Annotated in this window: 107 protein-coding genes and 1 tRNA gene (2 of these 108 only partly in view); 46 read left to right on the top strand and 62 right to left on the bottom strand. The window is 68.8% G+C overall.

Annotated elements, in window-relative coordinates:
* From RBS60_RS02105 to RBS60_RS02095, 3 genes are all read left to right on the top strand, one after another.
* On the top strand, positions 1-120 hold the 3' portion of the coding sequence (locus tag RBS60_RS02105) for a BTAD domain-containing putative transcriptional regulator (RefSeq protein ID WP_307955847.1). Its footprint begins 636 nt before the window's first position; 120 of the gene's 756 nt are visible here — the last part of the coding sequence; its start codon lies off the left edge, out of view; its stop codon occupies positions 118-120.
* A gap of 161 nt (positions 121-281) precedes the next feature.
* A complete protein-coding gene (locus tag RBS60_RS02100; RefSeq protein ID WP_307955846.1) occupies positions 282-974 on the top strand; it encodes a hypothetical protein in 693 nt (230 codons plus the stop codon).
* A 62-nt stretch (positions 975-1,036) separates the two neighbouring features.
* A complete protein-coding gene (locus tag RBS60_RS02095; protein ID WP_307955845.1) occupies positions 1,037-1,723 on the top strand; it encodes a DUF2625 family protein in 687 nt (228 codons plus the stop codon).
* Between the two features lie 597 nt (positions 1,724-2,320).
* On the opposite strand, the gene RBS60_RS02090 is transcribed toward RBS60_RS02095, so the two are convergent.
* Positions 2,321-2,764, bottom strand: coding sequence for an ester cyclase (locus RBS60_RS02090; RefSeq protein ID WP_307955844.1), 444 nt, complete (start codon positions 2,762-2,764; stop codon positions 2,321-2,323).
* A gap of 104 nt (positions 2,765-2,868) precedes the next feature.
* On the opposite strand from RBS60_RS02090, the gene RBS60_RS02085 reads away from it, so the two are divergent.
* On the top strand, positions 2,869-3,525 hold the full coding sequence (locus tag RBS60_RS02085; RefSeq protein WP_307955843.1) for a TetR/AcrR family transcriptional regulator: 657 nt from the start codon (positions 2,869-2,871) through the stop codon (positions 3,523-3,525).
* A gap of 12 nt (positions 3,526-3,537) precedes the next feature.
* On the opposite strand, the gene RBS60_RS02080 is transcribed toward RBS60_RS02085, so the two are convergent.
* Positions 3,538-3,750 (bottom strand): hypothetical protein, encoded by a 213-nt coding sequence (locus tag RBS60_RS02080; RefSeq protein WP_307955842.1) that lies wholly within the window; start codon positions 3,748-3,750, stop codon positions 3,538-3,540.
* 76 nt (positions 3,751-3,826) lie between these two features.
* Complete coding sequence (locus tag RBS60_RS02075) at positions 3,827-4,171, bottom strand: hypothetical protein (protein WP_307955841.1); 345 nt, start codon at positions 4,169-4,171, stop codon at positions 3,827-3,829.
* 60 nt (positions 4,172-4,231) lie between these two features.
* Between RBS60_RS02075 and RBS60_RS02070 the strand changes: the two genes are divergently transcribed.
* Complete coding sequence (locus RBS60_RS02070; protein ID WP_307955840.1) at positions 4,232-4,429, top strand: hypothetical protein; 198 nt, start codon at positions 4,232-4,234, stop codon at positions 4,427-4,429.
* A 52-nt stretch (positions 4,430-4,481) separates the two neighbouring features.
* Here RBS60_RS02070 and RBS60_RS02065 read toward each other — a convergent pair whose 3' ends face one another.
* From RBS60_RS02065 to RBS60_RS02040, 6 genes are read right to left on the bottom strand one after another with little or no spacing between them, the layout of a single operon-like run.
* On the bottom strand, positions 4,482-5,609 hold the full coding sequence (locus RBS60_RS02065; RefSeq protein ID WP_307955839.1) for a CapA family protein: 1,128 nt from the start codon (positions 5,607-5,609) through the stop codon (positions 4,482-4,484).
* A complete protein-coding gene (locus RBS60_RS02060) occupies positions 5,606-7,021 on the bottom strand; it encodes an alpha/beta hydrolase domain-containing protein (protein ID WP_307955838.1) in 1,416 nt (471 codons plus the stop codon). The genes RBS60_RS02065 and RBS60_RS02060 overlap by 4 nt, the downstream gene beginning before the upstream one ends.
* The gene (locus tag RBS60_RS02055) at positions 7,018-7,950 is read right to left on the bottom strand and encodes an ATP-binding cassette domain-containing protein (RefSeq protein ID WP_307955837.1); all 933 of its coding nucleotides are present in this window, start codon (positions 7,948-7,950) and stop codon (positions 7,018-7,020) included. The genes RBS60_RS02060 and RBS60_RS02055 overlap by 4 nt, the downstream gene beginning before the upstream one ends.
* Complete coding sequence (locus tag RBS60_RS02050) at positions 7,947-9,929, bottom strand: dipeptide/oligopeptide/nickel ABC transporter permease/ATP-binding protein (protein ID WP_307955836.1); 1,983 nt, start codon at positions 9,927-9,929, stop codon at positions 7,947-7,949. The genes RBS60_RS02055 and RBS60_RS02050 overlap by 4 nt, the downstream gene beginning before the upstream one ends.
* The gene (locus RBS60_RS02045; protein WP_307955835.1) at positions 9,926-10,867 is read right to left on the bottom strand and encodes an ABC transporter permease; all 942 of its coding nucleotides are present in this window, start codon (positions 10,865-10,867) and stop codon (positions 9,926-9,928) included. The genes RBS60_RS02050 and RBS60_RS02045 overlap by 4 nt, the downstream gene beginning before the upstream one ends.
* A 59-nt stretch (positions 10,868-10,926) precedes the next feature.
* Positions 10,927-12,510: an ABC transporter substrate-binding protein gene (locus RBS60_RS02040; protein ID WP_307955834.1), complete on the bottom strand. Its 1,584-nt coding sequence runs from the start codon at positions 12,508-12,510 to the stop codon at positions 10,927-10,929.
* Positions 12,511-12,683: 173 nt separating this feature from the next.
* Between RBS60_RS02040 and RBS60_RS02035 the strand changes: the two genes are divergently transcribed.
* The 5 genes from RBS60_RS02035 to RBS60_RS02015 are packed head-to-tail and all read left to right on the top strand — an operon-like array spanning position 12,684 to position 18,047.
* Positions 12,684-13,364, top strand: coding sequence for a TetR/AcrR family transcriptional regulator (locus RBS60_RS02035; protein WP_307955833.1), 681 nt, complete (start codon positions 12,684-12,686; stop codon positions 13,362-13,364).
* A 53-nt stretch (positions 13,365-13,417) separates the two neighbouring features.
* A complete protein-coding gene (locus RBS60_RS02030; protein WP_307955832.1) occupies positions 13,418-14,326 on the top strand; it encodes an alpha/beta hydrolase in 909 nt (302 codons plus the stop codon).
* 33 nt (positions 14,327-14,359) lie between these two features.
* A complete protein-coding gene (locus RBS60_RS02025; RefSeq protein ID WP_307955831.1) occupies positions 14,360-15,595 on the top strand; it encodes a CoA transferase in 1,236 nt (411 codons plus the stop codon).
* A gap of 11 nt (positions 15,596-15,606) precedes the next feature.
* Positions 15,607-16,770, top strand: coding sequence for a 2-hydroxyacyl-CoA dehydratase family protein (locus RBS60_RS02020; RefSeq protein ID WP_307955830.1), 1,164 nt, complete (start codon positions 15,607-15,609; stop codon positions 16,768-16,770).
* Positions 16,767-18,047 (top strand): 2-hydroxyacyl-CoA dehydratase family protein, encoded by a 1,281-nt coding sequence (locus RBS60_RS02015; RefSeq protein ID WP_307955829.1) that lies wholly within the window; start codon positions 16,767-16,769, stop codon positions 18,045-18,047. The genes RBS60_RS02020 and RBS60_RS02015 overlap by 4 nt, the downstream gene beginning before the upstream one ends.
* A gap of 26 nt (positions 18,048-18,073) precedes the next feature.
* On the opposite strand, the gene RBS60_RS02010 is transcribed toward RBS60_RS02015, so the two are convergent.
* Positions 18,074-19,468, bottom strand: coding sequence for an MFS transporter (locus RBS60_RS02010; RefSeq protein ID WP_307955828.1), 1,395 nt, complete (start codon positions 19,466-19,468; stop codon positions 18,074-18,076).
* 32 nt (positions 19,469-19,500) lie between these two features.
* On the bottom strand, positions 19,501-19,824 hold the full coding sequence (locus tag RBS60_RS02005; RefSeq protein ID WP_307955827.1) for a carboxymuconolactone decarboxylase family protein: 324 nt from the start codon (positions 19,822-19,824) through the stop codon (positions 19,501-19,503).
* 150 nt (positions 19,825-19,974) lie between these two features.
* Here RBS60_RS02005 and RBS60_RS02000 point away from each other — a divergent pair, with 150 nt between their 5' ends.
* A complete protein-coding gene (locus tag RBS60_RS02000; RefSeq protein ID WP_374049201.1) occupies positions 19,975-20,970 on the top strand; it encodes an aldo/keto reductase in 996 nt (331 codons plus the stop codon).
* A 16-nt stretch (positions 20,971-20,986) separates the two neighbouring features.
* Entirely contained in the window at positions 20,987-21,910 is a 924-nt protein-coding gene (locus tag RBS60_RS01995) for a helix-turn-helix transcriptional regulator (RefSeq protein ID WP_374049196.1), read from the top strand.
* A gap of 283 nt (positions 21,911-22,193) precedes the next feature.
* Here the strand turns inward: RBS60_RS01995 and RBS60_RS01990 are convergent, their stop codons facing one another.
* Both RBS60_RS01990 and RBS60_RS01985 read right to left on the bottom strand, forming a co-directional pair.
* On the bottom strand, positions 22,194-22,361 hold the full coding sequence (locus RBS60_RS01990) for a hypothetical protein (RefSeq protein ID WP_307955824.1): 168 nt from the start codon (positions 22,359-22,361) through the stop codon (positions 22,194-22,196).
* A gap of 100 nt (positions 22,362-22,461) precedes the next feature.
* Positions 22,462-22,878 carry an organic hydroperoxide resistance protein gene (locus tag RBS60_RS01985; RefSeq protein WP_307955823.1) on the bottom strand — a complete coding sequence of 139 codons (417 nt, stop codon included), beginning with the start codon at positions 22,876-22,878 and terminating at the stop codon, positions 22,462-22,464.
* A 50-nt stretch (positions 22,879-22,928) separates the two neighbouring features.
* Here RBS60_RS01985 and RBS60_RS01980 point away from each other — a divergent pair, with 50 nt between their 5' ends.
* The gene (locus tag RBS60_RS01980) at positions 22,929-23,399 is read left to right on the top strand and encodes a MarR family transcriptional regulator (RefSeq protein WP_307955822.1); all 471 of its coding nucleotides are present in this window, start codon (positions 22,929-22,931) and stop codon (positions 23,397-23,399) included.
* A 128-nt stretch (positions 23,400-23,527) separates the two neighbouring features.
* On the opposite strand, the gene RBS60_RS01975 is transcribed toward RBS60_RS01980, so the two are convergent.
* On the bottom strand, positions 23,528-24,112 hold the full coding sequence (locus tag RBS60_RS01975) for a hypothetical protein (protein ID WP_307955821.1): 585 nt from the start codon (positions 24,110-24,112) through the stop codon (positions 23,528-23,530).
* Between the two features lie 128 nt (positions 24,113-24,240).
* Here RBS60_RS01975 and RBS60_RS01970 point away from each other — a divergent pair, with 128 nt between their 5' ends.
* Positions 24,241-24,750: a sigma-70 family RNA polymerase sigma factor gene (locus tag RBS60_RS01970; RefSeq protein ID WP_307955820.1), complete on the top strand. Its 510-nt coding sequence runs from the start codon at positions 24,241-24,243 to the stop codon at positions 24,748-24,750.
* Positions 24,747-25,484, top strand: coding sequence for a zf-HC2 domain-containing protein (locus tag RBS60_RS01965; RefSeq protein ID WP_307955819.1), 738 nt, complete (start codon positions 24,747-24,749; stop codon positions 25,482-25,484). Before RBS60_RS01970 ends, RBS60_RS01965 begins: the two co-directional genes overlap by 4 nt.
* Position 25,485: 1 nt before the next feature.
* On the opposite strand, the gene trmB is transcribed toward RBS60_RS01965, so the two are convergent.
* The 3 genes from trmB to RBS60_RS01950 form a co-directional block, all read right to left on the bottom strand.
* Complete coding sequence (gene trmB / locus RBS60_RS01960) at positions 25,486-26,364, bottom strand: tRNA (guanosine(46)-N7)-methyltransferase TrmB (RefSeq protein ID WP_307955818.1); 879 nt, start codon at positions 26,362-26,364, stop codon at positions 25,486-25,488.
* Between the two features lie 84 nt (positions 26,365-26,448).
* Complete coding sequence (locus RBS60_RS01955) at positions 26,449-27,750, bottom strand: MFS transporter (RefSeq protein WP_307955817.1); 1,302 nt, start codon at positions 27,748-27,750, stop codon at positions 26,449-26,451.
* A gap of 23 nt (positions 27,751-27,773) precedes the next feature.
* Positions 27,774-29,069: a M20 family metallopeptidase gene (locus RBS60_RS01950; RefSeq protein ID WP_307955816.1), complete on the bottom strand. Its 1,296-nt coding sequence runs from the start codon at positions 29,067-29,069 to the stop codon at positions 27,774-27,776.
* A gap of 89 nt (positions 29,070-29,158) precedes the next feature.
* On the opposite strand from RBS60_RS01950, the gene RBS60_RS01945 reads away from it, so the two are divergent.
* The 6 genes from RBS60_RS01945 (at position 29,159) to RBS60_RS01920 (ending at position 34,636) form a co-directional block, all read left to right on the top strand.
* On the top strand, positions 29,159-30,223 hold the full coding sequence (locus tag RBS60_RS01945; protein WP_307955815.1) for an Lrp/AsnC family transcriptional regulator: 1,065 nt from the start codon (positions 29,159-29,161) through the stop codon (positions 30,221-30,223).
* A 267-nt stretch (positions 30,224-30,490) separates the two neighbouring features.
* Complete coding sequence (locus RBS60_RS01940; protein ID WP_307955814.1) at positions 30,491-32,206, top strand: DEAD/DEAH box helicase; 1,716 nt, start codon at positions 30,491-30,493, stop codon at positions 32,204-32,206.
* A gap of 78 nt (positions 32,207-32,284) precedes the next feature.
* Positions 32,285-32,770 carry a pyridoxamine 5'-phosphate oxidase family protein gene (locus RBS60_RS01935; RefSeq protein WP_307955813.1) on the top strand — a complete coding sequence of 162 codons (486 nt, stop codon included), beginning with the start codon at positions 32,285-32,287 and terminating at the stop codon, positions 32,768-32,770.
* 247 nt (positions 32,771-33,017) lie between these two features.
* Positions 33,018-33,419 carry a YccF domain-containing protein gene (locus tag RBS60_RS01930; RefSeq protein ID WP_307955812.1) on the top strand — a complete coding sequence of 134 codons (402 nt, stop codon included), beginning with the start codon at positions 33,018-33,020 and terminating at the stop codon, positions 33,417-33,419.
* Between the two features lie 80 nt (positions 33,420-33,499).
* Positions 33,500-34,096, top strand: coding sequence for a YceI family protein (locus tag RBS60_RS01925; protein ID WP_307955811.1), 597 nt, complete (start codon positions 33,500-33,502; stop codon positions 34,094-34,096).
* A gap of 18 nt (positions 34,097-34,114) precedes the next feature.
* On the top strand, positions 34,115-34,636 hold the full coding sequence (locus RBS60_RS01920) for a 2'-5' RNA ligase family protein (RefSeq protein WP_307955810.1): 522 nt from the start codon (positions 34,115-34,117) through the stop codon (positions 34,634-34,636).
* A 66-nt stretch (positions 34,637-34,702) separates the two neighbouring features.
* Here the strand turns inward: RBS60_RS01920 and RBS60_RS01915 are convergent, their stop codons facing one another.
* The gene (locus RBS60_RS01915; protein WP_307955809.1) at positions 34,703-35,623 is read right to left on the bottom strand and encodes a DUF4031 domain-containing protein; all 921 of its coding nucleotides are present in this window, start codon (positions 35,621-35,623) and stop codon (positions 34,703-34,705) included.
* A 178-nt stretch (positions 35,624-35,801) separates the two neighbouring features.
* On the opposite strand from RBS60_RS01915, the gene clpB reads away from it, so the two are divergent.
* A complete protein-coding gene (gene clpB, locus RBS60_RS01910; protein WP_307955808.1) occupies positions 35,802-38,465 on the top strand; it encodes an ATP-dependent chaperone ClpB in 2,664 nt (887 codons plus the stop codon).
* Positions 38,466-38,631: 166 nt separating this feature from the next.
* Here clpB and RBS60_RS01905 read toward each other — a convergent pair whose 3' ends face one another.
* Complete coding sequence (locus RBS60_RS01905; protein WP_307955807.1) at positions 38,632-39,051, bottom strand: septum formation family protein; 420 nt, start codon at positions 39,049-39,051, stop codon at positions 38,632-38,634.
* Between the two features lie 443 nt (positions 39,052-39,494).
* On the opposite strand from RBS60_RS01905, the gene RBS60_RS01900 reads away from it, so the two are divergent.
* Complete coding sequence (locus RBS60_RS01900; protein WP_307955806.1) at positions 39,495-39,713, top strand: DUF3073 domain-containing protein; 219 nt, start codon at positions 39,495-39,497, stop codon at positions 39,711-39,713.
* A gap of 4 nt (positions 39,714-39,717) precedes the next feature.
* Positions 39,718-40,647: a Sir2 family NAD-dependent protein deacetylase gene (locus RBS60_RS01895; RefSeq protein WP_307955995.1), complete on the top strand. Its 930-nt coding sequence runs from the start codon at positions 39,718-39,720 to the stop codon at positions 40,645-40,647.
* Between the two features lie 67 nt (positions 40,648-40,714).
* Here the strand turns inward: RBS60_RS01895 and RBS60_RS01890 are convergent, their stop codons facing one another.
* From RBS60_RS01890 to RBS60_RS01825, 14 genes are all read right to left on the bottom strand, one after another.
* Positions 40,715-41,911 carry a cytochrome P450 gene (locus RBS60_RS01890; protein ID WP_307955805.1) on the bottom strand — a complete coding sequence of 399 codons (1,197 nt, stop codon included), beginning with the start codon at positions 41,909-41,911 and terminating at the stop codon, positions 40,715-40,717.
* Between the two features lie 106 nt (positions 41,912-42,017).
* Entirely contained in the window at positions 42,018-43,172 is a 1,155-nt protein-coding gene (gene purM / locus RBS60_RS01885) for a phosphoribosylformylglycinamidine cyclo-ligase (protein WP_307955994.1), read from the bottom strand.
* Positions 43,173-43,228: 56 nt separating this feature from the next.
* Positions 43,229-44,863 (bottom strand): amidophosphoribosyltransferase, encoded by a 1,635-nt coding sequence (gene purF / locus RBS60_RS01880; protein ID WP_307955804.1) that lies wholly within the window; start codon positions 44,861-44,863, stop codon positions 43,229-43,231.
* 12 nt (positions 44,864-44,875) lie between these two features.
* Positions 44,876-45,298, bottom strand: a complete 423-nt coding sequence (locus tag RBS60_RS01875) for a hypothetical protein (protein ID WP_307955803.1) — start codon at positions 45,296-45,298, stop codon at positions 44,876-44,878.
* Between the two features lie 162 nt (positions 45,299-45,460).
* Complete coding sequence (locus tag RBS60_RS01870; protein WP_307955802.1) at positions 45,461-46,960, bottom strand: nucleobase:cation symporter-2 family protein; 1,500 nt, start codon at positions 46,958-46,960, stop codon at positions 45,461-45,463.
* A 224-nt stretch (positions 46,961-47,184) separates the two neighbouring features.
* Entirely contained in the window at positions 47,185-48,132 is a 948-nt protein-coding gene (gene pucL / locus RBS60_RS01865) for a factor-independent urate hydroxylase (RefSeq protein WP_307955801.1), read from the bottom strand.
* A 6-nt stretch (positions 48,133-48,138) separates the two neighbouring features.
* Entirely contained in the window at positions 48,139-48,480 is a 342-nt protein-coding gene (uraH, locus tag RBS60_RS01860; RefSeq protein ID WP_307955800.1) for a hydroxyisourate hydrolase, read from the bottom strand.
* A gap of 4 nt (positions 48,481-48,484) precedes the next feature.
* Positions 48,485-49,012 carry a 2-oxo-4-hydroxy-4-carboxy-5-ureidoimidazoline decarboxylase gene (uraD, locus tag RBS60_RS01855; protein WP_307955799.1) on the bottom strand — a complete coding sequence of 176 codons (528 nt, stop codon included), beginning with the start codon at positions 49,010-49,012 and terminating at the stop codon, positions 48,485-48,487.
* 641 nt (positions 49,013-49,653) lie between these two features.
* On the bottom strand, positions 49,654-50,127 hold the full coding sequence (bcp, locus tag RBS60_RS01850; RefSeq protein ID WP_307955798.1) for a thioredoxin-dependent thiol peroxidase: 474 nt from the start codon (positions 50,125-50,127) through the stop codon (positions 49,654-49,656).
* Positions 50,128-50,161: 34 nt separating this feature from the next.
* Positions 50,162-51,502 (bottom strand): allantoinase AllB, encoded by a 1,341-nt coding sequence (allB, locus tag RBS60_RS01845; RefSeq protein ID WP_307955797.1) that lies wholly within the window; start codon positions 51,500-51,502, stop codon positions 50,162-50,164.
* The gene (locus tag RBS60_RS01840; protein WP_307955796.1) at positions 51,499-52,692 is read right to left on the bottom strand and encodes a glycerate kinase; all 1,194 of its coding nucleotides are present in this window, start codon (positions 52,690-52,692) and stop codon (positions 51,499-51,501) included. The genes allB and RBS60_RS01840 overlap by 4 nt, the downstream gene beginning before the upstream one ends.
* A 10-nt stretch (positions 52,693-52,702) precedes the next feature.
* Positions 52,703-54,493 carry a glyoxylate carboligase gene (gcl, locus tag RBS60_RS01835; RefSeq protein ID WP_307955795.1) on the bottom strand — a complete coding sequence of 597 codons (1,791 nt, stop codon included), beginning with the start codon at positions 54,491-54,493 and terminating at the stop codon, positions 52,703-52,705.
* 187 nt (positions 54,494-54,680) lie between these two features.
* Positions 54,681-55,613, bottom strand: coding sequence for a 2-hydroxy-3-oxopropionate reductase (locus RBS60_RS01830; RefSeq protein ID WP_307955794.1), 933 nt, complete (start codon positions 55,611-55,613; stop codon positions 54,681-54,683).
* A gap of 45 nt (positions 55,614-55,658) precedes the next feature.
* Complete coding sequence (locus RBS60_RS01825) at positions 55,659-56,450, bottom strand: TIM barrel protein (RefSeq protein ID WP_307955793.1); 792 nt, start codon at positions 56,448-56,450, stop codon at positions 55,659-55,661.
* 156 nt (positions 56,451-56,606) lie between these two features.
* Here RBS60_RS01825 and RBS60_RS01820 point away from each other — a divergent pair, with 156 nt between their 5' ends.
* Entirely contained in the window at positions 56,607-56,933 is a 327-nt protein-coding gene (locus RBS60_RS01820; RefSeq protein ID WP_307955792.1) for a hypothetical protein, read from the top strand.
* Between the two features lie 120 nt (positions 56,934-57,053).
* Here the strand turns inward: RBS60_RS01820 and RBS60_RS01815 are convergent, their stop codons facing one another.
* Positions 57,054-58,463, bottom strand: a complete 1,410-nt coding sequence (locus tag RBS60_RS01815; protein WP_307955791.1) for a PLP-dependent aminotransferase family protein — start codon at positions 58,461-58,463, stop codon at positions 57,054-57,056.
* On the opposite strand from RBS60_RS01815, the gene RBS60_RS01810 reads away from it, so the two are divergent.
* From RBS60_RS01810 to RBS60_RS01800, 3 genes are all read left to right on the top strand, one after another.
* Positions 58,462-59,388: a DMT family transporter gene (locus RBS60_RS01810; RefSeq protein WP_307955790.1), complete on the top strand. Its 927-nt coding sequence runs from the start codon at positions 58,462-58,464 to the stop codon at positions 59,386-59,388. The genes RBS60_RS01815 and RBS60_RS01810 overlap by 2 nt on opposite strands.
* The gene (locus RBS60_RS01805) at positions 59,388-59,993 is read left to right on the top strand and encodes an FMN-binding negative transcriptional regulator (RefSeq protein WP_307955789.1); all 606 of its coding nucleotides are present in this window, start codon (positions 59,388-59,390) and stop codon (positions 59,991-59,993) included. Before RBS60_RS01810 ends, RBS60_RS01805 begins: the two co-directional genes overlap by 1 nt.
* Positions 59,994-60,107: 114 nt before the next feature.
* Positions 60,108-60,608 carry a hypothetical protein gene (locus RBS60_RS01800; RefSeq protein WP_307955788.1) on the top strand — a complete coding sequence of 167 codons (501 nt, stop codon included), beginning with the start codon at positions 60,108-60,110 and terminating at the stop codon, positions 60,606-60,608.
* A gap of 13 nt (positions 60,609-60,621) precedes the next feature.
* On the opposite strand, the gene RBS60_RS01795 is transcribed toward RBS60_RS01800, so the two are convergent.
* The 4 genes from RBS60_RS01795 to RBS60_RS01780 form a co-directional block, all read right to left on the bottom strand.
* The gene (locus RBS60_RS01795) at positions 60,622-61,452 is read right to left on the bottom strand and encodes a bifunctional allantoicase/(S)-ureidoglycine aminohydrolase (protein WP_307955787.1); all 831 of its coding nucleotides are present in this window, start codon (positions 61,450-61,452) and stop codon (positions 60,622-60,624) included.
* Positions 61,453-61,467: 15 nt separating this feature from the next.
* Positions 61,468-62,784, bottom strand: coding sequence for a DUF6986 family protein (locus tag RBS60_RS01790; protein WP_374049200.1), 1,317 nt, complete (start codon positions 62,782-62,784; stop codon positions 61,468-61,470).
* Between the two features lie 20 nt (positions 62,785-62,804).
* Positions 62,805-64,403 carry a malate synthase A gene (gene aceB, locus RBS60_RS01785; protein ID WP_307955785.1) on the bottom strand — a complete coding sequence of 533 codons (1,599 nt, stop codon included), beginning with the start codon at positions 64,401-64,403 and terminating at the stop codon, positions 62,805-62,807.
* Positions 64,404-64,470: 67 nt separating this feature from the next.
* A complete protein-coding gene (locus tag RBS60_RS01780; protein WP_307955784.1) occupies positions 64,471-65,853 on the bottom strand; it encodes an NADP-dependent malic enzyme in 1,383 nt (460 codons plus the stop codon).
* A gap of 203 nt (positions 65,854-66,056) precedes the next feature.
* On the opposite strand from RBS60_RS01780, the gene RBS60_RS01775 reads away from it, so the two are divergent.
* Positions 66,057-66,812, top strand: coding sequence for an IclR family transcriptional regulator (locus RBS60_RS01775; protein ID WP_307955783.1), 756 nt, complete (start codon positions 66,057-66,059; stop codon positions 66,810-66,812).
* 277 nt (positions 66,813-67,089) lie between these two features.
* On the opposite strand, the gene RBS60_RS01770 is transcribed toward RBS60_RS01775, so the two are convergent.
* The 4 genes from RBS60_RS01770 to ribB are packed head-to-tail and all read right to left on the bottom strand — an operon-like array spanning position 67,090 to position 70,005.
* Positions 67,090-67,509, bottom strand: a complete 420-nt coding sequence (locus RBS60_RS01770) for an SRPBCC family protein (protein ID WP_307955782.1) — start codon at positions 67,507-67,509, stop codon at positions 67,090-67,092.
* A complete protein-coding gene (locus RBS60_RS01765) occupies positions 67,502-68,131 on the bottom strand; it encodes a hypothetical protein (protein WP_307955781.1) in 630 nt (209 codons plus the stop codon). Before RBS60_RS01765 ends, RBS60_RS01770 begins: the two co-directional genes overlap by 8 nt.
* Complete coding sequence (locus RBS60_RS01760) at positions 68,132-69,364, bottom strand: lysophospholipid acyltransferase family protein (RefSeq protein ID WP_307955780.1); 1,233 nt, start codon at positions 69,362-69,364, stop codon at positions 68,132-68,134.
* Positions 69,364-70,005, bottom strand: a complete 642-nt coding sequence (gene ribB / locus RBS60_RS01755) for a 3,4-dihydroxy-2-butanone-4-phosphate synthase (protein ID WP_307955779.1) — start codon at positions 70,003-70,005, stop codon at positions 69,364-69,366. Before ribB ends, RBS60_RS01760 begins: the two co-directional genes overlap by 1 nt.
* Positions 70,006-70,412: 407 nt before the next feature.
* On the opposite strand from ribB, the gene RBS60_RS01750 reads away from it, so the two are divergent.
* From RBS60_RS01750 to RBS60_RS01735, 4 genes are all read left to right on the top strand, one after another.
* A complete protein-coding gene (locus tag RBS60_RS01750; protein WP_307955778.1) occupies positions 70,413-72,602 on the top strand; it encodes an MMPL family transporter in 2,190 nt (729 codons plus the stop codon).
* A 198-nt stretch (positions 72,603-72,800) separates the two neighbouring features.
* Positions 72,801-73,310, top strand: a complete 510-nt coding sequence (locus tag RBS60_RS01745; RefSeq protein WP_307955777.1) for a MarR family transcriptional regulator — start codon at positions 72,801-72,803, stop codon at positions 73,308-73,310.
* 198 nt (positions 73,311-73,508) lie between these two features.
* Complete coding sequence (locus RBS60_RS01740) at positions 73,509-73,700, top strand: hypothetical protein (RefSeq protein ID WP_307955776.1); 192 nt, start codon at positions 73,509-73,511, stop codon at positions 73,698-73,700.
* Positions 73,701-73,835: 135 nt separating this feature from the next.
* Positions 73,836-74,270, top strand: a complete 435-nt coding sequence (locus tag RBS60_RS01735) for a hypothetical protein (protein WP_307955775.1) — start codon at positions 73,836-73,838, stop codon at positions 74,268-74,270.
* 203 nt (positions 74,271-74,473) lie between these two features.
* Here RBS60_RS01735 and aceE read toward each other — a convergent pair whose 3' ends face one another.
* Positions 74,474-77,257, bottom strand: a complete 2,784-nt coding sequence (aceE, locus tag RBS60_RS01730) for a pyruvate dehydrogenase (acetyl-transferring), homodimeric type (protein ID WP_374049194.1) — start codon at positions 77,255-77,257, stop codon at positions 74,474-74,476.
* 154 nt (positions 77,258-77,411) lie between these two features.
* Between aceE and RBS60_RS01725 the strand changes: the two genes are divergently transcribed.
* Entirely contained in the window at positions 77,412-78,185 is a 774-nt protein-coding gene (locus RBS60_RS01725; protein WP_307955774.1) for an SDR family oxidoreductase, read from the top strand.
* Between the two features lie 61 nt (positions 78,186-78,246).
* On the opposite strand, the gene RBS60_RS01720 is transcribed toward RBS60_RS01725, so the two are convergent.
* Both RBS60_RS01720 and RBS60_RS01715 read right to left on the bottom strand, forming a co-directional pair.
* Entirely contained in the window at positions 78,247-78,672 is a 426-nt protein-coding gene (locus RBS60_RS01720; RefSeq protein ID WP_307955773.1) for a sterol carrier family protein, read from the bottom strand.
* Positions 78,673-78,697: 25 nt separating this feature from the next.
* The gene (locus tag RBS60_RS01715; RefSeq protein WP_307955772.1) at positions 78,698-79,705 is read right to left on the bottom strand and encodes an asparaginase; all 1,008 of its coding nucleotides are present in this window, start codon (positions 79,703-79,705) and stop codon (positions 78,698-78,700) included.
* Between the two features lie 83 nt (positions 79,706-79,788).
* Between RBS60_RS01715 and purD the strand changes: the two genes are divergently transcribed.
* Together purD and RBS60_RS01705 are read left to right on the top strand one after the other, a co-directional pair.
* Positions 79,789-81,108: a phosphoribosylamine--glycine ligase gene (gene purD / locus RBS60_RS01710; RefSeq protein ID WP_307955771.1), complete on the top strand. Its 1,320-nt coding sequence runs from the start codon at positions 79,789-79,791 to the stop codon at positions 81,106-81,108.
* Positions 81,108-82,097 carry a phosphoribosylaminoimidazolesuccinocarboxamide synthase gene (locus RBS60_RS01705; RefSeq protein WP_307955770.1) on the top strand — a complete coding sequence of 330 codons (990 nt, stop codon included), beginning with the start codon at positions 81,108-81,110 and terminating at the stop codon, positions 82,095-82,097. The genes purD and RBS60_RS01705 overlap by 1 nt, the downstream gene beginning before the upstream one ends.
* A 38-nt stretch (positions 82,098-82,135) precedes the next feature.
* Here RBS60_RS01705 and RBS60_RS01700 read toward each other — a convergent pair whose 3' ends face one another.
* Entirely contained in the window at positions 82,136-83,419 is a 1,284-nt protein-coding gene (locus RBS60_RS01700; protein WP_307955769.1) for a helix-turn-helix transcriptional regulator, read from the bottom strand.
* 215 nt (positions 83,420-83,634) lie between these two features.
* On the opposite strand from RBS60_RS01700, the gene RBS60_RS01695 reads away from it, so the two are divergent.
* A complete protein-coding gene (locus RBS60_RS01695) occupies positions 83,635-83,835 on the top strand; it encodes a hypothetical protein (protein WP_307955768.1) in 201 nt (66 codons plus the stop codon).
* Between the two features lie 306 nt (positions 83,836-84,141).
* Entirely contained in the window at positions 84,142-86,946 is a 2,805-nt protein-coding gene (locus tag RBS60_RS01690) for a cation-transporting P-type ATPase (protein ID WP_307955992.1), read from the top strand.
* 159 nt (positions 86,947-87,105) lie between these two features.
* Here RBS60_RS01690 and RBS60_RS01685 read toward each other — a convergent pair.
* The 6 genes from RBS60_RS01685 to RBS60_RS01660 all read right to left on the bottom strand — a co-directional run bounded on the left by RBS60_RS01685 (position 87,106) and on the right by RBS60_RS01660 (position 96,749).
* Positions 87,106-87,182 (bottom strand) — tRNA-Pro (locus RBS60_RS01685).
* A 229-nt stretch (positions 87,183-87,411) separates the two neighbouring features.
* Positions 87,412-89,154 carry a DUF222 domain-containing protein gene (locus RBS60_RS01680; protein ID WP_307955767.1) on the bottom strand — a complete coding sequence of 581 codons (1,743 nt, stop codon included), beginning with the start codon at positions 89,152-89,154 and terminating at the stop codon, positions 87,412-87,414.
* Positions 89,155-89,315: 161 nt separating this feature from the next.
* Positions 89,316-91,463, bottom strand: coding sequence for an ABC transporter ATP-binding protein (locus RBS60_RS01675; RefSeq protein WP_307955766.1), 2,148 nt, complete (start codon positions 91,461-91,463; stop codon positions 89,316-89,318).
* Positions 91,460-93,403 carry an ABC transporter ATP-binding protein gene (locus RBS60_RS01670; protein ID WP_307955765.1) on the bottom strand — a complete coding sequence of 648 codons (1,944 nt, stop codon included), beginning with the start codon at positions 93,401-93,403 and terminating at the stop codon, positions 91,460-91,462. Before RBS60_RS01670 ends, RBS60_RS01675 begins: the two co-directional genes overlap by 4 nt.
* Positions 93,404-93,479: 76 nt before the next feature.
* Positions 93,480-94,439 carry a metallophosphoesterase gene (locus RBS60_RS01665; RefSeq protein WP_374049199.1) on the bottom strand — a complete coding sequence of 320 codons (960 nt, stop codon included), beginning with the start codon at positions 94,437-94,439 and terminating at the stop codon, positions 93,480-93,482.
* Positions 94,440-94,454: 15 nt separating this feature from the next.
* Positions 94,455-96,749: a transglycosylase domain-containing protein gene (locus RBS60_RS01660; protein ID WP_307955764.1), complete on the bottom strand. Its 2,295-nt coding sequence runs from the start codon at positions 96,747-96,749 to the stop codon at positions 94,455-94,457.
* 36 nt (positions 96,750-96,785) lie between these two features.
* Here RBS60_RS01660 and RBS60_RS01655 point away from each other — a divergent pair, with 36 nt between their 5' ends.
* Genes RBS60_RS01655 through RBS60_RS01645 form a run of 3 tightly spaced genes read left to right on the top strand, consistent with a single transcriptional unit; the run spans position 96,786 to position 98,357 of the window.
* Complete coding sequence (locus RBS60_RS01655) at positions 96,786-96,944, top strand: DUF4177 domain-containing protein (protein ID WP_307955763.1); 159 nt, start codon at positions 96,786-96,788, stop codon at positions 96,942-96,944.
* Entirely contained in the window at positions 96,941-97,450 is a 510-nt protein-coding gene (locus RBS60_RS01650; protein ID WP_307955762.1) for a RidA family protein, read from the top strand. Before RBS60_RS01655 ends, RBS60_RS01650 begins: the two co-directional genes overlap by 4 nt.
* Positions 97,434-98,357, top strand: a complete 924-nt coding sequence (locus tag RBS60_RS01645) for an NUDIX hydrolase (RefSeq protein WP_307955761.1) — start codon at positions 97,434-97,436, stop codon at positions 98,355-98,357. The genes RBS60_RS01650 and RBS60_RS01645 overlap by 17 nt, the downstream gene beginning before the upstream one ends.
* 132 nt (positions 98,358-98,489) lie before the next feature.
* On the opposite strand, the gene RBS60_RS01640 is transcribed toward RBS60_RS01645, so the two are convergent.
* The gene (locus RBS60_RS01640) at positions 98,490-99,167 is read right to left on the bottom strand and encodes a Crp/Fnr family transcriptional regulator (protein ID WP_307955760.1); all 678 of its coding nucleotides are present in this window, start codon (positions 99,165-99,167) and stop codon (positions 98,490-98,492) included.
* A 185-nt stretch (positions 99,168-99,352) separates the two neighbouring features.
* Between RBS60_RS01640 and RBS60_RS01635 the strand changes: the two genes are divergently transcribed.
* Positions 99,353-100,525 carry a MarP family serine protease gene (locus tag RBS60_RS01635; protein WP_307955759.1) on the top strand — a complete coding sequence of 391 codons (1,173 nt, stop codon included), beginning with the start codon at positions 99,353-99,355 and terminating at the stop codon, positions 100,523-100,525.
* A gap of 54 nt (positions 100,526-100,579) precedes the next feature.
* Here the strand turns inward: RBS60_RS01635 and aroQ are convergent, their stop codons facing one another.
* Positions 100,580-101,053 (bottom strand): type II 3-dehydroquinate dehydratase, encoded by a 474-nt coding sequence (gene aroQ, locus RBS60_RS01630; protein WP_307955758.1) that lies wholly within the window; start codon positions 101,051-101,053, stop codon positions 100,580-100,582.
* A 303-nt stretch (positions 101,054-101,356) separates the two neighbouring features.
* On the opposite strand from aroQ, the gene RBS60_RS01625 reads away from it, so the two are divergent.
* Positions 101,357-102,241 carry a plastocyanin/azurin family copper-binding protein gene (locus RBS60_RS01625; RefSeq protein ID WP_307955757.1) on the top strand — a complete coding sequence of 295 codons (885 nt, stop codon included), beginning with the start codon at positions 101,357-101,359 and terminating at the stop codon, positions 102,239-102,241.
* A gap of 82 nt (positions 102,242-102,323) precedes the next feature.
* On the opposite strand, the gene RBS60_RS01620 is transcribed toward RBS60_RS01625, so the two are convergent.
* The 6 genes from RBS60_RS01620 to RBS60_RS01595 form a co-directional block, all read right to left on the bottom strand.
* The gene (locus RBS60_RS01620) at positions 102,324-103,091 is read right to left on the bottom strand and encodes a DeoR/GlpR family DNA-binding transcription regulator (RefSeq protein ID WP_307955756.1); all 768 of its coding nucleotides are present in this window, start codon (positions 103,089-103,091) and stop codon (positions 102,324-102,326) included.
* A gap of 2 nt (positions 103,092-103,093) precedes the next feature.
* Complete coding sequence (locus RBS60_RS01615; protein WP_307955755.1) at positions 103,094-104,002, bottom strand: carbohydrate ABC transporter permease; 909 nt, start codon at positions 104,000-104,002, stop codon at positions 103,094-103,096.
* Positions 103,999-104,907: a sugar ABC transporter permease gene (locus RBS60_RS01610; RefSeq protein WP_307955754.1), complete on the bottom strand. Its 909-nt coding sequence runs from the start codon at positions 104,905-104,907 to the stop codon at positions 103,999-104,001. Before RBS60_RS01610 ends, RBS60_RS01615 begins: the two co-directional genes overlap by 4 nt.
* Positions 104,908-105,103: 196 nt before the next feature.
* Complete coding sequence (groL, locus tag RBS60_RS01605) at positions 105,104-106,717, bottom strand: chaperonin GroEL (RefSeq protein WP_307955753.1); 1,614 nt, start codon at positions 106,715-106,717, stop codon at positions 105,104-105,106.
* A gap of 73 nt (positions 106,718-106,790) precedes the next feature.
* Entirely contained in the window at positions 106,791-107,087 is a 297-nt protein-coding gene (groES, locus tag RBS60_RS01600) for a co-chaperone GroES (protein WP_307955752.1), read from the bottom strand.
* A 249-nt stretch (positions 107,088-107,336) separates the two neighbouring features.
* Positions 107,337-107,723, bottom strand: a complete 387-nt coding sequence (locus RBS60_RS01595) for a hypothetical protein (RefSeq protein ID WP_307955751.1) — start codon at positions 107,721-107,723, stop codon at positions 107,337-107,339.
* Between the two features lie 54 nt (positions 107,724-107,777).
* Between RBS60_RS01595 and RBS60_RS01590 the strand changes: the two genes are divergently transcribed.
* Positions 107,778-109,001 carry a class I SAM-dependent methyltransferase gene (locus tag RBS60_RS01590; protein WP_307955750.1) on the top strand — a complete coding sequence of 408 codons (1,224 nt, stop codon included), beginning with the start codon at positions 107,778-107,780 and terminating at the stop codon, positions 108,999-109,001.
* A 164-nt stretch (positions 109,002-109,165) separates the two neighbouring features.
* Here the strand turns inward: RBS60_RS01590 and RBS60_RS01585 are convergent, their stop codons facing one another.
* Positions 109,166-109,984: a shikimate 5-dehydrogenase gene (locus RBS60_RS01585; protein ID WP_307955749.1), complete on the bottom strand. Its 819-nt coding sequence runs from the start codon at positions 109,982-109,984 to the stop codon at positions 109,166-109,168.
* Positions 109,985-110,024: 40 nt separating this feature from the next.
* The gene (ykgO, locus tag RBS60_RS01580) at positions 110,025-110,147 is read right to left on the bottom strand and encodes a type B 50S ribosomal protein L36 (protein WP_307955748.1); all 123 of its coding nucleotides are present in this window, start codon (positions 110,145-110,147) and stop codon (positions 110,025-110,027) included.
* A gap of 84 nt (positions 110,148-110,231) precedes the next feature.
* Here ykgO and RBS60_RS01575 point away from each other — a divergent pair, with 84 nt between their 5' ends.
* Positions 110,232-111,875 (top strand): acyl-CoA dehydrogenase family protein, encoded by a 1,644-nt coding sequence (locus tag RBS60_RS01575; protein ID WP_307955747.1) that lies wholly within the window; start codon positions 110,232-110,234, stop codon positions 111,873-111,875.
* Positions 111,876-111,967: 92 nt separating this feature from the next.
* Positions 111,968-112,491 carry the 5' portion of a glutamate--cysteine ligase gene (locus RBS60_RS01570; RefSeq protein WP_307955990.1) on the top strand. It continues 631 nt past the right edge of the window, so only the first 524 of its 1,155 coding nucleotides appear in the window; the start codon lies at positions 111,968-111,970; its stop codon lies off the right edge, out of view.

The raw sequence follows: 112,491 nt of genomic DNA, 5'->3' as shown, positions 1-112,491 counted from the left end.
AACCTCGCCGAGGCCTTTGACGTGTACGCCCAGCTCTGCCACACGCTCCGCGAGCAGCTCGGCGTCTCCCCGAGTCCCGACACACGCGACCTCTACGAACACCTCCTCGCCGAGACCTGACGCGTTGCTTGCTGGGCCCGCAGGCTCTAGCTCGACAGCGCTGCAAGAGGATCCTCACCGGACGCGAGGATTCATCCGGAGTGCCGGCGAGCTCTTGTTGATCAGCATTCCCTTTCTTCTCCTGCACACCCCGTCAGCCGAAGCGTTGCTAGGGTGGCGGGGTGCCCACTCGCGTCGAGCGGTTCCTCTCTCACCTCGACCGCCTCAGCGGCGGGATCGAGCCGCGTTTCTTCCCGGTCGAATCGACTCATCCCGGACTGCCCGGCGTGACTGCAATCGTCTACGACGACGTTCCCGAATCCGGGATGCTCACCGGCATCACCTATGGAATCAGCCTGGCCGACCACCCCGTGTGGCGCGTCGGCAAGCCCGAGCTGTGCATCAGCGTGAAGTCCGACGACCTCCGCTGGCCCCTTGCCCTCGGGCATATCGGCGAGGTCCAAGGCGGAGACAACCCGTTCTGCTATGGGGATACGATCAACTTCGGCGAGAGGATTGCTCCCGACTCCGATATGACTGGCTTCGTCCTCTTCGCCCCCGCCGTTCTGGACAGGGCGGACTACGCCGGGATCGATGTCGGCGAGACGCTGCCGGTCAACATCTGCGGGCTCTACCGATCCACGATGCCGAGCGCCGCTACATCCACGACCACGGGCTCGAGGCCTTCTGGAAGCTCGACTGGGACCCCTACGACGTCGTGCGGCCGTCCGCCGTCTGACGCAGCGTGGCCGAACGGCCATGTCCGCCTTGTGCGCCCTCTGGTCAATCGGACCTCGTGCGGTAAACGCCCCGATCCCGAACTGAGGTTTGTGCGCACGGCTTCGACTTCGAAAACTGACACAGGCATCCTCTGAGGAACGCTCATGAGGTCGGCGGCTGAGAAGCCGCAAAGGCGGCTCTGTGACAGCATCGAGCCATGACTTCTCCCAGATCCGAGGATGAACTCGCCGGCGTTGACGATCCCGCGTGGCCTGACATCGCGAGAATGGCATCGGAGGCGCCCCTGGTCGTCGAGATCTTGCCGGTGCGCGGTTCTGAGGGCAGGAGAACGCTGTACCGGCTCCAAGTCACCGCCCGTTCGACCCTCGGCGCCATCGCGCTCAACTGCGGAGGACTCATCATCGACCGTGGGTGGCTGCGGATCCTCGGGGCAGGTGCACCAGGCCTGGACGACCTCGCGACAGCAAACAACCTGGGAGACCCGGTGGAAGTCTCACCAGCGCCCGGGCAGCTCGTGATCGCCTACGACATCCTTGGCGGCGTCTTCGCCATAAATCATCACGACATCGCAGCCCCGGCCGGCGAGGTCTGTTACTGGGGCCCCGACACTCTGGCCTGGTCCCCTTTGGGGGTCGGGCACAGTGCGTTCATCCGATGGGCCCTCGGCGGGGGCCTATCCGATTTCTACAGGGACTTCCGCTGGCCCGGATGGGAAACCCAGGTCGCGGCGACGCCTATCGAAGATGGGATCAGCGTCTACCCCTTCCTGTGGACGGAGCAGGGAAGGAACATCGACTCGTCTTCGAGACGGGCAGTGCCGTTCACCGAGATCCTCGAGCTCAACCAGAAGTTCGCGCGCGAGGTCGCTGCCGGCCCGAAATGATTCGGACGGGATCACAGAATGCGGCCTCACACGGGTTGTCCACTGGCTGCATGCACCGGATGGTTTCGCGCCGTCCAAGCTGTCCAGGCGGCCGGGGCAGAGGCTTGAATGCTCCCACCCGCACAAGCCGAGTAGAGCCCCGGTCTTCCCGTGAAGGATCCCCCGCATGGCCTATGCGACCCTGTTCTTCGACATCATCCACGGCCCCGATTTCGGAGCCTTGGGCGCGAGCCCCGCCGAACCGGCGACCGAGCCGAGCGCCGCCGTAGTCGCCTTCCTCCTGGCCCGCGGCCTGCCCCGGACGCCTAACCCCGGACCCGCAGGAGCCCGGAAACCGTTGTTTCTTGACATGGCGTCCAGTCTGTTGACTGGCCATCAAGACGCGTTCCAGAGTGTGCTCCAGCTGCCGACGCTGACAAGAACTGCACCCCGTTTTGGGATCATCCCCGGGCCGGTCGAGGCCGTGCTTCGTTCCTGCGCACCAATGGTCGGTGCGGACATCGCACGAATCCAGGCCGTCGGCGGCGGGGGTGTAGCGTCCCGGGAACGGCCGCGCCAGAGGGTCCGCACGACGTTTCTGCAGTGGCCACGGCGTTTTCAGGCAAGGGCTGGGACGGCCATCCCGAGCTGCTGGGCGAACCACAGGCTGTCCGCGTTGGCCCAGTACTCGATCAGCAGGCCGTCCTGGACCCGCAGGGTGTCGGTCCCGGTGAAGGTGATCGTGCGTCCCACAGCGTCCGGCGAGGCGCCCGGGATGCCGCCGGTGTAGGTGCCCTGCGCCCCCCAGCGGACCACGAGGTACTCGCCGTCTGTGATCGGCCCGACGGCGAGTTGGAAGTCGAGGCCGCGGAACGCGCTTTGGATGCCACCGACCCACGCGTTGAGCGATTCGCGGCCCGTCGCGTCGCCGGGGGCCCCACCGGTGATCGGGGCCGCGTGCGCCACCCACTCTGGGTGGATGATCCGGTCTGTGTAGCTGAGTTCGCCGTTCCACAGCAGCCGCCACGGCTCGACCAGGGCGAGGATGTCGTTCGTGTTCATGATTCCTCCAACGTGCTAGTGCCTATCTTGTTTGTTATAGGCTCTAACTAAAGTAAGCATGCGTTACTCTAGGTGTCAAGAACTCGCTCGGAAGGGGGGCGTGGATGGCAACCACAGTGAGGGACCGTTACCGCACGGAGATGCGCGAGGCGATCAGGCAGGCGGCCGAGCGCCAGCTGCGCGAAGACGGGCCAGGAGGCGTCTCGCTCGCGGCCATTGCCCGCGAGCTGGGCATGTCGGGGCCTGCGCTCTACCGCTACGTGCCCAGCCGCGACGCGCTGCTGACCGAGCTCATTTCGGATGCATACCTCGACCTTGCGCGGGCGCTCCGAGACGCCGTCGAGCGGACGCACGACGGCGGCGATCGCCTGGGCGCGCTCCTTACCGGCTATCGCACCTGGGCCAGGCAGGAGCCGCACAGGTACCGACTGCTCTTCCAGCCCCCGCTGCCCGACTTCGACTCCAATGCGACGTCCCTCGTCGAGGCTTCCCGCGCACCGATGCGAGTGCTCCTGGAGGTGTTGACCGCGAAGCCGGCCAAGGGTGCGGGAGCGGTGCTCACGGACGCCCTGAGAGCCCAGCTCGAAGACTGGGCGCGCGGACACGGCCCGTCCGCCGACGCCGAGGCCGCGCTGGCAGCCGTCACGATCTGGAGCCGGCTGCACGGCTTCGTGAGCCTCGAGATAGCCAACGACCTGACCGCCATGGGGGTCGACGCAGATGAGCTCTTCGCCATCGAAGCCCGCCGCATGCGCCCGTGACCCCCGTGCGCCTCATTGCGCGTCTCCGCACGGGTCTGGGAGCCGGGCCGCCGGGAGGCTCTGTTTGAAGAGCAGCTCGAGCAGGTTGATGGAGACCCGTGTCGGTGGGTCTGTCTTGAGCTGGTCGATGTACGCGTCTCCGAGTGCGCGGAAGGCAGCCAGGCTGGCGTCGTCCGCCCAGACGATCTTCCCGCCGTCGCGGCAGAACTGCTGGATCGAAGTCACGGCGTCATCCTCGGCGACCTTGTCCACGGGCTACTGCGCGCCCTCGGCTGCGGTCGTGAGCGCGACGTGTTGGGCTTCAGTCAGCGACCCGAGGGTGCGGGTGTTGGCAACAAGTGTGGTGAATGTCCCGAAGAGCGGGAGGTTGGAGATTCCCGGTGATCACGGTCGAGGACCGGAGTTCGTCTGCGTCGGCGTCGCTGAATCCCGTCTCCTGCGCCGCGACCTGCCCAGACCGGCGCTCATCGACGTCGTGGCCCACGTCATCGACCGGTGCGGCCCCGAGGGCCCGCAGGGACCCGAAGACCGTCTCCGTGTCCTGGGCGGACACCTGACGGCCCGCGACGTCGTCCGGTGTGACAATCGGGTGCCGGTAGCCGACGAGCCAGTGGAGCTCCTCAGGGTACAGCCCCAACGGCGTCACCCCGGTCCTGTCCAGCCCCTGAAGGAATGTGTGGCCGAGCTTGGCGCCTGCGACTCTCCCATGAGCCGTGTCGAATCGAATACGAACGGCGTATCCAGCGGGGGGACCCTCACGTCCGTCGGCGGAGGCGTGGCAGTCCTCCCCGCCGGGCCGTCGAGTCCGTCCGAGAACCTCAGGACCGGCTACGGGGTCGCAGGTCTGTCGATGTCCATGGACGGCACCGTCTTCGCGGACGGGTGGGATTTCGCCCTGGCGTGATGGGGGTGTACGCAACAGCCTTCAGGCTGAGCGCCTGATGGTGCACAAGCATTCATCCCCCGACTCGAGTGACGATCGCCTCTCCCTGCCACTCGAAGATCGTGTCGAAGCCCACGGCGCGCGAGATCTTCTCGACGTACGCGGCTACTTCTCGGCCTTGCTCGTCATCGCCCAAGGGGTGCGGTGTGCCCTGGTGGTCGATCCTGCAGGGAACGAATCCCGCGGAGGCGAGGCGGCCGCCGTCGAACGTCATCGTGGCGATGATGGTGTTGCGGCTCTCGGGGTGGAAGGGATAGGTGGGCATGTCGGGGTCGGGGGCGAAGCCGAACATGCGTACCCGTCGGGCCGCCCACTCCATCCGCTCGGCCGAGTCGCCGCCGACCGGGGTCAGCGCGCGTGTGACGGTCACAAAGTTGCCCAGCCCGTGGTAGATCGGGACGCCCTTGTACCACTCGATGCCGCGCATGATGTGCGCGTGGTGGCCGATGACGACATCGGCGCCCGCGTCGATGGCGGCGTGGGAGAGCGGGCGCTCGTAGTCCGCGAGGATGGCGGGCGTATGTCCGATGCCCTTGTGGAGGGCGACGACGATGACGTCCACGTCCTCGCGCAGGGCGCGGATGTCGCGCTGCATGGCGAGTTGGCTCTCCGGTGCGACGAACGTGTAGACCGTGGGCGGCCCGCCCGGCGTCGCGGACTCGAGCTCGTAGTGGGTGAGCACCTTGACGTAGGCGGCGCCAGCCTTCTGCGATGCGGCCCACGAGTCTTTGGGGCCGACGCAGTTGTAGCTGAGGACGCCGACCCTGGTCCCATTCCGCTCGATGATCGCGGGGGCCTTCGCGGCCTCGAGGTTGGCACCGCCGCCGGCCGTGATGAGGCCTGCCTTGCGCGAGTACTCGATCGTGTCGAGGACGCCTTCTGTGCCGACGTCGAAGAAGTGGTTGCCGGCGAGAGTCACGAGATCGAAGCCAGCCTCTGCGACGGCCGTGAGTGCCTCGGGGTCGGCCGGGGGCGCGGGCACATCGGTGCTCGACTGCGTGGTGGCGTACGAGTGAGGGACCTCGATGTGCCCGATCGCCACGTCAGCGTCCTGCAGGATGGAGGCGGTGGGGGCGAAGAACGAGGGCACGTCCGGCTCGTCGAGGACGAGGTCGCCGACGGCGGCAAGGGTGATGCTCATGACGCCACCTTCTGCCGGCGCGCGTCGAGGAGTTCGTCGGCCTCTTCGCGCAGCAGTAAGCCTTCCTCGACCAGACGTTCGGTGCTCGCGCCGAAGCGGCTCATGTAGTCATCCTCGGACGCGTAGAGATCGGTCAGGGTAGCCGGCGTGAAGGAAACCATGTGCGGGACCATCGCAGCGACCTTCTCGGGGCTGCCCATGGGCGCCCACTCGGGCGGGAGGCAGCAGCCGGGGGCCGGGGTGCTGTGGGGGAGGTAGGCGGCCTTCGGCACCTCGACCCACGGAGTGCGGACGCCGCCGGTGACGTTGCCGAACGAGTCGCGGGCCAGGGCCATTCTCGCGCTCACGGCGGATTCGTCGGCGAACGCGAAGGGTTCGGCGCGGGGCGGGATGATGCCGCGCGTGATCCACTCGTCCAGGCGCTGGTAGAGCGCACGGACCACGAAGTCCATGCGGGCGTCGCTCGGCTCCTCGTTGGTCTTCCGCGGGGAGGCCTCGCCGCCTGCTGCGAGCCACTGCTCGGTGTTCGTGAGGGCGGAGTCGCTGTCAATCGCGGCGTGGGATGTGCCGGCAATCTGGTAGAGGCGGTACCGGTCCTCGGGACTATCGCTGTCCGGGCGGAGGCTGTCGTGGTGCGTCTCCGCCTCGAATTCGCTCAGCACTTCAAAGATCGGTACGCCGCGTCCCGAGATCGTGCGGCGGCCGTCGTTGGCCGGGAGGGGGAGGCACTCGGCTGAGAGCGGGGGATAGCCTGCCAGACCCGCCGAGCCCGAGGAGATGCCGATGATGTAGCCGTCGACGGCCGGTGCGCCGCTGTCGAGCCGGTAGAGCTCGTGGAAGCCGTCCTGGGAGAACACCCGGCAGAAGCTGCCGGTGGCGGACCAGCCGGACATGACGAGGCGCGTGACCTCGCCGAGCGGGAGCGCCCCGGTCCGCAGGGCCACCGCTACCTGGCCGAGGATGTCGTAGCCCAGACCGTCGGCGGGGATGCTCACGTCCGCATACCGTTCCGAGTTGACCCGCTCACGCAGCTGGCGCGATACGTGCTGCGCCTGGGTCACGCCGACCCAGGTGTGCCCGTTGCGCAGGATCCACGGGTGGATGGTGCGCCACGTGACACCGCGGTCCAGGTTCGGGTGCAGGGGCTCGAGCTGGACGGCGCCGCTCGCGCGAGCCGCGTCGGCCGGTCGGCGCACGAGGACCCGGGTTGTGTAGGGATGCGCCGCCTTCCGATACGGGCGCAGGCCCAGATCGTCGTTGTAGGCCCATTCATAGGCGGTGCCCGAGAAGAGGAATTCCTCCTCGACGTAGCCGCAGGCGGCCAGGTCGATTCCGGTTCCGGAGGGCAGCACGCTGGTCCCGAAGGGCAGCGAATCGGGGGTGATGGGGAGGGGTCTGACGTCGATGGTCACGAGCGGTGCGCAGCCTTTCCTAGCGGGACAGGTTCGGGAAGCGGGCCGGCATCGTCCGCCGGGCCGGTCGGTGAATGTTCAGCGGGGCGGGTCCGGTCAGCCTGCCGGGCCTCGCGGCGGTGGCGCTGCTGTGCGGGGTCCGGTACAGGCGCGGCCGCGAGCAGGGCGCGCGTGTAGGGATGCTGGGGATTCTCGTAGACTTCGCGCGAGGTGCCCTCCTCGACGATGCGGCCCTCGTTGAGGACGGCGACCCGATCGGAGACGTGCCGAACCACGGTGAGGTCGTGGGCGATGAAGAGGTAGCTCAGGCGGAATTCCTTCTGGAGGTCCGTCATGAGGTTGAGCACCTGGGCCTGGATCGAGAGGTCGAGAGCGCTGACTGGCTCGTCGCAGATCACCAGGCGCGGCCGGAGCATGAGGGCGCGGGCGATCGCGATGCGTTGGCGCTGGCCTCCCGAGAAGCCCGCGGGATAGCGGGCCCCGTCCTCGGGCCGGAGGCCGACGCGCTCGAGCATCGCCGAGGCCTCGCGCCGGGCTTCGGCGCGGTCGGAGCCGTGCGAGATCAGCGGCTCCGCGAGCGAGTAGGCAATCGTCTTTGTCGGGTCGAGCGAGCTGTAGGGATCCTGGAACACGACCTGGAGCGATGAGCTGAACTGCCGCCGCTCCTTCCGCCCGAGCTTCCCGAGCTCGTGCCCGTCGAAGCGGATGCTGCCCTCGGTCACCGGTGCGAGGCCCAGGACGGCCCGGCCGATCGTGGACTTCCCCGAGCCGGACTCGCCGACGAGGCCGAGCGTCTCGCCCTCATGGATGGTCAGGCTCACGCCGTCCACGGCGCGGCGGGGCTGCTTCCGCCCGTTCGGGTAGTCGACGGCGAGGTCGCGGATCTCGAGCAGAGGGGGAGCATCAAGGCGGGCTGGGGAGTGAGTCATCGGACGGCCTCCGGCACACGCCGGTCTTCCGGCATGAGTTGGTCGGTGTGGATGCAGCGGCTGGTGCGGTCGTGTGCCATGTCGAGGAGCGGGATCGGCGCGGCGACGCATGCGTCGGTCGCGAAGCGGCAGCGCGCGGCGAAGTGGCAGCCCTTGGGCCAGTCTGTGGGGCGCGGAACGCTTCCCGGAATGGCCGGCAGGGGCTCGCCCTCGACGGCCAGGTGGGGGCTTGCCTCAAGCAGGGCCTTGGTGTACGGGTGGAGGGGATGATCGAAGACGCGACCGATGTCCGCGGTCTCGACGATCTGCCCCGCGTACATGACGAGCGCGCGGTCGCAGAGATCGGCGACGACGCCCCAGTCGTGGGTCACGATGAGCACTGCCATGCCGTTCTTGGATTGGAGGGAGCGGAGCAGGTCGAGGATCTCGGCTTGGACGGTGACGTCGAGCGCGGTGGTGGGCTCGTCGGCGATGAGCAGCTTCGGGTCGCCGGCGATGGCCGCGGCGATGGCGACGCGCTGCGCCTGGCCGCCCGAGATCTGATGCGGGTAGCGCTTGGCGACGGCCTCGGGATCGGGGATGTTCACGGCGGTGATGAGCTCGACGGCGCGCTTCCGCGCCGCGGCCCGGCTCACCTTCTTGTTCTTCATCCGGGTGTGGGAGCGCACGACTTCGGCGAGCTGGTCGCCGATCGTGAACGAGGGGTCGAGGGCGACCATCGGTTCCTGCGATATGAGTGCGATCTCCGTGCCGCGGAAGCGGCGCTTCTCCCGCTCGGGAAGCCCGGAGATGTCGCGGCCCTCGAGCAACACGCTTCCGGCGGTGATCCGCCCGCCACGCTTGAGGAGGCCGAGCAAGGAGAGGGCGGTGACGGTCTTGCCGCTGCCCGATTCGCCGACAAGGCCCACGCATTCGCCCGGGAGGACATCGAAGGAGACGTTCTCGACAACGGTGATGGGACGGTCGTCCGGGCCGAAGGCCACGGTGAGACCGCGAACCGAAAGGAGGGCCTCGCTGTGGGGAACGAGGCTACCGGGGGCAGCGAGGCGGGAGTCGACGGCGGTTGCGGCCTTCCGCTTGGACTTGCCGGCCGTGGCGGTCTTCGCCCGCTCCGAGGTGGCGTCGCGCACCACGTCGCCGAGGAGGCCGAACGCGAGCACGGTCAGCGCGATGATGCCGCCGCTGGGCACAAGGAGCCACGGGACGGTCTGGATAACGGTAGCCGCGTCGCCGACCATGCCGCCCCACGTCGGCGCTGGCGGCGGAACGCCGAGGCCGAGGTAGCTCAGGCCTGTCTGCACGCCGAGGGAGATCGCGGCGAAGATCGAGACGTGGACGATGATCGCTCCCGCAGTGCGCGGCAGCACGTGTCGCACGGCGATCTGTGCGGGGCCGAGGCCGATCACGCGCGCGGCATCGATGTACAGCTCCTCCCGCACCGACATGACGTTGCCGCGGATTACCCGGATGAGGCCCGAGGAGCCGAGCAGGCCGAAGACGGTCATGGCGGCGGTCATGTTGCGGTTGAAGATGGTCAGGACGGCCAGGAGGATTATGATCACCGGGACTGACATGGCGACATCGATCACGCGCGAGATGATGCGGTCCGCGCGGCCGCCCGCATACCCGGCGAGCAAGCCGATGGGGACGGCGACCACGAGCAGGACGACGACGGCGATAAGCACGCCGCCCAGCGAGTAGCTACCGCCGAAAAGGAGCCGGCTGAGGACGTCGCGGCCCAAGACGTCGGTGCCGAGGAGGTGGACTCCGCTGGGTCCCTGGCCGATGGCGTGAAGGTCCTGGGCGAGCGGATCATACGGCGCGATCCACGGTGCGAAGGCGCAGGCGATGACGACGATCGCCAGGTAGATGAGGCACGCGAGCCCGACAGGCGATCGGAGGATCCGTCGGACGAGGCCGGTCGGACCGCCAGCCGCGGCGGGTCCCGCGGAGTTCTCGGTGGAGGTGGCGATGGTCATGCTGTCCGCACTTTCGGATTGAGGAGGCCGTAGGCGAGGTCGACGCAGAGGTTGACGACGATCACGATGACGGTGAAGTAGAGGGCCACGCCCTCGATAACCGGCAGGTCGTGGTCGAGCGTGGCCTGAGTGGCCAGACTGCCCATGCCGGGCAGGACGAAGACGTTCTCGACGAAGACGGTCGCGTCCAACCCGGCAATAGCGTGGATGCCGATGACGCTCGCCACCGGGATCGACGCGTTCCGCATCGTGTGCTTGACGAGGATCGACCACTCCGAGACGCCGGAGGCTCGGAAGGTGCGGATGTAGTCTCGGTCGAGGACATCCAGGACCGCCGAGCGCGTCTGCTTGGCGACCGTGGCGATGCCGGCGAGGCTCAGCGCGCAGACCGGCAGGACGAGCCCGATGATCCACCACATCGGCGATACGGTGAAGGGGGTGTAGCCGGTTGCGGGGAAGATGCGGAGCTTGACGGCGAAGAACGTCACGAGGACGACGGCGACCCAGAAGTTGGGCAGCGCGAGCCCGGCGAGGGAGAGGGTGTCCACCGCGCGGGCCAAGAAGCCGCCCCGAACGGCGCTCAGCATTCCGAAGCCGATTCCGATGACCATGCATAGGAGCGTCGAGAGCGAGACGAGCGAGAGCGTCACCGGCAGGCGTGCCGCGAGCGTCTCGACCACCGGCTCGCCGCTGTAGAGGGACGTCCCGAGATCTCCGTGGAACAGTCCGGACAGCCAGTGGCCGTACTGGGCGTACCAGGGCTGGTCAAGGCCGAGTTTCTCGCGGAGTGCTGCGATCGCGTCCGGGGTCGCTTCGACCCCCAGGATGGTCTGCGCGGGGTCGCCCGGAACGAGCGACCCCAGCACGAAGACCACCAGGGACACGACCAGCAGCAGGGGGATCGACATCAGGAGGCGTCGAAGGATGAGCTGGGTCATGGTGAAGGCTTCATTTCCTCAAGTGACTAATCGTCGGTGAATCGAGGGCTCGGTGCGGCTCAGCCGCCGAGCGTCCAGGCAAGGGCGGGATCCGGTGCCGCCGGCAGGGGGTTCGGGTTCCCGGCGGATGCCGCGACGTTGTGGACGTTCTTGCTGTACCAGAGCGTCTGCGGCTGGTAGATCGGGACGATCCACGCGAGGTCCTGGAGCCGCTTGGACATCTGCTGGTAGAGGTTGGTGCGCTCGGCATCGGTGGGGGCCGCAAGGGCCTTCTGATACGGGTCCTCCAGTTGCGGGTCGCTCGAGTTCTCGGGGTTCTGCGGGACGCCCTTGGCGAGGTCCTGCTGGTAGAACTGCATCATGTCGGTTCCGGCGGTCGGGTAGATGGAGGCCGCGTACTTCTTGCTCGCGACGCCTGAGGAGTACTGGGACATGCCCGTCGACTCGACGTGGAGGTCGACTTTGATCCCGATCGCGCCGAGGGCCTGCGTGATGGCCTGAGAGATGGTGGTGTTCTTGTCGAGGATGGAGGTCGTGATGACCGGCATCGAGAAGCCGTCGGCGTAGCCGGCGTCGGCCATGAGCTGCTTGGCCCTGTTTAGGTCGTAGCCGTGGCCGGGATCGTTGGTCATGTAGCCGTCGGTGCCCGGCAGCAGGTCCTGGGTGCTGGGCTTGCCGTAGTCTCCGCCGAGCGCGGTGGCGAGCGAGGACCTGTCGAACGCGAGGGCGATGGCCTGGCGCACGCGGACATCGGCGAGCGGTTTGGCGATCGAGCCGTCGCGGTCCAGGAGATTGAGCGACCAGTTGAAGTAGGGCGCAGGGGTGATGGAGATCCCCTGCGACTTCGCCGAAGCCGCCGTGTCGGCCGCGCCGCCCGCGAAGTCGACCTGGCCGGTCGTGATGGCCGAGAGGACGGCGTTGGGGTCTCCGATGACCTTGACATTGACTGTCTGGAACTTCTGGGCAGACGGCTGCCAGTAGCTCGGGTTCTTCTTGTAGGTGTAGGAGCTGTTGGTGACCGCGTCCGCGGAATCGAAGGTGTAGGCGCCGGTTCCCGCGCTCTTCTTGAGAAGCGACGCCGGATCGGCAACGCCCTTCGGGCTGATGACGAGTCCGAACTCGTTGTACTGGGTCAGGCTGAGGGCCGCGTCGGGGTTCGCCTCCGAATACGTGATCCGGACCTTGTTGGTCCCGTCGGCATCGATCGAGGCGATCTTGCCCAGATGGGAGATCATCGGGCCCTTGGCGCTCAGGAAGTACTTGAGCGATCCGACCACCGCATTCGCGTCCATGGGCGTCCCGTCCGAGAACTTCACGCCGTCACGGAGCGTCACCTCGAAGACCATGTTCCCGGTCCCGACGTACTGCCACGAGGTGGCGAGATCGGGGACGAGCTTGCCGTCGCCGGCCTGGTAGATGAGCGGGTCGTAGGCCAGCGCAGTGAAGACCACCGATCCGCCAGTGCTGGCCAGTGCCGGGTTCAGGCTGACGGGTGGACCGGTGAACTGGATCGTGAGCTTGTCGCTGCCGGCGGACGTGGAGGACGGCGGGCCGCCGCCGCAGGCGGAGAGGGCGACGGCGGCGACTGCCGCGGTTGCCGCGAGCTTGAGCCTCGCGTGGGGGACCGATGGGAATCGAATCATGGGGAGCTCCGTTGCTCTGCGCATCCGATGAGATGCAGTTCACAAGTGGTATTGCCCACAGTAACGGCACGCTGCTAGCATCGTCAATGGGAAATAGATCGACTGATCTGCTGAATAGATCGAACGATCTCGACGAGTTGGTGCCGCGAGGACGGGGCACGGAAGGAGATGTCATGAACCGACAGCGTGCCGCTGAAGAGGGCGTCGAGCTGAAGCTCTACCGCGCGGCCCTCGAGCTGTTCTCGACGAAGGGCTTCCACAACACGGGCATCCGTGAGATCGGCTCCCAGGCCGGAGTGAGCTCCTCGGTCCTCTACCACTATCTGGGATCGAAGGAGGAGGCCCTCCGCGAGCTCGTCGCCGATGGACTGAACCGGCACGCCGAGGCCTCGGAGGCCGCCGTCGCCTCGGTGGGGGAGCCCGAGGAGAAGCTCGCCGCACTCGTCGCGGTGCACGTCCTCGTGCCCGTCCAGCACCCGACGATGAGCTCTCTCCTGCAGCAGGAGAGCAGTTTCCATGAGTGGCCCGCGGAATTGGGGGCGCTCAGAAAGCGGACCCAAGACCTCTGGTCGGAGATCCTCGACACTGGAAAGGCGGCAGGCGTCTTCGACTTCGGCTCGACGGTCGTGACCCGAAGTGGCCTCATCCGGTCCATGACCCTCGTCAACCAGTGGTACCGCCCGGAGGGCGAGATCGGGCTCGAGCAGCTCGTGACCGAGTACCGGGACTTCGCCTTCGGCGCCGTCCGTGCCAAGCGCGGCCGGCGCTACCTGAGGGCCGCCCAGCTCGCCCGCCCGACGGTCGGGGAGATCCTCGACATCGTCCGCGACGCCCACCTGGGCGCGTGGTGGTGAATTCTTCTCTCCTCTGACTTTCTTTATCAATTCTTCGTTGTGGAAGGAATCCAATGCCGCTCATGAATATCGGCGACGCCGAACTGTACTACGAGGAATTCGGCTCGGGAGATGATGTCGTCCTCTCGTGTGCGGGCGGCTTCACCGCCGGGACCTTCCCGGAGCTGCTCGCCTCCGAGCCCACCAACTGCCGGGTCATCACGATCCAGGCGAGGGGCTTCGGCCAGTCCACGCACCAGGCGCAGCCCGAGCAGGGCTGGCTCGACCAGTGGGCCGATGATGTGTGCGCGGTCGCGGACAGGCTGGGGATCGAGAACTTCATCTACACCGGCATTTCGCACGGCGGCGGCATCGGCTGGCACATAGCCCGCCGCTATCCGGAGCGGCTCCGCGCCCTGATCTCCGTCGTCGGAACCCCCCACGACCGCGCGGGCGGCGTCGACTCCTCTGAAGGCCGACGGAAGATCGTGGAGGGCCGGCGCAACCCCGAGGCGATCGCCGAGCAGCTGCGCATCATGGCGGGGTGGAGCGACGATCCCGAGCGGACCGCGTGGCGCGAGAAGTACATCCAGCAGCGCATCGCCGTGATGACATCGTGGGGCGAGGACGAGGCGACCATCAACCAGGGTAAGCCGTTCCCGGACGCGACGACGGACGAGGAACTCGAGAAGGTCTTCCAGTCGATCCACGTTCCCGTGCTCATCCTCGGCGCGCTGCGCGACGGCGTCATCTCGCCCGAATCGTGCCTCCGGGCTGCCCGCCACGTCCGCGGCGCCAAGGCCGTGCTCTTCGAGGACGAGGGCCACTGGATCGGGCGCGAAAGCCCCGCGCGCCTCGTCCGCGAGGTCGCGGTTTACCTGGAGGAACTGCGCCTCGCCGAGGGCGGTCTCCCTGTCGCGCGCCCGGGTGAGCCCGTCTACCGCGACCGAGGTGCCGCGGCGTCCGCCCCGGCCGGCCACTAGGAACCGGCTGGCCATCAGAAAGTGGAAACTGCCATGAAACGACCTCTCGACGGGCTGACCGTCATCGACCTCACGACCGCCCTCGCCGGGCCCTACGCGACGCTGCTGCTCGCAGGCCTCGGCGCCCGCGTGATCAAGGTGGAGAACCCTGCCACCGGCGGCGACACCGCTCGGAACAACTCCCCGTACCTCGGCCACGACGGCCTCAACGTGCGTCGCCTGTCCGAGGACGACATGTCCGTCTCGATCCTCTCCCGCGGCCGGAACAAGGAGAGCATCACCCTCGACCTCAAGGACCAGCGCGGGCGCCAGGTCCTGTTCGATCTGGCAGCCAAAGCGGACATCCTCGTGGAGAACTACAGCGCCGGAGTCACCGCCCGGCTCGGCATCTCATATGACGACCTCGCCGAGGCCAATCCCGCCCTCATCTACACGTCCATCAGCGGTTTCGGGGCCACCTACAAGGGCAGCAACGGCAAGGCGATGGACACCATCATCCAGGCACTGAGCGGCGTCATGATGACAGCGGGGGAGCCAGGCGGAGGCCCAGTGCGGTTCGGCCTCCCAGTCGGGGACCTCGTCGCTCCGATGTTCGCCGTCATGGGCACCCTGGCGGCGGTCATCCAGCGCGGCGCCACCGGGCGCGGGCAGCACGTGGACGTCTCGATGCTCGGTTCGCTCACCTCGCTCGTGGCGGCGGAGCCCTTCGACGCGTTCGAGATGCTGGGCCTGCCACTGCGGACCGGGGAGTACGTCCCGCGACTCGCGCCCTTCGGGACCTTCCGGACGAAGGACGGATGGATCGCGCTGTGCGCGCCCACGGACAAGTTCGCCCACGGGGTGCTCACGGCCATCGGCCGGCCCGAGCTCGCAGACGACGAGCGCTTCGCACAGAGAGACGGCCGCGTTCACCACGCGACCGAGCTCCACGCCATGATTGCCGAATGGGCCGCGGGCTGCGAGCTCGGCGAGGCAATCGCGGCGCTCGAGGCGAATGGCGTGCCGGTGGCCGAGGTGAGGCATCCGCTCGACGCCGTGCACGATCAGGGCGTGCGGGAGCGGGGAGAAGTTGTCGCACTGCGGCACCCGGGCGGGGAGACCGGCGTCGAGCTCTTCGGCCCGGGCCTTCCGTTCGTGATGTCTGGCGCCGAGACCTCGCTGGACCGTCCGGCCCCGCGGCTGGGCCAGCACAACGACGAGATCCTCAGCGGTCTGCTCGGCTACACCGAGGCCCAGATCGATGAGCTCAAGCGCAGCTCGATCCTGTGAAGGCCCAGCCTGTGAACCCGGCGAAGGCCAACCCCGGAGAGGCGCTCGAGGCTGCATCCGAGCTCTACGCGCGACGCGTCGAGCGTGCTCGTGAGGAAGCCGCGGCCGGCAGAACCGTCGTCGGCTTCGTCGGGGCGGACGTCCCGCGCGAGCTCATCGTCGCGGCCGGGGCCATTCCACTGCGCCTGCACAGCCGCCCTGGCTTCGCCTCCGGCGATGCGAAGGACCTGCTCGGCGAGGCCATTGACCCGGTCGCCCACTCCATCCTCGGCCAGATCCTGGCCGGCGAGCTGGACTTCCTGGCCGGGATCGCCTTCTCACGCGACAGCAGCGCGTCCCTCCAGCAGTTCTACGTGGCGCGCCAACTGGCCTCGCGGCGGCCGTCCCTGCCACCTGTGCACCTCGTCGATCTCCTGCACCTTCGGAGAGAGTCGAGTCTCGAGTACGACCGCCGCGAGGTACACCGCTTTGCGAAGACGCTCAGCAACTGGACTGGGCGCGAGGTCTCGGCCGAGACCCTCCGCGAGGCGATGCGCGGCTGCAGCGAGCTCAGGGAGCGCCTTGGCAAGGCCCAGAAGCTCCGCCGCGAGGGTCGCCTAACGGGGAGTCAGAGCCTGCACCTGTTCGCGGCAGCCGAGTCGCTGCATCCCCGCGATGCGCTCAAGCTCGTCAACCGGGCTCTGCTTGAGCAGGCCGACACCGCGGAGATCGATGGCCTCAGGGTCTTCTTCTCGGGCAGCGGCCAGGACACGGACACCATCTACGCCTGCCTCGAAGCGCTCGGGGCGCACATCGTCGGCGAAGACCACGACTGGGGCCAGCTTCGGCTCACCGTCTCCTGCGACCCGAGCGCATCGGACCACGTCGAGGGGCTTCTTGACGAGCTTGCCCGCGCCTACCATCGCAGCGGCCCCGCCGCAGCGACATCTGCGATGGCAGAGCGCGCGCGGTGGACGGTCGACCAGGCCCGCTTCGCTGGCGTCGGAATGGTCCTGTGCTTCACACGAGCGTTCGACGACGCGCCCGCGTGGGACTACCCCCCGCAGCGGGAGCTCCTCGCGGAGGCGGACATCCCGTCGGTGCTGCTCAGCAGGCAGCCAGCCGATGGTTCCCCACAGCAACTGGAACGGGCACTCGCTCCCTTCCTCGAACGCACCACGGCGGGACAGCTATGACCAGAAAACGACTTCCCTCGGCGCTGAGGGCCTCTGCCTACCAGAAGCAATGGTTCGCCGGTCTGCAGAAAGCAGCCGCGGAGGGGCAACCGATCGCCCTCGTCAACGCCGACGCTCCGCAGGAGATCCTGCGCGCAATGGACATCCCCTACGTCGTCAACCAATGGTGGGCCTCAGTGGTCTCCGCCAAGCGGATGGCTGACCGGAGTCTCGACGCGCTGCGCGAACGGGGGTTCCCCGACTACTCCAGACAATACGACGCCGTCGCGTTCGGCGCCGCTCAGCTTCCCCCCGAGGAAGCGCCATGGGGCGGCCTGCCGACGCCCGACTTCGTCATCGCCGAGACGAGCGGGGACTCCGCGCGGAAGGTCTTTGACCTGTGGGCCGAGACGGGCCGGACGGAGTTCTTCGCGTTCGAGCGCACCTCGGCGGTGACCGTGCCTTCCCAATGGTGGGAACTTGTTCCGCACCATTGGGAGGAAGCCTTCGGCCCCGCGCGCCTGGACCTCATGACCGCGGAGAACTGGGAGCTCGTGGAGCTCCTCGAGCGGCGCGCCGGCCGGAAGTTCGAGCTCGAGCGGCTCGCTTCGGTCATGGACCTCGTGAATGAGCAGGCCGAGTGGAACCGCCGCACCCGTGACCTCCTCGCCGCCACGCGCCCGGCGCCGATCGGGGTCCACGACATCATCAACAGCGTCATGATCCCGCAGTGGCACCGCGGCACCGAGTGGGCCCGCGACGCCGCCAGGACGCTCTACCACGAGGTGCGTGACGCCGTCGACCGCGGGGACGCCGTGTGCCCTGGCGAGAAGGCGCGGCTCATGTGGATCGGCCGCGGCCTGTGGTTCGACATGGACATCTACTCCCGCTTCGAGCGCGAGTTCGGGGCCGTCTTCGTGTGGTCGATGTACCTCGCTCTCGCCGCGGACGGGTACGTCCGCTACGGCGAGGACCCGATGCGGACCCTCGCCGCCAGGTTCGTCGGGATGACGGATCAGCTCTATACCCCAGGCTGGGCGGAAGGCTGGTACGTCAAGGAGGCGCTCAACCACGGGGTCGACGGTGTCATCCACCTCGTGGCCGACGACGTCCCCGGCGCCCACTTCACGACCGAGGCCCTCGAGGCCGCGGGCATCCCTGTTCTGGAGGTCCGCGCGAACAACGCCGACCCCCGCTCGACAGACCCCGCGGCGTTCAGCGCGGCCATCGGCGACTTCCTCGCCGCCCGCGTCACGCCCCAGGACCGGGTGGAGCACGAGGAGCGGATTCAGAGCTAGCCCCTCGGGTTGCTGGGCTGCCGTGGTCAGTGGTGCTGGGGTGTGCGGATGCGCAGGCTGATGAGAGCGGCGGCCAGGAGCGCGACTGCGGCGATGGTGAAGCTGAGCTGCAGCCCGGGGACGAAAGTGTCGGGATTGGCGATGAACGCGCCGAAAACGGCGATCGCGACTGCGCCGCCGACTTGGCGGAAGGTGTTGAAGACTGCGCTTGCGGTGCCGGCGCGTTCGGCCGGGACGCTGGCGAGCACGACCGAGGTCACTGGTGGCATGGCGACCGAGCCGCCGGTTCCGGTGAAGATCAGGAACACGCCGGCGAGGATCGGCGATCCGGTAGGCGCGCTGGAGAGCAGTCCGATGAACCCTGCTGCCATGAGGATGAAGCCGAACACGATTGGAACCCGCGCGCCGTACCGGTTGGCGAGGGTCCCGCTGATGATGTTGCCGGTGATGCTGAATGCTGCGGATGGGAGGAAGACGAGACCGGCGAGGAGGGGGCTCAGGCCGAGGTGTTGTTGGAGGTAGAGGCTGACGACGAAGACGGAGCCGAAGTTGCCGACCATGAAGACGAATCCGTCGAGGAGTGCGACGCGCATTCCGCTGTAGCGGAAGAGTTCGAGCGGCATCATCGGGTGGCGGACTCGCGCCTGGATGAGGAGGAAGCCGGCGATGCCGGCCGCGGCGACGACGAGCGCCAGGATGACGGAGAGTTGTCCGAAGCCCTGGTCGCCGCCGGTGATGAGTCCATACATGAGGGCGGCCAGCGAGACGACGGCCACGGCCTGCCCGGCCCAGTCGAACGGGGTCGGCCGTTTCGGCGAGTGGGCGACGAAGGCCCGGAGCACCAGCATCGCGACACAGATGGGGAGATTGATGCCGAACACGAGCCGCCAGTCAACTGTCGTCAGCGCACCGCCGACGAGGGGGCCGACCGCGCCGGCGACGGCGCCGCCGACCGCCCAGATGCCGAGGGCGTGAGTGCGCCTGCGCGGGTCGGGGAATGCTTCGCGGATGAGCGCCATTGATGCGGGCAGCATGATCGCAGCGCCCGCGCCTTGGAGGACGCGGGCTGCGATCAGCAGACCCGGCGACGGCGCGACGGCGCAGCCGATCGACGCTACGAGGAAAAGAACGATGCCGCATCCGAAGGAACGCTTGGCGCCGATCCGGTCGGACAGGTTGCCGGCGAACAGCAGCAGCACGGCGAAGGTGAGTGTGTAGCCGTCGATCACCCACTGCCGCCCCGCAGTGCCGCCGCCGAGCTCGATGCCGATCTGGGTCAGGGCGAGGTTGACGATGAGGATGTCGAGGGTGATCAGGAAGAACCCGAGCGACGCCAGAAGCAGCGTGATGCGCGGTCGGCCCCCCGTGGCATCGGCGGGAGCGGCGGGTGCCGGAGTCGTTGTGGGGTCGGTGCGGGGCACAGAAGTCCTTCCGGACCGGTGGCGGTGGGGGGTCAGTGGGTGAAGATGCGCTTTGCGATGTTGATCGCGGAGAGCGCCTTGGGCCAGCCGGCGTAGAACGCCAGATGGATCATGACCTCTTTCAGTTCGGTCTCGGTCAGGCCGTTCTGTTTCGCGATCTTCAGATGCGCCTCGAGCTGTTCCCAGTTGCCGGCCGTGATGAGGCTTGCGACCGTGATCAGGCTCCGGTCGCGTTTGGGCAGCTCGGGGCGTTCCCAGATGTCGCCAAAGAGGACGTCGTCGGTGATGTCGACGATCTTGGGTGTGAAGTCTCCGATTGCTTTGCGTAGGCCGCTGGGTTCGCGCTTGGCTGGCATGGCCTTCCTCTCTGGACTCGCGATTCGTTGGAACGGGTGTTCGCTATCAAGAGAACCGTCAATTCCATGCGGGCGGGAGGCCCTGGTGAAAGGTGTTCTGGCAGGGAACCCCATCGCGCTGGCTTCGCACGTACGGTGGAGGCCATGACGATGCAGAAGCGAACTCTCGGCACTGCGGCGCTCGACGTGTCCGCGATCGGGCTGGGCTGTATGACGATGACCGGTGGGTACAGCGGACGGCCCGACCGTGCCCAGATGATCGAAGTGATCCGTGCCGCCGTGGAGCGCGGGGTCACATTCTTCGACACGGCGGAGATCTACGGTCCGCACGCGAACGAGGAACTCGTCGGGGAGGCGCTGGCGCCGGTGCGGCACTCGGTCGTCATCGCCACCAAGTACGCGCAGGACATCGACCCTGTCGAACGGAAGCCGCGTGGAAGGATGCTGCTGCCCGGTGATCTCGCGGCCGCGGTCGAGGGCTCGCTCGCCAGGTTGCGCACGGACACGATCGACCTGTACTACCAACACCGCGTCAATCCGGCTGCCCCTATCGAGGACTTCGCCGGCGCCGTCGGGGAGCTGATCGACGCCGGGAAGATCCGCAGCTGGGGGCTCTCCGAGGCATCCGCAACGACGATCGGGCGGGCCAACGCCGTCACACCGGTCACTGCCGTCCAGAGCGAGTATTCGCTCTGGTGGCGTCGACCCGAAGCGGGCGTGCTCGCCGTCTGCGAGGCGAACGGGATCGGGTTCGTACCCTTCAGTCCCCTCGGCAAGGGATTCCTCACCGGCACCATCGACACCTCGACCACGTTTGACGAGCACAACGATCTGCGCGCGCAGATTCCCCGGTTCGCACCGGCCGCCCTGGAGCACAACCTCGCCCTGGTCGAGACTGTCAAGGATGTAGCCGTCGGGTACGGCGCGACGCCTGGACAGGTGGCTCTGGCCTGGCTGCTGGCCCGCAAACCATGGATCGTACCCATTCCCGGGACAACGAAGCTGCACCGCGTCGAGGAGAACATCGCCGCCGCCGACCTCGCCCTCTCCCCGGAGGATCTCGCGCGTCTGACCGCAGCGTCGGACAACGCCGACATCCAGGGCGGCCGCTACCCGGGATTCCTGGAAGCGCAGACCAACCTGTGAGAAGGGGATGGGAGCCATGAGCACGCAGAACAGCGACGACGTCCGCGAATTCCTCACCTCGCGTCGGGCGAAGGTACGACCGGAGCAGGTCGATCTACCGGGCGGACCGAACCGCCGCGTGCCAGGGCTGCGCCGCACCGAGGTCGCGATGCTCGCCAGCGTCAGTGTCGAGTACTACGCGCGTCTGGAACGCGGAAACCTCAATGGCGTCTCCGACGCCGTCCTGAACGCCATCGCGACGGCGCTGCAGTTGGACGAAGCCGAACGGCAGCACCTCTTCGACCTCGCCCGCGCCGCGAACGCGTCCACGGCCCGCCGTCCACGCAGCAGTTCACGTCCCGCGACGATCAGACCCGGTCTCCAGCTGATGCTCGACGCCGTCACGGGAGGCCCGGCGCTGATCCGCAACGGCCGGATGGACATCCTCGCCACCAACCTCCTTGCCCGAGCCCTGCACGCCGAGGCGTACAGCACCCTGCGCGAGCGGCCAGTCAACCTGGCACGGTTCGCCTTCCTGCACCATGAGAATGCGGAGCGGTTCTACCCGGACTGGGACCTCGCCGCCGACATGATCGTCGCCATCCTGCGAGCCGAAGCCGGCCGAGACCCCCATGACCGGGACATGCAGGATCTGATCGGCGAGCTCTCCACGCGAAGCGAGGAATTCCGGATTAAGTGGGGCGACCACAACGTCCGCCGCCACGTCACCGGCGTCAAACGGTTCCTGCACCCCGTCGTCGGGGACCTCGAGTTCCTCTTCGAGGGAACCGAGCTCCCCGATCAGCCGGGCTGGAGCTTGAACGTGTACATGGCCGAACCCGGTACACCCACCGCCGACGCGCTCCGCATCCTCGCCAGCTGGGAGGCCACCCGCGAGCAGGAGGAGGACACCGGGGACCAGAACGCGCACTCAGCCTCGACTGCTCGAGCGGCTGGCTGACGCGCGCACGCGACGGCGGTCTCTCCGATCGCTTCGGCGTCTTCGAGGATCGGGAGGATGTGGGCGGATGTCGTGCTGCTCAGTTCGCTAACTCGACAGCCTGCACCTCGACGATGTGCGCTCGGTTCCGTTCTTAAGGGTGCGCACCAGCCTATGGGGGCTGACCGGGACGAGGCCGCTCCCTCCCTCGGGAACATCGGCGAAGAGGACTCGACGTGCTCGCCCGACGTGAGGACCTGGATCGCTGGCCCCCACGGCACCGGCGTATGGATTTGAGGGATCCTCAGCCGGCGTACTGCGGGCACGCCTCGTTGGAACAGCCCTTGTCCCTCGGGGTCCATTTGTCCCCGTCCTGCTGCCACACGATGTGCCGGTGCTGGCCGCACAGCTCGCACGTCGGTGCGACGAAGCTGTGCTTCTCTTCTTCCGTGTAGGCGCGGAAGTCTGACATGGTTCCTCCTCGACTTCGGGAGTCCCCACACTACGCCGGGCCCCCGGGCGCGGCCAGAGCCTGAAGGCCCGCCGAGGCCTGAAGGCCAGGCGTCCGAAGGCTAGGCGAGCGCGAGGGTGACTTCGATGTTGCCCCGGGTCGCGTTGGAGTAGGGGCAGATTTCGTGTGCGCGCGCCATGAGGTCCTCGGCCGTTGCCGCGTCGATCTCCGGCAGGCTCACTTCGAGCTGGGCGCTGAGACCATACCCGCCGGTCGGCAGGGCGTGCAGCGAGACGTCCGCGGCAACCTCCGAGCCGCTAGCGTCGACGTTCGCGCGCGACGCGACGAGCTTGAGCGCGGAGTGGAAGCAGGCCGCATAGCCTGCAGCGAACAGCTGCTCCGGGTTGGTGGCCCCACCAGGTCCGCCAAGTTCCCGGGGAACGCGGACCGGCTCGTCGAGATGGCCGTCAGGGGACTGGATCCGGCCGTTGCGACCGTCTCCGAGCGCGATGGCGCTTGCCGTGTAGAGGGTTTCCATGCGAGCAATCATATTGCACACAATATAACTGTGCAAAGTACTATGGGGTGATGACGACTCAGGCGTACCCCCAGCTCGAGCTCGACGCCCAGCTGTGCCTTCCCCTGCACGCGGCGACGCGCGCCGTGACCCGCGCCTACGGGCATCTACTCGCTCAGGAGGGCCTCACGTACCCCCAGTACCTCACCATGCTCGCGGTGTGGGACGCCGCCGATCCCGTCAACGTGGGCGAGATCGGGGAGCGCCTCCGCTTGGACTCGGGGACCCTCACCCCGCTCCTCAAGCGGCTCGAGGCCGCAGGCCTCGTCGAGCGCCGCCGGGACCCGGGCGACGAGCGCCGCGTCCTGATCTCGACGACGCCGGAAGGCATGGCCCTCAGGGATCGCGTGGCGAGCGTCCCGCGTCGACTCGCCGCGGCGCTCGCGCTCGACGAGGAGGAAACGCGGGCCCTGCGCTCCCTCCTGGCCAAGGCTATGCTGCACCTCGACGCCTTCGAGGCGACGGCAGGCCACGGTTCCTGAGTCCATGAAGCTCAGGAGTTGTGGGCGCCAGCCGACGCGAGGAGCCGGCACGGCTCATCGTCGAGGTCGTTGAGCGTGCGCAGCCGCTCCCGCCGCGTGAACGGATGCGAAGGTGCGGACCGCTCCCGTCAGTAGCCGGAGGTGCCCGCCATGAGCGCCGCCTGGATCATGTTCCCGTTGGCACCCACGACGTACCAGACGCCCGCCACGCCCTGACCCTTGGTGTCGCCCGCCGCGGTGTCCTTGGCGTAGTAGTAGAGGGGCATGCCGTTGATCGTCACCTGATCCTTGCCGTCGGCGGTCTTGATGCTCCCGATCGTGCCGGTGACCCCCTGAAGTGTCGGAGTACCCGTAGTGGTGACAGCAGGCCAGAGGGGCGCGCACCCGCCGACGCACGCACTCGCCGTCGTGCCCTTGTTGTCCCTGGTGTAGACGTAAACGGTCATGGACTTCCCGTCTACGACAATGGTCTGCCCGCCCGCGTTCGAGGTCTTGAGCGTGACGCCGGCGGCCGCCTGCGATGACGCTGGCGCGGAGGACGACGCGGGCGCGGAGGACGACGCCGGTGCGGAGGATGACGCTGGCGCGGAGGACGACGCCGGTGCGCCTGCCGAGGATGACGTCGACCCCCCGCTCGTGCCGCCGCAGCCGGCGAGTGCCAAGGCCGGCACCGCCCAGGCTGCGGCCATCCACACGGCTGCTCGCTTGTTCATGGTTTGCCTTTCCGTTCGTGCGGCGGTTGGCCCGTCGCTCTGCCCCTCAGACGCCTCCGGGCGCAGAATGGTTCAGGCGGAATGAACCGAATCGGCTCCGGGCGCGTGTGAGTGGCGAGGAGGCCTGCATGCCCATGGATGAGGACGCTGTCGCGGCGCTCTACCGCGAGCACGGCGCCGCGCTCCGCCGCTTCGCGCGTGGGGCGGTGGGCAGCTCGAAAGCGGAGGACATTGTGCAGGAGGCGATCATCCGCGTGTGGCGCCAGGCACCGCCGGACACCCAGAGCCTCCGTGCCTACCTGTACCGGACAGTGAGGAACCTGATCGTGGACCAGCACCGCCTCGCCGCGCGGCGCCCGAGGTCCGCGGCCTCAATCGACGAGATGCCCGACGGCTTCGCCGTGGCCGTGGATGTGGAGCGCATCGACGAGCTCCTCGACCGCGTAGTGATGGAGGAGGCCCTCGCCCGGCTCACGCCGGAGCACCGTCAGGCGCTCGTGGCCGTGCACTACCGCCGGCTCAGCGTCGCGGAAGCAGCCCAAGAGCTCGGTGTACCGGCCGGAACCGTGAAGTCCCGCTGCTTCTACGCGCTCAAGTCCCTGCGCTCCGCGCTCGACGAGATGGGGGTGGACCGATGACCGCCACACAGCATCCCTCCGGGCACGAAGGACTCCGCCTCGACCTCGGCGCCTACGTGCTGGGCGCCCTCTCGCCGGACGAAGCCAGGGCGGTCGAGGTACACCTCGCGGCGTGCGTCCACTGCCGCGCCGAGCTCGCCTCGCTCGAGACCCTGCCGGCGCTCCTCGACGCGGTTCCCCTCGCGCGCGCCGGGGAGATCGCGCACGACGACGCCCGCTCGCCTGACTATGCCCTCGGGCCAGCCGGCGCGCCGCGCGAGCTGCTCGCCCGGGTGGCCCGGCGCCGTCGTGCGCGTTCGGCGGTGTGGGCGGGGTCCCTCGCTGCGGCGGCCGCGGGGTTCTTCGCCGCGGGAATCGCGGCCGGACCAGTGGTGGGGACCGCGCTCGGTGGGGGCCCCGCCCCATCGGCCCGTCCTTCCGCGACGGCCCCTGCCCCTGCACAGACCCTCACCCTGGCGTCGGAATCCGGCGCGCAGGTTGACCTCGCCCTCGTACGGAAGGGGTGGGGCACCGAGCTGGACCTGACGTGCCACGGGATGCCGAACGGCGGGGTGTTCACGGTGTGGGTGGTCGGCGCCGACGGCTCGTCCCAGCAGGCGGCCAGCTGGAGTTCGGCAGGCTACGCGAGCCGCGCGGTCCTGACCGGTGCGACGTCGATCCAGCTGGCCTCGATCCGGACGGTCGAGATCCGGGACGCCGCCCAGCAGACCATCGCCAGCACCTCAGTCGGCTGAGCTAGCCCCGCACGGCCGTGAGGTCAAAGATCACGCGGCCGGCCGCCAGCGCCTTGTTCTCGAAGCTCGTCAGGACGCGGCCCTCGAATCGGGGCGCCCAGCCGCCCACCTCGTCGACCTCCCCGGTCGCCTCGCAATCCACGCCGGAGGCCCACGCGGCGGTGAGGGGGCTTGCGGAGCCGGCCAGCTCGCCGTCGTGCGCATTGCGGAAGTGCGGCGAGTCCGCGACCACCTCGCGCAGCTGCTGGGCGTAGCCGGACCAGTCGGTCGCGAGCCGCCACACCCCGCCGGGGGCGAGCACCCGCGCCGCGAGGTCGGCGAACGAGTCCCGCACGAGGCGCCGCTTGTGGTGCTTCGACTTGTGCCACGGATCGGGGAAGAACACCCACAGCTCGGCCACGGACCCTGCGGGGAGCATCGTGCCGAGGACCTCGGGGGCGTTGGCCTGGACCACGCGCACGTTCGTGAGGCCGCGCTGCGCGATGCGCAGGAGCGTGTTCGCGAGCCCGGGCTTGTAGACCTCGACGGCGAGGAAGTCGTGCTCCGGGTGCGCCTCGGCCGCCGCGACGATCGCCTCGCCGAGGCCGGAGCCGATCTCGACGACGAGCGGTGCTGCACGCCCGAACTCCGCCGCCGCGTCGAACACGAAGTCCGGATGCACGGACGTGTCCGCGACGTGTCGAGGGACGTCCACCACGTACGCGTCCGCGTGCTCGTCCCACGCAGTCTGCCGCCGCCCCTGCAGGCGGGTTCCGCGCCGCACGAAGCTCACCGGCTGCCGCCGGTACGTCCCGAAGGATGCCTGTGAGCCGGGGGTGACGGGGTTGCCCTGGAGGGGATCGCCGTGGGCCGGCGCGGGGGATTCGGGGTGCTCGCTCATCGCATTAAAGGCTACGGGACGCACGACGGCGCCCCCTCGCGCGCGCAGGTCACGCGCGGGAGGGGGCGCCGTCGGGCTGGAAACTCAGTGCCTGAGATCCTTGCCCTTCGTCTCGGGCAGGGCCAGCACCGTCAGGATCGAGACGCCGACCATGACCACCGCATAGACGTTGAACGCCCAGGACGCGTGCAGGACATCGGCGAAGAGCTGCTGGAGGTACGGCGCCGTGCCGCCGAAGAGCGCCACGCAGATCGAGTAGGGCACGCCCACACCCACGGTGCGGATGTGCGCGGGGAACATCTCGGCATACGCGGCTGGCACGATCGCCGCCGAGCACGCGATGAACACGAGCATGACGGACATCGAGACGAACAGCTGCCAGGCCGAGTCGTGGAGGAGCCACGTCATCGGGAAGTGCAGCACCGCCACCCCGACCCCGCCGATGATCATGACCTTCTTGCGGCCGATCCGGTCGCTCAGCCTTCCCCACAGCGGCAGTGCGATGAGGAACACGACGTTCGCGCCGACACCCGCCCACAGCGCCTCCGAGGCATTGATGTGGAGGCTCGAGATGGCGAAAGCAGGGGCCACGACGCCCCACACGTAGTAGATGATCGTGAGGCCGACCGTCATACCGATCACTTGGAAGGCCTGCTTCCGGTGCTCCACGATCGAGCGCCACATCCGGTGCTTCGGCTGGGTGGTGCCGGAGGCGAGCCCCTCGAACGCCTCGGTCTCGGGCATCCGGAAGCGCATGACGAGGCCGTACAGGCCCAGCGCCGCCCCGAGGAAGAAGGGGATGCGCCAGCCGAAGGCGTCCATCTGCGCCTTGGTCAGCACGCTCGTGAGGAGCACGCCGAGGAAGGTGCCGAAGAGGACCCCGGCGGTCCCGGAGACGTAGATGAGCGAGGACCAGAGCCCGCGCTTCTCCTTCGGCGCGACCTCGGAGAGGTACGTCTGGGAGGAGGGCAGCTCGCCGCCGTGCGCGAGGCCCTGGATGAGCCTGGCGATGAGCAGCGTGAGCGAGGCGAACGCGCCGACCGAGGTGAAGGTCGGGGCGATCGCGATGAGCAGGCTGCCGAAGGCCGCGAGGGCCACGGCGAAGGTCATCGACGTGCGGCGCCCGATCCGGTCGCCGATCCAGCCGAAGACGAGCCCGCCGAAGGGCCGTGCGAGGAAGCCCACCGCGAAGACGGCGAGAGTGGAGAGGATCGCGGACGTGGGGTCTGCTCCGTTGAAGAGCTGCTTCGAGAAGAACGGCGCGAACGTCGCGTAGACGTTCCAGTCGAACCACTCGACGGCGTTCCCCACGCCGGTGCTCATGATCGTCTGTCGCGTGGACGGTGCCTTGCGGAGTCGTCCGGCAACGGCGGTGTTGGTGGACATGGTGGCCTTTCGAAAGGTGAGGATCAGGCGCCCGCGAGGGAGGCGGCCTTGGTCAGGGCGAGGTGGGCGTAGAGGGCCGCGCCGTCCGCGAGCACCGCGTCGTCGAACGTGGCGAAGGGGGAGTGGTTGAACGCTGAGGTGGCAGGGTCGACGCCAGCGGGCACGGCGCTGAGGCCGATGAAGCTCCCGGGCACCTCGGCGAGCACGCGGGAGAAGTCCTCCGAGCCGCTCAGCGGCTGGGCCAGACGCGCGTGGCGGCTCGGCGCGCTCGGGTCGGCGCCGAAGAGCTCCGCGATCGCGGCCTCGGCGAACTCCGTCTCTCGCTCGTCGGTCACGGTGAGCGGGTACTCGGCCTCGTACCGGACCTCGGCATCGAGGCCGTGCGCGTTGGCGATCCCCTTCAGCAGCCGCGGGATCGCCGTCTGCATGCGCTCGCGGTTCGCGCCCGAGAACGTGCGGATGGTCGCGTCGAACTCGGCCGTCTCGGGGATGATGTTGCGCTTGGACCCTGCGGCGAGCCGGCCTACCGTCACGACGCACGGATCGAACATGTCGAACTGGCGCGTGACCATGGTCTGCAGCGCGACGACCATCTCGGCGGCCACCGTCACCGGGTCCTTGGCCATGTGCGGGGCTGAGCCGTGGCCGCCCGCGCCGAGGACCTTGACGAACAGCCCGTCGGAGGCGCTCATCATGACCCCGGGCCGCGTCACGAACTGCCCGTGGGGCGCCATCGACGAGAAGACGTGCATGCCGAAGGCTGCGTCGGCCCGGCGCCCGGCGGCGTCGAGGACGCCCTCGCGGATCATCACGGACGCTCCGTCGTAGCCCTCCTCGCCCGGCTGGAACATGAAGACGACGTCCCCGGCGAGCCGGTGCCGGTTGTCGGAGAGCAGGGTGGCTGCGCCGAGCAGCATAGAGGTGTGCAGGTCGTGGCCGCACGCGTGCATCGCGCCGTCGATCCGCGACGTGAACGGGGCCCCGGTGCGCTCCTGCACGGGCAGGGCGTCCATATCGGCCCTCAGCAGCACGGTGGGGCGGCCCGTTCCGGTCACGGCAGGCGAGGCGGACGACGACGGCGACTCGCCGTCGTCGTGCGGCGCACCGTATGCCGTGGCACGGCCGGTGCCGCGCAGCACCGCAGTGACCGATGTGGTGTCGGTGCCGGTCGAGACCTCAAGCCCGAGCCCATCGAGGGCCGCGAGGACCTTCTCCTGGGTCCGGGGGAGCGCGAGCCCGATCTCCGGCTCCTGGTGGAGGGCGTGCCTCCACTCGGTGAGCTGGCCCTGAAGACTCCGGGCGGTGTCGATGAACTCCATGATTCCTTTCCTGTGACCTGCGCCACGTGGCGATGTCCGCCCCCAGTGTGTGGCCAGATGCGAAGTGACCGACTAAGTTCGTCAGTATCATGCAGACCCTGAGACCAAGTCGTCAGAATCGTGCGGACGGACCGCTGCTGGATGTCCTCTCCGAGGAGGACCTCGAACTCATCAACGCCCTGCAGATCGCCCCCCGCGTCACGTGGCAGGACGCGGGCGCGATCCTTGGGGTGCGTCCCGCCACGCTTGCCGCGCGGTGGGAGCGCCTCGAGTCGCAGGGCCTCGCGTGGATCACGTCCTACGGGGTGGGCGATCCCACCGAGATGACGCTCGCGTTCGTCGACGTCGACTGCTCCCCGGGCACAGTCATGTCCGTGGCGGACGCACTCAACGCGATCCCCGAGGTCCAGACCGTCGAGCTCCCCGCCGGCCACCACGACGCCATGCTGACCGTCTTCACACGATCCCTCTACGACTACGCGAATGTCGTCGCCCCCGCCATCCTGGCCATCCCCGGCGTCGAGAGGATCCATGCGGCGCTCGGCAGCACGCTTCACCAGGCCGGCCACTCGTGGCGGATCCCCGCCCTCGACGCGAAGAAGTCCGCAGCGTTCGCCCAGCTCGCCGAGCGGCCGAGGTCCTCCGGCCCGCTCACGCCGGCGTGCCATGACCTCCTGCCCCTCTTGGCGCGGGACGGGCGGGCCAGCTCGGCGCAGATGGCCAAGGAGCTCGGCCGGAATCCGTCCACGGTCCAGAGGCAGCTCGCGAAGGTGCTCGGGTCCGGGCTCGTCGCGTTCCGCTGCGATGTGGCCCAGCTTGCCGTCGGCTTCCCGGCGACCTGCACGTGGTACGCGAAGGTGCCGTCAGGGCAGCACACCGCTGCGGCCGCGGCGATCCGCTCGATCCGCTCGGTCCGCCTGTCCGCGTCCATCACGGGTCGGGCCAACTTCATCGTCACGATGTGGCTGCGCTCGGTGGCGGAGGTCGCGGCGGCCGAGATGGCCATGGCGGAAAAGGTACCGGGGATTGAGTTCCTCGAAAGCATCGTCGTGCTGAGGGTGACGAAGCGCATGGGCGTCCTCGTCGGCCCGGACAGCAGGGCGCGGGGGCGCGTGGACCTTGCTCCGGCGGCCATCCCGGCCGGTCTGGACTGAGGCGTGCGCGCAGTCTGGCTGGTGGTGTCTGCGCTGGCATGCGGGAAGGCCTCGCAGTCCCTGCTAGTATAGATATTTGGGTCGCCGTGCCCGGCCGGGATTCCCGGAACCGAGCGCCGCGCGGCCTGCGTCGATGAACGCGTTTCCAGGCCCCGCAGCCCCGACCCTCGAGGGCGGGCAGCGGTGAGGCCAGGCTCCCTTTCCTCGGCGAACCCTGTGGGCCGCTTTGGCCTGTGGGGCCGATCCGACGCTGGAGTTCCTACAGCCATGGCTGATCAGACCTTCGTTTCCCTTGGCGTGCCCACGCCCCTGTCCCGCATCCTTGCGGACCAGGGCATCGAGTCGCCGTTCCCCATCCAGACCAAGACCCTTCCCGACACACTGTCGGGCCGTGACGTCCTCGGCCGCGGCCGCACCGGCTCGGGCAAGACCATCGCTTTCGCGCTGCCGCTCGTGGCACGCCTCGCCGAATCGGGCCGCGCAGGCTCGGGGCGCCGTCGTCCGGGCCGCCCGCTCGGGCTCGTGCTCGCCCCGACCCGTGAGCTCGCCACCCAGATCGATGCGACGGTCGCCCCGCTCGCTGCCTCCATGGGGCTGAACACCACGGTGATCTACGGCGGCGTCTCCCAGGCCCGCCAGGAGCGTGCGCTCGGCGGCGGCGTCGACATCATCATCGCGTGCCCCGGCCGGCTCGAGGATCTCGGCCGCCAGGGCATCGTGAACCTGAACGACATCGAGGTCACCGTCCTCGATGAGGCCGACCACATGGCGGACCTCGGCTTCCTGCCCGTGGTCAAGCGCCTCCTCGACCAGACCCCGAAGAACGGCCAGCGCCTGCTCTTCTCGGCGACCCTGGACAATGGCGTGGACAAGATCGTCACGCGCTACCTGCACGAGCCGCTCACCCACTCGGTCGACGCACCGCAGGCCGCGGTGAGCACCATGGAGCACCACGTCCTGCTCACCCAGGACGCCACGAGCAAGAAGAACCTCATCGAGGCGCTCGCGTCCGGCCAGGGCCGTCGCGTGCTGTTCATGCGCACCAAGCACCACGCCAAGCGCCTGGCCCAGCAGCTCACGAAGTCCGGCATCCCCGCCGTCGACCTCCACGGCAATCTGTCCCAGAACGCCCGCGACCGCAATCTCGCGGACTTCGCATCCGGTGCGGTGCGCGTGCTCGTCGCCACCGACGTCGCCGCGCGCGGCGTGCACGTGGACGACGTCGAGCTCGTGGTCCACGTCGACCCGCCGGCCGAGCACAAGGCGTACCTGCACCGCTCTGGCCGCACGGCCCGTGCGGGCTCGGACGGCACCGTTGTGACGATCGTCCTGCCCGAGCAGAAGCACGACGTCCGCAAGCTGCTACGCGACGCCGGCGTCAAGGTCGAGATCACGCCTGTGACGTCGTCCTCGTCCGAGGTCGCAGCGCTCGTCGGCGAGCGTGCCGAGTACGTTGATCCGGAGGTGCGTGCCGCGGCCGTGGCCGCGAAGATGCCGCAGCAGGGCGGCGGCACGTCCACCGGCGCCAACGCGCAGCGCAAGCGCTCACGCCGCGGCCCTGGTGCAGGCCAGGGCACGCGCGACGACGTAGCTCGCCGCGGACGTGGCGGCGCCGGCGGCGAGGGACACCGCAACGACGCTCCGGCCGCGAAGGGCCAGACCGCACGCTCCTCGCAGGGCGGCCAGGATTCTCGGCAGGGCCGGGGCTCGCGGACCCGTGCTGAGGGCTCGGCGCCTGTTCGCGGTCAGCAGCAGCGAGGGCAGCAGCGCGGCGAGCGGACGGGCGGCGAGCAGACCCGCGGAGGGAGCGCAGCCGTGTGGAGCTCGACGACCGGCGGAACCTCCGGCGGCAGCTACTCCGGCGGTTCGGGTTCCGGGGGCCAGCGTGGCCAGGGCAGCCAGGGTGGCCAGGGCCAGCGCGGCAGCCAGGGGCGCGGCCGTGGTCCGCGCCGGGCAGGCGCGCCGGCCTCCAACGCCCGCTGACCCACCCCACTCGTCCGTGAGCTGACGTCGGGTCGTACGGCCCTGAGGCTTCGCCTCAGCACGCCATACACTGGCTGCATGGCCAAGCACGAGACCCCGAATCCCACCCAGTCTGAGGGCGTCCGCACCCTCTCGCCTGAGGATGCCTGGGAACGGGCCCGAACCATGGTTGTGGGCCGGCTGGCCTTCAGCAGCGGCGAGCGCCTCGAGCTCTTCCCGATCAATTACCTCGTGGACCGCGGGACTGTGCTCTTCCGCACAGCCCCGGGCACAAAGCTCGCGGCGTCGATGGGCCGGCTCAAGGTCGCCTTCGAGGTCGACGGCTACGAGGCCGACGTCCGCGAGGCCTGGTCGGTCGTCATCCATGGTGTCCTCGAGCCCGTGCTCAACACCGAAGAGATCGTCGACGCTGTCGCGCTGCCGCTGTTCCCGTGGCAGTCGGGGGAGAAGGCGTTCTTCGTGCGGATCGTTCCGTCCGAGATCACCGGTCGTCAGTTCTTGGTTGCGGACCCGGGTCACTGGGCCTCCCAGTTCATGGGCGGCCCTCGGGCCTCGGGCGAGTAGCACCCAGCCGAGCTCCATCGGGCGGTGCGGCGTCACCCGACTCACCGGCGTCATGCGCCCTACCAACGCCAGCGAGACGCCGAACCCGACCCGCACACCGCATGGTTAGCCCACCGCCGTGAGTCCGGCCGTGCACGCGACTCTGAACCGGGTGGGAGGTCCACACGAATCGTGGCCCCACCCGGCGGAGCAGTAGACCGCGTCGGAGAACTCTGTGGATCCCGTCCGGCAGGGCAGACTGGTATGCATGAAGACTCTTCTGAATCTCATCTGGTTCATCTTCGGCGGCTTCGTCCTGGCCCTCGGCTACTTCCTCGCGGGACTGATCTGCTGCGCCCTCATCGTCACCATCCCGTGGGGCATAGCGTCGTTCCGCATCGCCTCCTACGCCTTGTGGCCGTTCGGCCGCACGATCGTGGACAAGGGCGGACGCGTCGGAACGGCCTCGATGATCGGGAACATCATCTGGCTCCTCGTGGCAGGAATCTGGATTGCCATCGGCCACGTCGCGACGGCCATCGCCATGGCCACGACGATCATCGGCATCCCCCTCGCGATCGCAAACCTCAAGCTCATTCCGGTCTCGCTCATGCCGCTCGGCAAGGAAATCGTGCCCACCGACCGCCTTCTCGCAGGCTTCGGGCGCTGACCCGGCGCGTCGAACCGGTTGCAGCGCTCTTGGACACGTGCCTGAGCGCACTATAGGTTTGGTCTGATAAGGAGGCACGAATGCCCGAACTCGATAGTTCACTTGCCGGCGAGTGGAAGTTCGACCCCGCACACACGCGACTCGGCTTCTCGACGCGCCATGCGATGGTCACCAAGGTACGCGGCGCGTTCAACGACGTCGAAGGCGTCATCAACGTGGACGTCGACGAGCCGACCAACTCGTCCGTCAACGTCGTCATCCAGGTGAAGAGCATCGACACCCGCAATGCACAGCGTGACGAGCACCTTCGGACCAATGACTTCTTCGATGCGCCGCACCATCCGGAGATCACGTTCGTCTCGAAGCGAATTGACCAGGTCGAGGAGAATAGCTTCATCGTCAACGGCGACCTGACGATCCGCGGCGTGACGAAGGAGATCGCGGTTCCGATCGAGTTCATCGGCATAGAGACCGACCCGTTCGGCAACATGCGCGCCGGCTTCGAGGGATCACGCCGCATCGACCGCAAGGACTTCGGTGTCAACTGGAACGCTGGCCTCGATTCGGGCGGCGTGCTGGTCTCCGACCGCATCCTGCTCGAGTTCGAGATCTCAGCGATCAAGTCTACTGACAGCGACGGCGACGGCGACAGCAACGAGAAGCCCGATCACGACTGATCATCCGTTCCACCTCCCGTGGCGGATGAACCAGAGGAAGGCCTCCACCCGTTCGTGGCGGTGGCGTTCGTCGAGGCCACGGGTGTCGGGCAGCGGTTCGGAAAGCGGCACTGGCCGCTGCACGTGACGCTCCTGCGCTTCGATATGGCCCCGGAGGCCGCCCTGACGGCGGCTTCCGGGGCCTTTTCGTGCTGTGAGCCGCTCCGCGTCCGGATCGGGCACGACGCCGCCTTCGGCTATCGAGGCCGGGTGCAGGTCTCGCTCGTGGAGCACGACGCCGGCCTGCAGGCCCTGCACGAGCGGATCCTCAAGGCGGTGGCCGCGGGCGGGGGGCGAATTCACAGCCCCCATCACACCGGCCGGGGCTTCCGGCCGCACGTGTCCGTTCAGGGCGAGCGACGCGTCCACCCGGGGCAGACGGTCCTCCTTGGCGGCGTGTCGCTCGTGGACATGGCCCCGGACGGGGACGCCGAGTGGCGCATGCCGATCGGGGAGTGGGGCGAGGGCACATCGAACGCTGGCACATCGGACGCCGGCTGACCCCGGGTCCTTGGGACGTGACCCCGCGTGCTTGGGACGTGACCCCGGGTCCTTGGGGGCGAGCCCTCAGTACTGGGCGAGCCAGGAGCCTGCGGCGAGCTCCGTCCGCAGGTTCTCACGCGCGCGGGCGTCCCACAGCGAGCGCCCGGCGGTTGTGTGGAACAGCGGATCCAGCCCGAGCAGCTGATTGAGGACCGCGGCGCGGCCCGCGCGGAAGGCGTTGTCCGGGACATGGGCGAACTCGGCCCGGACCTGTCCCGCATACCGGCGGTACCCGTTCTGGTCGCGGCCCAGTACCGCGAGGTCGGCGTCGCACAGGAGCTGCCCCGCGGCGTCGTGCGTCTCGGGGGAGTGCCCAGCGGTGAGCCGGACGAGCCGGCCCACTTCGCCGATCTCGGCGTCGGACAGGCCCGCAGCGGAGAGACGGTCCTCGGCCAGCAGCGCAGATTCCTCCTCGTCGGAAGCGGGCGCAGCACCGCCGAGGCCAGCCCGGTACACGGCGTCGTGGAACCACGCCGCGAGGACGACGGCGCGCGGTACCTCTCGCGGGGACGCGCCCCCGTCGGCGATCACCTCCAGGGACGTCAGGACCGCGAAGAGATGGGCGCGCGTGTGGTAGCGGCGGTGCGGCTCGGCCCAGCGGTCCAGAAGCTCGCGGCCGAGGTCCCCGCGCCCGGGGAGTGCGGCGTCCCACCGCTGGAGCAGGGGCAGTTCGAGGGCCTTCGCGCGCTCGCGTGCGGGGATGCGCAGGCCCGACGCGATGAGCGTGCGGGCCAGATGCCTGCCCGAGACCTCGTGGGCTCCGAGCGCTACGAGTTCGTGGTGGCGGCGCTCGGGGACGTCGTAGTGGTCCTCGTCGAAGGCGCGTTCGGGAATCTCTGCTGCGGCCGCGAAGGCATGCAGCTCCGCGAGCGAGGTGTCCGAGATGAGATGGGCGAACACCGTCCCGTGGGCGGGCCAGATAGGGGAATCGATGAGGATCGCCATGCGCACCAGCATGCCACCGGATGCCCGGTCCGTGTGACTTCGTCCCGCAGGGGCAATTCCCTGCCCGCTGGCTTTTGTTCTCCAGACCTGAGTCATCTACACTCAACTTAGATGCGTTGACCTGAGTGAGGTCAGCGCGGTTGGATGGGTCTGGAAGCTGCGTGGAAGGGAGCTCGTTTTGGACGTCAAATTCACTACCAAGAGCCAGGAGGCGCTGTCGGCCGCCGCGATGAACGCGTCGACGGCGGGCAACCCTCAGATCGAACCGGCGCACCTCCTCAAGGCGCTCATGGACCAGCGCGAGGGCGTCGCCGTCGCCCTCCTGCGCGCCACGGGAGCGGACCCGGACGCCGTGAGCGTTGCCGCGAGCACCGCCATCAAGGCGCTCCCCTCAAGCTCAGGAACCACGGTGGCGCAGGCCCAGCTCAGCCGTCAGGGGCTGCAGGTCATCAGCGCCGCGCAGCAGCAGGCCGAGCAGATGGGCGACTCCTTCGTCTCGACCGAACACCTCCTCCTCGGGCTCGCGGCCGACGGCGGCGCGGTCGGCAAGGCGCTGCGTGACAACGGCGCCGCCCTCGAGTCGCTCAAGGCCGCCCTGCACGGCGTCCGCGGCGACCGCAAGGTGGACTCCCCGGACCCCGAGGGGACGTTCCAGGCGCTCGAGAAGTACGGGACGGACCTCACCGCCATCGCACGGTCCGGCAAGCTCGACCCGGTGATCGGGCGCGACTCCGAGATCCGCCGGGTCATCCAGGTCCTCTCGCGCCGCACCAAGAACAACCCCGTGCTGATCGGCGAGCCGGGCGTCGGCAAGACCGCCGTCGTCGAAGGCCTCGCCCAGCGCATGGTGGCGGGCGACGTCCCGGAGAGCCTGCGCGGGAAGACCCTCATCTCACTTGACCTCGGTTCCATGGTGGCTGGCGCCAAGTACCGCGGCGAGTTCGAAGAGCGGCTCAAGGCTGTCCTCGAGGAGATCAAGGCCTCCGAGGGCCAGATCGTCACGTTCATCGACGAGATCCACACGGTGGTCGGCGCGGGCGCTACCGGCGATTCCTCGATGGACGCCGGCAACATGCTCAAGCCCATGCTGGCCCGCGGCGAGCTGCGCCTCATCGGCGCGACGACCCTCGACGAATACCGCCAGAACATCGAGAAGGACGCGGCACTCGAGCGCCGCTTCCAGCAGGTGTTCGTGGGCGAGCCGAGCGTGGACGACACGATCGCGATCCTCCGCGGGCTCAAGGAGCGCTACGAGGCGCACCACAAGGTGGCCATCGCCGACTCCGCGCTCGTCGCGGCAGCAACGCTGTCCAACCGGTACATCTCCGGACGCCAGCTCCCGGACAAGGCCATCGACCTTGTCGACGAGGCCGCGTCCCGCCTGCGCATGGAGATCGATTCGGCGCCGGAGGAGATCGACCAGCTGCGCCGCGCCGTCGACCGTCTCACGATGGAGGAGATGGCGCTCGACGGCGAGGCGGACGCCGCGAGCATCGAGCGGCTGGCCGCGCTCCGGGAGGACATGGCGGACAAAAAGGAGGAGCTCGCCGCCCTCAACGCGCGCTGGGAAGCCGAGAAGACCGGCCTCAACCGCGTCGGCGAACTCAAGTCGAAGCTCGACGAGCTCCGTTCCCTCGCTGACAAGGCCCAGCGCGAGGGCGACCTCGGCGAGGCCTCCCGCATCCTCTACGGCGAGATCCCGACGTTCGAGCACGAACTCTCAGAGGCAACTGCCGCGACCGAGGCGGAAGCCGCCGAGGGCACCGGGGGGCGCGAGCGGGGCGCAGGCAAGAAGATGGTCGCCGAGGATGTCACGGCGGACGACATCGCCGAGGTCATCTCGGCGTGGACCGGCATCCCCGCAGGGCGCATGCTCCAGGGCGAGAGCCAGAAGCTGCTGCACATGGAGGCGGAGCTCGGCAAGCGGCTCATCGGCCAGGCGAAGGCGGTCAGTGCGGTCTCGGACGCCGTGCGGCGCGCCCGCGCCGGGATCAGCGACCCGAACCGCCCCACGGGCTCGTTCCTGTTCCTCGGCCCGACCGGAGTTGGCAAGACCGAGCTCGCCAAGGCGCTCGCGGACTTCCTCTTCGACGACGAGCGCGCCATGGTGCGCATCGACATGAGCGAGTACTCGGAGAAGCACACCGTGGCACGCCTCGTCGGAGCCCCTCCCGGGTACGTCGGCTACGAGGAGGGCGGTCAGCTCACCGAGGCAGTGCGGCGTCGGCCGTATTCGGTGATCCTCCTCGACGAGGTCGAGAAGGCCCACCCCGAGGTCTTCGACATCCTGCTGCAGGTCCTCGACGACGGGCGGCTCACGGACGGCCAGGGCCGCACCGTGGACTTCCGCAACGTGATCCTCGTGCTGACCTCGAACCTCGGGAGCCAGTTCCTCGTGGACCCCTCACTGAGCGAGGGCTCGAAGCGGGATGCCGTCATGAGCGTGGTCAATGCCTCGTTCAAGCCGGAGTTCCTCAACCGGCTCGACGACGTGATCATGTTCGACGCGCTCTCCGTCGACGAACTGTCCAGGATTGTCGAGCTGCAGGTTGCCTCGCTCCAGGCCCGCCTCACGGAGCGCCGGCTCACGCTCGAGGTCACCGACGGCGCCCGCGCGTGGCTCGCGATGACCGGCTACGACCCGGCCTACGGTGCGAGGCCGCTGCGGCGCCTTGTGCAGCGCGAGATCGGTGACAGGCTCGCCAAGGAGATCCTCGCCGGGGAGATTGTCGACGGCGACACGGTCCTCGTCGACGTTGCCGACGTCGAGGTGGATCTCAAGGACCTCACCGGTGCGACGAGCGGCCTGAGCGTCAGGCGCAAGGTACCCGCAGTCCAGTAGCCGCCGAGGTCACCCCGGGTGGCGCCGAGGTCACCCCGGGTGGCGCCGAGATCGGATTCTCGGGCGCGATGTCGACGTCACGCGGGGTGACCTCGCGCTCGCACGGGGTGACCTCGCGCTCGCACGGGGTGACCTCGCGCTCACATGGGGTGACCTCGGCGGGGGGTCAGTGGAGGAATGATGCGGTGAGTGTGTTCCCGTTCGTGCTCAGGATGTAGCAGTCCATGCGGCGGTCGCCGCCCTTCCAGCCGTCCTGGCTCGGATAGGCCGACCGCTGCTTGAGGTTGCTGGTGTCCCCGGGCAGCACGATGTTCGGGGCCTTGCACAGCTGGCTGGCGCGCTGTTCGAGGGCATCGCGCCCGGGGTAGGCCTCGGCGTCGCCGGCGTTCTCGACGCCGACGAGCTGTGCGGAATGCGGGTCGGTGCAGGTCACCTTGTCGCCCGAGTTCGCGGCGGCGTCGAAGTCGGCGAAGCAGTCGCCCTTCGCGTACGCCGTGGACTCGACGGCCGTCTTGGGCCTCCCAGCGCTGGCGAAGGCCGAGATGCCCCAGATGACAAGCCCCACCGCCAGGAGCGCGGTGATCACGAAGAGGGGGCCGCGGCGCTTGCGGCGCCTGCGCTGCTCACGCCTCGTCCCGACCGGGCTGGCCGGAGCCTCCTTTGGCTTCCGGACACTCCGGGCTCCCTTGCTGAGAGACGGGCGGCGCTTCGCAGCGGCTGGGCGCGCGGGCGCTGCGGGGTCCGGCGGGGTCGGTCCGGCGCCGAGCGGTGACCTCGTGGGTCGCGGGGGAGGGGGCGGAAAATTACCCCGTCGTGGTGCCCCAGGGGGGTAGGACGTGCTCATGCACTGGGCTCGCTTCCTTGTAGCTCACACGGCCAGTGGCCATCCAGTAGCCATCGCTGCGCGGATGCGCGGTCGGCTGGAATTACATGTAGTCTAGACCTACGACAAATTGATCAGACACTCTGGGGCCTCGCGAACGTGCCTTCGCGACAACCTCCGGAACGACGCAAAAAGGGGGTCACGCCATGGGGCGCGGCCGTCAAAAGGCTAAGGCAACCAAGCAGGCTCGGGACATCAAGTACTACAGCCCGAGCACTGACTACGCGGCTCTCGAGCGGGAACTGGGCTCTCAGACCGGCCATACTTCTCATCGATATGCTGAGGAACCCGAGCAGGACGACTCGGAGTACGCGGATCAATTTGGAGGCGAGGACGAGGACGAGGACTCTCGCCGGATCGGTTGAGGCCCTGAACTCGTTACAGCACCCCGCCATCGCAGGAGCGCATGCAGCTGCCTTGCGGTCTATTGCGCGCGAGGTGACGGAGACCGCCGAACCCCAGCCCCCCGGCGTCGCCCGCAAAGGCATCCTCGGAATGCTCGGTGAACGGGCCGTGCTTGTCGTGACCGGCGCGGGGGTCTCCACGGCATCAGGCATCCCGGACTACCGCGGCCCGCAGGGGTCGTGGCGCAAGCACCGGCCCATGACCTATCAGGAGTTCCGCCACGATCCGGCGGCGCGGCACCGTTACTGGGCGCGCAGCTTCATCGGCTGGCGGCACCTCAACCGTGCCGAGCCGAACCGGGCGCACCGGATCATCGCCGACCTCGAGCGGCGAGGGTACATCGCCGGCGTCGTGACCCAGAACGTGGACGGGCTTCACGCTGCGGCCGGGACCAACAACCTCGTGACGCTGCATGGCGACCTCGACAGGGTCGTGTGCCTCAACTGCGGCAACCTCGAAGCACGGAGGAGCCTCGACGCGCGCCTCTCCGAGGCCAACCCAGGCTACTCCGAGGCCGTCTCGCACGATCCCGCGGCAGTCAACCCCGACGGAGACGTCGAGCTCGACGAGCATTGGGTCGGCCGGTTCGTCATGGTCCCGTGCCTCGTCTGCGGCTCAGACGCGCTCAAGCCGGACGTCGTGTACTTCGGCGAGAGCGTCCCGCTCGAACGCAAGCAGCGGGCGACGGCGATGCTCGCCTCTGCGCGCAGCCTCCTCGTGCTGGGGTCATCCCTTGCGGTCATGAGCGGCTTCCGGTTTGTCCTCGACGCCGTGCGCGAGGGCAAGCCCGTGGGCATCGTGAACCAGGGCCCCACGCGCGGTGACTCCCGCGCCGACTGGCGGTGGCGTGCTGACGTCGGCGAGGCGCTCGGGGAGCTCTCCGCGGCACTCTGACCGCGCCGCATGGGCCGCGACGCACGGGCCGTCAGGTTCGCTCGACGGGGGCGCACCCTCGGGCGGGTCAGGCGATGCGTACCGATACGCTGCTCCATCCACCGGATGGATACGTGGCTCGCACCGGCGCGTTGGACGCGAGCTCGATCGACGTTGTGGCGCCGAGCAGTTCCTGCATGAGCACACTCAGCTCGAGCCGGGCAAGCGGTGCGCCCGGGCACGCATGGATGCCCTCCCCATAGAGCAGGTTGTCGGCCGGGTTGCGGTCGAGCCTGAACTCGTCGGGGTCTGGGAATACCCGTTCGTCCCGGTTGGCCGAGGCCCAGAGCACCACCACGCGTTCGCCCGCTGGGATGGTCCGGCCGCCGAACTCGACGCTGGCTCTCGTGCGGCGGCGATTCGCGATGAGCGGTGCGTCGAGGCGCAGGATCTCGTCGCTCGCCCGGGCCAGCAGGCCGCCGTCGTGCCTCCGCGCGCGGAGGTCCGCCTGGATGTCCGGATGGTCGGCGAGGAACTTCGCGATGGACCCGACGCTCGCGGCGATCGTTCCGAGCTCGCCGACCGTCCAGTTGCGCACGATCGAGACGATCTCCTCGTCGGTCAGCGGCCGGCCTTCGACCTCCTCGGCCAGGAGCTCGGACGTGGCGTCGGGCGTGCCGCCGCTGGGAAGGCGCGCACGGTCGCGCCGCAGGTTGAGCTGCTCGCGGATGTACCCGTCGAACTCGAGCGCGATCGCGGACATGGCCGCCCGGTCCATGCTCAGTGTGGCGGCGTGGTTCTTCCGGGTCCATTCGCGCAGGGGCCCGTGGAGGGTCTCGGGCCAGCCCATGAACGCACACTGGACCTCGTTGGCAAAGGGCTCGGCGAGGTCCGCCATGACCTCGACGTCGGCCTGCCGGGGGAGCGCGGCTACGAGCCGGCTCGCGATGGCGCGGCAGGCCGGCTCGAAGGCGTGCATGCGCCACGGCGTGTAGTACTTGTCGACGATCGCGCGGAACGGCCCGTGCTCGGGCGGGTCCATCCCGTTCGGGACGGTCAGATGGGTCGAGACGACGTTGGAGAACGTCTTGGGATCGTTGAGGATCCTCCGGTTGTCGGCGTGCCCGAAGACGGCCCAGTTCCCTTGTTCGCCCAGGGCCACGGGGCATCTGGCGCGCATGCCGTCGTAGGCCGCTATCTGGTCTGCCTGGACGTCTGCGGCCCGTGGGTTCCAGTCGGCGGTGGGGGCTGCTTCAACGTCTGCGTCCACGGTTGTCTCCTCCATGGCACAACCGTGCCAGATGCATCGGGCAGGGGGAAGGACCGGGTCGCCGGGCTTAGGCCTCCGGGCTCATCGACGCCGAGGATGTGCTCCCCGACGGGGGGGTGGGTCAGGCGTAGGCGTTCACGAGCCTGACGGCGCCGCCGTCGACTCCCTTGGCGCCCTGGACGTAGTCCGGGTCCCCTGCGGTCCCCGTCTCCGCGTCCTCCGACACCTGGCCCATGACCCAGGACGGGAGTCCGCGCTCGGCGAGACGCGCGAGGGTGGCATCGGCGGCGTCGGGCGCGACGATCGCAACCATGCCCACACCGAGGTTCAGGGTCCGCTCGAGGTCGGCCTGCGGCACGTTGCCGAGCTCCGCGACCACCTTGAAGATCGCCGGGAGTTCCCACGTGGAGCGGTCCACGGTCGCGAGGAGGCCCTTGGGGAGGACGCGCGCGAGGTTGGCGGCGAGGCCGCCGCCCGTCACGTGGGAGAAGCCGCGAAGCGGCAGTACAGGTGCCAGCTCACCGCCAGAGCCTGATCCGCCGGCGCCGTTCAGGGCGCGCACGAGGTCGAGGCAGTCGGCCGCATAAACCCGTGTGGGCTCGAGGAGCTCCTCGCCGAGCGTGCGTCCGAGCTCGGAGACCTGTCGATCCAGCGCCCAGCCCGCGTGGTTGATGACGCGGCGCACGAGCGAGTAGCCGTTCGAGTGGATACCCGAGGACGCCATGCCGATCACGACATCGCCCGCACGGACCCGTTCGGGGCCGAGCAGTGCGTCGGCCTCGACAACGCCGGTGGCGGCGCCGGCGACGTCGTACTCACTCTCACCCAGGAGGCCCGGATGCTCGGCGGTCTCGCCGCCCACGAGCGCGGTTCCCGCGACCGAGCAGGCCGCCGCGATGCCTCGCACGATGTCTGCGATCCGCTCGGGGACGACCTTGCCGCACGCGATGTAGTCCGTCATGTAGAGCGGCTCGGCGCCGACCACGACGATGTCGTCCACGACCATGCCAACGAGGTCGAAACCGATCGTGTCGTGAACGTCCATGGCCTGCGCGATCGCGACCTTGGTGCCCACGCCGTCTGTCGAGGTCGCGAGCAGGGGGCGCTTGTACGTGAGGAGCCGCGAGACGTCGAACAGCCCGGCGAAGCCGCCGACGCCGCCCAGGACCGAGGCGCTGTGGGTTGCCTTGACGGCGTCCTTCATGAGCTCGACGGCGCGATCGCCGGCCTCGACGTCGACGCCGGCGTCAGCGTAGGTGATCGCAGGGTAGGTCATGCCGGCCGAGCCGGACGAAGCGGAGTTCGAAGGGGTCGGCTGCGGGGTGCGGGCGGTCATGCGATCGTCTCTTTCCTGTCGGCCTCGGTCAGCAGGGGCTCGAATTCGGCGTCTGGGCCCGGGTCGCAGCCCGTCGAGCCGGCGTGACCACCCGTCTCGGTGTCGCCCACGGGATCGAGGTGGGCGGCGCCGTCGTCCGTGCCGTCCTCGCCGGAAGCCTGCGCGCCGTCTCGGAGCTCGAGGAGGTTCTTGCCGAGCTTGTCCGCGCTCGGCAGCTCGATCGGGTACGTCCCCGTGAAGCACGCCGTGCACAGGCGCTCGCGCGGCTGCAGAGTCGCGTTGATCATGCCGTCCTCGGAGATGTACCCGAGGGAGTCGGCGCCGATCGCCTGGGCGATCTCGTCGATCGTCGCGCCGTTCGCGATGAGCTCGGCGCGCGAGGCGAAGTCGATGCCGTAGAAGCACGGCCACTTCACCGGTGGCGAGGAGATCTTGATGTGGACCTCCTTGGCCCCGGCCTCGCGCAGCATGCGCACGATGGCCCGCTGGGTGTTCCCGCGCACGATCGAGTCGTCCACGACCACCACCCGCTTGCCCCGGATCACGGATTCGAGGGCGTTGAGCTTGAGCCTGATGCCGAGCTGACGCAGGGTCTGCGAGGGCTGGATGAAGGTGCGCCCCACGTAGGCGTTCTTGACGAAGCCGTGCGCGAAGGGGATGCCGGACTCCTCGGCGTAGCCGACCGCGGCGGGCGTCCCGGACTCGGGCACGGGGATGACGATGTCGGCGTCGTGCTGGTTCTCCCGGGCGAGCTGTCGGCCCATCTCGACGCGCGACTCGTACACCGAGCGGCCGTTGATCGCGGCGTCGGGGCGCGCGAGGTAGACGTACTCGAAGACGCAGCCGGCCGGCGTCGGCTTCCCGAAGCGCTGCGAGCGCACGCCGTTCTCATCGATGGCGATGAACTCGCCCGGCTCGATCTCGCGGATGAAGCTCGCGCCGACCGTCGCGAGGGCGGACTGCTCGGACGCGACGACCCAGCCGCGCTCGAGCCGGCCGAGGCACAGTGGGCGGATGCCGTAGGTGTCGCGCGCGGCGTAGATCGTGGACTCGTCCATGAACACGAAGCAGAAGCCGCCCCGGATCTTCGGGAGCAGCTCCATCGCCGTGTCCTCGAGCGTCTGGCCCTTCTGGCCCTGCAGGAGCGCCGTGACGAGCGCGGTGTCCGAGGTGTTGCCCTGCTTCATCTCGCCCGTGAGCTCGCCGCCCGTGAGCTCCTCGATCATGTCGCGGAGCTCGGCGGTGTTGGTCAGGTTGCCGTTGTGGGCGAGGGCCACGGTGCCGTTGGCCGTTGCGCCGAGCGTCGGCTGGGCGTTGGCCCAGTGGCTCGCACCGGTCGTCGAGTAGCGGCAGTGGCCGACGGCCAGGTGGCCCGTGAGCGTGTTCAGGGTCGACTCGTCGAAGACCTGGGAGACGAGGCCCATGTCCTTGTACACGTTGATGCGCGCGCCGTCGCTCGTCGCAATGCCCGCCGACTCCTGGCCGCGGTGCTGCAGCGCGTACAGCCCGTAGTAGGTCAGCTTGGCGACTTCTTCGCCGGGCGCCCACACGCCGAAGACGCCACAGGCGTCCTGGGGGCCTTTGTCGAGGGGGTCTAGATCAAGGGAGAGGAGTCCGTCACCACGTACCACTGGTTGATTGTCTCACGGAGCGGGGGCAGGGTCCGCGCCGTTGCCTTCCTGCGCCGTTCCGGTGGCCTGCGCCTCTGCCTCGGTGCCGGTTTCGGACGACGGCGAGTGGTCGCCGTCGTGCGGGTCGGCAGCAGCCGGGACCTCGGCCGGCTCGTCGATTTCCGCCGGCCCGTCGACTTCCTCGACCGTTGCGCGCTGCGAACGGCGCAGTGAGATGCGGTCGAGGACGAGCGCGACCACACCGCCGAGGAGCAGTCCTCCCGCCGCGAAGAGGATCATGAAGTACCCGAAGACCGAGCCCTGCGTGTAGTCCTTCGGGGCCGGGACCGAGAAGGAGGTGATCGCCGCGATGAGGACGCCCAGGACGCCGCCCGCGACGAGGAACGGGACGTACTTGGGTGCGCGGCGAACGGTGATCTGGCGCTGGGTGGGCATAGGACAAGCCTACCGGGCGGGTCCATGGAGTGTTGACCCAGCGAGGTGACCAGAGACCCCACAACGCCCCGCCAGAGACCCCGCAAAGCCCCGCCAGAGACCCCACAACGAGGGGGGTTGTGGGGTCTCTGGCGAGCGTTTGCGGGGTCCCTGGCGCTCGGCTCAGTGGCCGTGGGCTCCCTTCGCGGCCCTCACCGGGACCTCGTTGCCGTCCTTGTCCAGGATCTTGCCGTTCTCGCAGCGGTCGCCGTCCTCAAGGCACTCGAGGACCTCCTCGGGGACGATGCGCACGGGGGCGGCACCGAACACCGACGGGTTGTGCGGGGTGCCGCGCTTGACCACGTTGAAGACGATATTCAGCAGGATCGCCATGATTGCCGCCGAGCTGATGCCCGAGTCGAAGATCACCTGGAACCACGCGGGGAAGTGCCCGTAGAAGGCGGGATTGATGACCGGGACCATGCCGAACGCGATGGACGTCGCGACGATGATCAGGTTCATGCTGTCCTTGTAGTCGACCTTCGACAGGGTCCGGATGCCCGAGGCGGCCACCGTACCGAAGAGGACGATCCCCGCGCCGCCGAGCACCGGCGTCGGCACGGCCGCCACGACGCGCCCGAGGACGGGCAGGAGCCCGAGCAGCACCAGGACGCCGCCTCCGGCCGCCACTGCGAACCGGGACTTGATGCCGGTCACGGCGACGAGGCCGACGTTCTGGGCGAACGCGCTCTGGGTGAACGTGTTGAAGACGGGCGCGACGGCCGAGGAGAGCATGTCCGCGCGGAGGCCGTTCGCGATGCGCTTCGAGTCGATCTTCGATCCGGCGATCTCGCCGACGGCGAGGATGTCCGCGGTGGTCTCCGTGAGGATGACGAGGATCACGATCACCATCGAGATGATCGCGGCAGGCTCGAACGTGGGCAGACCGAACGCGAACGGTCGGGGCAGCTCGAAGATCGCGCCCGTGCCGACCTTGGAGAAGTCGGCCATGCCCATGAACGCCGCGACGATCGTGCCGATGACGATCGCCAGGAGGATCGACAGGCGCGAGATGACGGCGCTGCCGAGCTTGCTGAGGATCATGATCACCAGGAGCGTGAGCGCCGCGAGCCCGATATTGGCCGGGTCGCCGTAGTTCGGCGCCTTGGCGTTGCCGCCCAGGGCCCAGTTCGCGGCGACGGGCGTGAGCGAGAGGCCGATCGTCGTGATGACGACCCCGGTCACGACCGGCGGGAAGAAGTGGATGACCTTCGCGAAGAACGGGGCGACGATGAGGCCGATGAGCGAGGCCGCGATCACGGCGCCGAAGACCGCCTGGATCCCTCCGCCGCCGCTCACGATCGCGAGCATCGTCGCGACCGAGGCGAACGAGGTGCCCTGGACGAGCGGCAGCTGCGAGCCGAACCACTTGACGCCGAGCGTCTGCAGGAGCGTCGCGAGGCCGCCCACGAACAGGCAGGACGTGATGAGGAGCGCGATGTCCGGCCCCTTGAGGCCGGCCGCCGATCCGATGATGAGCGGCGGCGCGATGATGCCGCCGTACATCGTCAGGACGTGCTGGAAGCCGTAGGCAAATGCGGTGCCGATGGGCAGCTTCTGATCCTCGGGGCGGACCGCCTCGGCGCTCTGGGAGCCGGGTGCGGGCGCATGGTTTCGGGACATAGCGGACCTCCTTGTCAGCTGGATATTCCGAGTGCGCAACGGGGAACGGGATTGATGGGGGATGGGTGCCGCGGGCGGCCGGCCCAGGGAGTGCGGGCCGCCCGCGGCGGTCAGGCTCGCCTCAGGTGAGGCGAAGGGAAGGAGGACGACGGCGGCCGGAGATCACCGCCGTCGTGCGCGCCTTCCGTAGGGGCGGGAACGCTGGCATGAGAGCCCGGGGAGGCTCAGCAGAAGCCGGCGATCCCGTCCCACGCGTTGTTGTCGTCCGTGACGGTCTCGCGCTGGAAGTTCGCCTCGATGAGGCCGTACGGGCGGTCTGCCGCGTAGAAGACCTCGTTCGGGTTGTCGAGGCCGAACGGCGTGAGGTCCACGAGGAAGTGGTGCTTGTTCGGGGTCGAGAAGCGCAGCTCATCAATCTCGGGATGAGCGTCCAGGACCTTCTGGGCCATCTGGAAGAGCGTCTGCTGGAGCGCGTAGGAGTACTCCTCGGCGAAGCCCTCGAGCAGGAGCGCCCTGACGTCGTCGTAGGACTTGTTGAAGTCCACCGCGCCGTTCGCGATCGCCTCTGTGCTGTAGCGCCAGCGGGCCGAGACATCCGTGGCGAGGATGCGGTCCGTGGTCTCCTGCAGGGTGGTGAAGCGGTCCTGCGGGTAGCCCACGAAGCCCGACTGCGTCGACTTGAGGACGGTGAGGCCGTTCAGGCCCGAGATGACCTGGACCGCGCCTCCGTCCTTCACGACCACAGCGTTGCGGACTTCTTGGCCCCTGCGGACGAACGAGTGGCCGTGCTCCTCCCCATGGGAGACGATGCGCTCCCACGCGTACTGCTCGGCCTCCCAGCGCCCGCCCATGACCCAGCCGAACTCCGACGTGAAATGGTTCGCGAGGCGGAGGAGGAACTCCTCAGGGGAGCCCACGCCGTCCCTGGCCAGGCCGTACACGGTGTTCTTCTGGGTGTCCGTCGGGACCACGTGGGCGTTGTCGCCGTCGAAGTGCGCGGCGTCGAAGTCACCGCGCAGCTGCGAGGTGACGTTGAGGTCCTCGATCTCGTGGCGGTCGGTGTCGCGGGTGATCTTGACGACTCGGACCTCGGCCTTGCCATACTGGTTCTTGCCCAGGACGATCCTGCTGGTGTTCTCGGTGTTCTCGGTGTTCTCGTTGTTCGGAGTCATGGCGGGTCAGCTCCCTCGGTAGGTGGAATAGGCGAAAGGACTCAGCAGGAGCGGCACGTGGTAGTGCGCCTCTGCGCCGTTGACCGTGAAGGTCAGCGATACCTCCGGGAAGAAGGCGTCCTGCCCGATGCCGGCGAAGTAGGCTCCGGTGGCGAACTGGAGGCGGTAGTCGCCGCTCGCCAGCCGCTCGGGGCCAAGGTCTTTCACCCGCCCGTCAGCATCGGTGGTGCCCGTGCCAATCTGGGACCATGCCTCGCCGTCGCGGGCGTAGAGTTCGACGGCGACACCTGCGGCCGGCTTCCCAGCCGCGGTATCCAGAATGTGGGTGGTCACATGTGAGGCGCTCATTCGCTCAGGCTCCTTGCTCGGTGAGGGCCCGCGGGCTCTGCCGGACGCTCTGCTGCAGACGCAGCACGGCGATCTCGCGGAGCTGCTCGGCAACCACGGGGACCTCCTGCCCGGACGTATGGCCCAGGCGCTCGCGGAGGGCCTTGAGGATGTCCTCGGAGCTCCGGCCGGCTGCGCGGATCAGGAAGACCCGGCCGAACTTCTCCTCGTAGGCCCGGTTCCCCTCGGCGAGTGCCGCGGAGGTCGCATGGTCCGCAGGGTCGACGCCGGCCTGCTCGCTGCGGGACATCCCCGCCTCGGTGCTCGCGCCTTCTGCCCGGTCCCCGATGCGGGGGTGGTGGGCGAGTGCGGCCTCGAGCTCTTGGTCGGTGAATGGATGGGCCGCGCTCCGTGCGGTGGCCAGGAGATCGTCGAGACGCGCATAGGGGCGGGCATCGACGATTTCTGTGACCCAGCGGTCGACGTCGAGGCAAGGCTTCAGGAGCTCTCTTGCCTTCTCGGCGGGGGCGGCATTGAACTGATCAAGCAGCATGCTTGTCTGGTCCTCAACGGCTCAGTGCTGGCATCCACGGTGACGGCTATACGGAACATCGGTGTCCAGATCATCGTCTGGGTTTCGTATCGTGGAACTGTTATTTCAGCACGTGCAATTATTCTTGCTCATCGTGCTGTGACTGTCAACACATCCGCGTGATTTGGGATACACAATCTTCTCACCCCTCGCCGAACTCTCACCCCTTGCCGAGGTCACCCCGTGTGGCACTGGGTGGCACTGAGGTCACCCCGTGTGGCACTGAGGTCACCCCGTGTGGCACTGAGGTCACCCCGTCCGCGCGTGAGATCACCGCGTGGGTTGCCTGGGTCATCGGGGGCGGCCAGCCACGGGCATGTTGCCGGACGCCCGGCATGGTGCCGTCGCCCCGTCCACGGCCTCACACGCGGCGATCTCGCGTTCACACGCGGTGATCTCGGAGTGGGATGGGGCGATCTCGGCACTGCACGGGGTGATCTCGGCACTGCACGGGGTGATCTCGGCGTTGGGAGGGGTGACTTCGGCGGATCCGGAGGGGAACGCAGGAGAGCCCCGGGCCAGTTCATCGTCCGTGAACTGGCCCGGGGCCCTGGTTTCGACGTCGCTCAACCACCGCGGTGGCTGAGCTTAGCCGGCGTGGCTCAGAGGCCGAGCCTCGTGCGCAGCGCGGCAACGTGGCCGTCGGCCGTGACGCCGTAGTCGATCGTCTCGACCTCGCCCTCAGGGGAGACGACCGCGGTCGAGCGCAGGATGCCCTCGCGCACCTCGCCATTGACGATCTTCTCGCCCCAGGCGCCCCACTCGCGGGCCACCTGCGCGCCGTCGTCCGAGAGGAGCGGGAAGGTGAGTGAGAAGTCCTCGGCGAACGAGGCGATGTCCTCCACAGGATCCGGCGAGATGCCGATGACGCTGACGCCTGCCGCGTTGAGCGCGTCGAGGCTGTCGCGGAAGTCGCAGGCTTCCGTGGTGCAGCCGGGCGTCGCGGCCTTCGGGTAGAAGTACACGACCACGCGGCGGCCGCGGAAGTCCGCGAGCGAGACCTCGTGCCCAGAGGCGTCCGGGAGCGTGAAATCGGGGGCCTGCTGGCCAGCGGCGAGCTTCGTCAGTGCTGTCATAGTTCCTCCTGTGGATCCATCAGAAAGCGAGCTGTCACGCCGTCCCGCGGCGGATCAGCTGGCCAGTGGGCTCGGTGTAGCCCACCTCGGTTCCGCGCACGAAGGTGCGACGCACCACGCCTGAGAGCGGTTTGCCCTGGTACGGCGTGATGTGGTTCTTGTGGTGCAGCTTCTCGGCGTCGACGATGAACGTCTCGTCCGCGGCGAAGATCGCCAGGTCAGCATCGTAGCCCGGCGCGAGGACGCCCTTGCGCTGCAGGCGCGCGAGCTCGGCGGGCCTCTGGCCCATCCACTCCACGACGCGCTCGAGCGGGATCCCGCGCTGCCGTGCCTCGGTCCAGATGAGCGGGAGGCCGAGCTGGAGCGACGCGACGCCGCCCCACGCGACGCCGAAGTCCCCGTTCTCAAGGTCCTTGAGCTCGATGGTCGACGGCGAGTGGTCCGAGACGATGCAGTCGATGACGCCGTCCTCGAGGCCCTTCCAGAGCAGCTCGCGGTTGGCGGCCTCGCGGATCGGCGGGCAGCACTTGAACGCGGTTGCGCCGTTGGGGATCTCCTCGGCCAGGAGCGTGAGGTAGTGCGGGCACGTCTCGACGGTGAGCTTGACGCCGTCGTGCTTCGCGGAGGCGATCATCGCGAGGGCGTCCGACGACGAGAGGTGCAGGATGTGCGCCCGCGCACCGGTCCAGCGGGCCCGCTCGATGACCTGGGCGATCGCGACGTTCTCGGCGCCGCGCGGCCGCGAGTGCAGGAAGCTCTCGTAGACATCGCCCTCGGGGTTGGGTGCGTGGTCGATCGCGCGGGAGTCCTCGGCGTGGACGATCATGAGCCCGTCGAACCCGGCGATCTCGCCGAGGTCCTTCTCGAGCTCGTCCTCGTCCAGATGCGGGAACTCGTCCACGCCCGAGTGGAGGAGGAAGCATTTGAAGCCGAAGACGCCCTCGTCGTGGAGCGCGCGCAGATCTCCCGTGTTGCCCGGGATCGCGCCGCCCCAGAAGCCGACGTCGACGAACGACTGGGTCTGCGCCGCGGCCCGCTTGAGCTTGAGCGCCTCGACGTTCGTGGTCGGCGGGATGGAGTTGAGCGGCATGTCGATGATGGTCGTGACGCCGCCGGCCGCGGCGGCCTTGGTCGCGGAGGCGAAGCCCTCCCACTCAGTGCGGCCGGGCTCGTTCACGTGCACGTGGGTGTCGACGAGGCCGGGGATGAGGGTCTCGTCCTCGGTCAGCTCGATGGTCTCGCGGCCCACCAGGGCATTTCCGAGGGGCTCGAGCGCAATGATGCGCCCGTCGATGATGCCCACTTCCCGGGCAACGATGCCCGCGGTCGTGAGGACCTTCTGCCCTCGGATCACGAGGTCGTATTCGGTAGTCACCGCACAGGCTCCTTACTGTCCGTGTTCTCAACGATGGAGGCGGCGAGATCTCTCCCGATCCGCCGCAGGAGGCGCGCGGCCTCCGTCATGCACGTGGCGACATCACTCTCGATGTCGGTCAGCGCGTGCACTGATCTGAACCCCGCGCGCGCGCGGGACGCGGGGTCGAGCTGGCTGCGCCCGCACACCGCGATCACCGGGATCCCGAGGGCCGCGGCCTCGGCGGCCACGCCCACGGGTGCCTTCCCGGAAAGGGACTGCGCGTCGAGGCTCCCTTCGCCCGTGATGACCAGGTCCGCGCCGATGAGCTTCCCGCGCAGGCCGGTGAACTCGACGACGACGTCGATCCCCTTCCTCCGCGCGGCGCCCAGGGCGAGCGCCGCATAGCCCACGCCGCCGGCCGCACCGGCGCCCGGAAGATCCTTCGCCACGGCCGCCGCCGGGCCCATCGCTGCGCCGAGGACTCCGGCGAACCGGGCGAGCGCGGCGTCGAGTTCCGCGACGTCCGACGGCGATGCCCCCTTCTGCGGGCCGAACACGGCCGCCGCTCCGCTCGGCCCCAGAAGTGGATTGTCCACGTCGGCGGCGAGGGTGAGCCTGGCGGATCCGCCCGCACCGGCGAGCCGGGCGTCGAGGCCGGAGAGGTCCGCTGCGGCGATGTGGGCGAGAGCCGCGCCCCCGAGCGGAAGGTCGCGGCCGGCGTCGTCCGTGAACCGGGCGCCGAGGCCCGCGAGCATCCCCGCGCCGCCGTCGGTGCACGCGCTCCCGCCGACGCCGAGGACGATCTCGCTGCAGCCCGCATCGAGCGCCGCGCGGATGAGCTGGCCCGTGCCGAGGCTCGTGGCGCCGAGGGGGTCGAGGACGCCTCCGGGGAGCACATCGAGGCCCGAGGCCGCGGCCATCTCGATGACCGCGGTCCGTGGGCCGTCTCCTGCCAGGGGCTCGGGTCCGGAAGAGACAGCGAACTCCGCGATGAGAGTCTGGCCGGTCGGGCCGGCCACGGCAGCGCGGCGCGGGGCGAATCCCGCGCCGAGCGCCGCGTTCACGGTGCCCTCGCCGCCGTCGGCCACAGGCACCAGGACGAGTTCCGCCCCCGGGAGTGCCTCGGCCAGGCCAGCGGCGAGCGCCTCGGCGACCTCCGCCGCGGTGAGGGAGCCCTTGAACTTGTCCGGGGCGAGGACGATCTTCATCGGTCGTGCCTCAGGCGCGCAGGGCCAGGATGGCGGTCGGGGCATCCTCGTGGCGCGCGGCGGGCTCCTCGAACTCCGTCACGTTGTCCAGTTCCGTGCCCATCGCGATGTTGGTCACGCGCTCGAGGATGCACTCCACGACCACGGGCACCCGGTACTCGGCCATGAGCGCGCGGGCCTTCTCGAAGGCCGGGCCCAGATCGTCCGGGTGCTCCACGCGGATGGCCTTGCAGCCGAGGCCCTCGGCCACCTTGACGTGGTCCACGCCGTAGCCCGCCGCCGTGCCGGTCTCGGGCGCCGCGTTGATGTTGTCGAACGCGAGCGAGACCTCGAAGTCCATCTCGAAGCCGCGCTGGGACTGGCGGATGAGCCCCAGATACGAGTTGTTCACCACCACGTGGATGTACGGCAGGTGGTGCTGCGCGCCCACCGCGAGCTCCTCGATCATGAACTGGAAGTCGTAGTCGCCCGAGAGCGCCACGACCGTCTCGCCCGGCTTGCCGCGCACCACTCCGAGCGCGGCCGGCCCGGTCCAGCCCAGCGGACCGGCCTGGCCGGCGTTGATCCACTTGCGTGGCCCGAACACGTGCAGGAGCTGGGCCCCCGCGATCTGGGACAGGCCGATCGTCGTGACGTACGTGGTGTCCGGCCCGAAGGCCCTGTTCATCTCCTCGTACACGCGGAACGGCTTCATGGGCACGTTGTCGAAGTGCGTCTTGCGCTGCAGGCGGCCGCGCTTCTCCTGGGCGGACTGGGCCCATGCCGTGTAGTCGGGCAGCGTTCCGGCGCCCTGGCGCTCGCGGGCCACCTCGAGGATCGTGTCGAGGAACGCGCCGGCGTCGGAGACGATGCCGAAGTCGGGGGAGAACACGCGCCCGATCTGGGTCGGCTCGATGTCCACGTGCACGATCGTGCGGCCGGCCGTGTACTTGTCCACCGAGCCGGTGTGGCGGTTGGCCCAGCGGTTGCCGATCCCGATCACGAAGTCCGACTCGAGGAAGGTCGCGTTGCCATACCTGTGCGAGGTCTGCAGGCCCACCATGCCGGCCATGAGGCGGTGGTCGTCCGGGATCGCGCCCCAGCCCATGAGGGTGGGGACCACGGGCACGTTGAGGGTCTCGGCCAGCTCGACCAGCTGCGCGGCGGCGTCGGCGTTGATGATGCCGCCGCCGGCCACGATGAGCGGCTTCTCGGCGGCCGTGAGCATGGCGAGGGCCTTCTCGGCCTGCCGGCGGGTGGCGCGGGGCTTCTCGGCGGGCAGGGGCTCGTAGGCGTCGATGTCGAACTCGATCTGCGCCATCTGCACGTCGAACGGCAGGTCCAGGAGCACGGGTCCCGGGCGGCCGGAGCGCATGAGCGCGAACGCCTTCTGCACGGCGCCGGGCACCTGGCCGGGCTCGAGGATGGTCATGGCCATCTTCGTCAGCGGCTTGGCGATGGACTCGATGTCCACGGCCTGGAAGTCCTCCTTGTGCAGCTTCGCCACGGGCGCCTGGCCCGTGAAGCACAGCATCGGGATGGAGTCTGCCTGGGCAGCGTACAGGCCGGTGATCATGTCCGTTCCGGCGGGGCCCGATGTGCCGAGGCAGATGCCGATGTTGCCGGCCTTGGCCCGGGAGTACCCGTCCGCCATGTGCGAGGCGCCCTCGACGTGGCGCGCGAGGGTGTGGCGGATGCCGCCATGGGCCTTCATGGCCGAGTACAGGGGGTTGATCGCGGCGCCGGGCAGGCCGAAGGCCTCGGTGGCGCCCTCCTTGGCCAGGATGGCCACGATCGCGTCGACGGTGCGCATCTTTGCCATGTCGAATGCTCCTTAGAAAGGGTGGCGCCGTGCAGGTGCAGGGGTCGCCGGAGGAAGTGGTGGGCCGGCCCCGGGGTTGCGCGCCCGGGGCCGGCTGTCTGTGGGGTGGGCGCTCTCGCCGCAGGTGTGTTCAGCGTGAGTGGTGTGGGGCGCACGACGGCGAGTGGTCGCCGTCGTGCGTCGAAGGCTAGTTTTTGCCGGAAGGCTGGTTCTTGCCGGAGAGCTCGGCGGTGAGCTTGAACAGGCCGGAGTGGTCGAGGCCGCCGTCGCCGCGGGCGACGAGGGCGGTGACGAGCTGGGCGACCGCCGCGCCCAGAGGGACGACGACGCCGGCCTCTCGGGCGGCGGAGGTGACGATGCCGAGGTCCTTGTTGTGCAGGGCCAGGCGGAAGCCGGGGTCGAAGTTGCGGTCGAGCATCTTCTGGCCCTTCTGGTCCAGGACCTTGGAGCCGGCGAGGCCGCCGCCGAGGACCGTGAGGGCTGCGTCAGTGTCGACGCCGTAGGCCTCGAGGAAGACGATCGCCTCGGAGAGCGCCTGGATGTTGACGGCGACGATGAGCTGGTTCGCGGCCTTGACGGTCTGGCCGGAGCCAGAGGGTCCCACGTGCACGATGGTCTTGCCGACCGCCCGGAGGATGGGGAGCGCGTCGTCGAAGTCTGCATTCTCGCCGCCGACCATGATGGACAGGACCGCGTCGATCGCGCCCTGCTCGCCGCCCGAGACCGGGGCGTCCAGCGGGCGGAGGCCCGCCTCGCGGGCCTGGGAGGCCAGACGGACCGCCACGTCCGGGCGGATCGAGGACGCGTCGATCCACACGGCGCCCTTCGGGGCGTTGGCGAACACGCCGTCCTTGCCGGTGACGACGCCCTCGACGTCAGGGGAGTCCGGGACCATCGTGATGACGACTTCGGCGTCTTTGACGGCGTCAGCGATGCTTGATGCGCCCCGGCCGCCCTCCGCGACGAGCTTGGTGACCTTGTCCTCGCTGCGGTTGTAGCCCGTGACGGTGTGGCCGGCCTTGACCAGGTTGACGGCCATGGGCAGGCCCATGATGCCGAGGCCGATGACTGCAACGTTGGTCTGGGCGGATGCGTTGGTCTTGGCGGATGCGTTGCTCATTGGTCCTCCTGGGGAAATGCTGGGGTACGTGCTGGTGCTTGGTGCTCAGGCGACGGGGCGGATGGCCCAGTTGAAAGCGTCGGCGGCGGGGGCCTTGTATTCGAGGCCGATGTAGCCGGTGTAGCCGAGCTCGCGCGAGCGGGAGATCCACTCGCCGAGGGGGAGCGTGCCGGTGCCGGGAGCGCCGCGCCCGGGGTTGTCCGCGATCTGGATGTGGCCGAAGTCCTTGGCGTGCTCCTCGATCACGGCCGCGACGTCGTCGCCGTTGACCGCGAGGTGGTAGAAGTCGGCGAGGAGCTTGACGTTGTCCACGCCGGCCGCCTGGGTCTTGGCGATGACCGCGAGGGCGTCCGCCGCCGTCGTGAGCGGGTAGGCCGGAGTGCCGGAGACCGGCTCGAGCAGCACGGTGCCGCCGATCCGCCCCACACCCTGTGCCGCTGCGACGAGGTTGGCGACGCCGAGCTCGTCCTGCTCCCCGGGCGCCACGCCGTCGAGGCGGTTGCCGTACAGGGCGTTGAAGGCCTTGGTGCCCGTGCGCTCGGCGATGCCCACGACGACGTCGATGTTGTCCAGGAACTCGCGCTCGCGGCCGGTCCATGAGACGAGGCCTCGGTCCCCGGCCGGCATGTCGCCGGCAAAGAAGTTCAGGCCCGAGAGCTGGACGCCGGCGTCCCGGATCGCGGAGACGAACGCGTCGACATCCTTGTCTGCGGGCACGGCCTCCGCAAACGGCCACCAGAACTCGACCGCGTCGAAACCCGCGGCCTTCGCCGCCGCCGGGCGCTCGAGCAGCGGCAGCTCGGTGAGGAGGATGGAACAGTTCACCGTGAACGTCATGGTCGGCTTCCCTTCAAATTTCGAATAGTGGAATTAAATTCTCTCTGAATGAAAGTCTAGAGGCAGAGTGTGAGCTGGGTCAACCCAGATTGGATACCAAACCGTCCGGGACTCTGGACTCTGGTTGAGTCCGCCCAAGTTGGGCAGTATGGAGCCATGACGACCTACACCGCGACGGAGCATGCCTCGAGCAAGGACCCGCACGACTGGGGTCGCGCCATGGCCGTCGCCCTCAACCGCCTCCTCGAGGCCGCCAAGCTCGACAGGGACTACCTTGAACACCAGCATCTGCTGGGGCAGGACATCGTGATGAGGTGCGAGAGCCAGGCAGACGGCGTGGCCGTCCACTTGAGCTGGCGGCCCCAGAATCAGCATGACGCGCCGACCGGGAGCGGGGAGAAATCCGTCGACGACGCTGCGCTCGCGGCCCCAGCAGATGACGGGGCAGAAGAACTCGTCGAGGGGTCTGGCCGGGGCGGCTGACTCCGCATCGCGGGGAGGTGACCCCGCATCGCGCGTGTGCGGACGGCCCGCCACGCGCAGGCGGCGCCGCAATCCTGTGTGCCCATGGTCAAGCGAACCCGCAGACGGGGACCGAGGAAATCACCCGAGGCTGCGCAGCGCGTCCCCGAGGATGCGGGCGGCCTCGGGGAACCGCTCGGCGTTCGGGCCCGAGTAGTTGAGCCGGATGTGGGGGCCCGATGGCTCCCCCGGGAACCATTCCGCGCCCGGCGCCACGATCAGCCCCCGCGTCTCGCACACCCTGGCCAACAGGTCGGCATCGGTGCCGTCCGGGAGCCGCGCCCACAGGTTCAGCCCGCCGAGTGGCGTCCGCTCCACATAAGCCTCGGGTGCCTCGCGCCGGAGGCTGCCGAGCAGGAGGTCGCGGCGGGCACGGAGCTGATCGCGGAGTCGACGGAGGTGCGTGTGCCACGCGGGCTGGGTCACGACGTCAAGCGCTGCGGCCTGGAGCAGGCCGGACACGTACATGGACTCCGCCGCGCGGTCCGCGAGGATGCGTTCGCGCGCCGGGCCCCTCGCCACTGCCGCGGCGACCCGCAGGGCGGGCGAGACGCTCTTCGTGAGCGAGCGGAGGTATACCACGTGGCCATCGTCGTCACGGGCGGCGATCGGGTGCGGGTCCGAGTCGATGGACAGGTCATGCGCCCAGTCGTCTTCGATGAGGAAGGCGCCGCGCTCGCGGACGGCATCGAGCACCGCGCGCCCAAGTTCGGGCCGCCACTGGGCACCATTCGGGTTGGCATAGGTCGGCTGGGCGTAGAAGGCCCTCGCCCCGGTCTCGTCGAACGCCCGCACGACGTCGTCAACCGCGGGACCCTCCGGCCCGGACGGGATCGGGACGAGTGTGACCCCCGCCTGGGCTGCGGCGAGGATCGCGCCCCAATACGTCGGGGACTCGATGAGCAGCGGCTGGCCCGGTCCCACGATCGCGCGGAAGATCGAGCTGAGCCCGCTCTGGCTGCCGGAGAGGATCAGGACGTCGCGCGCCGTCGGGGGAGCAATGCCGACCGGACCCGCCTCCGCGAGCTCGCCAGCGAACCATTCTTGGAGCTGCGGCATCCCTGCGGCGGGGGAGCGTGTCATCGCCGCGTCGGTCCGCGCCGCCCGGGCGAGCGCGGAGCGCACGAGCCGCTCGGGAAGGAGCTCCCGCGCGGGGTAGCCGGAGTGCAGCGCGATCGCGTCCGGGGCAACGGCGCGCTGCGTCGAGGACAGCGTGGGGATCCGCGACGGCGGTGCGCCGAGCGCCGCCGTCTGCCAGGAGTAGTCGGCTGGACGGACTGTGCGCGTGGCGCGCACGAACGTCCCCACCCCGGGGCGGCTCTCGATGAGGCCCGCGGAGGCGAGCCGGCTCATGGCCTTCTGGACGGTCACAGGGCTTGCCCCGTACTGCGCCGAGAGCGCGCGGTTCGACGGGACGCGGGCACCTGCCGGTGCCTTGGAGATCCACGTGCGCAATTCCGCCGCAATGCGCTCGGTGCTATCGTTGATCATGACAGGACATAGTAGCGTTATCGTAAAGGATCGCCAAGCGTTACCCTCCCGATCTGGCTTGGGATGGGGCGCCATCGGCGTCGTCGCCTTCTCCTTCACTGTCCCCTTCACCCGCCTCGCAGCCGGTTCGCTCGCGCCCCTGTTCATCGGGTCGGCGCGGGCCGTCCTCGCGGCGGCGCTCGCGGGAGTCGCGCTCCTCATGGCCCGCGAGCGCTGGCCATCCGGGGTGCAGTGGGCGCGGCTGCTGGTGGTGGCTGCGGGCGTCGTCGTCGGGTTTCCGCTGCTGAGCTCCTACGCGCTCACGACGGCGCCCGCGAGCCACGGCGCCGTCGTCATCGGCCTGCTTCCGGCGGCGACGGCCGTCGCCGCGGTGCTCCGCGGCCGAGAGCGTCCCGCGCGGTCGTTCTGGGTCCTCGCAGCACTCGGCGCCGCGGTTACGGTCGTCTTCGCGGCGCTGACAGGCCGCGGCCTCGGAGGGCTCACCGCGGCGGACCTGCTGCTCTTCGGGGCCGTGGCCGCCGCCGCGATCGGGTACGCCGAGGGAGGCATTCTCGCCCGCGAGCTCGGCTCGTGGCAGACCGTCTCGTGGGCGCTGGTCCTGGCTGCACCGCCCATGGCCGTGTTCACCGCCGTCTCGGTGGCCGAGCACCCGCCGAATGCCTCCGGGATCCAGTGGCTTGCCTTCGCCTACCTCGCGGTCGTCAGCATGTTCCTGGGCTTCTTCGCGTGGTACCGCGGCCTCGCGATCGGCCCGATGACACGGGTGAGCCAGATCCAGCTCGTCCAGCCGGTGCTCAGCATCCTGTGGGCCGCGCTGATCCTCGGCGAGCAGCTGACGCCCGCCACCGTCATGGGCGGCCTTGCCGTCATCCTGTGCGCGGCACTCGCCGTCCGCACCCGCCTCGGCCGAAGGGATCCCTCCTGATGCGATACACCCCGCGCTACCTCATGACAGACCCGGACGAGGTCAAACGCCTCATCCGGCACCACCCCTGGGCAACCTTCGTCTCGGCCACGGGCAACGGCCTCGTCGCGTCGCACTACCCCGTGCTCCTGGACGAGGACGCGGAGGACATCACGATCCTGAGCCACTTCGGCAGGCCCGACGACGAGCTCCACGAGCTCGGGCAGCACGAGATCCTCGTCGTCATCCAGGGCCCGCACGACTACGTCTCGCCCAGCTGGTACGCCCCGGGCGACCTCGTGCCCACATGGAACCACGTCACGGCCCACCTCTACGGCGTCCCCGAGATCCTCACCGACGACGAGAACTACGAGATGCTCGGCCGGCTCACCGACCACTTCGAGCAGCACCGGGCGGGCGGTCGGCATCTGGGCGAGGACGAGGCCGGAACGCGCCGGATTGCGAGGGGCACTGCGGGGCTGCGCGTCCGTGTGACCGGGTTCGACGCGCGCGCCAAGCTCAGCCAGAACAAGAACCCTGAGGTGGTGCGGAACGTGATCGACCACCTCGAGGAGACTAATCCCGCGCTCGCGGGCGAGATGCGGCGCGTGTACCCGGAACGCTGATGGGGGCTGCGCTATCAAGTCTCGGGACTGAATGACCGGAACTGAATGACCGGGACTGAATGATAGCGCGATCGCGCGATGCCGAGTCCCCGGCCGGCGGCGGATTCTGGACTCATGAACACCGACCCAGCACCCGTCGAATTCGACCTCCACACCACCGCGGCACCCGAGAGCGTCCGCAGCGCGCTCCTCGACTTCTCGCCCCGCCGCCCCGAGCTGTGGCCTGCGATCGAGCCGTCGCTCTACGAGGTCTACTCGGTCGGAGCGACGTCCGCCGAGATCCGCGAGGGCAGCAAAGGCCCTGGGGGAAGGGTGTGGGCACGCGAGGAGTACGACTTCTCGGATCCGCACACCGTGCGCTGGACAGTCAGGGAGAGCAATTTCTCGGAGCCGGGCAGCTACGTCAGCGCCACAATAAGCCCGGAGGGTGCCGGGAGCATCGTCCACATCGCGTGGAACCGTGTGGGCAGCGGCTTCATGGGGCGGCTGATCTGCGCGATGGTCCGTAGGAGCGGAGGGAGGCCGGTCGCGCAGTCGTTCGGGCGGGGCCTGAGCGTTCTCGAGGCGAGCGCGGACGGGCGCACGACGGCGAGTGCGCGCCGTCGTGCGCGGTGAGTCAACGCGCGGGTCACCCAGAGAGGGATAGCCCCGTGAGCTTCACCTGGCGGTTGACGTCCTTGTAGAGGAGGTAGCGGAACTCGCCGGGGCCGCCCGCGTAGCAGGCCTGGGGACAGAAGGCCCGCAGCCACATGAAATCGCCGGCCTCGACCTCGACCCAGTCGTTGTTGAGCAGGTACATGGCCTTGCCGGACAGCACGTACAGGCCGTGCTCCATGACGTGGGTCTCCGGGAACGGAATGACCCCGCCGGGCTGGAACGTCACGATGTTCACGTGCATGTCGTGAGCGAGGTCGTCGGGGTCGGCGAACCGCGTGGTCTTCCAGACGCCGTTGACGTCCGGCATTTCGCGCGGGGTCACTTCGGCGTCGGATGTGACGAAGCTCTTGGCCTCGTAGCCCGGGAGCCGCTCGTAGGCCTTCCGGATCCAGTGGAAGGAGGCGATCTCGTCGGAGACGTTCGCGAGGCCCCACTCGTCGCCCGCGGCGAGGTAGGCGTAGCCGCCTTCCCCGAGCTCGTGCAGCTCGCCGTTGAGGGTCAGGTTGACGGTGCCCTTGACGACGAACACGACGCCTTCGACGCCGGCCTCGAACTCCGCCTTCGGGGCCCCGCCCCCGGGGGCGATCTCGACGATGAGCTGGGAGAACGTGGTGGCGAACCCGGAGATGGGACGGGCGATGATCCAGGAGCGCGTCTTCGTAAAGCCCGGCAGGTTGGACGTGACGATGTCCGTCAGGACGCCCTTGGGGATGACGGTGTACGCCTCGGTCACGATGGCGCGCTCGGTGGTGAGGTGCGTCTGGGGCGGCAGGCCGCCTTCAGGGTAGTAGTACTTGCCCATGGGGGGACTCCTAGATCAGTTCGGGGTGCTGTGCGCGAGGCGCGGGTGGGCGAGGCGGGTGAGCTCGGGCTCACCGAGCCCGGTCGAGGCGAGGACCTCATCCGCACCGACCGCGCCGCATTGGACGCCGCGCAGCACGAAGGCGGCGAGTGCGCGGGCCGTGGCCGGCTCGTCGAGGACGGCGCCCACGGTCTGGTCCACGTAGTTGCGCAGGCGCGTCGTCGCGGCCTCGAGGCCCTCGCGGTAGAACGCGTACGTGGCGATGTACCGGGTGGGTAGCTGGTGCGCGTGCAGGTCCCAGCCCTGGTAGTAACCGCGCTCGAGGGAGCGGCGCACGAGCCGGGCATGCAGCTCCCATGCAGCCTCGCGCTGGGCGGCGTTGCCGACCGGGATCACATTGGTGGAGCCGTCCGAGAGGCGGATGCCCGTCCCTGCCACTGCCAGCTGCATGACTTCCTTGGCGAAGTCTGCCGCAGGGTGCTCCATCGACTGGTAGGCCGCGGCGATCTGCAGCGAGGCCGAGTAGTCGTACGTACCGTAGTGCAGGGCGGTGATGCGCTGGTCCGCGATGTGCGGGAGCCGGGCCACGGGGTGGGTTCCGTCGGGACCGATGATGAGCTGCGGCGTCTCGACCTGGACCTCGAAGCCCAGGCGGCCCGGGGCCAGCCCCAGAGAGGATTCGAGGCGTTCGACGGCGAACACCATCGCCTTGACCTGATCGACCGTGGTGACCTTGGGCAGCGTGAGGATGAGGCCCTTCGGGAGGCCTGCTGGGCCGAGCCGTTGGACGAGCCGGGACACGAAGAGCTCAAGCGTGCGGAGGCCACGGCGACGCGTGGGTTCCTCGAAGCACTTGAAGCGGATGCCGATGAACGGCGTCGTGCTCCCGGCGTCAGCGGCGGCGAGGACCCGATCAGCGGCGAGGACCGCCTCGGCGTCCTCGACGGCGTCAGGGTCACCCCCTGACCTGGCCGCCTTGCCCGGGGCGAGGTAGCCGTCCTCGAAGTCGATGCGGAGGTCCTCGATCGGTTCGCGCCGCAGTTTCGCCTCGACGCGTGGGGCGACCTGCGCCGCAAGGTCGGGGGCGAGTCCCACGCGGCGGGCCAGCGCCTCGATGCCGCCGGCTTCGTCCGCGGCAGCGAGCGCCGCGGAGCCCCAGTCCGCAGCGAGCTGCGGGCTGAAGCGGTCCGCGGGCACGTAGACCGTGTGAATGGGCTGGCGTGTCCCCGCATCGCCGGGGTACCCGTCGGCGAGGAGCCGGTCGGTGTCGGCGAGGCTGGCATCGATGCGGGCGAGGTCGGCGTCGCCGAACACGCTGGCCGGCGGACCCATTTCCGCGTGGGGCGCGCTCATCAGCCCACCAGCTCGTAGGCAGGGGTGGTGAGGAAGTCCGTGTAGTCCTCGGAGAGCACGATGTCCGCGATGAGGCGGCTCGCCGGCTCGTAGAACGTCGAGAACGCCGTCGGGTCGACCTCGCCGCGCAGACGGTCGGTCTCTTCGGAGAGGATCTGCCCGACGAGCTCGCGCGTCACGGTGTTGCCCGTGTCGGCGAGGACCACCCGGTTGTTGATCTGCTGCCACACCTGGGAGCGCGAGATTTCCGCGGTCGCGGCGTCCTCCATGAGGTTGTGGATCGCGACGGCACCGTTGCCCGAGAGCCACACGGCCGTGTACGCGACGGCGACGTAGAGGTTGAGGTGCAGGCCAGCCTCGGTGGCCTGCCCCTCGGCGGAGGAGATGTCCAGGAGCTGGTCCGCCGTCACGGTGACCTCGGGGCGCTGGCGGTCCACCTGGTTCGGCCTGGTGCCGAGGACCGCGTCGAAGACCTCCCGGCACGTCGCCACGAGGTCAGGGTGAGCCACCCACGAGCCGTCGAAGCCGTCCGTGGCCTCGCGGGTCTTGTCGGCGCGGACCTTCTCGATCGCCGCGGCCGTGATCTCGGGCTCCTTGCGGTTCGGGATGAACGCGGCCATGCCGCCCATCGCGAATGCTCCGCGGTGGTGGCACGTCTTGACGAGGAGCTCGGTGTAGGCGCGCATGAACGGGGCCGTCATGGCCACTGAGGCACGGTCGGGGAGGGTGAACTTCTCGCCCGCATCGCGGAAGAACTTGATGATGCTGAAGAGGTAGTCCCAGCGGCCGGCGTTGAGGCCCGAGGCGTGGTCGCGGAGTTCGTAGAGGATCTCGTCCATCTCGAATGCGGCGGGGATGGTCTCGATGAGAACCGTGGCACGTACGGTTCCCTGGGGGATGCCGAGGTAGTCCTGGGCGAACACGAAGACCTCGTTCCAGAGGCGCGCCTCGAGGTGGTTCTCCATCTTCGGGAGGTAGTAGTAGGGGCCGCGGCCGGACTCGATGAGGGGCTTGGCCACGTGGAAGAAGTGCAGTCCGAAGTCCACGAGCGCGCCGATGGCGGGCGCGCCGTCGACCGTCACGTGGCGCTCCTCCATGTGCCAGCCGCGTGGGCGGGTGACCACGACGGCGAGCGGCGCGTCCGTGCGCAGCGTGTACTCCTTGCCCTCGGGCGAGGTGTACGAGAGCGTGCCCTTCGCGGCGTCGCGCAGGTTGAGCACGGAGTCGACCACATTGGCCCAGTGCGGGCTCGAGGCGTCCTCCATGTCGGCGAGCCACACCTTGGCGCCCGAGTTGAGGGCATTGATGGCCATCTTGGCCGGGCTCGCGGGGCCCGTCATCTCGACGCGGCGGTCGAGTAGGGGCTCCGGGGCCTCGGCGACCTTCCAGTCGCCCGCGCGGATGTCCGCAGTCTCGGGAAGGAAGTCGAGCCTGCCCGTGCTTGCCGCCTCGTCGCGGCGGGCCTTGCGGGCTGCGAGCCGGGCGTTGCGCTCCGCTGCGAAGCGCTCGTGGAGGGCCTCGACGAAGGCGAGCGCCTCGTCGGTGAGGATCTCGTCGGCGCGCCCGATGGGCGCTTTGTCGGTCACAGTGATGGCCATGGTGCTCACTCTCCTTCTTCTCCAGGACGCCCGAGGTCTCCCTGGGCCTGGAGTCACTCTGTCGGGTCTAGGCGTTGGCCGCGGCCACGATCGCCGCGGCCACGTCCTGGGCGACATGCGGGTCGAAGACGCTCGGGACGATGAAGCTCGCATTGAGCTCCTCGTCGGAGACGCGGGAGGCGATGGCCCGGGCTGCGGCTACCAGCATTGCAGGGGTGATGTCAGCCACGCCAGCGTCGAGCAGGCCACGGAACACCCCGGGGAACGCGAGGACGTTGTTGATCTGGTTCGGGAAGTCACTTCGCCCCGTGGCGACGACTGCGGCGTGGTCCGCGGCGGCGACGGGGTCCGTCTCCGGATCGGGGTTCGCCATGGCGAAGACGATCGAGTCCTCGGCCATCGTGGCCACCGCGTCCGGCCCGAAGAGATTCGGGGCCGAGACGCCGATGAACACGTCCGAGCCCTTCAGTGCCTCGACGAGCGTGCCGGAGAACCCCTCGGGGTTCGTGTTCTCCGCGATCCAGATGCGGTGTGCGTCCGTGAGCTCCTGGCCCCGGTGGATCGCACCCCGGCGGTCGCACGCGATGATGTTTGTCGCGCCCTGGGCCTGCAGGAGCTGGATGATCGCGTTGCCCGCGGCGCCGACGCCGGAGACGACGATGCGCACGTCCTCGATCTTCTTGCCCACGAGCTTGAGCGCGTTCACGAGGGCGGCGAGGGTCACGATGGCCGTGCCGTGCTGGTCGTCATGGAAGACCGGGATGTCGAGTTCCTCGCGCAGGCGGGCCTCGATCTCGAAGCAGCGCGGCGCCGCGATGTCCTCGAGGTTGACCCCGCCGTAGACCGGTGCGATCGCCTTGACGATCCTGATGATCTCCTCGGTGTCCTTGGTGTCGAGGCAGACCGGCCACGCGTCGACGTTGGCGAACTGCTTGAACAGCGCGGCCTTGCCCTCCATGACCGGCAGCGCCGCGGCCGGCCCGATGTCGCCGAGGCCGAGCACCGCCGTGCCGTCGGTGACCACGGCGACGGTGTTGCGCTTGACAGTGAGGCGGCGGGCATCTTCGGGATTCGCGGCGATCGCGAGGCATACGCGGGCGACGCCGGGGGTGTAGGCGCGCGAGAGGTCGTCCCGGTTGCGGAGGGGAACCTTCGGGACGACTTCGAGCTTTCCGCCCAGGTGCATGAGGAAGGTGCGGTCGGAGACCTTGCGGACGGTCACGCCCTCGAGTGCTTCGAGGGCGGCCGCCACCTCCTCGGCGTGCTGCTCGGACGTCGTGTTGCACGTGATGTCGACGACGAGCTCGTCGTGGTGCGACTCGCTCACATCCAGCGCCGTGACGGGGGCGCCGGCGGCAGACACCGCGGCCGCGAGCTCGCTCGTGATGCTGATGCGGCTCGGGGCTCCGACGCGGAGGGTGATGGAGTTGCCTGGGCTGGGACTCGCCATTGAATCGTCCTTGGGTCGGGAGGCGTCCGCCTCGATCAAGTTTCCGTACTACGGATATTATTCTCTGTATCTTGGAAAAACAACCGCCGGGGAGAGTCTATCGGCGACGCCCATGCTGCGGTATCGTGAGGATGCCGCTAGTTTCCGGGATGCGGATAATTTTTGCCGAAGTACGGCCTCGGCGGAACCCCTCAGGAGGGAACATGGCAGAGAAGTCATCGGGCGGCGTCCAGTCCGTCGAGCGGGTGTTCGAGCTCCTCGAGCTCATCACCGACGCGGGCGGTGACGTCACTCTGAGCGAGCTCTCGTCCTCGACGGAACTGCCGCTGCCCACGATCCACCGGCTCCTGCGGACGCTCGTCACGCTCGGCTACGTGCGCCAGCTGCCGAACCGCCGCTACGCTCTGGGACCCCGCCTCATCCGTCTGGGCGAAGGTGCGAACAAGCAGCTCGGGGCGGTAGCGCGGCCGCAGCTCACGATGCTCGTCGATCGGCTCGGGGAGACGTCCAACATGGCGGTCCTGGACTCGGACATGGTCATCTACGTGGCCCAGGTTCCCTCGCCCCACGCGATGCGCATGTTCACCGAGGTGGGGCGGCGTGCCCACACCCACGACACCGGCGTGGGCAAGGCGATCCTGGCCCAGCTCGAGGACGAGCAGGTCCGCTCGATCGTGGCACGCCAGGGCATGCCGACTCCGACCGCCTACAGCATCGGCGACATTGATTCGCTCCTGTCCGACCTCGACAAGATCCGCGCGCGCGGCTACGCGATCGACGAGCAGGAGCAGGAGATCGGCGTGCGCTGCTTCTCCATGGCCGTGCCGGGCGCACCGACGCCCACGGCAATCTCGGTCTCGGGGCCCGTCTCGCGCGTCGACGAGGCCTTCGGCGAACGGGCAGTCCCGCTCCTGCGCGAGGCCGCGGCCAACATCTCGGCAGAACTCAACCGCGCCTGACCCTTCGCCGAGGTCGTCCCGTGTGGCGTCGAAGTCACCCCGTGTGGCGCCGAGGTCACCTCGTGTGGCGTCGAAGTCACCCCGTGTGGCGCCGAGGTCACCCCGTGTGGCGCGACACGGCCCGACGTCGGCGGCAGGAGGGGGGTCTCGTGCTTCCGGCGCGGGCCTCACGTCTCCCCCTGAGGCCGTGGCCGTTGGGTTCAGGCGTGGCCGCAGGCACAGGCAGGCGTGGCCGCCCTGGAGAGCAGGGCGGCCACATCCTTTCGAGGGCGTCCAGTCAGGACGTCGCGCCGCCGACGGCCGAGGCCCTCTCCACCTCGTCCCGCAGCCGCTCAAGCCGCCAGTCGGCCACATGCGTGAACGCCGGCTGCATGAGCATCAGGATTGGACCCGAGTGCTTGAACGTGTGGGTGACGGCAGTTTCCCCGTCAGCGGACTCGAGCGTCCACTCTCCCTCTTCCGTGGAGCCCATCCCCGAGATCGTGTACCGGACACTGTTCGGATCGAGCTGCGTGTAATGGAGGACGGCCTTCGCGATGCCCCGGACCATCACCCGGTAGGGATGGCCCAGAACCGCCGGTCCAGAACCCTCGAAGCTGCTGAAGGCAGGGTTCCACGCAGCGATCCGCGATGTCTCCGTGAGCACGGAAAGGATCGGCGCAGCGTCATGGGCGATGGTGATGTGACCGCTATACACGGCTTCCTCCTACGATCGAACGGGTGCCTAGCAGCGAGCGGGCTGTGCGCTCCCAGGGCAGCGGCATGAGACGGGTCAGCCAATGCGCGGCCCGCGGGTCCGCGTCGTCGGTCTGTCCTCCGAACACGTGGTCCGCGAGCTCCGCCAGCTGCTCTGGCGTGTGCCCGCTGTAGGCCCGGCTGCGCACCGCGAAGCGCACCGTAGGGTAGGAGGCGGACTCCGGGCTCACCGCGAGGGGCGCCTGCAGGACGGCGGGCGCCTCTGCCGACCGAGCCTCGGCGATGGCCTGGAATCTCCGCGCCTCCTGCCGGTAGCGCTCGGGCAGCCAGTCGAGGAACGGGACAGCGATGTCGACGAGGGACTCGTCGGCACGGTCGCCCCGGACCAGCGCGACGTCGTCGAGCTCGTCCGGGAAGGCGGTGAGCACGGTCGGCGTGGCATCCAGGAGGACCAGGAGGCACCCCCCATCGTCGAGGTGCCGCAGTATGTCCTGCTTTTCCTGCCGGTCCGGCCAGATCCGGGCAAGTCGCCATGATCCGTCCGCCCGGCGGCTCCACAGCAGCCGCGCCGCGCCTTCGGTCACGATGAGGTGGCCGCTCGACGTCTTCAGGATTGCGGTCACCTATGCCACCAATTCCTTCGCCCGGTCAAGATACTCCGTCGCCCGCATGATCCTTCCGGCCGCGCGCGCGTGATCTTCTGGGGTCTCGGCGAGCACTCGGCGGTAGGCCTCGCCCGCCTCGGCGTCGCGACCCGCGGCGGCCAGCGCGTCCCCCAGGGCAGCGACCGCGCGCGTGTCGCCTTCAGGTGAGCTCGCGTCGGAAGCCTGGAAGTGCTGGATGGCTGCCGAGGTGCTCCCGCCGAGCAGGCCAGGGGAGCCGAGGTGCCAGCGTCCCATGAGGTAGTGCGCATCCTTGTGGGTCGGCACGCTGGTCAGCACATGCTCGGCGCCGCGACGAACTTGCATCGCGTAGCCGAGCTTGAGGGGCAGAGGGGCTTCGAGCGCCGAGAGGCCGAGAAGGCGGACGCGTTGCGCGTTGAGGTCCGGATGGTCGGGTGCCGTTCGTCGGTAGAGCGCCGTGAGGTACGTAAGACGCCGGCGCGTCCCGGCGGCGAGCCGCCCGGCGGCGAGCCGCCCGGCGGTGTCGAAGCCGTCGGTGATGAGGGCATCGACGAGTGCAGCGCCGCGCGCGGCTAGCTCGGTGTCCCGGGCACCGGAGGCGTTCGCCGCCGCCCGGCCGATCAGCTCCTCGATGGCCTCACGCGAGGAGATGGCGAGCTGCTCGGACCGCGCCTGCTTTGTCCCTTCGGTGGCCTGCTCGAGAGGACGGCCGAACGCCACATGCACCTGGGTGTTCCGGAGGCGCCGAGCACCGCGCGGCAGTACCGAACTCGTCCCGACCATGCCGAGGGGGACCACGGGTACCCCCGCGCTCAGGGCGAAGCGGAAGGCTCCGGCCTTGAACGGGAGCAGCTCGACGCCGTCGCCCCTCGTCCCTTCCGGGTACACGCAGAGGCAGTGACCGTGCGAGAGCACGCGCTGCACCTCGCGGATCGTCGTGGGGCTCGGCCGGTCGCGGTCGACCGGGATCCCGTACCATGCCTCGGTCCAGACTCTGCTCAGCGGCCGCTCGAAGCTCTCGGCCTTCGTGAGGAACCAGGTGGGGTTGCCGCGAACGGCATTGACCAGGAACTCGACGACGTAATGGTCAAAGTAGCTTGAATGGTTGGGAGCGAGGACAAACGGCCCGCTTGCCGGAATGTTCTCGAGGCCTTCGATGGAGCCCATGCGTTTGAGGACCTGGCGCTCACCCCACGTGAACGTCAGGGCGCGGATAGCGGTTCTCGCCTCCACTACGCCCCCGCGAGGTAGTCGTGAAGGAGTTCGATGCTTGTGAGGAGGAGCCCGTGCTTCGCGGAGAATTCGACGAGGTCCGCAAGGCGGAGCATCTCGCCGTCGTCGCCGATGATCTCGACGATGACGCCGGCCGGGCGGCACCCCGCGAGCCGCGCGAGGTCGACAGAGGCCTCGGTGTGGCCCTGGCGCTCGAGGACTCCGCCCGGACGGGCGATGAGGGGGAAGACGTGTCCCGGGCGGACAAGGTCGCCGGCCTTGCCGGTGAGCGCGAGTTCGATCGTCCGGGCGCGCTCGGGGGCCGAGATGCCCGTTGTGACGCCGTTGGCGCGGGTGCCGTCGATGCTGACCGTGAACGCTGTGCCCATCGAGTCCTCGTTGCGCTCCACCATGGGCGGGAGGGCGAGTGAGGCCGCACGCTCGGGGGTCACGGACATGCAGACGAGGCCCCTTCCGTGCGTGATCATGAAATTGATGACATTTGCAGTTGCGTATTCGGCCGCTACGACAAGATCGCCTTCATTTTCGCGATTCTCGTCATCCACAACCACCACCATTTCCCCGCGGGAAATGGCATTGATGGCGGCCTCGGCGGATGCGAGGGTAATGGTGCTGGTGGGAGAGTCAGCGTAAAGCGTCACGGCAAATTCCTTCGGTCTGGGGAACCCGGATCATGCACGGCAGGGGTAACATCAACGCCGGAAAACCGGGCGGGACCACTAGGTGATCCAACATTGATGTTGTATCACGCGAATTGTCCCTGTCAACGCTGGAGGAAAACCTTCACGTACGGTTCACCGAGTCCTTGCCCCTTCGTTGCGAGACCCCGGAATTTGGCACTCGGGTCGAAATGTGAATTGCGCCACAATTCTCTCCGCGCAGCCCGGCTTATTTGTGCAGGGCTCCCGTGATGCAGGGCGCGAAGGGTTTTGGCGCGGCCGTGGGCCGTGCCCGGACTGATCCACGACGGTTGACGCCGGGCTGATAGATGATGCAACATGCATGTCGTGTTACCTAATCTGGTCCCGACCATCGACAGGCCACTCACATGAACCGTGTCACCCGCTTTTCCATCGCCCGTCCGTGGACGGTCATCACAGGCTGGATCATCGTCTTCCTCCTCTCCGCGGCCGGCGCCATCCAGCTTGACGGCGCCCTTTCGGCCGGTGGGTTCACCAACCCGCGCGCCGAGGCACTCACGACCCAGGCCGACGTCGAGAAGGCGTTCGGCGATCGCCCGAACCAGGTCATCGTGGCCGTCGACTCGAAGGCGGCCCAGGACGCTGGCAGCCTCGCTCCGCTCGTCACCGTGCTCGAGGATGCCGGCGCGTCCACGGTCACTGGACCGGCCCAGAACCCCAAGTTCCTCTCGGGTGACCGGAAGACCGCGGTCATCGTCGCGGGCTTCGGGGGCGACAACACGACGGTTCAGAACAAGGTCCCCGATCTGCAGCGCTCGCTTGACGGCAAGCTCGCTGGCACCCAGGTCTATGTGACGGGCCAGCCCGCGCTCGACTACCAGCTCAATGTGCACTCGAAGGAGGACGCCACGCGGGCGGAGATGATCGTCTTCCCGTTCCTCATCATCGTCCTGCTTCTCGTGTTCCGGTCCATCGTCGCTACGCTCGTTCCGCTGCTCATGGCGGGAACCGCCCTCGCGGTCGCGAGCGCCCTCGGATACGTGGCGACGCGCTTCACCGACATCTCGATCCTCTACTCGAACATCGTCTCGATGATTGGCCTCGCGGTCGCCGTCGACTACTCGTTGTTCATCATCAAGCGGTACCGCGACGAACTCTCCGCCGGCAAGGACACCGTCGCCGCACTCGAGACGGCGACGCAGACGGCCGGTCGCAGCGTTGTCTTCAGCGGTATCGCGGTCGCTGTGGCGCTCGTAGCCCTCTTCATCCCGAACGTCATGGCCTTCACGAGCATCGCGCTCGGCGGCGTCCTCGTGACGCTCGTGGCCATCGGCCTGAGCGTCACGGTCCTTCCCGCGGCACTGAAGCTCCTCGGGGGCCGGATCAACTGGGGCACGATCAAGCTGCCCTTCGGCTGGGGACGCCCGGCTGCGGCCCCTGCCGGTCGTCGGACCCTCGCCGGCGGCCGTCGTCCCGGCCTCGTAGGACTCGTCGGCGTGGCTGCCATGCTCCTGGCCGCCCTGCCCGTCCTGAGCATCTCCCTGCAGTCCCCCGTGGCCAGCGCGACGATTCTCCCCGCGAGTGATCCCGCGCGCCAGGGGCTCGAGGTCATCGACCGCAACATCGGGCATGAGGGCCTCTTCCCGATCCAGATCGTCGTGAACGCACCGTCCGGAACGGGGACGCAGGCAGTGGCTGAGCGCGTCGAGAGCCTGACGTCGTCGGCCAAGGCGAAGGCCGGTGTTGCGATCGTCACCTCGGTGACCTCGACGGGAGCCACCCCGGCCCAGGTCAAGGCGGCCCTCTCCGACCCGACCGCGGCCGCGGCCCTCAAGAGCCTCTGGAGCGAGCGGGACGGCCAGATCACCACGCGGATCCTCGTTGATACGGTCGAGGGCCCAGACTCCGTCCGCGCGCACGAGCTGGTGAAGGACTTCAGGGCCGACGGTGCCTCGGCCCCCGCCCCCTACACAGTCCGCGTCACGGGGGCCACGGCCCAGGGCTTCGACTTCGACCAGACCCTTGTGAGCTCCATCCCGCTCATCGCAGGCCTCGTCGTGATCCTGACCTTCGTGATGCTGGCGTTCGCCTTCCGGTCCTTCCTGCTGCCGCTGCTCGCGCTCGGCTTCAACTCGCTCGTCGTGCTCGCGTCGCTGGGCCTGCTGACAGGTCTGCTCTCCCTCGGCGGGAGCGCACCGCTGAACTCCGTCACGCCGATTCTGCTGTTCGCGGTGATGTTCGGGCTGTCGATGGACTACATGGTCATCATCATCTCCCGCATCGTCGAGGCCTACCGGAGCGGCATCGCCTTCCACGAGGCCGTGACCACCGGTGTTCGGGCAACACGGTCGATGATCAACAGCGCCGCCGTGATCATGGTCGCGGTGTTCGTATCGTTCTCCTCGGCGCAGATCAGCATCGTCCGCGAGATCGGCTTCGGCCTGGCGATTGCGGTCATCCTCGACGCCCTCGTGGTGCGGATGTTCATCATGCCCGCGATCCTGCGCGTCGTTGGGCCTCGCGTCCTGGGGCGCGCCCCGGCCGGCCATCCAGCGCACGACGGCGCTCCGGCGCCGGAGCTTGCAGGCGCTCGCTGACGTCCGGCGCATCGGGCACCTGACACGGGCGCGACGACGGAGGGGCAGGGAGGGCGAAAGCCGTCCCTGCCCCCACCGACAGCCGATAACCGCGGGCGCGGCACCCAGTCCCGAAACCGATGACATGCTATCGTTCTCGACAACGTCCGCCCCATACCGCGCTGGCCCCGTCCGGCCCCTGACCCTGCAGGACCTTCCATGACGACGACCGTCAGACGACCGCCACGCGACCACGCTTCGGCCCTGGCTCCCACGGAACTCAGGTACCTCGTCTTGGCTGCCCAGCGCGAAGGAAATCGAGCTCTCGTGAGGCTGCTCGCGGACCTCCAGCTGACGCCGTCGCAGGCGGAGATCCTGCTTGTCCTGGACGAGTACGGCCCTGTGACGCTGCGTGCGCTCGGTGAGCTCATCGTCTGCGAGGCGGGAAGCCCGAGCCGGATCGTGGAGGTCCTCGTCCAGCGCGGGCTCATCGAGCGGTCGTCGTCGCCTCACGACCGGCGCGCTGTTCAGCTGGGAGTCGCCGCCGAGGCCAAGCAGCTCATCCCGCAGCTCCGTGCCGTCGAGGAGAATCTGGACTCCTACGCGACGTCCCTCCTCACCGGGGAGGAACAGGCAGTCCTCGGCCGCGCCCTCCGCAAGTACCTTGCCGGAACGCCGAGCGCCGATGTCCTCGAGCGCCGCTTCTCCGCCAAGCGCGCCGAAGACTAGGACTCCGCCGGGTAGGCGGCCTTCGTGACCGCTTCCTGCTGCTTCTCTCCCACCGGCACGTGTCGACGATACCCTTGACCCTCAGCTCGGTATTCCTTTAGAATTTCATATATCAAGAAAGTTTTTCCGTTATGCGAAACACAAACGGATCCTTGATGAGTATGACCACTTCGCGAAGCGCCCGGAAAGGGGAGAGAGATGTCCATCACCAAGACCAGCACGCGTCCATCCGCAGGGGAGGCCTCGGTCCTCCCGCAGCCGCCGGCCGAACGCTACATCCCGAAGGTCACGCACATCGACCCCGACTTCGCGGTCCGCGCCGATCGCCACGAGAACCGAGGCGGCTGGGCAGCCCGCATCCCCGTGCTGAACTGGTTCATCGCCCGCTGACCCCAGAGACCGGCCTCCGGCCGGTACGGCACCGACGGTCCCGACTCCGTGAGGAGGCGGGGCCGTCGTCGCTTCTCGCGCACGCGGGACGAAAGGCTCTCGCGGAGGTGGCCCCGGGACGTGTGTCATGGAGGCATGGCACGCAGGCAACGGGTGCGCACGGGGCGCGAGGGTGCGGTACCGGGGATCATCGTCAACGCGGCGCTGCTCTACTTGGCGAACGTGTGGCCGGGCTGGTCGATAGTGCCGTTCCTGACCCCGAGCACGTCCCAGGTCATGGGAGCCGTCAATGCGGCGTGGATCGCGGGCCTCGTGGCCAACGCGGTCTATCTGGTCGCCGGCATGCCGCTCCTGAGAGCGCTCGGCGAGATCGTGGTGCTCATCTTCGGGATTGTGGCCGCGTTCCGCATCTGGGACGTCTTCCCGTTCGACTTCTCGGGCAGTTCGTTCGACTGGGCGCTCGTCGCGAGGATCCTGCTCGTGATCGGCATCGCGGGCTCGTTCATCGGCATCATCGCCCAGATCGTCGCGCTCGGCCGCGCCGCCGCCGGACTCGGCAAGCGCAGCTAAGTACGAGCGCAGCTCGCAGCTGACTGTTACTCCACGGAGGGCCTCGCCTGGAGCAAAGGCCCTCAATGCGCGATGGGGAGCTGGGCGGCGGGAGGGAGCCCACCTATACGCTCGCCGGCGCCCGCCCGGCGAAGCAGAGAGGCGCCGCCAGGACTCCCCTCGGCGGCGCCTCACTATGCCCGCTTGACAGCGATCACTCCATGTCAGCGGTCGCCGCCCGTGGTCCCTGTCGTGCCGGCGGTGATCTCGAGCAGCCGGTACATGGCGATCGCCTCCCGCGGGGCGTCGGCCGGCACCTCACCGCGGCGGGCGAGCTCCTGGAGGGCCCGGACCACCACAGAATGCGCGTCGATCCTGAAGGACCGGCGCGCCGCGGCGCGGGTATCGGAGAATCCGAAGCCGTCGGCGCCGAGTACCGCGTAGTCGCGGGGCACGAACTGCCTGATCTGGTCCGGCACGGACTTGTTGTAGTCGCTCACGGCCACGACGGGCCCGCGGGCGTCCGCAAGCTGCTGCGTCACGAAGGGGACCGGGGCCTCGAGCTCGGGGTGCAGGAACGAGTGTTCCTCGGCCGAGAGTCCCTCGCGGCGCAGCTCCGTCCACGACGTCACGCTCCACACGTCCGCGGCCACGCTCCAGTCCTCGGCGAGGATCCGGCGCGCCTCGAGGGCCCACGGCACCGCGACGCCCGACGCGAGCAGCTGCGCGCGGGGAGCATCGGCGCCGAGGCGAGCGAAGGCGGGCACGTCGTCGACCGTGGGAGCGGGAAGCCGGTACATCCCCTTCAGCAGCCCTTCCACATCGACCCCTTCCGGCTCGGCGGGCTGGACGATCGGCTCGTTGTAGACGGTCAGGTAGTACATGACGTTCGGATCAGCAGCGGAACCGCCATACATGCGCTCGAGCCCGGCCCGCACAATGTGGCCGATCTCGTACCCGTAGGCGGGATCGTAGGTCACGACGGCGGGGTTGGTCGCCGCGAGCAGGGGAGAGTGGCCGTCGGCATGCTGGAGGCCCTCGCCGGTAAGGGTGGTGCGGCCGGCGGTCGCGCCGATGATGAACCCGCGGGCCATCTGGTCGCCGGCGGCCCAGAAGGAGTCGCCCGTGCGCTGGAAGCCGAACATGGAGTAGAACACGTACACCGGAACGAGCGGCTCGCCGTGCGTCGCGTACGCCGTGCCGGCCGCGGTGAACGCCGCGACCGCGCCGGCTTCATTGATCCCGGGGTGGACGAGCTGCCCGGCCGGTGACTCCTTGTATGCGAGGACCAGGTCGCGGTCCACGGACAGGTAGTTCTGCCCCTTGGGGTTGTAGATCTTGGCGGTCGGGAAGAAGGCATCCATCCCGAAGGTGCGGCTCTCGTCCGGGACGATCGGCACGATGCGCCTCCCGAACTCCGCATCCCGCAGGAGGTCCTTGAGCAGCCGCACGAAGGACATCGTCGTCGCGGCCCGCTGCTTCCCAGAGCCGCGCTTGGCCACCTCGTAGGACTTCGAGGCCGGAAGCACGACGGCGCCGTGCGCCTTCCGCCGTTCCGGCACCGCGCCGCCGAGCGCGGCACGGCGCTCGAGGAGGTACCGGATCTCGGGGGCGTCCGGACCGGGGTGGTAGTACGGCGGGAGGTATGGATCGGCCTCGAGCTGTCCATCAGTGATCGGGATCCGCAGGTGGTCGCGGAAGTCCTTGAGGTCCTGCAGGGTCATCTTCTTCATCTGGTGGGTCGCGTTGCGGCCCTCGAAGTGCGGACCCAGGCCGTACCCCTTGACAGTCTTCGCGAGGATCACGGTGGGCAGGCCCTGATGGGACACCGCCGCGCGGTACGCCGCGAAGACCTTGTGGTAGTCGTGGCCGCCGCGCTTGAGGTTCCAGATCTGCTCGTCGGTGTAGTCTGCGACGAGCTCCTTGGTCTCTGGCGTCCTGCCGAAGAAGTGGTCGCGGACGAATCCGCCGGACTCGGCCTTGTAGGTCTGGTAGTCGCCGTCGAGCGTCTCGTTCATGAGCCGGATGAGATGCCCCGCACGGTCCCGCTCGAGCAGCGAGTCCCACTCCCTGCCCCACACCACCTTGATGACATTCCAGCCGGCGCCCCGGAAGAAGGCCTCGAGTTCCTGGATGATCTTGCCGTTGCCGCGCACCGGGCCGTCGAGGCGCTGGAGGTTGCAGTTGACCACGAACGTGAGGTTGTCGAGGCCCTCGTTGGCAGCGAGCTGGAGCAGGCCGCGGCTCTCGGGCTCGTCCATCTCGCCGTCGCCGAGGAACGCCCACACGTGCTGGTCCGAGGTGTCCTTGATCCCGCGGTTGTGCAGATAGCGGTTGGACTGGGCCTGGTAGATGGCGTTCATGGGCCCGATGCCCATGGATACGGTCGGGAACTCCCAGAATTCGGGCATGAGCCGTGGGTGCGGGTACGAGGAGAGGGCGTGGCCCTCCTTGGACTTCTCCTGACGGAACCCGTCGAGGTCGTCCTCGGTGAGCCGGCCCTCCATGAAGGCGCGGGCGTACATGCCCGGGGAGGCATGGCCCTGGAAGAAGACCTGGTCGCCGCCGCCTGGGTGGTCCTTGCCGCGGAAGAAGTGGTTGAAGCCCACCTCGTAGAGCGTCGCCGCTCCCGCGTAGGTCGAGATGTGGCCGCCGACGCCGACGCCGGGCCGCTGTGCGCGGTGTACGAGCACCGCGGCGTTCCAGCGCATCCACGCCCGGAACCGGCGCTCGACGTCCTCGTCGCCCGGGTACTCGGGCTCTTGGTCGGCGGCGATCGTGTTCACGTAGTCGGTGGTGTGGAGCATCGGCACGCCGACGCTGTGCGCACCGGCCCGCTGCAGGATGCTCTGGACCATGAACTGGGCACGCTGGGTGCCCTGCCGCTCCACGAGCGAGTCGAAGGACTCGATCCACTCGGCTGTCTCCTCGGGGTCGCGGTCCATGGGGGCACCGCTGCCGAGGGCCTGGCTGCCGAGGAACTGCTGGGTAGGCTCTCCAATGAGCACGGCCGTCCTCCTTCCGCGTGCAGGTTCGCTGCACGCCGGGAACTATTGCTTCCGTAATATGGAAACTAAATACTGTAATGTGAAACTAGCCTGCCGTGCGGACGTGAGCTGCGTCAAGTTCTGGGATACCGTGACGTGAGGCGAAGGAGGTTTCATGGGTGAGATCGGGGTGACGCCCCGCGTTGCCGTTGTGACGGGCGCCGGCAGCGGGATCGGCCGGGCAGTGGCCCGGAAGCTGCTCGCCGACGGCTGGAGCGTGGCCCTTGCCGGCCGCCGCGAGGAGCCACTGCGGGAGACTGTGCAGGAAGCCCCTCGCGCGGGTGGCCCCGCGCTCGTGGTGCCGTGCGACGTCACCCGACCCGACGACGTCGAACGTCTCTTCGCCGAGACGCTCCGGACGTTCGGGCGCATCGATGTGCTCTTCAACAACGCGGGCACCTTCGGGCCAGCGGGTGATGTCGGCGAAATCGACGTGGCCGGCTGGGAGACCACGGTCGCGGTGAACCTCACGGGGAGCTTCCTGTGCGCAGCGGCCGCGTTCCGGGCGATGAAGGCGCAGGATCCGCAGGGCGGGCGGATCATCAACAACGGCTCCATCTCGGCTCACACTCCGCGGCCCAAATCGGTCGTCTACACGACGACGAAGCACGCCATCACGGGCCTGACGAAGAGCATCGAGCTCGACGGGCGCCCGTACGGCATCACTGCGGGCCAGATCGACATCGGAAACACGCGGACCGAGATGATGCACGGGATCGGCGTCGGCGTCGGCGCGCTCCAGGCGGACGGGTTGCGCCGGGTCGAGCCGACGTTCGACGTCGCGGAGGCCGCGAACGCCGTCGCCTTCATGGCGGCCCTGCCTCGCGAGGCGAGCGTGGGCAGCCTGCTCATCACTGCCGCCGGCATGCCCTTTGTGGGCCGCGGATAGCAGCCCGGCGGGGGAGCCGCACGTCGGTCGAGGACGGCGGGTTAGATGCGCCGGCGTCCGCTCAGGCGAGCGGGAGGAACTCGCTCAGATCTGTCCGGATCCCCGACGCGCTGAGCCTGCCCGACGCGAGCGCGTCTGGCCACGCGAGCCGCCCGGTTGCGAGGGCCAGCCACGTCTCGGCGTCCGTCTCGACGACGTTGGGCGGGGTCCCGCGCGTGTGGCGCGGCCCCTCGACGCACTGGGCCACCCCGAACGGCGGCACCCGCACCTCGACCGAGTTCCCCGGCGCGTGGTCCGCGAGCTCCTCGAGGAGGTAGCGCACCGCGGTGGCGAGCGTCTGGCGCGGAAGATCGGCCCTGGGCGGCATCTCTGAGCGCACGACGGCGCCCTGGTCAGTTGTGCGGGCGGCGTCACCAGAGCGCGCGGCGCGCCAGGAAGCGACAGCCGCGCGGCCGTCGTCGTGCGCGATCCTGCGGCGGACAGCCATGGGTGCCTCCAGAGGGTCTGTGCGACTAGTCGAGCAGTGCCGAGACGGCACGGCCGAGGCGGATGCGGCCGACCTGCCTGCCACCGCCCATGACCGGCTCGACCACGCGCTCGAGGACTCGCGCGACGTCCGCCACGTCCACTGCATCGGCGGCTGCGAGCATGGTCAGCCCCACGAGGGTCGTGGCCCGGACGTTGCCGTCGAGGACTTTGACTGCGGCCGTGGCCCCCTGCGGCGTGGCGAGGACCAGCAGACCCTCGGCGCCGACCTTGGCCAGGATCCCGAGCTCTTCCATGACGATCGTGTTCTCCCGGTCCCGGCCCTGGACGGCCCACGGGTAGTCGAGCATCGACGTCGCGACGGTCGCGGCGCGCGCGTTCGAGCTGTGGTCCCCCGGAGACTTTGCGAGGCGCGAGAACGCGCGGGCCAGGCCCCGCAGCGACACCGCGGCGACGGGGGCGCCGCAGCCGTCGATCCCGAGGTGCGCGATGAGCTCCTCGGCGTACTCCTCGATCGTGGTGCGCACGCGGTGCTGCAGCGGATGGTTGGGCTCGAGGTAGCTGCGTCGGTCCCACCCGTTCTCGACGCACGCCCACAGGAACGCGGCGTGCTTCCCGGAGCAGTTGTAGGCGAGCCGGCTCTTCCCGCGGCCCGAGCGGATGAGCCACGCGAGGGCGTTCTCGTCCGCGGGCCAGTCGGGCGGGCACAGGAGGTCCTCTTCGCGCAGGCCGGCGGCGTGGAGCATGCCCTCGACGACGTCCATGTGGTCCAGCGACCCCGTGTGGGACGCGCACGCGAGTGCGACCTGGGTTCCCCTCAGCGGCACGCCCGCCTGCATGGAGGCGAGCGCCTGGAACGGCTTGAGCGTTGACCGCGCGAAGACCGGCGTGTGGATGTCGCCGAGCTCGGTCACCACGGAACCGTCCCCGGCCAGGACGACGGCGGAGCCCAGATGACGGGACTCGATGAAGCCGCTGCGCTCGATCACGGCGAGCTCGACGGCGTCGTCTGCCGTGAAGGTTGCGTGGGCCATGACGCTAGTTTATGGGGGCACACGCGCACGAACGGTTCAGCGGGCGGTGTGCCGCGCGGGGCCATCCCGATACCCTTGGGGGCGTGAAGGTTCTCGTGATCGGCCCCGGCGGCCGCGAACACGCTCTCGTCCGCTCCCTCCTCGCCGATCCGGGCGTCACCGAGGTGCATGCGGCCCCGGGCAACGCCGGCATCGCCCAGCTGGTTCCCACCCATGCAGTCAACGCGAGCGATCCGGAGGCGGTCACCGCGCTCGCCACGGCGCTGGGGGTGGACCTCGTGGTGGTCGGTCCGGAGGCGCCGCTTGCGGCTGGAGTGTCCGACGCCGTCCGCGCGGCCGGGATTCCCGTGTTCGGCCCGAGCAGGGCGGCGGCACAGCTCGAGGCGTCGAAGGCGTTCGCGAAGCAGGTCATGGCCGAGGCCGGCGTGCCCACCGCGATGGCCCGTGTCGCCGAGAACGCAGAGGAGGCCGCGGATGCCCTCGATGCCTTCGGTGCCCCTTACGTGGTCAAGGATGACGGGCTCGCGGCCGGCAAGGGCGTCGTCGTGACCTCGGACCGCGACGCGGCCCTCGCGCACGCCCAGGCCTGCTTCGGCGCGGGCGGGACGGTGGTGATCGAGGAATTCCTCGACGGCCCGGAAGTCTCCCTCTTCGTCCTCTCGGACGGCCGCACCGTGGTGCCGCTTGCGCCCGCGCAGGACTTCAAGCGCATCTTCGACAATGACGAGGGCCCCAACACCGGCGGCATGGGCGCCTACAGCCCGCTCGAGTGGGCGCCTGCGGGCCTCGTCGACGAGGTGATCGAGCGGGTCGCCAAGCCAACCATCGACGCGATGGCGCAGCGCGGCACGCCGTTTGTCGGTGTGCTGTACTGCGGGCTCGCGCTGACCTCCCGCGGCACGCGCGTGATCGAGTTCAACGCGCGCTTCGGCGATCCCGAGACCCAGGCCGTCCTGGCCCGGCTCAGGACGCCCCTCGGGGGGCTCCTCCTCGCCGCTGCGACCGGCCGTCTCGACCACGCCGAGGACCTGCGGTGGGCGCCGGAGACCGCCGTCGCCGTCGTGCTCGCGTCCCACAACTACCCCGACGCCCCGCGCACCGGGGACCGCATCCGGGGGCTCAAGAAGGCCAACGCCCTCGACGGCGTCCACGTCCTGCACGCGGGCACCGCGCTGTCCGACGACGGGAAGGTGCTCTCCGCGGGTGGGCGGGTCCTCGCCGTCGTGGGCCTCGGAGATGACCTGACCCAGGCGCGCGAGCGGGCCTACGCGGGCATCGGACTCATTGAGCTCGACGGCGGGCAGTACAGGCGGGACATCGCCGCCAAGGCCGCGCGCGGCGAGATCAGTCTGCCGGGCATTCTGCCGGGAATCAGGAACAGCGCCGGAACGGGAGCAGAATGATGGACAGCGTCGAGAACGTCGGCAACCTCGAGAACGTCAGTAACCTCGAGAACGTCAGTAACCTCGAGAACGTCGGCAGCAAGGGGTACCAGGCTGAGGCCGTCGAGCTGCCGGGGTGGCGGCACATCTACTCAGGCAAGGTCCGTGACCTCTACGAGCCCGCGGAGGCCGAGCCCGGCGAGTCCAGTGAAGTGCTCGTCGTCGCGAGCGACCGCATCTCCGCCTACGACTACGTCCTCTCCAGCACCATCCCGGACAAGGGCCGCATCCTCACCCAGCTGAGCCTGTGGTGGTTCGAGCAGCTCAACGTGCCGAACCACGTGCTCGGTTCGACGGTCGACGACGGTGTCCCCGCCGAGGTGGCGGGCCGCGCCATGATCTGCCGCCGCCTCGAGATGTACCCCGTCGAGTGCATCGCCCGCGGCTACCTCACGGGCTCCGGACTCGCCGAGTACCGGGAGTCGGGTACCGTGTGCGAGATCCCACTGCCAGAGGGGCTCGTGGACGGCTCGCGTCTGCCCGAGGCGATCTTCACGCCCTCCGCCAAGGCGGAGTACGGCGAGCACGACGAGAACATCACCTACGAGGACGTCACCGGTATGGTGGGGGACGACGCCGCCGCCCAGCTGCGGGACCTGACGCTCGAGCTGTACCGCGAGGCCGAGGGGATCGCGCGAGCGCGCGGTATCATCCTCGCGGACACGAAGGTCGAGTTCGGCGTCGATTCGACCACCGGCTACATCACCCTGGGCGACGAGGTGCTCACGCCCGACTCGTCGCGCTTCTGGGACGTTGAGACGTGGGAGCCCGGGCACGCCCAGCCCTCGTTCGACAAGCAGTTTGTCCGTGACTGGCTGACCTCGGCCGAGTCCGGCTGGGACCGCGCCGCGGGCGGGGAGCCGCCCGCACTGCCCACCGACGTCGTTGAGCGCACCCGCGCCCGCTACGTCGAGGCCTACGAGCGGCTCACCGGCCGAACGTTCGCCTGACTGGTTGGGCCGAGTCGAACCCATCGACTCCGCCCAGCTCAGCTTCTGTGGGTCGCGGTGCCCTGCTCCGCCGTCCTTTCGGCGCGCTGGGCGGCCAGACGGATCTCGAGGATCGCGTCCATGGTCTGCTGGACCTTGTCGGCAGCGCCCGCGTAGCTGAACTGCTCGCGCGCGTCCTTGAGGAGTTCGAGGGCTTGCTCGTCCTCGCCGAGTGCCTTGAGTGCGCGACCGTAGAGCAGCGCGACCTCGCCTGCGGTGTGGCGTCCCAGCGCGCCCTTCTCGGCGTGGATCGTGCGAAGCAGCTCAATGGCTTCGGGGATCTGGCCGTTGAGATAGAGCCACCGTGCGCGGATGAATTGCACCTCGAGCTGCTCGGAACGGGATCCGCCCACAATGCTCAGGGCGAGCTCGGCGCGTTCGATCGCGGCGAGCGTCTCGGGCTCCACGATCCCGCCTGAGAGCCTCACTGCCGCGGAGGCCTTGTTGAAACGTGCCCACAGCTCGATGTCGTTGGCTGGGGAGAGGAGCTTGGCGGCCCGTTCGTGGTGCTTGACACCCTCCTCGTAGTCGGCGCGCATGAATGCGACGTTGCCGATCACCCATTCGACCTCGCCCGCGAGCTGTCCCATCGAGTCCTCGTCGATGAGCGTCGCGAGGATGCGGCATTGGTCCCAGGCCTCCTCGAGGCGGCCGCTTTCTGCGAGGGCTGCAATGAGGGCGCGGAGGGCGCCGATGTAGATGGTGGATCCCGCGGGAAGCTGGGCACCGAGGCGCACGGCCTCACGTGCATGCTCGACCGCCGCTCCGAGTTGGCCGAGACCGTGGCACACCGCAGCGAGCATCTGCCGCGCACGCACGGCAAGCCCGGCTGATTCCGCCACGATGGGATGCTCGAGCAGATGCTGGACGATCCGCTGGCATTCGGCGAGCTCGCCCTGCTTCATGAGGCACTCGGCCTGCATGTACGTCATGTTCCACCACGCGCTGTTGTTCTTGCCCTCGAGCGCGAACTGTGCTGCGGTCGCGGCGTGGCTGGCCGCCTGGGCGTAGTCACGCAGGTCCCACGCCTGGCGGGCGTAGAGCCCTGCGAGCACGTACTCGGCATCATTGGCGCTCACCGGCTGGCTCCAGGCCTCGAGGGCCTTGGGCGCCAGCTGGAGGCGACGGGCGAGTTCTTGGATGACCTCGGCGGTCGGTTCGCGGCGTCCGGTCTCGAGCAGGGAGATGTAGCTGGGTGAGTACAGGTCCTTGCCCAGCTCCGCCTGTGTCAGCCCGCGATCCAGCCTCTCGGCCCGCAGCTTTTCGCCGAATCCACTGCCCACTCTGACCTCCTGGCCCCCGCCCGGGACATCGTGAACCCGGGCTTTTACGCATGCGTCATGTCCATCATGGAGCGTCTGTGGTCGACGGTCTTCCTTGACAGGCCATGTGGAACCCATTTTACTGGGCATGTCAATCATGACAAAGCACGCTCTGCCCCAGCGGACGCACCCCGTCCCGTGCAAGACATCGGGACCGACTCTCAAAGGACATGAAGATGCTGAAGAAACTGATTGCCACCGTCGCGCTCGGAGGAGCCCTTGCCATCAGCGGCATTGCCGGCACACCGACGGCGATCGGCAACTGGCCCGACCCCATGAAGGTGAGCGCGATCGGCAACTGGCCCGATCCGATGCAGGCTCCCGTCGCCATCGGCAACTGGCCTGATCCCATGAAGGTCAACGCCGCTGGCTTCTGAGGGGAGCCCGTCGCAGTCTGCACGTCCAGTCTGAACGACAAACTCAAAAACCGTGTCAGCGCGAGAACGCTAGCTGTGGGGGAGCGCTGACACAGGCTGGGTGTGTGCCCCGGACCTGATGGTCCGGGGCATCTCTGTGCTGTCGTACGGTGCATGGCCCCGGTGCCCGGTGCCCGGTGCCCCCGGGCATCCCTTCCAAGCAGGTCCGTTGGTCCCTTCCGGGCGGGCGCGCGGGCGGCAAGAATGGCGTCCGTGAGCGTCTCCTCGCGAGTTCCGATCGGACCGTCGAGACCGCATGCGCCCGGTATGACCCTGCCGGAGGGCCTTGACAGCGGTCAGGTCGAAGAGCTCAGCGAGCGTTTCGGTCCCAACAGCCTTCCCCGCGAGAGACCACGTCCGTGGTGGCTCCGCCTTGCCGCCGAACTCGGGCACTTCTTCGCACTCATGCTCTGGGCAGCGTCGGCTCTGGCGTTCATTGCCGGCATGCCCGAGCTCGGCTGGGCGATCGCCGCTGTGGTGGTGGTCAACGGACTCTTCGCGTTCTTCCAGGAAGCGCGCGCCGAACGTGCCTCGGCGAAGCTGCGGGAGCTACTGCCCAGCAACGTCCAGGTCCGCCGGGACGGGCGGACGACCGTCGTCGGTGCCGTGGACCTCGTCCCTGGCGACGTCGTATTGCTCACGGCAGGCGATCGCGTGCCCGCCGACCTCGACTTCCTGCAGGCATCGGGAGTGTCGATCGATGAGTCGATGCTGACCGGAGAGAGTCTTCCGGTGCCGCGCGGGGCGGGCGACGCCGCATCCGGGGGGACGTTCGTCGCGGTGGGGGACGCCGTCGGCCGCGTCACGGCGACTGGGTCGGCGACCCGCCTCGCCGAGATCGCCCGCCTCACCACGCGGGCGGTCCCGCCGCCGAGTCCGCTGGACCTTGAGCTCAAGCGGATCGTGAAGATCATCGCGATCGTCGCGGTGACGGTCGGGGCCGTGTTCTTCCTGGTCTCCCTGCTCATCGGCAACCCGCTGACCGGTGCGTTCCTCTTTGCCATCGGGGTCACCGTGGCGCTAGTACCCGAGGGCCTGCTGCCCACCGTCACGCTCTCCCTCGCCATGGGGGCCCAGCGGATGAGCCGTCGCCACGCGCTCGTGCGCAACCTCGAGGCCGTTGAGACGCTCGGCTCGACCACCTTCATCTGCACTGACAAGACGGGCACGCTCACGCAGAACCGCATGAGCGCCGTGGAGGTCTGGACTCCCGCCGGATCCGTGACCATCGAGGGACGCGGGTACGCGCCCGAGGCCGCGCTCGACGGCCCGCCCGAGGCCCTTGTCGCGGCCGCGCAGCTGGCGACCGGGGCACACGCGGCGTCGCAGGGCGACATCGAGGAGCATGACGGCGAGTGGCGCGCTGTGGGCGATCCCATGGAAGCCGCGCTCGCGGCCCTCGACCGCAGACTTGGCGGTGCAGCCGAGGGGCCTATTCCGCTGGCGAGCTTTGCGTTCGACGGCGAACGCAAGCGACAGAGCGTTGTGCTCGATGGCGACTCCTCCGGGCCCGGGGCGGAGGCCCAGCAGGTGCCGGGAACCTTGCCGGCGACACCCCCGGAGCTGTGGGTCAAGGGAGCGCCGGAGGTGCTGTTCGACTTATGCCTCGGAGATGGGGCCCGCACCACGCCGGGCGGCACTCAGGCCAGCGCGCGTTCGGCCGGGCACCGCGCTGGCGTGTTCGAGGACGGTGGCGGTTCGGCCGGGGACCGCAGGGAAGACGACGCATGGCGCACGAGAGCGGGTGCTGCGCTTGAGGAACTCGCTGCGCGGGGCCTGAGAGTCCTCGCCGTGGCGTCGCGCAGCCTTGCCCCGGCGGAGGCCGAGGCAGCGGCGCGCGGCGAGGCCAGCGCCGTCGTGCTCGAACAGGGACTGGTGCTGCGGGGTCTTATCGGGCTGCATGATCCCCCTCGGCCTGCCGTCGCGGGCGCGATCCGGCAGGCGCGCGAGGCAGGCATCCGGATCGCGATGGTGACGGGCGACCACCCGGCGACCGCGGCCGCCATCGCCCGGGAGATCGGACTGATTGACCACAACAGTGGAGACCACAAAAGCGGCTCGGGGGCTGTGCTTGAGGGTACGAGCCTTCCCGAGGACCTCCAGGTGCTCGGCGCGCTCCTGGACCGCGACGGTGTCGTCATCTCGCGCGTCACCCCGGAGCAGAAGCTGCGGGTAGCGCATGCGTTGCAGGGCCGCGGCCACTGCGTGGCGATGACGGGCGATGGCGTCAACGACGGTCCCGCGCTCGAGGCTGCGGACATTGGTGTGGCGATGGGCCGCAGCGGGACAGACGTGGCGCGGAACGCTGCGGACCTCGTCTTGCTCGATGACGACTTCGCGACGATCATCGTCGCGGTGGAGCAGGGGCGCGCGACCTACGCGAACATCCGGCGGTTCCTCACGTACCACCTCACCGACAACGTGGCCGAGCTGACGCCTTTCGTCGTGTGGGCCCTCTCTGCGGGGCACTTCCCCCTCGCGCTTGGAGTGCTTCAGATCCTGTTCCTCGACATCGGGACGGACCTCCTGCCCGCGCTCGCACTCGGCGGTGAGAGGCCCAGCTTGGGCGTTCTCAAGCGGCCACCCGAGCGTCGGCACCTCATGGACGGGAGCCTGATGTTCCGGGTCTTCGCGGTTCTCGGGCCCGTCGAGGTGGTGTTCGAGATGACCGCCTTCGCCGTGGTCCTCTGGCTCGGAGGATGGCGGCCGGGCGGGGACCTGCCCTCGGCCGGTGTTGTCGCCGCGGCGTCGGGCGCAGCCTTCACCGCGGTCGTCCTGGGGCAGCTTGCCAACGCCTATGCATGCCGCAGCGCGAGCTGGCCCGCTTGGAGGCTGTCCTGGGGGAGCAATCGGATGCTCCTGTGGGCCATCGTCGTCGAGCTTGGCCTGCTTGCCCTGTTCCTGTTCGTCGGACCGGTGGCCAGACTTCTCGGCCAGGGGCCGCCGCCACTCGAGGGTTTTGTCCTTGCCGCGCTGGCAATCCCAGGCGTCGTGATCGGGGACGCGCTGCACAAGGCGCTCCGGCACCGACTCGGGCGGGGTCGCACGCACCCCGTGCTTCCGCATCACTGAGCATTCTGTGCAACTGGGCCTTCTGCACCATTGGCTTTCTGCGCCGCTGAGCTTTCTGTACGGCTGACCCGTCGCCACGACGCTGGCGTCCGGGCAGTGTCGAATGAGCATCTCCGACAATGAAGAAAGCCCCGCGGCTACGGCCGCGGGGCTCTTGTCTGGTCGGGATGACAGGATTTGAACCTGCGACCTCTTCGTCCCGAACGAAGCGCGCTACCAAGCTGCGCTACATCCCGATCCGTCGCTTGGGTCTCCCCGGAGCAACTCATCTAGAGTACCCGATTCGCTCCGTGATCGTGAAATCGGAAAGCGGCCCGCTTCGGGCCGAGCAGCGGCCTCGAACCACTGCGCAACGCCCCCGATCCATGGCACCCGGACCACCGCATCCGAACCCCCGCACCCAGACCGCGGTGACGCTGAATGATGGCGATCGCGGCGGGCACGGTAGCAGGAGCGCCCAGATGGTCAGAATGGCGGGGGTTCTTCCTCGCGCCCGGCAGGTGGCTTGACGGCCCCCGACGATATCGGGACCTGCGCATGGGGCACCGTCATCGTTTGAGGGGCCAGAGGGTCGTCGACGATGCCGAGGAGCCGATCGCGATCGCTCGGGGTGGTTGTCCGCTCATATCCGAGCATGGTCGTGAAGATCATTGTCCCTGTGGGCTCCGCATACTGGGAATCGGTACCGAATGCGGCCTGCGCGGCCTGCTGGCGCGCCTGGACCAGTGCCACCGACTTCAGGGCATGGTGTTTGCGGCACAGGTGTGCCAAGTTGTCGGCGTCCGTTGCGCCCCCGTCCTGCCATTCATGCGTGTGATCGAGCTCAGCACTTTCAGCGGGGCGCGTGCAGCCCGGGAAGGTGCAGGTTCCATCGCGATACTTGAGGAAGAGACGCAGTGCTTCGGGCGGTCGGTACGTGGTGCGCCCGAGCCGGAGCGGCGTTCCCTCGCTGTCTGTCCACAGCCTGCGCCACGCTGGCGCAGAGGCAGCCAGGGAACGCGCGGTGGCTGCGTCGATCACCCCAAATCCCTCGAGGTAGGCGGTGTCCGGATCGGTGACGCCCCCAGTGCCTGATGTGCATGCCTCGTCACTGGATGCATGAGCGGCAGGGAGGCTCGACGAGGCCAAGTGCACCACAATCTCGGCCTTGATCGACGAGATGAGATCCTCTGGAACATCGATCGGGTCCGGAAGCCCGAGAACGTCGGCGGCCTCGATGCCTGTGACGCTGTCGGCTCGGGTCTGGTCGGCGTATCGGAACTGGTCGATATTGTCGCGCTGGCCGGTGTGCTCGGCCTCGGGCTGGGCGGCGTTGTCGTGCCGGCTGGTGTGGTCGGACTGGTCGGGCTCGTCGGACTGGCTGCCGGTGTCTGCCCGAGAGGTGCTGATCGTCCCGGTGAGGCCAAGGTAGGCGAGGACATCGTGCCGAAGCTGGGGGAGTGTGCGATGCTCGGCGGGTGCGCGGTGGGCCGCCCGCGCGATGGAGTCGATCCGCTTGTACATCGAGAGGCCAGTCTCAGCAGGCATGAGGGCCGTGAGCGACATCATGCCGTCCTGCTCGGGCGCACACCACACACCTCGCTCCGAGGCCGCAGCGCGTTTCCGGACGGCGATGCTCTCTGGGTGCAGCTTCTCGCGAAGGTCCCGGACCGCTCTGCGGAACTCCGCAGGTGTCCGCAGGCGACCGGATGCAGTGCGGGCCTTCCCGAGAGCCTGAAGGCCGAAGGGCTCGGCGACGATCTCGGGAAGCGTCCCAGCCTGATCCACGATGGTCCGGGCATGGTGCTCATGGATGTCGCCCGACTCGAGCGCTTCGAGAACGCCGAGGTGGGTGGCGCACAGGGCCTCAGAGACGTTGAGGAGCCTGGCGGCTGCCGACTCGCTCGTCTCCTGAATGGTCGCAATCTCGGTTACGGCGAGCCCATGCGCCAAATTCCCGTCGAGCCGGGTGGGCTGGCCGTCGCGCACCGGGAGCGGCTCGTTCGCGATGCCCTCCCGGACGCGTTCGACGGCCGTGGCCTGCAATGCCGTTGCGTAGGCGATGAGCCGGGGGACCTCTGCGAGGATCTCAGCAGCGATGCGGTGGTCCATCAGGGACGGGTCAACGGTCCAGAGGCGCCCGCGGATCCCAGAGGAACTGCGTGGGGCAAACGCCATGAAGTCCGAGGCCCGATCGTGCACATCTGCGGGGGTGGGCACTGCTGTCACGATCGTTTCATCCCCTTCCACTTCATCGAAGATATCAATGAGACGATCCGAAAATCTTCGAATATATGTTCCCATCATAGGTTGGCAGGCGCTCATAGGGAAGAGGAGTGACGGAAGAGACCAGACCGAAACGACACGGCTGCACGCCAGGTGCACGTAGGCTAGACGAGCGAGTCGCGCCACGCTCCATGCAGGGCAGCGAAGCGTCCTCCGCCGGCCAAGAGTTCCGCAGGTGTCCCGTCCTCGACGATGCGCCCGCCGTCCACGACGAGCACACGGTCAGCGATCTCGACCGTTGACAGCCGGTGGGCGATGATGATCGCCGTCCGCGCGTCGGAGCTAGTTGACTGGGCGCCAGGGCGACCACCCTGAACGCCGGGTCGAGCCTCCTGTCCGTCAGTCGGGCGAGGTGCGGAAGCGGCCACGCCACGGTGATCCGCAGGTGCGCTGGGACGGCTGTCCTGCTCGTCCCGACCAGCCACCCGTGGCGGCGGTCCACCCTGAGGCGCCCCGCCGCCGTCGTCCGCACGCCCGCGTGCGTGAGTGTCGCCCGCAGTGTCTCGGGCAGAGCCGACGGCAGTCCCGCCCAGGAGTCGCGCGAGGCCCGTCTGGACGAGCCGCTCCGAGGGGATGTCCAGTGAGCTCGTGGCCTCGTCGAGGATGAGCACCGCCGGGGCCGCCAGCACCGCCCGCGCAAAGGAGATGAGCTGACGCTGGCCCGCCGAGACGCGGCCGCCGCGTTTTGTCACATCGGTGTCGTAGCCGTCCGGCAGCGCTGAGATGAACTCGTGCGCGCCGACAGACCGCGCCGCGGCCTGGATCTCAGCGCGGGAGGCGTCCGGCCGCCCGAGGGCAATGTTGTCCGCCACGGACCCGGAGAACAGGAACGCCTCCTGCGTGACCATCACGATGGCGCGCCGCAGGTCCGCGGTCGAGAGCTCGCGGAGGTCGACGCCGTCGAGCCTCACTGCGCCCGCTGAGGGGTCGTAGAACCGCGCCACGAGCTTCGCGAGCGTCGACTTCCCGGCACCGGTCGCCCCGACGAGCGCAACCGTCTGACCTGCCGGAATCCGGAGCGTGAACTCGGGCAGCACCTCTGGCCCGGATCCATACGAGAAGGCCACTGACTCGAACGTCACCTCGCCCCGTGCCGCCGGGAGCGGCACCGGGTTGCGCGGCGGCTGGACGGTGGGAACCTCCTCGAGCAGGCCGGAGACCTTCTCGAGCGCCGCCTGGGCGCTCTGGAACGAGTTGTAGAACATGGCGATCGTCTCGAGCGGACTGAAGAACCGTTTGGTGGAGAGCACGACGGCGAGCAGGACGCCGACTGCCAGATTCCCCTCAAGGACGCGGAACGAGGCGACGAGCAGGATCACGGCCACGGTCACGTTTCCCGTGAGCACGAGTCCCGGCTGGAACACGCCGTTGAGCATGACGGACCGATAGGTCGCCACGGCGTAGTCGTCGGCGAGCTTGCCGTAAGCGGCGCTGTTGGCGCGTTCCTTGCGGAACGCCTTGACCGCGCGGATGCCTGTCATCGTCTCGACGAAGTGCACGATGAGCCGGGCTGACACCACGCGTGAGGCCCTGAAGGCCCGCTGCGACCGTATCTGGTACCAGCGCGCGATCAGCGTCATCGGCACGGCCGCGGCGAGCATGATGAGCCCCGACGGCCAGTCGAGCGCGAACACCGTGATCGCCGTGAACGCCATGAACAGCAGGCCGGACGCGAGTGAGCTCACGCCCGAGTCCAGCAGTTCGCGCAGCGCCTCGAGGTCCGAGGTCTGCCGCGAGATGATGCGCCCCGATGTGTACGTCTCATGGAAGTCGAGGCTGAGCCTCTGCGTGTGCCGGAAGACCCAGACCCGCAGGTCAAGGAGCATCGCCTGGCTCAGCTTCGCCGTGGAGGTCACATACCCGGCCGTCAGCAGGGCCGTGATGAGAGCCGCAGCCAGGTACCCGCCGCCGGCGAGCCACGTGAGCGCCGGATCGCCGGACGCGAACGCGGGCAGCGCCCGGTCGATCCCGAACGCGATGATCGCCGGGCCGGCGGCGCGGGTGGCCTGCGAGACGACCACCATCGCGAGCGTGGCCCACAGCCTTGCGCGCACCGGCCGCAGGAGGTTGCCGAGGAGTGTGAGCGAGCGACGCCGCACGGTGCGGCTCGCCTCCCGCGTGAGGTCGACGGCGTCCTCGCCGCGCGTGCCACGTTCGCCCTGGGGGCGGGTTGGCTGGGGGCTGCTGCCGGAATTCTTGCGGTCGCCGTTGCGACGCACGACGCCGCCGGGCCGGGTGGGACGCTGGCTCACCGGGACTCGGCCTCCTCGGGCAGGAAATCGTCCAGATCGGGTTCGTGCTCCCTGTCGAGGTCGCTCGGCTCCTCGGGGAGGCTCGCGATGACCCAGCGATAGTGCTCGCTGCGCGCGAGCAGCTCGGCGTGCGTTCCGACGTCCTCCACGACGCCGTCCCGCAGGAGCGCGACCCGGTCCGCGAGAGCCACGGTCGAGGGGCGGTGCGCCACGATGAGCGTCGTGGTGTGCGCGAGCGCGTCGCCGAGCCGCTCGGACACGCGCTCCTCCGTCGCGATGTCGAGCGCGGAGAGGGGATCGTCGAGGATCAGCACGGAGGGCCGCGCCGCGATGGCGCGTGCGAGCGCGATGCGCTGCCGCTGCCCGCCGGAGAGGCTCAGGCCCTCCTCACCGATCGTCGTGTCGAGGCCGTCGGGCAGAGAGCGCGCGAAGTGGGCCTGTGCAACGTCGAGCGCTTCTTCGAGCAGGCGATCGGCCTCCGCGCCCTCCTGCACGGGCGCGCCGAGCAGGACGTTCTCGCGCACCGAGGACGAGAACAGCGTCGTGTCTTCGAACGCGACCGCGACGAGCCGGCGCAGCTCAGCGAGGGGTAGATCGCGGACATCGATCCCGTCGATCTCGACCGCCCCGCCCGAGACGTCATAGAGGCGTGAGACGAGCTGCAGGAGCGTCGTCTTTCCCGAGCCCGTCGCGCCGACGAGCGCCATGGTCTCGCCGGGTCGGATGTCCAGCGTCACGCCGCGCAGGACGTCGCGCGGCGGGTCTGCTGGTCGCGACGCGGTGGACGGGGCTGCAGCGCGAGCCGAGCTCGCGGCGTCGTGCGCGGCTGCGTTGAACGCGAACCGGACGTCGCGGAAGGCCAGCGCACCGCGCGGGGCGGTGACGTGCCGCGGCGACTCAGGATCGGTGATGGTGTTGCGGGCGTCCATGACCTCGAAGTGGCGGTCGACCGCCGTCTTCGCCGTCAGGGCCATGCCCACGAGCATGCCGCTCGCCTCGACGAACTGCGCCACGGCGGCCGAGGTCGCGAAGAAGGCCGCGAGGGATCCGAGGCTCAGCTGCCCCGACGCGGCAAGCCATATCCCGGTCACGAGTCCCGTGCCGAGGGCGAGTTCCGGCAGCAGGGTCACGACGAGGCTGAACAGGGCCTGGTGCCTCGCCTTTGCCACTTCGGTCTCGCGCAGCTGCTGGGCCTGCTCGGTGAAGCCCTCGAGGGCCTCGCGCGCGCGGCCGAAGGCCTTGAGGACGCGGATGCCGTGGACGGACTCCTCGACCGTGGTGGCGAGGTCGCCGGCCTGGTCCTGGCTGCGCCGCGTGGCAAGGGAGAAGCGGCGCCGGAAGATCGCGCCGTACACCATGATCGGCACGGCCGCCGCGAGGAAGATGAGTGCGAGCTGCCACGAGAGAGTGAACAGCAGGACCACGCCGAGCGTCACGGTGCTGAGCGAGACCACGAGGAAGATCGCGCCGAACGCGAGCCAGCGCCGCAGGAACGCGAGGTCCGCGATCGAGCGCGAGAGCAGCTGGCCTGAGCCCCAGCGGTCGTGGAATGAGACGGGGAGGTCCTGCAGGTGGTCGTACATGGTAACGCGCATCTGCCGCTCGAGTCCGATGCTCGGCTCGATCACGAGCACGCGCCGCAGGTAGATCATGGTCGCCTCGAGCACGCCGAGGAGAAGTACGACGCCGGCCGCTCCCCACACGGCCGACGGCTGGGTTCCGCTGTGCACGAGTTCGTCGATGACAAGGCGCAGCACCTGCGGCACCGCAAGGGCAAGGGCGGACGCCGCAAGGGCGACAACGAGGCCTACGAGGAGGCGCGGCACGATGGGCCGCACGATCGGGCCGAGGCGCGCGATCGAGGCCCAGTACGGGGTCTGCTGGGGGCCTGATCTGTGGGAGGAAGCAGGCTTGGGGTCGACGGGGGCGTGCTGTGGCATGCCGGGGCTCACACACCTCGGGGTAGGAAGTAGTTAGCGGTGGCAACTACCCTACGCCTGCGTGCCGGGCTGTGGATCACACCCTCGGCGTGAGCGTGAGCAGGACGGCCTCGGGCCGGCACGCGATGCGGATGGGTGCGAAGCGGGACGTGCCGATGCCGCCTGAGACATTGAGCTGGACCGAGCGGCCCGCGTTCTCCCACTGCGTGAGGCCTTTGGCCCGCCACGTCGGCAGGTCGCAGTTGGACACGAGGGCGCCGTAGCCCGGGAGGCAGATCTGGCCGCCGTGCGTGTGGCCCGCGAGGATCAGATCTGCGCCGGCATCCGTGAAGTGGTCCAGGACTCGCTGGTAGGGGGCATGGATGACGGCGACCTTGACGTGGGGCCTCTCCTCGTGGCCCGACGCCCCGCGGGGCCAGTCGGCGTAGCGCTCACGCTTGAGGTGCGGATCGTCGACGCCCGAGAAGTCGAAGCGCACCCCGCCCAGATTCACCGACTGGGACCGGTTGGTCAGGTCGATCCAGCCAGCGGACCCGAAGCCCGTGAAGAGGCGCCGCCAGTCGAGGTCCACTCGGTCGGGGAGGGGCTTCCGGTTGGAAGGTCCCAGCAGGTACGCAGCGGGGTTCTTCGCGACCGGCGCGTAGTAGTCGTTCGAGCCGGGAACGAAGACGCCCGGGAACTGCAGGAGAGGGGTCAGTGCCTCGAGAAGGGGCACCACGGCGTCCGGGTGGCTCAGGTTGTCGCCCGTGTTCACCACGAGGTCCGGCGCCAGATCCGCGAGGCTGGCCAGCCAGCGGACCTTGGCGGTCTGGCCCGGCACGAAGTGGATGTCGCTCAGGTGAAGGACCCGCAGCGGCCGGGCGCCGCGGGGAAGGATGGGGACCGACTCTTCACGGAGCGTGAACTGGTCCTTCTCCCACCACCCGTAGGCTGCAGCCGCCGCACCGGCGCTCAGCCCGAGGCCTGCGACGAGTGCGGCGCGCCTCGCCCCGGCGCCCATCGAGGCGGCGAGCCGCGCCGTCGTCGAGCGCTGCATCGACTCGGTCACGCGTCAGCCGTTGCCCTTGCCCGGCTTGGTGGCCGTGGGCTGTGGAGCGGGCGCTGGCTGCGAGTTGCCCTGGTTCGACGCTCCTTGGTCCGTCTGTCCCGTCTGGGAGGCCGTCGGCGCGGGCGTCGGCTGGCCGCCGATGAGGTTCTGCGGCGGGGCGTCGAAGCCGCCGTTGTCGTACAGCGGGGCTGCCTTCTGCATGAAGTACGCCCACTGCGGACCCGCGATGAAGGCACCGTCGACCGACTTGTAGAACCTGCCGTTAATCGTGAGGTTCTGACCGTAGGTGGACGAGAACGGGTCCTTGAGTGCCTCTCCGAAGAAGGAGGCGGTGGCGAGGCCCTTCGTGTAGCCGACCACCCAGGTCTGGTTGTTGAAGTTGTTCGTACCCGTCTTCGCGGCATCCGCGTACGGGAGCTTGATGGTGTTGCCCGCAGCATCCTTGATGTTGTAGCCGGAGCCCTTCGTCAGGACGTCCTGCAGCACGTTCGTCGCCGCCTTCGCCACCTCGGGCTTGATGGCGTTCTGCTGGCAGGTCTGAGCCTGCCCGCCGATCTTCTTGCCCTGGAGGTCAGTGACCTCGGTGATGGAGATCGGGGTGCAGTACGTGCCGTTGGCCGCAAACGTGGCGAAGGCACTGGCCATGGTCAGGGGGGCCACGTTCATACCGCCGAGCAGATTGCCGAGGATATGGAGGTCGAGCTTCTTGCCGTTGCCCTCGCCGTCGTGCATTCCCAGCGCGTCCGCCGCGCGCTGGATGTCGCAGAAGTCGTTGAGGGCAGCAGCCGAGGCGAAGGTCGCGGTGTTGATGGACTGGTAGATGCCCTCACGCACCGACATCGGCCGGTACCAGTTCGGCTCGTCGTTCTGGAGGTCCGTCGAGCCCGAGACCGTGTCGTCATACCAGCCGACGACCGGATCACACGTGGTCTTCCATGGATAGCTCTTGGGGTAGCGGCGCTGGGCGGCGTTCACGATTGCGTTGCTCGACTTGCCCTCGTTGAGCCACGCCGTGAGCGTCACGGGCTTCATTGTCGAACCGGGCTGCATGCCTCCCGCGCCGCCGAGGGGGTTGCCGGAGGCATCGGCCCGGTCGACGTTGACGTTGTAGGAGGTCACGAAGTTCGAGCCTTGGCCGTCGAGCATGCGCGAGTTCTGCGCCATCGAGACAATCTTGCCCGTTCCGGGCTGGACGGTCACGAGGGAAGCCGCCCACTTGAGCGGGTTGTCTCCGGCGGTCGCGTCGACCTGCTGCTGAGCGGGGCCTTGGAGCCTCGGGTCGAGCGTGGTCTTGATGGTCAGGCCGCCGCGCATGATCTTGGCGGTGCGCTCCTTCTCGTCCGCGCCATAGGCGGGGTCGTTGAGGATCTGGTGCAGCACGTAGTCGCAGAAGTACTGGGCCGTTGCGGCGTATTGGCAGCCCTGCTTCGGCGGGGTGACCTTAGTTTCGACCGGTGCCGCGACGGCGGCGTCGTGGGCCTTCTGGTCGATCTTGCCGTGCTGGAGCATCGCGTCGAGCACGAGGTTCCGGCGCTGCTTCGCGTTGTCCGGATGGGCGATCGGATCGTAGAGCGACGGGCTGTTGACGAGGCCTGCCAGGAGCGCGGCCTGAGGGAGGGTGAGGTCCTTCGCGTTCGTCGAGAAGAAGTACTGGCTCGCTGCCTGGATGCCATAGGCATTGGCATTGAAGAAGACGATGTTGAGGTAGCCCTCGAGGATCTGGTCCTTCGTGAACTTCTTCTCGAGCGCGATGGAAAGCTTCATCTCGCGCAGCTTGTCTCCCACGCCCTTGTTGAGGCCGTTGAGGAGGACCTGATCGTCCTTGCCCTGTGCGATGAGGTTCTCGTTGATGACGTTGTTGACGTACTGCTGCGTGAGCGTCGAGGCGCCCTGCTTGCTGCCCTTGAGGTTCGCGGCGAGCGCGCGCAGGATGCCGGTCGTGTCGACGCCGCCGTGCTCATAGAACCGGTAGTCCTCGATGGCCACGATGCCGTCCTTGATGTACGGCGACATCTGGTCGAGCGTGACCTTGGTCCGGTTCTCCGAGAACAGCGTGGCGATCTGCGACCCGTCGGAGGCGAGGATCTTGGTCACCTGCCCAGGAGGTTCGACGGTGAGCTCACTGGGCAGCCCCTCGAAGAACTGCACCGAGCCGCTCGCCGCGCTGCCTGTCACAGCAGCTGCGGGCACCATCAGGCCTGCGACAAGCACGCCACAGATCGCACTCACCCCAAGGAAGGCAAGGATCTTGCCCAAGGTGGTGGCAGTGTCAAAGAGAGGGTTCTTGCCAGACGCCATGTGTGCCAGTCTAACGGGAGGGGCTAATCTGGCCTCATGACCGCCTGGGAATACGCGACCGTGCCCCTCATCGTGCATGCCACGAAGCAGATCCTCGACCAGTGGGGCGAGGACGGCTGGGAGCTTGTCCAGGTCGTCTCCGGACCCGGCGGCAACGGACTTGTCGCGTACTTGAAGAGGGAGAAGCAGGCATGAGCCAGGAGCAGTTCGCGAGCGCGGCAGACACGGCCGCGGAGGTGAGCAGCGCCGTCGAGCGTCGCCTGGCCGATCTCGGCCTGACGCTCCCCGAGGTCGCAGCGCCTGTCGCCGCCTACGTTCCCGCAGTCGTCACCGGCTCGACCGTGTACACCTCCGGCCAGCTGCCGTTCGTCTCCGGGCAGCTGCCCGCTACCGGCAAGGTCGGTGCGGAGGTGAGCGCCGAGGCTGCGAAGAAGTACGCCGAGGTGTGCATCGTCAACGCGCTTGCGGCCGTCAAAGCACAGATTGGCGACCTCGACCGCGTCACGCAGATCGTGAAAGTCGTGGGGTTCGTGGCCTCCGATCCGCAGTTCACGGGCCAGCCCGGCGTCATCAACGGCGCCTCCGAGTTGCTCGGCAAGATCTTCGGCGAGGCGGGCACCCACGCCCGCTCCGCCGTCGGCGTCGCGGTCCTGCCGCTCGACGCGCCAGTGGAGGTTGAGTTGATTGCCGACTTCGCTTAAGCGCCGCTTCACCCTGCCCAAGCGCATGCAGGGCGCGGCCCGCAGCTGGCTCGAGGAAGCCGACCGCGTTCCGCGCAAACCGCGACTCGCCTCGTCCGTGGCTCTCGTCCGGGATGCACCCGACGGGACCGAGACGTGGCTCTCCTACCGCGGCGGCGAGTCGCCGCTCGGCGTCGTCGGGTTCCCCGGCGGGTCGGCAGAGAACGCCGATCAGGACACCTTCGACTGGTTCGGCCCCTCCGTGGGCCAGTGGGCCGAAATCCTCGGGACCGAGGACTATGCACTCGCGCGCCTGCACGTCGTCGCCGCCATCCGGGAGCTCTTCGAGGAGACGGGCGTCCTGCTCGCCGGCTCGGACGAGTCCGTGGTGGTTGAGGGCACCACGAGCGCTGAGTGGGTGCGTGCCCGCGAGGCGCTCGCCCGGCAGGACATCAGCTTTGCGGACCTGCTCGCGAAGCGTGGGCTCGGGCTGAGGACCGACCTGCTGCGCTCCCTCGTGCACTGGGTGACGCCCGACTTCGCACACCGCCGATTCGATACCCGCTACTTTGCCGCGACCCTTCCCGTGGGCCAGACGCCCACCCTCCTGCCGAGCAAGGGCGTGTGGGGCCAGTGGGTCAGCGCCCGTGAAGTCATGGCCGAACGCGACACGAGCGCCCTCGGTGACGTGATCGGCGAGGCCGACACGCGCGGACTCGCCCTGCCGGAGCTGCTGGTCCCGGCGACGGAGATCATCCTCGCCAAGATGGGCAAGGCCAAGGGCTGCATCGCCTATCTGAGCGTCAAGCGGAGCAACCACCTGTACCAGGCACACCTCATCGAAGAGGACGGGCAGCTCTACCTCGAGGTCGAGGCACCCGGGGCCGTCGCGCCACCGACCGAGGCACTGCGCGTCGTCGGGCCTTAGCCCGCAGGCACCACAAACACCCGCACACAAACATGAGGAGCCGGACCCCGAAGGGCCCGGCTCCTTACGTTTGCGTGGCTGCCGGTTTCAGCTGCGCTCAACCGGCTTTGGCGCGCGAGCTGGCTTTGATCGTCAGCGGGAGCGCTGGCGGAGGCGCTGCATGTCCAGGATCACGACGGCGCGCGCCTCGAGCCGGATCCAGCCGCGCTGGACGAACTCGGCGAGCGCCTTGTTGACCGTCTCGCGCGAGGCGCCGACCAGCTGGGCGAGCTCCTCCTGGGTGAGCTCGTGGGCCACGAGCACGCCGTCGGTCGCGGGGCGTCCGAAGCGGTCGGCGAGGTCCAGGAGCGCCTTTGCGACGCGGCCGGGGACATCCGAGAAGACGAGGTCGGAGAGCGAGTCGTTGGTGCGGCGGAGGCGGCGCGCCAGAGCCTGGAGGAGCTGTGCGGAAACCTCGGGCCGTGAGCGCAGCAGCGCCACGAGGGCCTCGTTCTTGAGGCCGGCCAGACGAGTCTCGGAGACGGCCGTTGCTGTCGCAGTGCGGGGGGCCGGATCGAAGAGGGCCATCTCGCCGAAGAGCTCGCCCGGGCCGAGGATGGCCAGGAGTGATTCGCGCCCGTCCGGGGACGTGCGGCCGAGCTTGATCTTGCCGGAGACGATGAAGTACATCTGGTCGCCCTGGTCGCCTTCACGGAACACCGAGGCGCCTCGCGAGAGGTCGACTTCGGTCAGCTCGTCCATCAGCAGGCGGAAGGCCTCGTCGTCGAGCGTGGTGAAGAGGGGGGCGCGGCGCAGTACTTCGAGGTCCAAGGCAATCTCCTAATGTCAGTGCGTTCACATGCTTGCGCTTGACTCATTCTTTCAGATGCTCAAGGCGTTTTGTGACGAACTTGGCATGCGACACAGCCAAGGAGGCCCGGAATCCGGCCCCTGACGGGGTCTGGGACGCCTCTGGCCTTCAGTTGGACGTCAGGCGGCGCCGATAGAATCCGAGGGTGAATCTCCTGGACGTCCTGCTCGTGCTCGTTCTCGTGGGCTACCTCGCCAACGGGATCCGGGCGGGATTCGTGGTGAGCCTGGCAGGCATCCTCGGATTCGTCGCGGGCGGCATCGCCGCGTTCTTCGCCGTGCCCCTCGTCAGCGGTTGGCTCGGCGCGGGCGCCTGGCGCGCCGCAGGCATCATCATCGCGGCCGTCGTCCTCATGGCGGGCGGCAATGCCGTTGGCTCGGCACTGGGACACCGGATCCGGCGGGGGATTCGCTGGAGGGGAGCCACCGCCATCGACCGCGGACTCGGCGGCCTGGTCAGCGTGGTGGTCGCCTCGCTCGTCATCTCGATGACGGCCTTCACGGTCTCAACCATCGGCGTCCCAGTCCTCACGCAGCAGATCGCCGGCTCGGCGGTGGTGCGCGCGCTCGACGCCGCAACGCCGGCCCCGGTGAAGGAGCAGGCCGCGGCGCTGCGCGCTTTCGTGATCGGTGACGGCCTGCCGAAGCTCATCGAGAGCATCGCGCCCACGAAGCCCGTGCCGGTGCCCGAATCGGTCGATACGAACGAGCTTCGCGCTGCTGCGCCGTCCATCCTGAGGATCACCGGCACGGCCTACCAATGCGGCCAGAATCAGACGGGATCCGGCTTCGCCGTGGCGCCGGACCGCATCATCACGAACGCCCACGTGGTCGCGGGGGTGAGCGAGCCCGTCGTCGAACTTCCGGGTGGTGGCGCGAGGAGCGGACGCGTCGTGTATTTCGACGCCGTCCGCGACCTCGCCGTCATCGCCGTCGATGGACTGCACGTCGCCCCGCTCCCGCTCACCGGGACGAGCTCCTCGGGGACGCCCGCGGCGTTCGGCGGGTACCCGCTCGGGGGGCCGTACCAGTTGCGGCCCGCAGTCATCCAGGGCACGACGACGGTCCTTGCCCCGGACATCTACGGCGCCAACGAGGTGCCCAAGCAGGTGTACCAGATCTCGGGCAACGTCCAGCAGGGCAACTCGGGCGGACCGCTCCTGACCCTCGACGGGCAGGTGACCGGAGTGGTGTTCGCCAAGAGCGACTCGACGGCGGACGTCGGCTACGCCATCACCATGGAGGAGCTCACGCCCGTCGCAGCCCAGGCAAGCGGCCTCACGCAGCCGGTCCAGCCGGGCGTGTGCACCAGAAAGTAGCGGCGGCACAGGCGGTGCGGCCCGGGCGCTGCAGGGCGGCGCGCTGCCCTGCCCTTACAGTGCGACGGGCTTCCGGGTCTCCGTGAGGTCCGCGAGGTATTCGATGGCGAAGCGGTAGCCGAGCACGCCAGCGCCCGCGATGACGGCCTTCGCGATGTCGCTCAAGTACGAGTGGTGCCGGAACGGCTCGCGCGCGTGGACGTTCGTGATGTGCACCTCCACGAGCGGCAGCTCGGCTGCCGCGATCGCGTCGCGGATCGCCACAGATGTGTGGGTATACGCGCCCGCGTTGAGGACAAGCCCGAGCACCTTTCCCCGCGCCGCATGGATCGCGTCGATGATCGCGCCCTCATGGTTCGACTGGAAGCACTCGGCGGCGAGCCCCTGCCCGGCGGCCGCTTCGGCGCAGAGACGCTCGATGTCGGCCAGCGTGTGCGTGCCGTACTTCTCCGGTTCGCGCGTGCCGAGGAGGTTCAGGTTGGGGCCGTTGATGACGAGGACCGTGCCTCGGGGCGTCTGAGCAGTCATGGATTTACTCTAGGCGGCCTGCGTGGGGTGCTTCCCTGTGTGTCGAGACGGAGCTATTCTTTCCGTGTTCCTGGGGAATGGGGAACATGCACCTTGGTTCGGCGCGGTCTCGGCGTCGAAGCGGTTGAGCGTCTGCTGGGAGCGTACGACGCCGCATGGCTGGCTTGCGCCGTTGCGTGGGCTGGCGTGTCTGAGCCGGTAGTTCCTGCTGGAGGAATCTGGCCCCGCTGCCTCTCGTGAGGAGCGTTTCCCTTGTCATCCCGCACACCATTCCGTACCCCTGCCGTGGTTCTCACGGCGCTCGTGACCCTGATCATCGGCGTCCTCGGCATTGCGCCCGCGCAGGCTGCCGTCGACACCAACCCGAATGCCCAGACCTGGAAGGTCCTCGTCGGCAATCAGACCTCGGACATGGCCATCCAGGGCATGCGATTCCTGCCAGGCGAGATCTGGATTCATCAAACGGACTCCATCAACTTCGTGTCCAACAGTGCCGAGATCCACACTGTTAGCTATGGCACGCCGCCGCTGCCCCCGACATCGATCGCGAATCTGGAGGCAGACGCCTTCACGCCCGTCGGCGGGCCAGTTTTCGACCCGACGGCGCCGTGGACGAATTCGGGCATTCTCGCGCCGCCGGTGCCTCATGCGCCTTTCATTCAGTCGTACCAGCTCAAGTTTGCCGCGCCCGGTGACTTCACGTTCTATTGCCTTATCCACGGCCGAATGATGAACATCGTGGTGCACGTGCTCCACAAGAACGTCGCACTGCTGCATGATCAGGCCTACTACGACGCCGTGGGCGCGGTCGAGGGCGCCAAGGTCCTCGCCGATGGCCTGGCTCTCGAGGCAAGGACGCTGGCCAAGTCGAGCCCGACGCACGTATTTGTTGGGGCGATGGACGACCAGGCGATGGTGATGCGGTTCATGCCGTCGCCCGACGTTGTGCGCGCCGGAACAACGGTCACCTTCGACATGAGCGCCAACCAAGGGGTCGTCCCGCACACGGTGACGTTCACGGACCTCAAGCAGGGAGGCAAGCTGGTCGACTCGGGGACGCTGCTGCCCGCCTTTGTCGGCGGCCCGTCGACCTTCAACGTGACCTTCAACCAGACCGGCATATTCCACTACCTCTGCGAGTTCCATGACGACATGGGCATGGTCGGCCAGGTGATCGTGACGCCCTAGGGCATACGCGGTCACACACGACCGGACCGAAGGACTGCGGCGCCTCACCCGGCGAGGGTGAGGCGCCGCCGTCGTGCGAGACTCACTGCGCGAGCCGGACCGAGGGGATCCTCTCGTTGAGGATGCCGACCGCAGTCGCGGGCATCTCGCGGTCCGTGACGAGACAGTCGACCTCGTCGAGGGCACAGATGCTGCCGATCCCCTGGACGCCCCACTTGCTGTGGTCGGCCACGACGACGACGCGGCGCGCTGCGGACGCGAACGCCTCGTTGGTCTCGGCCTCGAGCAGGTTGGGAGTGGTGAACCCCGCGCGCTCGTCGATGCCATGGACGCCGAGGAAGAGGATGTCGAGGTGGAGCCGGCGGACCGACGCGGTGGCGAGGGGCCCGACGAGGGCGTCCGACGGTGTGCGCTGGCCCCCCGTGAGGAGGACCGTGGACCCCGAGGACGACGTGCTGAAGGCCTCCATGACGCGCACGGAGTTGGTCAGGACCGTGATCCGTGGTCCCGCCGCGAGGGCCTTCGCGAGGACCCATGTGGTGGACCCGGCCGTGATGCCCACGGCCATGTCCTCGGTGACGAGCGAGGCGGCCTCGCGGGCTATCGCCTCCTTCGCCTCAAGATTCTGGGTCGACTTGAGCGCGAACCCGGGCTCGTGCGTGCCACCCTCGCTGGGGACCATGACGCCGCCGTGGACGCGGGTCAGCTGGCCCGCGTCGCTCAGGGATTCGATGTCCCGCCGGATCGTGACCGCCGAGACCCCGAGCCGATGCGCGAGATCGGCGACCTTGACCACCCCTTCCCGCTGGACCGCGCCGAGGATGGCCGACTGACGCGCCGCCGCGAGCATCGTCAGCCCTTGCTCGAGCCGAGCGTCAGTCCTGCCACGAACTGGCGCTGGAGCAGGAGGTAGATGATGAGGGTCGGGATCACAGTGATCGTGGCTCCCGCCGCGAGGAGGTTGTAGTTGCTCAGGAACACACCCTGGAGATTGTTGATCGCCGTGGTCACCGGCAGACGGTCGCCGCTCTGGATGAACAGCAGAGGCCAGAAGAAGTCGTTGTAGACGAAGATGACCTCGAGCGTCCCGAGCGCGGCGAAGGCCGGCCGGCACAAGGGCATGATGATGGACCAGTACTGCGTCCAGATGCCCGCGCCGTCCACGAGGGCGGCCTCGGTGAGGTCCTGGGACAGCGCCTTCATGTAGTTGGACAGCACGAAGGTGCAGAAGCCGATCTGGAACGCCGTGTCCACCACGATGACCGAGATGTACGTGTTCAGCAGGGAGCCCGAGTCACTGAACCAGTAGGGAAGATCCAGATGCTTGAACATCTGGAACAGCGGCGCCGCGAGCACTTGCGGGGGCAGGAGATTGCCGGCCGTGAACAGGATGAGCAGGGTCACGTTGAACTTCCAGCTCACGCGGCTCACCGCGAACGCCATGAGCGAGGCGAAGAACAGTGTGAGCAGCACGGTCGGGGCGGTGATGATCACCGAGTTCCAGAAGTACTTCGAGAAGCCGCCCTGATTCCAGGCCGTGACAAAGTTGTCGAAGTTGTAGGGCCCGGCGAAGCTGAAATAGCCATGCTCATTGGTCGACTCGATGGGCCGCAGAGCCGTGTAGAGCGACCAGCCCAGAGGCAGGAGCCACATGACGGCGAGGACGAGCAGAACGAGGTGGGTCGCGTAATGCCGCTTGGCCTTCGAGCCGGGCCGCGCGGACGGGCCCGCCACGGGGACCCGTGTGGTGACTGTGGTCATGATTCCTTGGCCTCCTTGCCGAAGGTCCGCGAGAGGTAGAACGTGATCGGCACGAGGGAGATGACGAGCAGGATGGTCGCGAGCGCGGAGCCGACACCGATGACCTGCCCCTCGCCGACCAGGTTCTGGATCACGAGGGCGGAGATGAGCTCGAGCCCATTCGTACCGCGGTTGATGACGTAGACGATGTCGAACGCGCGTAGGGACTCGATGATCGTGATGACCACGATGACGATGTTGATCGGCCGCATCGCCGGGAACACGACGCGGAAGAACGTCTGCGCGGCGTTGGCGCCGTCGAGTGCGGCGGCTTCCTTCAACGCCGGGTCGACGCCCTTGAGCCCCGCGAGGTAGAGGAGCATGACGTAGCCCGCGTGGCGCCACGTCGCGGCGATGAGCGCGGCCCAGATGTTGACGTTGCTGTCTCCGAACCAGTCGACGGCCGCGGGGGTCCCCGCGGTGCCGAGGAGGAAGTTGAGGAGGCCGTTGTCGCGCTGGTAGAAGAGCTGCCAGATCACGCCGACGAGCGCGAGGGAGAGCATGACCGGGACGAAGAAGATGCTCTGGTAGATCCGGCTCCCGCGGATCTTCTGGTCGAGAAGCACGGCGAGCAGGAGGCCCAGCGGTGTGGCGATCAGGGCGAGGAAGACGAGCCACAGGACGTTGTGCTGCACGGCCGGCCAGAAGGGCGGGTAGTCCTGGGACACGAACTTGTAGTTGTCGGTGCCCGCGGCCCGGATGTCGGTGAGGTCGAGGCCGCTCCAGCGGGTGAAGCTGAGGCCGATCGAGAAGAGCGTGGGGAGCCAGACGAAGGCCAGCTCGATGAGCGTGGGGACCGCGACCATGATGGCAAGGATGACCTTGTCCCTGGTCGAGAGCCGGCGGACTTTGCGGGTACGGGGCATGGCGGATTCCTGCGGTGGGAGGACCGTGGGCGGGGGGGGGGGGGGGCCCCCCCCCCCCCCCCCCGGGGGGGGGGCGACAGGGGCGCGGCGGGTGGGGGGGGCGGGGGGGCCCCCGGGCCGGCCGCGCCCCTGGGGTGGGGGGCGCCCCCCCCGCCGCTGTGGTCGCCTTGGGAAGAAAGGCGATGTCTGGCCGTGGCTAGTGGCTGTGCCCTGCGTGCTGGTCGTCGTCGTCGGCCGGCTTGTCCACCACGAGGGTCTCCGTGGTCAGGACGAGCGCCGCGATCGAGGCCGCGTTGCGCAGCGCGGAACGGGTCACCTTGACCGGGTCGATGACGCCGGCCGCCAAAAGGTCCTCGTACTCGCCGGTCTTGGCGTTGAAGCCGTGGTTCACCTCGGCCTCGCTGACGCGCGCCACGACGACGTAGCCGTCGTGGCCAGCGTTCTGTGCAATCCAGCGGAGCGGCTGGACGAGCGCGCGGCGCACGATGCTGACGCCGACGACGGCGTCGCCCTCGAGTGCCTTGACGTTCTCGTCCTCGTCGAGGGCGCGCACTGCGTGGACGAGCGCGGAGCCGCCGCCGGCCACGATGCCCTCCTCGAGGGCAGCGCGGGTCGAGGACACAGCGTCCTCGATGCGGTGCTTCTTCTCCTTGAGCTCGACCTCAGTGGCCGCGCCGACCTTGATGACGCCGATGCCGCCCGCAAGCTTCGCGAGGCGCTCCTGGAGCTTCTCGCGGTCCCAGTCGGAGTCGGTGCGGGTCAGCTCGGCGCGCAGCTGCGCGACGCGGCCCTGGACGTCCTCGGACGTGCCGGCGCCGTCGACGATGGTGGTGTTGTCCTTCGTGACGGTGATGCGACGCGCGGTGCCGAGCTGTTCGAGGCCCACCTGGTCCAGGCTCAGTCCGACCTCGGGGGAGACAACCTGCGCGCCGGTGAGGGTCGCGATGTCCTGGAGCATGGCCTTGCGGCGGTCCCCGAAGCCCGGTGCCTTGACGGCGACGACGTTCAGCGTGCCGCGGATGCGGTTGACGATGAGGGTCGAGAGGGCTTCGCCGTCCACGTCCTCGGCGATGACGAAGAGCGGCTTGGACGCTGCGAGGACCTTCTCGAGCACCGGGAGGAACTCGGTGAGCGAGGAGATCTTGCCCTGGTGGATGAGGATGAGTGCGTCCTCGAGGACGGCCTCCTGGCGTTCCGCGTCGGTGACGAAGTACGGCGAGAGGTAGCCCTTGTCGAACTGCATGCCCTCGGTGAGCACGAGCTCGGTCTGGGTGGTCGAGGACTCCTCGATCGTGATGACGCCGTCCTGGCCGACCTTGTCGAAGGCCTCCGCGAGGAGGTCGCCGATCTCGTCGGACTGGGCCGAGATCGCGGCGACATTCGCCACGTCGCGGCCCGAAACCTTGCGGGCGTTCTCGCCAAGGCGGACTGCGACGGCCTCGACGGCCGCCTCGATGCCGCGCTTCACGTCGCCCGGGGCGGCACCGGCGGCAACGTTGCGCAGGCCCTCCTTGACGAGCGCCTGGGCCAGAACGGTCGCCGTCGTCGTGCCGTCGCCGGCCACGTCGTTCGTCTTTGTCGCGACTTCCTTGGCGAGCTGGGCGCCGAGGTTCTCGAACGGGTCGTCGAGCTCAACCTCGCGGGCGATCGTGACGCCGTCGTTCGTGATGGTCGGCGCGCCCCACTTCTTGTCGAGGACCACGTTGCGGCCGCGGGGGCCGAGGGTGACCTTGACGGTGTCGGCGAGCTTGTCGACGCCGGCCTCGAGGGCCTTGCGCGCGGCGTCGTTGAATGCGAGCTGCTTAGCCATTCGCTACTCCTAAGGGTGTATCAAGCACAACACCCCGACCGCAGAGGGCGGCCGGGGCGCAGCGCAGGGGGCGTTACTTGACGACGATGGCGAGGACGTCGCGGGCCGAGAGCACGAGGTACTCGGTGCCGCCCGTCTTGACCTCGGTGCCGCCGTACTTGGAGTAGAGGACGACGTCGCCGACGGTGACGTCGATGGGGACGCGGTTGCCGTTGTCATCGACGCGGCCGGGACCGACAGCGACGACCTCGCCCTCCTGGGGCTTCTCCTTCGCGGTGTCCGGGATCACGAGGCCAGACGCGGTGGTCTGCTCGGCCTCGAGCGGCTTGACGACAATGCGATCCTCGAGGGGCTTGATGGAGACCGACACGGATCTCTCCTTTACATGAACGAATCACGGGCTGGGAGCCGGGCAAGCCACCGTCGTCGCGGGTGCCGGGAGCGTGCCTGACAGGTATTCGGGTTAGCACTCGATGATGCCGAGTGCTACCTGCGACTCTAGTAAGGCGGCTGGCACTCGGTCAAGGCGAGTGCCAATCAGCGCGGGTCGGACGTTCCAAGCGGGTGGGACGATCCGGGCCGGCGGGACGATCCACAAGGTTGAGCGGAGCCGAAGCCCCTATTCGCCCGCAAGCTCGTCGTACCCGAGGTCTTCGCCGTCGTCGTCGGACGAGACACCGCGCGTGATGTACATGATCGCGATCGATGACACGAGCGCAACACCGCCCACGATGAGGCCGACGATCGCGGAGACCTTGGCGCCGACGAACTGGTCCCGCAGATTCTGCGCTTCGGGGGTGGCGTCGTCGATGCTCTTGCCGCCCACCGAGTACACGGTGGCATTGAAGGCGTCGAGGCCCATCACAACGAGCAGCAGCACACCGCCGACGACTGTGACCACGATGCCGCCGACGAGCACGGAACGGGCGTAGGGGCGGAGACGGGCCGCCAGGCCAGCCTGCTCCGGACGTGCGGGGACAGGGTCGACGCTGGGGCTGGTCTCCATGAGCTCCAGCCTATCCAATGAGCGTGACCGGCGCGGCACACTACGCTGGATGGCATGGCCCAAGACAACACCGCCCCGGAACAGCTGGCCCCACTGCTGACTCCCGAGGGCTGGGCGCTCCTGAATTCGCTCGGCCCGTACCGCGAGGAGGATGCCCTCGCCCTGACCACGCGGATGCGCAAGGCCGGCCACTCCCCCGAGCTCGTTGCCGCTGTCCTCTCCCAGGCCCGCCTCCGCGTCCGCGCCGAGGCCAAGTTCGGAGAGTTCGCCGGCAGCATGCTGTTCACCCGGGCTGGCCTCGAGCAGGCGACGCGGCTCTCCGTCGCAGCGCGCCACGCCCGCCGCTTCGTCGATGCCGGCGTGCGGCACGTCGCGGATCTCGGCTGCGGTCTGGGCGCAGACGCGATGGCCATGGCCTCCCTGGACCTCGAGGTCACCGCCGTCGAGCTGGACGAGACCACTGCCGCCTGCGCGACCATGAACCTCATGCCGTTCCCGCACGCACGTGTGGTGCACGCGGATGCGCAGTCCGTGCCGCTCGACGGCGTCGACGGCGTCTGGCTCGACCCTGCACGCCGCGAGACGTCCACCTCGGGAACCACGCGGCTGTGGGATCCGGAGGCGTTCTCGCCGCCGCTGAGCTTCGTCGAGGGTCTTGCCCGGCACGGCCTGCCCGTGGGCGTCAAACTCGGTCCGGGAACTCCCCACGAATCCATCCCCGCCGGCTGCGAGGCGCAATGGGTCTCGGTGAATGGCGACGTCGCCGAGGTTGCACTGTATTTCAACGCGCTGCGCCGTCCGAGCGTGCGGCGGGCGGCGCTCGTCCTCACACCCGACGGCGCGGCAGAGCTGGTCGCCGAGACCGACTTCGGCGGCGGTACCGAGCCTCGCATCGGCGCCCTCGGCGGGTTCCTCTATGAGCCTGACGGCGCGGTGATCCGGGCAGAGCTCGTCGCCGAGCTCGCGGAGCGCCTCGGCGGCCACCTCGTCGATCCGCACATCGCCTACATCTGCTCCCCGGAGCTGCTCTCCACACCGTTCGCCAAGGCCTACCGCGTGCTCGAGGTCCGGCCGTACAACGTCAAGGCCCTACGCGCCTGGGTCCGCGAGGAAGCAATCGGCGTGCTCGACATCAAGAAGCGGGGCGCGTCGGTCACCCCCGAGGAACTGCGGAGGCTCCTGCTGTCCGGACAGCGCAAGGGCGCCTCGAAGCGCGCGACCCTCGTGCTCACCCGCATCGGGGACGAGAGGGTCGCCGCCGTCGTCGAACCCGTCTGACAGACAGGGGTCACGTCCCCACGATCCGGGGTCACGTCCCCACGATCCGGGGTCACGTCCCCACGATCCGGGGTCACGTCCCCGCGGTGCGGGGTCACGTATCTGGCAGCGGCATCCACGCCAAGAGGAAGGTGACCCGCATCGCCGAGAGGTGACCCCGCTTCTCACTGAGCGCGCATGAACTCCTCGGCGGCGCGCACCTGCTCGTCGCTCGGGCGCATGCCGGTGTAGAGGATGAACTGCTCGAGCGCCTGGATCGTCATGACCTCCGCGCCGGTGATGACGGCCTTCCCCGCGGCGCGGCCGGCCTTGATGAGCGGGGTTTCGGCGGGGAGTGCGACGACGTCGAAGACCAGCCGCGCGGCGTCGACCGCGGCCTGCGGGAAGGCGAGGGACTCGGCCTCCGGGCCGCCCGCCATGCCCACGGGGGTGACATTGACGAGGACGTCCGCCGTCGAATCCCCCAGCTCGGCCTGCCACTTGAACCCGTACAGGCTGGCGAGCGCCCGGCCGGCCTCCTCATTGCGGGCCACGACCGTCACCGCCCGGAACCCGGCGTCCCGGAACGCCGCCGCGGTGGCCTTGGCCATGCCGCCCGAGCCGCGCAGCAGGACGGACCACTGCGGGTCGAGTGAGTTGCGGGCAATGAGCTGGGCGATCGCGGTGTAGTCGGTGTTGTAGGCGGTGAGAACGCCGTTGTCATTGACGATCGTGTTGACCGAGTCGATCGCAGACGCGGAGGGATCCATCCGGTCCACCAGGGCGATGACGTCTTCCTTGTACGGCATCGACACAGCGCAGCCGCGGATGCCGAGCCCGCGCACGCCGGCGATCGCCTGGGCGAGGTCCGTCGGCGCGAAGGCCTTGTAGATCCAATTCAGGCCGAGGGCCTCGTAGAGGTAGTTGTGGAAGCGCGTCCCGTTGTTGCTCGGCCGGGCCGAGAGCGAGATGCACAGCGTCATGTCTTTGTTGAGGATCGGCACGGCACAAGGCTAGTGCCGCGCCGCCCCCTCGCCCAGCTGGTCAGCCCTGGCGGGCCTTCATGCGCGGGCTCTTCTTGTTGATGACGAATGTCCGGCCGCGGCGGCGCACAACCTGCGCCCCGGGGACCTTCTTGAGAGCGCGCAGGGAATTGCGGACCTTCATGGTGCTCCTTCCAGTCTATTTATGAGAACCATTCCTAACAACAGGACCTCGCCCGGTCTCATTCCCAAGGTGTCCAATGGGACCATGCACAATCAGCCTCCGCCCCGGGTGGACATCGACGAGTTCTCCACGAACACGGCCCTCGTCGACGGGATCCGGCGCTTCGGAGCGAGCTGGTCGGCGGGCGAGCTGGCCGCGATCGGCCGGATCGTCGGCTCGGGCCGTTTCGCTCAGAACGCGCGGCTCGCCAACGAACACCCCCCTGTGCTCCACGCACTCGACCGCTACGGCGAGCGTCTGGACGAGGTCGAGTACCACCCCGCCTACCACCACGTCATCTCCGACGCCGTCGCCTACGGCGCCCACACGTCCGCCTGGGCTGATCCGCGTCCCGGTGCGCACGTGGCCAGGGCGGCCGCGTTCATGCTGTTCGCGCAGGTCGAGCCCGGCCACGCGTGCCCGGTCTCGATGACCCACGCCGCCGTGCCCGCGCTGTCGCGGCAGCCCGACGTCGCACGCGTCTGGCTCCCCCGCCTCTACGGCGACGGCTACGAGCCCCGCCTGGTCCGGCCGTCGCAGAAGCCGGGCGCGCTCGTGGGGATGGCCATGACAGAACGCCAGGGCGGCTCCGACGTCCGGGCCAACACCACCTCGGCGCGGGACCTCGGCGACGGAACGGCCCTCATCACCGGGGCGAAGTGGTTCTGCTCGGCGCCGATGAGCGACGCCTTCCTCGTGCTCGCACAGGAGGCCGACGGCCTCTCGTGCTTCCTCGTGCCACGCGTGACGGACGACGGCGTGCGGAACCCGTTCCGGCTCGTGCGCCTGAAGTCGAAGCTCGGAAACCGGGCCAATGCCTCCGCAGAGGTCGAGTTCGAGGACACTCTCGGATGGCGCATCGGCGAGCCGGGCCGAGGAGTCCGCGCCATCATCGAGATGGTCCATGAGACCCGCCTCGACTGCATCCTCGGCACGGCTGCAGGGATGCGCCAGGGCGTGGCTGAGGCCGTGTGGCACGCGCGGCACCGGAAGGCCTTCGGGCGGCTCCTCGTGGACCAGCCTGCGATGGCCACCGTCCTCGCCGACCTCGCGCTCGAGTACGAGGCGGCGGTGGCGCTCGGCCTGCGGCTCGCCGCAGCGGACGACGCCGTGTGGTCGCCCGGGGCGGACGGTGTGCAGCGCGCGCCGGGGGCATCGCGGGAGGGTGCGTTCGCCCGGATCGCGACGGCGATCGGCAAGTACTGGGTGTGCAAACGAGGACCGGCGCACGCCGCCGAGGCGCTCGAGTGCCTCGGCGGCAACGGCTACACCGAGGATTTCCCGCTCGCGATGCGCTACCGCGAGCAGCCGGTCATGGCGATCTGGGAGGGGTCCGGGAATGTCGTGGCGCTGGACGTGCTGCGCGCCCTCGCCCGCGAGCCGGAGTCCGCCGAGGCTCTCGGCGAGGAGCTTGAGCGCCACCGCGGCGCCGACCCCGCCCTCGACGCCCACCTCGAGCGGGCCCTCGCGCTCATGGCCGACGCCGCGCGCGAGCCAGAGGAGGCCCAGGCCTGGGCGCGGCGGCTCGCAGAGACCCTCGCGCTCGCCCTGCAGGCGACGCTCCTGCTCGACGGAGAACCGTCCGTCGCGGAGGCGTTCATCGCGTCCAGACTCAGCGCCGGTCGCGGCCTGGGCTACGGGTGTCTCCCGGATTCGGTCCGTGTGGGCGCGATCCTGGAGAGGGCATAACCTCGCGGCCCGGTCGTGCGCCAGCGGCCGAGCCGTAAACTGGGACCACTTGTGCACGCAGCCGGTCCGCCGGCCTCATCCGGGGGTAGACACTGAAGATCGACTTTGCGCACTCCGAGCAGTCCACGGTAGGCCTCGAATGGGAGATGGCCCTCGTGGACAAGCACGGTGGCGAGCTCGTTCCCCTCGCCCCGGAGGTGCTCGACCGGCTCGCCAGCGAGCGCCCCGAACTGTTCGGCAACGTGCCCCGCATCCATCAGGAGTTACTCCTCAACACGGTCGAGCTCGTGACCGGTGTGCACCACACCATTTCCGATGCCGTGGCCGATCTCGCCGAGTCGCTCGGGGCGGTGCGGAGCATTACGGACCGGATGGGAGTCGAGCTCTTCTCCGCGGGCAGCCACCCCTTCAGCCAGCCCCGCCTGCAGCCCGTGACCGACAAGGAACGGTACGCGAAGCTCATCGACCGCACCCAGTGGTGGGGGCGGCAGATGGTGATCTACGGAGTGCACGTGCATGTGGGCCTCGACCGCCAGGACAAGGCCATGCCTGTCCTCGACGCGCTCGTCAACTACTTCCCGCACTTCCAGGCACTCTCGGCATCGAGCCCTTTCTG

Source organism: Sinomonas sp. ASV486 (assembly GCF_030908215.1).
In the GTDB taxonomy this organism is placed as follows: domain Bacteria; phylum Actinomycetota; class Actinomycetes; order Actinomycetales; family Micrococcaceae; genus Sinomonas; species Sinomonas puerhi.
The sequence above is the reverse complement of the archived record's forward strand: the minus strand, read 5'-3'. Positions and strand labels throughout refer to the sequence as shown.

Excerpts from the sequence above, each read along its gene's own strand:
- RBS60_RS02000 (WP_374049201.1), top strand. The coding sequence starts at position 19,975 with ATGCAGAAGCGAACTCTCGGCACTGCGGCGCTCGACGTGTCCGCGATC.
- RBS60_RS02070 (WP_307955840.1), top strand. The coding sequence starts at position 4,232 with ATGAGCCGTGTCGAATCGAATACGAACGGCGTATCCAGCGGGGGGACC.
- RBS60_RS01740 (WP_307955776.1), top strand. The coding sequence starts at position 73,509 with ATGTCCATCACCAAGACCAGCACGCGTCCATCCGCAGGGGAGGCCTCG.
- RBS60_RS01750 (WP_307955778.1), top strand. The coding sequence starts at position 70,413 with ATGAACCGTGTCACCCGCTTTTCCATCGCCCGTCCGTGGACGGTCATC.
- RBS60_RS01930 (WP_307955812.1), top strand. The coding sequence starts at position 33,018 with ATGAAGACTCTTCTGAATCTCATCTGGTTCATCTTCGGCGGCTTCGTC.
- trmB (WP_307955818.1), bottom strand. The coding sequence starts at position 26,364 with ATGAGCGAGCACCCCGAATCCCCCGCGCCGGCCCACGGCGATCCCCTC.
- RBS60_RS01875 (WP_307955803.1), bottom strand. The coding sequence starts at position 45,298 with ATGCCCACCCAGCGCCAGATCACCGTTCGCCGCGCACCCAAGTACGTC.
- aroQ (WP_307955758.1), bottom strand. The coding sequence starts at position 101,053 with ATGACTGCTCAGACGCCCCGAGGCACGGTCCTCGTCATCAACGGCCCC.
- RBS60_RS01790 (WP_374049200.1), bottom strand. The coding sequence starts at position 62,784 with ATGGGTCCGCCGGCCAGCGTGTTCGGCGACGCCGACCTCGCCCGCATC.
- RBS60_RS02005 (WP_307955827.1), bottom strand. The coding sequence starts at position 19,824 with ATGCCAGCCAAGCGCGAACCCAGCGGCCTACGCAAAGCAATCGGAGAC.
- RBS60_RS01615 (WP_307955755.1), bottom strand. The coding sequence starts at position 104,002 with ATGACCACAGTCACCACACGGGTCCCCGTGGCGGGCCCGTCCGCGCGG.
- RBS60_RS01995 (WP_374049196.1), top strand. The coding sequence starts at position 20,987 with ATGAGCACGCAGAACAGCGACGACGTCCGCGAATTCCTCACCTCGCGT.
- RBS60_RS01830 (WP_307955794.1), bottom strand. The coding sequence starts at position 55,613 with ATGAGCAACGCATCCGCCAAGACCAACGCATCCGCCCAGACCAACGTT.
- RBS60_RS01810 (WP_307955790.1), top strand. The coding sequence starts at position 58,462 with ATGACAGGACATAGTAGCGTTATCGTAAAGGATCGCCAAGCGTTACCC.
- RBS60_RS01950 (WP_307955816.1), bottom strand. The coding sequence starts at position 29,069 with ATGGAGTTCATCGACACCGCCCGGAGTCTTCAGGGCCAGCTCACCGAG.
- RBS60_RS01780 (WP_307955784.1), bottom strand. The coding sequence starts at position 65,853 with ATGGCGAGTCCCAGCCCAGGCAACTCCATCACCCTCCGCGTCGGAGCC.
- RBS60_RS01670 (WP_307955765.1), bottom strand. The coding sequence starts at position 93,403 with ATGCCACAGCACGCCCCCGTCGACCCCAAGCCTGCTTCCTCCCACAGA.
- RBS60_RS01965 (WP_307955819.1), top strand. The coding sequence starts at position 24,747 with ATGACCGCCACACAGCATCCCTCCGGGCACGAAGGACTCCGCCTCGAC.
- RBS60_RS01935 (WP_307955813.1), top strand. The coding sequence starts at position 32,285 with ATGGCCAAGCACGAGACCCCGAATCCCACCCAGTCTGAGGGCGTCCGC.
- RBS60_RS01775 (WP_307955783.1), top strand. The coding sequence starts at position 66,057 with ATGGCAGAGAAGTCATCGGGCGGCGTCCAGTCCGTCGAGCGGGTGTTC.
- RBS60_RS01575 (WP_307955747.1), top strand. The coding sequence starts at position 110,232 with ATGCACAATCAGCCTCCGCCCCGGGTGGACATCGACGAGTTCTCCACG.
- purM (WP_307955994.1), bottom strand. The coding sequence starts at position 43,172 with ATGACCTACCCTGCGATCACCTACGCTGACGCCGGCGTCGACGTCGAG.
- RBS60_RS01725 (WP_307955774.1), top strand. The coding sequence starts at position 77,412 with ATGGGTGAGATCGGGGTGACGCCCCGCGTTGCCGTTGTGACGGGCGCC.
- RBS60_RS02015 (WP_307955829.1), top strand. The coding sequence starts at position 16,767 with ATGACCAGAAAACGACTTCCCTCGGCGCTGAGGGCCTCTGCCTACCAG.
- RBS60_RS01980 (WP_307955822.1), top strand. The coding sequence starts at position 22,929 with ATGACGACTCAGGCGTACCCCCAGCTCGAGCTCGACGCCCAGCTGTGC.
- RBS60_RS01915 (WP_307955809.1), bottom strand. The coding sequence starts at position 35,623 with ATGGCGATCCTCATCGATTCCCCTATCTGGCCCGCCCACGGGACGGTG.
- RBS60_RS01900 (WP_307955806.1), top strand. The coding sequence starts at position 39,495 with ATGGGGCGCGGCCGTCAAAAGGCTAAGGCAACCAAGCAGGCTCGGGAC.
- RBS60_RS01620 (WP_307955756.1), bottom strand. The coding sequence starts at position 103,091 with ATGCTCGCGGCGGCGCGTCAGTCGGCCATCCTCGGCGCGGTCCAGCGG.
- RBS60_RS01715 (WP_307955772.1), bottom strand. The coding sequence starts at position 79,705 with ATGGCCCACGCAACCTTCACGGCAGACGACGCCGTCGAGCTCGCCGTG.
- RBS60_RS01890 (WP_307955805.1), bottom strand. The coding sequence starts at position 41,911 with ATGGAGGAGACAACCGTGGACGCAGACGTTGAAGCAGCCCCCACCGCC.
- pucL (WP_307955801.1), bottom strand. The coding sequence starts at position 48,132 with ATGACTCCGAACAACGAGAACACCGAGAACACCGAGAACACCAGCAGG.
- groL (WP_307955753.1), bottom strand. The coding sequence starts at position 106,717 with ATGGCTAAGCAGCTCGCATTCAACGACGCCGCGCGCAAGGCCCTCGAG.
- RBS60_RS01975 (WP_307955821.1), bottom strand. The coding sequence starts at position 24,112 with ATGAACAAGCGAGCAGCCGTGTGGATGGCCGCAGCCTGGGCGGTGCCG.
- gcl (WP_307955795.1), bottom strand. The coding sequence starts at position 54,493 with ATGGCAAAGATGCGCACCGTCGACGCGATCGTGGCCATCCTGGCCAAG.
- RBS60_RS01815 (WP_307955791.1), bottom strand. The coding sequence starts at position 58,463 with ATGATCAACGATAGCACCGAGCGCATTGCGGCGGAATTGCGCACGTGG.
- RBS60_RS02065 (WP_307955839.1), bottom strand. The coding sequence starts at position 5,609 with ATGAGCATCACCCTTGCCGCCGTCGGCGACCTCGTCCTCGACGAGCCG.
- RBS60_RS02040 (WP_307955834.1), bottom strand. The coding sequence starts at position 12,510 with ATGATTCGATTCCCATCGGTCCCCCACGCGAGGCTCAAGCTCGCGGCA.
- RBS60_RS01650 (WP_307955762.1), top strand. The coding sequence starts at position 96,941 with ATGAGCCAGGAGCAGTTCGCGAGCGCGGCAGACACGGCCGCGGAGGTG.
- RBS60_RS02085 (WP_307955843.1), top strand. The coding sequence starts at position 2,869 with ATGGCAACCACAGTGAGGGACCGTTACCGCACGGAGATGCGCGAGGCG.
- RBS60_RS01745 (WP_307955777.1), top strand. The coding sequence starts at position 72,801 with ATGACGACGACCGTCAGACGACCGCCACGCGACCACGCTTCGGCCCTG.
- RBS60_RS01610 (WP_307955754.1), bottom strand. The coding sequence starts at position 104,907 with ATGCCCCGTACCCGCAAAGTCCGCCGGCTCTCGACCAGGGACAAGGTC.
- RBS60_RS02095 (WP_307955845.1), top strand. The coding sequence starts at position 1,037 with ATGACTTCTCCCAGATCCGAGGATGAACTCGCCGGCGTTGACGATCCC.
- bcp (WP_307955798.1), bottom strand. The coding sequence starts at position 50,127 with ATGACAGCACTGACGAAGCTCGCCGCTGGCCAGCAGGCCCCCGATTTC.
- RBS60_RS01705 (WP_307955770.1), top strand. The coding sequence starts at position 81,108 with ATGGACAGCGTCGAGAACGTCGGCAACCTCGAGAACGTCAGTAACCTC.
- RBS60_RS01940 (WP_307955814.1), top strand. The coding sequence starts at position 30,491 with ATGGCTGATCAGACCTTCGTTTCCCTTGGCGTGCCCACGCCCCTGTCC.
- RBS60_RS01925 (WP_307955811.1), top strand. The coding sequence starts at position 33,500 with ATGCCCGAACTCGATAGTTCACTTGCCGGCGAGTGGAAGTTCGACCCC.
- RBS60_RS01720 (WP_307955773.1), bottom strand. The coding sequence starts at position 78,672 with ATGGCTGTCCGCCGCAGGATCGCGCACGACGACGGCCGCGCGGCTGTC.
- uraD (WP_307955799.1), bottom strand. The coding sequence starts at position 49,012 with ATGCTGCTTGATCAGTTCAATGCCGCCCCCGCCGAGAAGGCAAGAGAG.
- RBS60_RS01970 (WP_307955820.1), top strand. The coding sequence starts at position 24,241 with ATGCCCATGGATGAGGACGCTGTCGCGGCGCTCTACCGCGAGCACGGC.
- RBS60_RS01945 (WP_307955815.1), top strand. The coding sequence starts at position 29,159 with ATGCAGACCCTGAGACCAAGTCGTCAGAATCGTGCGGACGGACCGCTG.
- RBS60_RS01655 (WP_307955763.1), top strand. The coding sequence starts at position 96,786 with ATGACCGCCTGGGAATACGCGACCGTGCCCCTCATCGTGCATGCCACG.
- RBS60_RS01665 (WP_374049199.1), bottom strand. The coding sequence starts at position 94,439 with ATGCAGCGCTCGACGACGGCGCGGCTCGCCGCCTCGATGGGCGCCGGG.
- RBS60_RS01690 (WP_307955992.1), top strand. The coding sequence starts at position 84,142 with ATGACCCTGCCGGAGGGCCTTGACAGCGGTCAGGTCGAAGAGCTCAGC.
- RBS60_RS01825 (WP_307955793.1), bottom strand. The coding sequence starts at position 56,450 with ATGACGTTCACGGTGAACTGTTCCATCCTCCTCACCGAGCTGCCGCTG.
- RBS60_RS01695 (WP_307955768.1), top strand. The coding sequence starts at position 83,635 with ATGCTGAAGAAACTGATTGCCACCGTCGCGCTCGGAGGAGCCCTTGCC.
- RBS60_RS01820 (WP_307955792.1), top strand. The coding sequence starts at position 56,607 with ATGACGACCTACACCGCGACGGAGCATGCCTCGAGCAAGGACCCGCAC.
- RBS60_RS01985 (WP_307955823.1), bottom strand. The coding sequence starts at position 22,878 with ATGGAAACCCTCTACACGGCAAGCGCCATCGCGCTCGGAGACGGTCGC.
- RBS60_RS02035 (WP_307955833.1), top strand. The coding sequence starts at position 12,684 with ATGAACCGACAGCGTGCCGCTGAAGAGGGCGTCGAGCTGAAGCTCTAC.
- ykgO (WP_307955748.1), bottom strand. The coding sequence starts at position 110,147 with ATGAAGGTCCGCAATTCCCTGCGCGCTCTCAAGAAGGTCCCCGGGGCG.
- RBS60_RS01840 (WP_307955796.1), bottom strand. The coding sequence starts at position 52,692 with ATGAAGATCGTCCTCGCCCCGGACAAGTTCAAGGGCTCCCTCACCGCG.
- RBS60_RS01955 (WP_307955817.1), bottom strand. The coding sequence starts at position 27,750 with ATGTCCACCAACACCGCCGTTGCCGGACGACTCCGCAAGGCACCGTCC.
- RBS60_RS01735 (WP_307955775.1), top strand. The coding sequence starts at position 73,836 with ATGGCACGCAGGCAACGGGTGCGCACGGGGCGCGAGGGTGCGGTACCG.
- RBS60_RS01870 (WP_307955802.1), bottom strand. The coding sequence starts at position 46,960 with ATGTCCCGAAACCATGCGCCCGCACCCGGCTCCCAGAGCGCCGAGGCG.
- RBS60_RS01795 (WP_307955787.1), bottom strand. The coding sequence starts at position 61,452 with ATGGGCAAGTACTACTACCCTGAAGGCGGCCTGCCGCCCCAGACGCAC.
- uraH (WP_307955800.1), bottom strand. The coding sequence starts at position 48,480 with ATGAGCGCCTCACATGTGACCACCCACATTCTGGATACCGCGGCTGGG.
- RBS60_RS02045 (WP_307955835.1), bottom strand. The coding sequence starts at position 10,867 with ATGACCCAGCTCATCCTTCGACGCCTCCTGATGTCGATCCCCCTGCTG.
- RBS60_RS02025 (WP_307955831.1), top strand. The coding sequence starts at position 14,360 with ATGAAACGACCTCTCGACGGGCTGACCGTCATCGACCTCACGACCGCC.
- RBS60_RS02090 (WP_307955844.1), bottom strand. The coding sequence starts at position 2,764 with ATGAACACGAACGACATCCTCGCCCTGGTCGAGCCGTGGCGGCTGCTG.
- RBS60_RS01990 (WP_307955824.1), bottom strand. The coding sequence starts at position 22,361 with ATGTCAGACTTCCGCGCCTACACGGAAGAAGAGAAGCACAGCTTCGTC.
- RBS60_RS01800 (WP_307955788.1), top strand. The coding sequence starts at position 60,108 with ATGAACACCGACCCAGCACCCGTCGAATTCGACCTCCACACCACCGCG.
- aceB (WP_307955785.1), bottom strand. The coding sequence starts at position 64,403 with ATGGCCATCACTGTGACCGACAAAGCGCCCATCGGGCGCGCCGACGAG.
- RBS60_RS01660 (WP_307955764.1), bottom strand. The coding sequence starts at position 96,749 with ATGGCGTCTGGCAAGAACCCTCTCTTTGACACTGCCACCACCTTGGGC.
- RBS60_RS01595 (WP_307955751.1), bottom strand. The coding sequence starts at position 107,723 with ATGGAGACCAGCCCCAGCGTCGACCCTGTCCCCGCACGTCCGGAGCAG.
- RBS60_RS02055 (WP_307955837.1), bottom strand. The coding sequence starts at position 7,950 with ATGACTCACTCCCCAGCCCGCCTTGATGCTCCCCCTCTGCTCGAGATC.
- RBS60_RS02030 (WP_307955832.1), top strand. The coding sequence starts at position 13,418 with ATGCCGCTCATGAATATCGGCGACGCCGAACTGTACTACGAGGAATTC.
- RBS60_RS01805 (WP_307955789.1), top strand. The coding sequence starts at position 59,388 with ATGCGATACACCCCGCGCTACCTCATGACAGACCCGGACGAGGTCAAA.
- RBS60_RS01590 (WP_307955750.1), top strand. The coding sequence starts at position 107,778 with ATGGCCCAAGACAACACCGCCCCGGAACAGCTGGCCCCACTGCTGACT.
- RBS60_RS02050 (WP_307955836.1), bottom strand. The coding sequence starts at position 9,929 with ATGACCATCGCCACCTCCACCGAGAACTCCGCGGGACCCGCCGCGGCT.